At 64.3% G+C, this 113,266-nt stretch carries 107 protein-coding genes and 4 pseudogenes (1 of these 111 cut by a window edge); 40 read left to right on the top strand and 71 right to left on the bottom strand.

The annotated features are described in order from the left end of the window. Positions 1-20: the end of an MFS transporter gene (locus AiwAL_RS03480; RefSeq protein WP_262312125.1), read on the top strand. 1,360 nt of this gene lie to the left of the window's left edge; 20 of the gene's 1,380 nt are visible here — the last part of the coding sequence; its start codon lies off the left edge, out of view; the stop codon is at positions 18-20. A 31-nt stretch (positions 21-51) separates the two neighbouring features. Here the strand turns inward: AiwAL_RS03480 and ade are convergent, their stop codons facing one another. The 8 genes from ade to AiwAL_RS03440 all read right to left on the bottom strand — a co-directional run bounded on the left by ade (position 52) and on the right by AiwAL_RS03440 (position 9,378). Continuing rightward, positions 52-1,752, bottom strand: coding sequence for an adenine deaminase (gene ade / locus AiwAL_RS03475; RefSeq protein ID WP_262312124.1), 1,701 nt, complete (start codon positions 1,750-1,752; stop codon positions 52-54). A 77-nt stretch (positions 1,753-1,829) separates the two neighbouring features. Next, on the bottom strand, positions 1,830-3,293 hold the full coding sequence (locus AiwAL_RS03470; RefSeq protein ID WP_262312123.1) for an AMP nucleosidase: 1,464 nt from the start codon (positions 3,291-3,293) through the stop codon (positions 1,830-1,832). A gap of 146 nt (positions 3,294-3,439) precedes the next feature. Next, a complete protein-coding gene (gene motA / locus AiwAL_RS03465) occupies positions 3,440-4,309 on the bottom strand; it encodes a flagellar motor stator protein MotA (protein ID WP_235703195.1) in 870 nt (289 codons plus the stop codon). A gap of 45 nt (positions 4,310-4,354) precedes the next feature. Next, entirely contained in the window at positions 4,355-5,290 is a 936-nt protein-coding gene (locus AiwAL_RS03460) for a flagellar motor protein MotB (protein ID WP_235703196.1), read from the bottom strand. 98 nt (positions 5,291-5,388) lie between these two features. Then, on the bottom strand, positions 5,389-6,363 hold the full coding sequence (locus AiwAL_RS03455) for a threonine/serine dehydratase (RefSeq protein ID WP_407932520.1): 975 nt from the start codon (positions 6,361-6,363) through the stop codon (positions 5,389-5,391). After that, positions 6,363-7,802 (bottom strand): glycosyltransferase family 39 protein, encoded by a 1,440-nt coding sequence (locus AiwAL_RS03450; protein ID WP_262312122.1) that lies wholly within the window; start codon positions 7,800-7,802, stop codon positions 6,363-6,365. The genes AiwAL_RS03455 and AiwAL_RS03450 overlap by 1 nt, the downstream gene beginning before the upstream one ends. Then, complete coding sequence (locus AiwAL_RS03445; protein WP_262312121.1) at positions 7,799-8,893, bottom strand: glycosyltransferase family 2 protein; 1,095 nt, start codon at positions 8,891-8,893, stop codon at positions 7,799-7,801. The genes AiwAL_RS03450 and AiwAL_RS03445 overlap by 4 nt, the downstream gene beginning before the upstream one ends. Then, on the bottom strand, positions 8,890-9,378 hold the full coding sequence (locus AiwAL_RS03440; RefSeq protein ID WP_262312120.1) for a peroxiredoxin: 489 nt from the start codon (positions 9,376-9,378) through the stop codon (positions 8,890-8,892). Before AiwAL_RS03440 ends, AiwAL_RS03445 begins: the two co-directional genes overlap by 4 nt. A 161-nt stretch (positions 9,379-9,539) precedes the next feature. Between AiwAL_RS03440 and AiwAL_RS03435 the strand changes: the two genes are divergently transcribed. Next, positions 9,540-10,100, top strand: a complete 561-nt coding sequence (locus AiwAL_RS03435; RefSeq protein WP_235703200.1) for a YqgE/AlgH family protein — start codon at positions 9,540-9,542, stop codon at positions 10,098-10,100. Between the two features lie 19 nt (positions 10,101-10,119). On the opposite strand, the gene AiwAL_RS03430 is transcribed toward AiwAL_RS03435, so the two are convergent. Then, positions 10,120-10,629: a GNAT family N-acetyltransferase gene (locus AiwAL_RS03430; protein ID WP_262312119.1), complete on the bottom strand. Its 510-nt coding sequence runs from the start codon at positions 10,627-10,629 to the stop codon at positions 10,120-10,122. Continuing rightward, positions 10,604-11,011: a hypothetical protein gene (locus tag AiwAL_RS03425; protein WP_262312118.1), complete on the bottom strand. Its 408-nt coding sequence runs from the start codon at positions 11,009-11,011 to the stop codon at positions 10,604-10,606. Before AiwAL_RS03425 ends, AiwAL_RS03430 begins: the two co-directional genes overlap by 26 nt. Between AiwAL_RS03425 and AiwAL_RS03420 the strand changes: the two genes are divergently transcribed. From AiwAL_RS03420 to upp, 7 genes are read left to right on the top strand one after another with little or no spacing between them, the layout of a single operon-like run. Then, complete coding sequence (locus AiwAL_RS03420) at positions 10,961-13,183, top strand: peptidase domain-containing ABC transporter (RefSeq protein WP_407932516.1); 2,223 nt, start codon at positions 10,961-10,963, stop codon at positions 13,181-13,183. The genes AiwAL_RS03425 and AiwAL_RS03420 overlap by 51 nt on opposite strands. Then, complete coding sequence (locus tag AiwAL_RS03415) at positions 13,149-14,612, top strand: HlyD family type I secretion periplasmic adaptor subunit (protein WP_262312117.1); 1,464 nt, start codon at positions 13,149-13,151, stop codon at positions 14,610-14,612. Before AiwAL_RS03420 ends, AiwAL_RS03415 begins: the two co-directional genes overlap by 35 nt. A 21-nt stretch (positions 14,613-14,633) precedes the next feature. Further along, entirely contained in the window at positions 14,634-16,412 is a 1,779-nt protein-coding gene (locus AiwAL_RS03410; RefSeq protein ID WP_262312116.1) for a tetratricopeptide repeat protein, read from the top strand. Positions 16,413-16,417: 5 nt separating this feature from the next. Continuing rightward, on the top strand, positions 16,418-19,273 hold the full coding sequence (locus tag AiwAL_RS03405; RefSeq protein ID WP_262312115.1) for a glycosyltransferase: 2,856 nt from the start codon (positions 16,418-16,420) through the stop codon (positions 19,271-19,273). 25 nt (positions 19,274-19,298) lie between these two features. Beyond that, entirely contained in the window at positions 19,299-20,150 is an 852-nt protein-coding gene (locus tag AiwAL_RS03400; RefSeq protein ID WP_262312114.1) for a hypothetical protein, read from the top strand. A gap of 16 nt (positions 20,151-20,166) precedes the next feature. Further along, the gene (locus AiwAL_RS03395) at positions 20,167-21,558 is read left to right on the top strand and encodes a glycosyltransferase (protein WP_235703208.1); all 1,392 of its coding nucleotides are present in this window, start codon (positions 20,167-20,169) and stop codon (positions 21,556-21,558) included. Next, the gene (gene upp, locus AiwAL_RS03390) at positions 21,555-22,205 is read left to right on the top strand and encodes a uracil phosphoribosyltransferase (RefSeq protein ID WP_262312113.1); all 651 of its coding nucleotides are present in this window, start codon (positions 21,555-21,557) and stop codon (positions 22,203-22,205) included. Before AiwAL_RS03395 ends, upp begins: the two co-directional genes overlap by 4 nt. 16 nt (positions 22,206-22,221) lie before the next feature. Here upp and AiwAL_RS03385 read toward each other — a convergent pair whose 3' ends face one another. The 6 genes from AiwAL_RS03385 to AiwAL_RS03360 all read right to left on the bottom strand — a co-directional run bounded on the left by AiwAL_RS03385 (position 22,222) and on the right by AiwAL_RS03360 (position 27,848). Next, a complete protein-coding gene (locus AiwAL_RS03385; RefSeq protein ID WP_262312112.1) occupies positions 22,222-22,728 on the bottom strand; it encodes a MaoC family dehydratase in 507 nt (168 codons plus the stop codon). Beyond that, the gene (locus AiwAL_RS03380; RefSeq protein WP_235703211.1) at positions 22,725-24,299 is read right to left on the bottom strand and encodes a DHA2 family efflux MFS transporter permease subunit; all 1,575 of its coding nucleotides are present in this window, start codon (positions 24,297-24,299) and stop codon (positions 22,725-22,727) included. Before AiwAL_RS03380 ends, AiwAL_RS03385 begins: the two co-directional genes overlap by 4 nt. Positions 24,300-24,314: 15 nt before the next feature. After that, a complete protein-coding gene (locus AiwAL_RS03375; RefSeq protein WP_262312111.1) occupies positions 24,315-25,430 on the bottom strand; it encodes an HlyD family secretion protein in 1,116 nt (371 codons plus the stop codon). Next, a complete protein-coding gene (locus AiwAL_RS03370; protein WP_262312110.1) occupies positions 25,430-25,855 on the bottom strand; it encodes a MarR family winged helix-turn-helix transcriptional regulator in 426 nt (141 codons plus the stop codon). Before AiwAL_RS03370 ends, AiwAL_RS03375 begins: the two co-directional genes overlap by 1 nt. Positions 25,856-26,001: 146 nt before the next feature. Then, positions 26,002-26,682 (bottom strand): MarC family protein, encoded by a 681-nt coding sequence (locus AiwAL_RS03365; protein WP_235703214.1) that lies wholly within the window; start codon positions 26,680-26,682, stop codon positions 26,002-26,004. Beyond that, entirely contained in the window at positions 26,679-27,848 is a 1,170-nt protein-coding gene (locus tag AiwAL_RS03360; RefSeq protein WP_235703215.1) for a M20 aminoacylase family protein, read from the bottom strand. The genes AiwAL_RS03365 and AiwAL_RS03360 overlap by 4 nt, the downstream gene beginning before the upstream one ends. 202 nt (positions 27,849-28,050) lie before the next feature. Between AiwAL_RS03360 and AiwAL_RS03355 the strand changes: the two genes are divergently transcribed. Beyond that, positions 28,051-28,254, top strand: coding sequence for a hypothetical protein (locus tag AiwAL_RS03355; protein WP_235703216.1), 204 nt, complete (start codon positions 28,051-28,053; stop codon positions 28,252-28,254). A gap of 114 nt (positions 28,255-28,368) precedes the next feature. Here the strand turns inward: AiwAL_RS03355 and AiwAL_RS03350 are convergent, their stop codons facing one another. The 4 genes from AiwAL_RS03350 to AiwAL_RS03335 all read right to left on the bottom strand — a co-directional run bounded on the left by AiwAL_RS03350 (position 28,369) and on the right by AiwAL_RS03335 (position 33,436). Next, the gene (locus AiwAL_RS03350) at positions 28,369-28,671 is read right to left on the bottom strand and encodes a hypothetical protein (protein ID WP_262312109.1); all 303 of its coding nucleotides are present in this window, start codon (positions 28,669-28,671) and stop codon (positions 28,369-28,371) included. A 93-nt stretch (positions 28,672-28,764) separates the two neighbouring features. Then, the gene (locus AiwAL_RS03345) at positions 28,765-30,708 is read right to left on the bottom strand and encodes a phospholipase C (protein WP_262312108.1); all 1,944 of its coding nucleotides are present in this window, start codon (positions 30,706-30,708) and stop codon (positions 28,765-28,767) included. A gap of 96 nt (positions 30,709-30,804) precedes the next feature. Then, positions 30,805-32,436 (bottom strand): phosphoenolpyruvate carboxykinase, encoded by a 1,632-nt coding sequence (locus AiwAL_RS03340; protein WP_408851170.1) that lies wholly within the window; start codon positions 32,434-32,436, stop codon positions 30,805-30,807. A 295-nt stretch (positions 32,437-32,731) separates the two neighbouring features. After that, entirely contained in the window at positions 32,732-33,436 is a 705-nt protein-coding gene (locus AiwAL_RS03335) for a HugZ family protein (RefSeq protein WP_262312107.1), read from the bottom strand. Between the two features lie 65 nt (positions 33,437-33,501). Here AiwAL_RS03335 and AiwAL_RS03330 point away from each other — a divergent pair, with 65 nt between their 5' ends. Both AiwAL_RS03330 and AiwAL_RS03325 read left to right on the top strand, forming a co-directional pair. Continuing rightward, on the top strand, positions 33,502-34,203 hold the full coding sequence (locus AiwAL_RS03330) for a response regulator transcription factor (protein WP_235703221.1): 702 nt from the start codon (positions 33,502-33,504) through the stop codon (positions 34,201-34,203). Next, a complete protein-coding gene (locus AiwAL_RS03325; protein ID WP_235703222.1) occupies positions 34,200-35,843 on the top strand; it encodes a stimulus-sensing domain-containing protein in 1,644 nt (547 codons plus the stop codon). The genes AiwAL_RS03330 and AiwAL_RS03325 overlap by 4 nt, the downstream gene beginning before the upstream one ends. A gap of 183 nt (positions 35,844-36,026) precedes the next feature. Here the strand turns inward: AiwAL_RS03325 and AiwAL_RS03320 are convergent, their stop codons facing one another. The 6 genes from AiwAL_RS03320 to ubiA form a co-directional block, all read right to left on the bottom strand. Then, the gene (locus AiwAL_RS03320) at positions 36,027-36,809 is read right to left on the bottom strand and encodes a succinate dehydrogenase iron-sulfur subunit (protein WP_262312106.1); all 783 of its coding nucleotides are present in this window, start codon (positions 36,807-36,809) and stop codon (positions 36,027-36,029) included. Between the two features lie 16 nt (positions 36,810-36,825). Then, on the bottom strand, positions 36,826-38,637 hold the full coding sequence (gene sdhA, locus AiwAL_RS03315) for a succinate dehydrogenase flavoprotein subunit (RefSeq protein WP_262312105.1): 1,812 nt from the start codon (positions 38,635-38,637) through the stop codon (positions 36,826-36,828). Positions 38,638-38,665: 28 nt separating this feature from the next. Next, complete coding sequence (sdhD, locus tag AiwAL_RS03310; protein WP_235703225.1) at positions 38,666-39,034, bottom strand: succinate dehydrogenase, hydrophobic membrane anchor protein; 369 nt, start codon at positions 39,032-39,034, stop codon at positions 38,666-38,668. Between the two features lie 32 nt (positions 39,035-39,066). Continuing rightward, entirely contained in the window at positions 39,067-39,498 is a 432-nt protein-coding gene (gene sdhC, locus AiwAL_RS03305; protein WP_235703293.1) for a succinate dehydrogenase, cytochrome b556 subunit, read from the bottom strand. Positions 39,499-39,576: 78 nt separating this feature from the next. Next, positions 39,577-40,239 carry a methyltransferase gene (locus tag AiwAL_RS03300; protein WP_235703226.1) on the bottom strand — a complete coding sequence of 221 codons (663 nt, stop codon included), beginning with the start codon at positions 40,237-40,239 and terminating at the stop codon, positions 39,577-39,579. Then, entirely contained in the window at positions 40,236-41,165 is a 930-nt protein-coding gene (ubiA, locus tag AiwAL_RS03295; RefSeq protein WP_235703227.1) for a 4-hydroxybenzoate octaprenyltransferase, read from the bottom strand. Before ubiA ends, AiwAL_RS03300 begins: the two co-directional genes overlap by 4 nt. Here ubiA and AiwAL_RS03290 point away from each other — a divergent pair. The 3 genes from AiwAL_RS03290 to AiwAL_RS03280 are packed head-to-tail and all read left to right on the top strand — an operon-like array spanning position 41,152 to position 43,489. Beyond that, the gene (locus tag AiwAL_RS03290; protein WP_235703228.1) at positions 41,152-41,868 is read left to right on the top strand and encodes a 16S rRNA (uracil(1498)-N(3))-methyltransferase; all 717 of its coding nucleotides are present in this window, start codon (positions 41,152-41,154) and stop codon (positions 41,866-41,868) included. The genes ubiA and AiwAL_RS03290 overlap by 14 nt on opposite strands. A 15-nt stretch (positions 41,869-41,883) precedes the next feature. Next, on the top strand, positions 41,884-43,263 hold the full coding sequence (locus tag AiwAL_RS03285) for a glutamate--cysteine ligase (RefSeq protein WP_235703229.1): 1,380 nt from the start codon (positions 41,884-41,886) through the stop codon (positions 43,261-43,263). Then, complete coding sequence (locus tag AiwAL_RS03280; protein ID WP_262312170.1) at positions 43,223-43,489, top strand: hypothetical protein; 267 nt, start codon at positions 43,223-43,225, stop codon at positions 43,487-43,489. Before AiwAL_RS03285 ends, AiwAL_RS03280 begins: the two co-directional genes overlap by 41 nt. A 194-nt stretch (positions 43,490-43,683) precedes the next feature. On the opposite strand, the gene AiwAL_RS03275 is transcribed toward AiwAL_RS03280, so the two are convergent. Both AiwAL_RS03275 and AiwAL_RS03270 read right to left on the bottom strand, forming a co-directional pair. Next, positions 43,684-45,183, bottom strand: coding sequence for an ATP-dependent endonuclease (locus AiwAL_RS03275; RefSeq protein WP_235703231.1), 1,500 nt, complete (start codon positions 45,181-45,183; stop codon positions 43,684-43,686). Positions 45,184-45,386: 203 nt separating this feature from the next. Further along, positions 45,387-45,701 carry a hypothetical protein gene (locus AiwAL_RS03270; RefSeq protein WP_262312104.1) on the bottom strand — a complete coding sequence of 105 codons (315 nt, stop codon included), beginning with the start codon at positions 45,699-45,701 and terminating at the stop codon, positions 45,387-45,389. Between the two features lie 72 nt (positions 45,702-45,773). Here AiwAL_RS03270 and AiwAL_RS03265 point away from each other — a divergent pair, with 72 nt between their 5' ends. Next, a complete protein-coding gene (locus AiwAL_RS03265) occupies positions 45,774-46,469 on the top strand; it encodes a hypothetical protein (RefSeq protein ID WP_262312103.1) in 696 nt (231 codons plus the stop codon). Between the two features lie 35 nt (positions 46,470-46,504). Here the strand turns inward: AiwAL_RS03265 and AiwAL_RS03260 are convergent, their stop codons facing one another. Both AiwAL_RS03260 and bioB read right to left on the bottom strand, forming a co-directional pair. Further along, entirely contained in the window at positions 46,505-47,773 is a 1,269-nt protein-coding gene (locus AiwAL_RS03260; RefSeq protein ID WP_262312102.1) for an adenosylmethionine--8-amino-7-oxononanoate transaminase, read from the bottom strand. Next, complete coding sequence (gene bioB / locus AiwAL_RS03255; RefSeq protein WP_262312101.1) at positions 47,770-48,753, bottom strand: biotin synthase BioB; 984 nt, start codon at positions 48,751-48,753, stop codon at positions 47,770-47,772. The genes AiwAL_RS03260 and bioB overlap by 4 nt, the downstream gene beginning before the upstream one ends. A gap of 83 nt (positions 48,754-48,836) precedes the next feature. Between bioB and AiwAL_RS03250 the strand changes: the two genes are divergently transcribed. Both AiwAL_RS03250 and bioD read left to right on the top strand, forming a co-directional pair. Continuing rightward, positions 48,837-49,982 (top strand): aminotransferase class I/II-fold pyridoxal phosphate-dependent enzyme, encoded by a 1,146-nt coding sequence (locus AiwAL_RS03250; protein ID WP_235703295.1) that lies wholly within the window; start codon positions 48,837-48,839, stop codon positions 49,980-49,982. Next, positions 49,979-50,662 carry a dethiobiotin synthase gene (gene bioD / locus AiwAL_RS03245; protein ID WP_316044762.1) on the top strand — a complete coding sequence of 228 codons (684 nt, stop codon included), beginning with the start codon at positions 49,979-49,981 and terminating at the stop codon, positions 50,660-50,662. The genes AiwAL_RS03250 and bioD overlap by 4 nt, the downstream gene beginning before the upstream one ends. Here the strand turns inward: bioD and AiwAL_RS03240 are convergent. Genes AiwAL_RS03240 through AiwAL_RS03230 form a run of 3 tightly spaced genes read right to left on the bottom strand, consistent with a single transcriptional unit; the run spans position 50,628 to position 53,510 of the window. Beyond that, on the bottom strand, positions 50,628-51,515 hold the full coding sequence (locus AiwAL_RS03240; RefSeq protein WP_262312100.1) for a prephenate/arogenate dehydrogenase family protein: 888 nt from the start codon (positions 51,513-51,515) through the stop codon (positions 50,628-50,630). The genes bioD and AiwAL_RS03240 overlap by 35 nt on opposite strands. Continuing rightward, positions 51,508-52,626 (bottom strand): histidinol-phosphate transaminase, encoded by a 1,119-nt coding sequence (gene hisC / locus AiwAL_RS03235; protein ID WP_262312099.1) that lies wholly within the window; start codon positions 52,624-52,626, stop codon positions 51,508-51,510. The genes AiwAL_RS03240 and hisC overlap by 8 nt, the downstream gene beginning before the upstream one ends. Continuing rightward, a complete protein-coding gene (locus AiwAL_RS03230; RefSeq protein WP_262312098.1) occupies positions 52,623-53,510 on the bottom strand; it encodes a chorismate mutase in 888 nt (295 codons plus the stop codon). The genes hisC and AiwAL_RS03230 overlap by 4 nt, the downstream gene beginning before the upstream one ends. A 105-nt stretch (positions 53,511-53,615) precedes the next feature. On the opposite strand from AiwAL_RS03230, the gene AiwAL_RS03225 reads away from it, so the two are divergent. From AiwAL_RS03225 to AiwAL_RS03205, 5 genes are all read left to right on the top strand, one after another. Then, positions 53,616-54,761: a homoserine O-acetyltransferase gene (locus AiwAL_RS03225; RefSeq protein WP_262312097.1), complete on the top strand. Its 1,146-nt coding sequence runs from the start codon at positions 53,616-53,618 to the stop codon at positions 54,759-54,761. 35 nt (positions 54,762-54,796) lie between these two features. Continuing rightward, a complete protein-coding gene (metW, locus tag AiwAL_RS03220) occupies positions 54,797-55,414 on the top strand; it encodes a methionine biosynthesis protein MetW (protein WP_235703296.1) in 618 nt (205 codons plus the stop codon). A 69-nt stretch (positions 55,415-55,483) separates the two neighbouring features. After that, on the top strand, positions 55,484-56,419 hold the full coding sequence (gene truB / locus AiwAL_RS03215) for a tRNA pseudouridine(55) synthase TruB (protein WP_235703239.1): 936 nt from the start codon (positions 55,484-55,486) through the stop codon (positions 56,417-56,419). Between the two features lie 25 nt (positions 56,420-56,444). Continuing rightward, positions 56,445-56,714: a 30S ribosomal protein S15 gene (gene rpsO / locus AiwAL_RS03210; RefSeq protein ID WP_235703240.1), complete on the top strand. Its 270-nt coding sequence runs from the start codon at positions 56,445-56,447 to the stop codon at positions 56,712-56,714. Between the two features lie 142 nt (positions 56,715-56,856). Continuing rightward, entirely contained in the window at positions 56,857-57,627 is a 771-nt protein-coding gene (locus tag AiwAL_RS03205; protein ID WP_262312096.1) for a Bax inhibitor-1/YccA family protein, read from the top strand. Between the two features lie 55 nt (positions 57,628-57,682). On the opposite strand, the gene ptsP is transcribed toward AiwAL_RS03205, so the two are convergent. The 5 genes from ptsP to AiwAL_RS03180 are packed head-to-tail and all read right to left on the bottom strand — an operon-like array spanning position 57,683 to position 61,596. Then, positions 57,683-59,491 carry a phosphoenolpyruvate--protein phosphotransferase gene (gene ptsP, locus AiwAL_RS03200; RefSeq protein ID WP_262312095.1) on the bottom strand — a complete coding sequence of 603 codons (1,809 nt, stop codon included), beginning with the start codon at positions 59,489-59,491 and terminating at the stop codon, positions 57,683-57,685. 2 nt (positions 59,492-59,493) lie between these two features. After that, positions 59,494-59,793 (bottom strand): HPr family phosphocarrier protein, encoded by a 300-nt coding sequence (locus AiwAL_RS03195; RefSeq protein WP_235703243.1) that lies wholly within the window; start codon positions 59,791-59,793, stop codon positions 59,494-59,496. Further along, the gene (locus AiwAL_RS03190; protein WP_235703244.1) at positions 59,790-60,212 is read right to left on the bottom strand and encodes a PTS sugar transporter subunit IIA; all 423 of its coding nucleotides are present in this window, start codon (positions 60,210-60,212) and stop codon (positions 59,790-59,792) included. Before AiwAL_RS03190 ends, AiwAL_RS03195 begins: the two co-directional genes overlap by 4 nt. Then, a complete protein-coding gene (gene rapZ, locus AiwAL_RS03185; RefSeq protein WP_262312094.1) occupies positions 60,209-61,177 on the bottom strand; it encodes an RNase adapter RapZ in 969 nt (322 codons plus the stop codon). Before rapZ ends, AiwAL_RS03190 begins: the two co-directional genes overlap by 4 nt. Next, positions 61,174-61,596 carry an HPr kinase/phosphorylase gene (locus tag AiwAL_RS03180; RefSeq protein WP_262312093.1) on the bottom strand — a complete coding sequence of 141 codons (423 nt, stop codon included), beginning with the start codon at positions 61,594-61,596 and terminating at the stop codon, positions 61,174-61,176. Before AiwAL_RS03180 ends, rapZ begins: the two co-directional genes overlap by 4 nt. Positions 61,597-61,868: 272 nt before the next feature. On the opposite strand from AiwAL_RS03180, the gene AiwAL_RS03175 reads away from it, so the two are divergent. The 3 genes from AiwAL_RS03175 to AiwAL_RS03165 are packed head-to-tail and all read left to right on the top strand — an operon-like array spanning position 61,869 to position 65,148. Then, positions 61,869-62,912: a S1C family serine protease gene (locus tag AiwAL_RS03175; protein ID WP_262312092.1), complete on the top strand. Its 1,044-nt coding sequence runs from the start codon at positions 61,869-61,871 to the stop codon at positions 62,910-62,912. After that, entirely contained in the window at positions 62,912-63,595 is a 684-nt protein-coding gene (locus tag AiwAL_RS03170; protein WP_235703248.1) for a response regulator transcription factor, read from the top strand. Before AiwAL_RS03175 ends, AiwAL_RS03170 begins: the two co-directional genes overlap by 1 nt. A 59-nt stretch (positions 63,596-63,654) precedes the next feature. After that, positions 63,655-65,148: a HAMP domain-containing sensor histidine kinase gene (locus tag AiwAL_RS03165; protein ID WP_235703249.1), complete on the top strand. Its 1,494-nt coding sequence runs from the start codon at positions 63,655-63,657 to the stop codon at positions 65,146-65,148. 391 nt (positions 65,149-65,539) lie between these two features. On the opposite strand, the gene AiwAL_RS03160 is transcribed toward AiwAL_RS03165, so the two are convergent. From AiwAL_RS03160 to AiwAL_RS03130, 7 genes are all read right to left on the bottom strand, one after another. Next, positions 65,540-66,607, bottom strand: coding sequence for a tartrate dehydrogenase (locus AiwAL_RS03160; protein ID WP_235703250.1), 1,068 nt, complete (start codon positions 66,605-66,607; stop codon positions 65,540-65,542). Beyond that, on the bottom strand, positions 66,607-68,016 hold the full coding sequence (locus tag AiwAL_RS03155) for an APC family permease (protein WP_235703251.1): 1,410 nt from the start codon (positions 68,014-68,016) through the stop codon (positions 66,607-66,609). The genes AiwAL_RS03160 and AiwAL_RS03155 overlap by 1 nt, the downstream gene beginning before the upstream one ends. Positions 68,017-68,232: 216 nt before the next feature. Continuing rightward, on the bottom strand, positions 68,233-69,126 hold the full coding sequence (locus AiwAL_RS03150) for a lysophospholipid acyltransferase family protein (RefSeq protein ID WP_262312091.1): 894 nt from the start codon (positions 69,124-69,126) through the stop codon (positions 68,233-68,235). After that, a complete protein-coding gene (lpxK, locus tag AiwAL_RS03145; RefSeq protein ID WP_262312165.1) occupies positions 69,123-70,073 on the bottom strand; it encodes a tetraacyldisaccharide 4'-kinase in 951 nt (316 codons plus the stop codon). Before lpxK ends, AiwAL_RS03150 begins: the two co-directional genes overlap by 4 nt. Beyond that, a complete protein-coding gene (locus AiwAL_RS03140; RefSeq protein WP_262312090.1) occupies positions 70,073-71,311 on the bottom strand; it encodes a 3-deoxy-D-manno-octulosonic acid transferase in 1,239 nt (412 codons plus the stop codon). Before AiwAL_RS03140 ends, lpxK begins: the two co-directional genes overlap by 1 nt. Further along, complete coding sequence (locus AiwAL_RS03135) at positions 71,302-72,018, bottom strand: lysophospholipid acyltransferase family protein (RefSeq protein WP_262312089.1); 717 nt, start codon at positions 72,016-72,018, stop codon at positions 71,302-71,304. The genes AiwAL_RS03140 and AiwAL_RS03135 overlap by 10 nt, the downstream gene beginning before the upstream one ends. Then, the gene (locus tag AiwAL_RS03130) at positions 72,015-72,959 is read right to left on the bottom strand and encodes a LysR substrate-binding domain-containing protein (protein ID WP_235703255.1); all 945 of its coding nucleotides are present in this window, start codon (positions 72,957-72,959) and stop codon (positions 72,015-72,017) included. The genes AiwAL_RS03135 and AiwAL_RS03130 overlap by 4 nt, the downstream gene beginning before the upstream one ends. Positions 72,960-73,087: 128 nt before the next feature. Here AiwAL_RS03130 and katG point away from each other — a divergent pair, with 128 nt between their 5' ends. From katG to rodA, 7 genes are all read left to right on the top strand, one after another. Further along, positions 73,088-75,298 carry a catalase/peroxidase HPI gene (katG, locus tag AiwAL_RS03125; protein ID WP_262312088.1) on the top strand — a complete coding sequence of 737 codons (2,211 nt, stop codon included), beginning with the start codon at positions 73,088-73,090 and terminating at the stop codon, positions 75,296-75,298. A gap of 130 nt (positions 75,299-75,428) precedes the next feature. Continuing rightward, positions 75,429-75,788, top strand: a complete 360-nt coding sequence (locus AiwAL_RS03120; protein ID WP_262312087.1) for a YqjD family protein — start codon at positions 75,429-75,431, stop codon at positions 75,786-75,788. A 38-nt stretch (positions 75,789-75,826) separates the two neighbouring features. Then, positions 75,827-76,246 (top strand): hypothetical protein, encoded by a 420-nt coding sequence (locus tag AiwAL_RS03115; RefSeq protein ID WP_262312086.1) that lies wholly within the window; start codon positions 75,827-75,829, stop codon positions 76,244-76,246. 106 nt (positions 76,247-76,352) lie between these two features. After that, a complete protein-coding gene (gene mreC / locus AiwAL_RS03110) occupies positions 76,353-77,195 on the top strand; it encodes a rod shape-determining protein MreC (RefSeq protein WP_262312085.1) in 843 nt (280 codons plus the stop codon). Further along, a complete protein-coding gene (gene mreD / locus AiwAL_RS03105; protein WP_235703259.1) occupies positions 77,195-77,722 on the top strand; it encodes a rod shape-determining protein MreD in 528 nt (175 codons plus the stop codon). The genes mreC and mreD overlap by 1 nt, the downstream gene beginning before the upstream one ends. A 4-nt stretch (positions 77,723-77,726) precedes the next feature. After that, positions 77,727-79,607: a penicillin-binding protein 2 gene (gene mrdA, locus AiwAL_RS03100; RefSeq protein ID WP_235703260.1), complete on the top strand. Its 1,881-nt coding sequence runs from the start codon at positions 77,727-77,729 to the stop codon at positions 79,605-79,607. Beyond that, positions 79,604-80,761, top strand: coding sequence for a rod shape-determining protein RodA (gene rodA / locus AiwAL_RS03095; RefSeq protein WP_235703261.1), 1,158 nt, complete (start codon positions 79,604-79,606; stop codon positions 80,759-80,761). Before mrdA ends, rodA begins: the two co-directional genes overlap by 4 nt. A 3-nt stretch (positions 80,762-80,764) precedes the next feature. Here rodA and AiwAL_RS03090 read toward each other — a convergent pair whose 3' ends face one another. The 5 genes from AiwAL_RS03090 to tkt form a co-directional block, all read right to left on the bottom strand. Beyond that, a complete protein-coding gene (locus tag AiwAL_RS03090) occupies positions 80,765-82,009 on the bottom strand; it encodes an AmpG family muropeptide MFS transporter (RefSeq protein WP_262312084.1) in 1,245 nt (414 codons plus the stop codon). A gap of 79 nt (positions 82,010-82,088) precedes the next feature. Next, positions 82,089-82,991: a DMT family transporter gene (locus tag AiwAL_RS03085; RefSeq protein WP_235703263.1), complete on the bottom strand. Its 903-nt coding sequence runs from the start codon at positions 82,989-82,991 to the stop codon at positions 82,089-82,091. Continuing rightward, complete coding sequence (locus tag AiwAL_RS03080) at positions 82,934-84,130, bottom strand: phosphoglycerate kinase (RefSeq protein WP_262312164.1); 1,197 nt, start codon at positions 84,128-84,130, stop codon at positions 82,934-82,936. Before AiwAL_RS03080 ends, AiwAL_RS03085 begins: the two co-directional genes overlap by 58 nt. Positions 84,131-84,136: 6 nt before the next feature. Beyond that, entirely contained in the window at positions 84,137-85,150 is a 1,014-nt protein-coding gene (gene gap, locus AiwAL_RS03075) for a type I glyceraldehyde-3-phosphate dehydrogenase (protein WP_235703264.1), read from the bottom strand. 31 nt (positions 85,151-85,181) lie between these two features. Further along, positions 85,182-87,218, bottom strand: coding sequence for a transketolase (gene tkt, locus AiwAL_RS03070; RefSeq protein WP_235703265.1), 2,037 nt, complete (start codon positions 87,216-87,218; stop codon positions 85,182-85,184). A gap of 264 nt (positions 87,219-87,482) precedes the next feature. On the opposite strand from tkt, the gene AiwAL_RS03065 reads away from it, so the two are divergent. Both AiwAL_RS03065 and AiwAL_RS03060 read left to right on the top strand, forming a co-directional pair. Next, positions 87,483-88,415 (top strand): dihydrodipicolinate synthase family protein, encoded by a 933-nt coding sequence (locus AiwAL_RS03065; RefSeq protein ID WP_262312082.1) that lies wholly within the window; start codon positions 87,483-87,485, stop codon positions 88,413-88,415. 76 nt (positions 88,416-88,491) lie between these two features. After that, positions 88,492-89,265, top strand: a complete 774-nt coding sequence (locus tag AiwAL_RS03060) for a FadR/GntR family transcriptional regulator (protein WP_235703267.1) — start codon at positions 88,492-88,494, stop codon at positions 89,263-89,265. A gap of 402 nt (positions 89,266-89,667) precedes the next feature. Here the strand turns inward: AiwAL_RS03060 and AiwAL_RS03055 are convergent. The 9 genes and pseudogenes from AiwAL_RS03055 to AiwAL_RS03015 all read right to left on the bottom strand — a co-directional run. Then, positions 89,668-89,928: pseudogene (locus AiwAL_RS03055) on the bottom strand (transposase); the annotation flags it as partial. A 166-nt stretch (positions 89,929-90,094) separates the two neighbouring features. Next, positions 90,095-91,000: a glycosyltransferase gene (locus AiwAL_RS03050; RefSeq protein WP_235703268.1), complete on the bottom strand. Its 906-nt coding sequence runs from the start codon at positions 90,998-91,000 to the stop codon at positions 90,095-90,097. After that, positions 90,997-91,902, bottom strand: a complete 906-nt coding sequence (gene rfbD, locus AiwAL_RS03045) for a dTDP-4-dehydrorhamnose reductase (RefSeq protein WP_262312081.1) — start codon at positions 91,900-91,902, stop codon at positions 90,997-90,999. The genes AiwAL_RS03050 and rfbD overlap by 4 nt, the downstream gene beginning before the upstream one ends. A 1-nt stretch (position 91,903) precedes the next feature. After that, positions 91,904-92,458: a dTDP-4-dehydrorhamnose 3,5-epimerase gene (rfbC, locus tag AiwAL_RS03040; RefSeq protein WP_235703270.1), complete on the bottom strand. Its 555-nt coding sequence runs from the start codon at positions 92,456-92,458 to the stop codon at positions 91,904-91,906. A gap of 13 nt (positions 92,459-92,471) precedes the next feature. Further along, positions 92,472-93,353, bottom strand: a complete 882-nt coding sequence (rfbA, locus tag AiwAL_RS03035) for a glucose-1-phosphate thymidylyltransferase RfbA (protein ID WP_235703271.1) — start codon at positions 93,351-93,353, stop codon at positions 92,472-92,474. A 121-nt stretch (positions 93,354-93,474) separates the two neighbouring features. After that, positions 93,475-94,530, bottom strand: coding sequence for a dTDP-glucose 4,6-dehydratase (gene rfbB / locus AiwAL_RS03030; protein ID WP_235703272.1), 1,056 nt, complete (start codon positions 94,528-94,530; stop codon positions 93,475-93,477). A 77-nt stretch (positions 94,531-94,607) separates the two neighbouring features. Continuing rightward, on the bottom strand, positions 94,608-98,372 hold the full coding sequence (locus AiwAL_RS03025; protein ID WP_235703273.1) for a glycoside hydrolase family 99-like domain-containing protein: 3,765 nt from the start codon (positions 98,370-98,372) through the stop codon (positions 94,608-94,610). 60 nt (positions 98,373-98,432) lie between these two features. Next, positions 98,433-100,088, bottom strand: a complete 1,656-nt coding sequence (locus AiwAL_RS03020; protein ID WP_235703274.1) for an amidase — start codon at positions 100,086-100,088, stop codon at positions 98,433-98,435. A 94-nt stretch (positions 100,089-100,182) separates the two neighbouring features. Then, positions 100,183-100,596: a helix-turn-helix domain-containing protein gene (locus AiwAL_RS03015; RefSeq protein ID WP_262312080.1), complete on the bottom strand. Its 414-nt coding sequence runs from the start codon at positions 100,594-100,596 to the stop codon at positions 100,183-100,185. Between the two features lie 127 nt (positions 100,597-100,723). On the opposite strand from AiwAL_RS03015, the gene AiwAL_RS03010 reads away from it, so the two are divergent. Continuing rightward, the gene (locus AiwAL_RS03010) at positions 100,724-100,885 is read left to right on the top strand and encodes a hypothetical protein (protein WP_235703276.1); all 162 of its coding nucleotides are present in this window, start codon (positions 100,724-100,726) and stop codon (positions 100,883-100,885) included. A gap of 9 nt (positions 100,886-100,894) precedes the next feature. On the opposite strand, the gene AiwAL_RS03005 is transcribed toward AiwAL_RS03010, so the two are convergent. The 3 genes from AiwAL_RS03005 to AiwAL_RS02995 all read right to left on the bottom strand — a co-directional run bounded on the left by AiwAL_RS03005 (position 100,895) and on the right by AiwAL_RS02995 (position 104,709). Further along, a complete protein-coding gene (locus tag AiwAL_RS03005) occupies positions 100,895-101,197 on the bottom strand; it encodes a hypothetical protein (protein WP_235703277.1) in 303 nt (100 codons plus the stop codon). Positions 101,198-101,230: 33 nt separating this feature from the next. Further along, a complete protein-coding gene (fusA, locus tag AiwAL_RS03000) occupies positions 101,231-103,312 on the bottom strand; it encodes an elongation factor G (RefSeq protein WP_235703278.1) in 2,082 nt (693 codons plus the stop codon). A 173-nt stretch (positions 103,313-103,485) separates the two neighbouring features. Continuing rightward, a complete protein-coding gene (locus AiwAL_RS02995; protein ID WP_262312078.1) occupies positions 103,486-104,709 on the bottom strand; it encodes a D-alanyl-D-alanine carboxypeptidase family protein in 1,224 nt (407 codons plus the stop codon). Between the two features lie 143 nt (positions 104,710-104,852). Here AiwAL_RS02995 and lepB point away from each other — a divergent pair, with 143 nt between their 5' ends. From lepB to era, 3 genes are read left to right on the top strand one after another with little or no spacing between them, the layout of a single operon-like run. Continuing rightward, positions 104,853-105,611 (top strand): signal peptidase I, encoded by a 759-nt coding sequence (lepB, locus tag AiwAL_RS02990; protein ID WP_235703280.1) that lies wholly within the window; start codon positions 104,853-104,855, stop codon positions 105,609-105,611. Next, positions 105,563-106,279, top strand: a complete 717-nt coding sequence (rnc, locus tag AiwAL_RS02985) for a ribonuclease III (protein WP_235703281.1) — start codon at positions 105,563-105,565, stop codon at positions 106,277-106,279. The genes lepB and rnc overlap by 49 nt, the downstream gene beginning before the upstream one ends. Beyond that, positions 106,276-107,163, top strand: coding sequence for a GTPase Era (era, locus tag AiwAL_RS02980; protein WP_235703282.1), 888 nt, complete (start codon positions 106,276-106,278; stop codon positions 107,161-107,163). Before rnc ends, era begins: the two co-directional genes overlap by 4 nt. Before the next feature lie 36 nt (positions 107,164-107,199). Here the strand turns inward: era and AiwAL_RS02975 are convergent, their stop codons facing one another. The 6 genes and pseudogenes from AiwAL_RS02975 to AiwAL_RS02950 form a co-directional block, all read right to left on the bottom strand. After that, positions 107,200-107,928, bottom strand: a complete 729-nt coding sequence (locus AiwAL_RS02975) for a TVP38/TMEM64 family protein (RefSeq protein ID WP_235703283.1) — start codon at positions 107,926-107,928, stop codon at positions 107,200-107,202. Next, positions 107,925-108,674, bottom strand: coding sequence for a glycosyltransferase family 2 protein (locus tag AiwAL_RS02970; RefSeq protein WP_235703284.1), 750 nt, complete (start codon positions 108,672-108,674; stop codon positions 107,925-107,927). Before AiwAL_RS02970 ends, AiwAL_RS02975 begins: the two co-directional genes overlap by 4 nt. 213 nt (positions 108,675-108,887) lie before the next feature. Beyond that, positions 108,888-109,109, bottom strand: a pseudogene (locus AiwAL_RS02965) (transposase); the annotation flags it as partial. An 813-nt stretch (positions 109,110-109,922) separates the two neighbouring features. Further along, a pseudogene (locus tag AiwAL_RS02960) lies at positions 109,923-110,111 on the bottom strand (IS110 family transposase); the annotation flags it as partial. A 115-nt stretch (positions 110,112-110,226) separates the two neighbouring features. Beyond that, the gene (locus tag AiwAL_RS02955) at positions 110,227-110,535 is read right to left on the bottom strand and encodes a hypothetical protein (RefSeq protein ID WP_235703285.1); all 309 of its coding nucleotides are present in this window, start codon (positions 110,533-110,535) and stop codon (positions 110,227-110,229) included. Continuing rightward, a complete protein-coding gene (locus AiwAL_RS02950; RefSeq protein ID WP_235703286.1) occupies positions 110,475-111,029 on the bottom strand; it encodes a relaxase/mobilization nuclease domain-containing protein in 555 nt (184 codons plus the stop codon). Before AiwAL_RS02950 ends, AiwAL_RS02955 begins: the two co-directional genes overlap by 61 nt. A gap of 239 nt (positions 111,030-111,268) precedes the next feature. Here AiwAL_RS02950 and AiwAL_RS02945 point away from each other — a divergent pair, with 239 nt between their 5' ends. Beyond that, positions 111,269-111,478, top strand: coding sequence for a hypothetical protein (locus tag AiwAL_RS02945; RefSeq protein WP_235703287.1), 210 nt, complete (start codon positions 111,269-111,271; stop codon positions 111,476-111,478). A gap of 264 nt (positions 111,479-111,742) precedes the next feature. Here the strand turns inward: AiwAL_RS02945 and AiwAL_RS02940 are convergent, their stop codons facing one another. The 3 genes and pseudogenes from AiwAL_RS02940 to AiwAL_RS02930 form a co-directional block, all read right to left on the bottom strand. Beyond that, positions 111,743-112,480: a hypothetical protein gene (locus AiwAL_RS02940; protein ID WP_235703288.1), complete on the bottom strand. Its 738-nt coding sequence runs from the start codon at positions 112,478-112,480 to the stop codon at positions 111,743-111,745. A 207-nt stretch (positions 112,481-112,687) separates the two neighbouring features. Beyond that, a complete protein-coding gene (locus tag AiwAL_RS02935) occupies positions 112,688-113,065 on the bottom strand; it encodes a hypothetical protein (protein WP_235703289.1) in 378 nt (125 codons plus the stop codon). Positions 113,066-113,139: 74 nt separating this feature from the next. Beyond that, positions 113,140-113,266, bottom strand: a pseudogene (locus AiwAL_RS02930) (IS5/IS1182 family transposase); the annotation flags it as partial.

The raw sequence follows: 113,266 nt of genomic DNA, 5'->3' as shown, positions 1-113,266 counted from the left end.
TCGTAAGCGGGGAGCGGTGATGGTGCGGATCGAAGCCGCGGCCGCGCAGCACTAACCGGGAATAAGTTCGAACCGATCGACATCGACCAGCCCGCGATCGGTGATTTTCAGGTGCGGAATCACCGGCAAAGGCAGAAAGGCCAGTTGCAGGAACGGTTCGGGCAAGCGCGAGCCCATGTCGCGGACGATCCGCTGCAAGACGAGGAGTTGGGCGCGAACGGTTGAAAACGGTTCGAGACTGATCAGTCCTGCCATCGGCAGCGCGAGCGATCCGAGAATGGCGCCGCTTTGCACCGCGACGAAACCGCCGCCGAGGGCGATCAGATGATTGACGGCAAGTGCCATGTCGGAATCGTTCGAGCCCACGACGCAGATATTGTGGCTGTCGTGCCCGACCGAGGCGGCGAGCGCTCCATCGGCGATGCCGAATCCCTTGACGAAGCCGCGCCCGATATTGCCGTTGACGCCGTGCCGCTCGAGTACCGCGACTTTCAAAACGTCACGCGCCGGGTCGGGGTGGCGCAACCCGTCCTTCCAGGGCAGATCCATCGTTAGAAATTCAGTCACGATTTTGCCTTGGAGGATGCCGATCACCGGCCCGGTCGGCCCGCCGGCTGGGGCACGCAAATCCTCCGGGCGGATCGGGGCGCGGCGCACGCTGTCCAGCCCGATCGGCGACGGCGCGGTGCGATTTTTGAACAGATTGGGCTCGACCGGCATACCGCGCGCGATGACCCGCGCGACGGCGCAGTCGTGAAGATCGTCAAGCAGGATGATGTCCGCGCGCTGACCCGGCGCCAGCAAGCCGCGATCGGTCAGGCCGAATCCGCGCGCCGCCGAGAACGACGCGGCGCGGTAGGCGTGCAGCGGCGCCACGCCCAGGGCGATCGCGCGGCGGATCAGGTGGTCGATATGGCCTTCCTCGGCAATGTCGAGCGGATTGCGGTCATCGGTACAGAAGCTGCACAGAATCGAGGTTTCCGTCGTCAGGGCCGGAGCGAGTGCCGCGAGGTCTTTGCAGACGGTACCTTCGCGGATCAGCAGATGCATGCCCTTTTCGAGTTTTTCACGAGCTTCGTTCAGGCTCGTGGTTTCGTGACAGTTGCGAATCCGGCAGGCGAGATAGGCGTCGAGCGCGCGTCCGCCAAGCATCGGGGCGTGACCGTCGATATGACCATCCTGGAACAGGGCGAGCTTGTCGATGACCACCGGGTCTTTGGCGAGCAGGCCGGGAAAGTTCATCATTTCGGCAAGCCCGACGACCTGCCGTGCCGACCGGTATGGGGCAAGGGATGCGGCATCCATTCGGGCGCCGGCGGTCTCGAGATGGGTCGCCGGCACGCAGGAGGAGAGCTGCACGCGCAGATCCATGACCATCCGCCCGGCACAGGCGAGCATATAGTCGAGGCCGGCGGTGCCGAGGACATTACAGATTTCGTGCGGATCGGAAATCGCGGTTGTGGTGCCGCGCGGCAGCACGCACGCCTCGAATTCCAGCGGCGTGACCAGGGAGGATTCGCAATGGACATGGGTATCGATGAAGCCGGGAACCGCAATGCGCCCCTCGCCATCGACCCTGTTTGCTGCCTGATAATCGCTGCCGATGCCGACGATCCGGTCGCCACAAATGGCGATATCGACCGGCTTCAATGTGCCGGTGACCAGGTTGAACAGGCGCACATTGCCGATCACGAGGTCGGCCGGCATCCGCCCGAGGGCCTGATCGATGCAGTTTTCGAGAAAGCGTCGCATGATCCATGATCGGGTCATGGATGGGCGTTGTCAAACACCCGTTGCGCAGGCGATTCCATAGCTACCGGAAAGCGGGGCTACCGAAAGCCGGGTTCGACGAAGCCGCGCAGCTTGCGCGAGTGCAGGCGCTCGACGCCCTGCTCGCGCAGGATGTTCATTGTCTCGATTCCGATCATGATATGCTGATCGATGCTGGTGCGGTAGAACGTATTCGCCATGCCGCGCAGCTTGAGTTGGCCGTGCAGCGGCCGGTCCGACACGCAGAGCAGGGTGCCGTAGGGCACGCGGAAGCGAAACCCGTTCGCGGCGACCGTGGCCGATTCCATGTCGACCGCGATTGCGCGGCTCTTGTTGAACGCACTGAAATAGTCGCCGAGCTGGATTTCCCAGTTCCGGTTGTCGGTGGTCGCGACCGTGCCGGTTCTGAGCCTGGTTTTCAGTTCGTGATCGCGCAGGCCGGTGATCCGCGTGGTTGCATCCGCGAGGGCGACCTGGACTTCCGCGATCGCGGGGACCGGAACCCAGAGCGGCAATTCATCGTCGAGGACGTGATCGGCGCGGACATACCCATGGGCGAGCACGTAATCGCCCAGAACCTGGCCGCGCCGAAGCCCGGCGCAATGCCCCACCATGAGCCAGCAATGCGGCCGGAGTACCGCGACGTGATCGGTGATCGTTTTCGCGTTGCTTGGGCCGATGCCGATATTCACTAACGAAATGCCGGTGCCATCCGGCCGTTTCAGGTGATAGGCCGGCATTTGCGGCAGGTTCCGGCCGAACAGGGATGCCGCGTCATCATCCATTCCCGGCTCGACCGCGATATCGCCGGGCCCGACCAGTTGGGTAAACCTGTCGCCAGCGGCCAGTTCGCGCAACCCGTAGTCGATGAAAGCGTCGGCATAGCGCTGATAATTGGTGAACAGAACGAAGGACTGAAAATGTTCCGCGGCCGTGCCCGTGTAATGGTGCAGGCGTGCGACCGAGAAATCCACCCGTTCAGCGGTGAACAGCGCGAGCGGATTGGGCGTTCCGGCCAGAGGGCGAACCGCGCTGTTGGCGATCGCGTCGTTGATCGTCCAGAGATCGGGAACGGTCACGCGGTCGAGCAGCGACTCGAAATCGAAATCCGCCGAGGCACCCGATGCATCCTGGACGGCGAAGGCGAACGGGATTGCCGTGGTACTCGGGCCGACACGAACGTCACAGCCATGGTGACGCATCAGATGGCCGATCTGCTCTTCGTAATAGGCGCCGAACAGATCGGGACGGGTGACGGTCGTGCCGTAAACACCCGGTTCGAGAAACACGCCGTGGGAGAGGCGCGCATCCACGTTCAACTGGTCTGGGGTGACCGCGAAGGCGACATAGGGATACGGCGCCTCGACCTTGCCGTTACGGCTGGGTTCATTGATCCGCCGCTCGAACTGCCGCGTGATCGTCGCCAGGCTGCGATCGTAGATCGAGCGAATTTCGGCCACCGCATCCACCGCATTGGAAAACGTCGTCAGTTGGCCGGCGCCTTCCACGATGAGGCCGCTCATGCGCGATGCGTCCTTGACTGCGTGGCGGGTTCGAAAAAATATGGGCCGGGAATAGTCGTTGTCATGTCCTATCCGGTGTGTTGCACCTTATTTTGAGCGTCGACCCCGGTTCGTTCAAGATGTTTATCAAGATCGAAGCGGGGGTATCAGGCGCCAATTTTCAGGCTTTTGACCGAATCTTCCAGTTCCTGAAAACTGGGCATGTGCATGTTCGGCACCATTTTTCGGCCGATTTCGACGCTGACCTGCGGGGCGTTGCCGTGGAGATGGGCGACCAGGACGGCCCGGATGACCTCGAAATATTTGGAATCCTCCTCGACCACGCCACGCAACCGCACGGCACAAGGTCCGACGATGCCATAGGCCAGCAGCACGCCGAGAAAAGTGCCGGTCAGCGCTTCGCCGATCATTTCGCCGAGAATGGCGGGAGGTTGACTGATATGAGCCATGGTTTTGATGACGCCGAGCACGGCGGCAACGATGCCGAGAGCGGGCAGTCCATCGGCCATGACCTGAAGATTATGCGCGCCGTGCAGTTCTTCGGTCAGGGTTTTTCGCAATTCGCGCGCCATCACATCCTCGATCTGGTGCGGATCGTCGGCGTTCATGCCGACCATGCGCAGATAGTCGCAAATGATCGCCGTGGCGTGGCGGTTTTTCAGGATCGCCGGAAAATGCTGAAATACCGGGCTTTCTTCCGGTCGTTCGATATGCGCTTCGAGCGCCATCGCTCCCTTGGTGGTCGCCAGACGCACCAGATAGAACAACAGACAGAGCAGGTTCGTGTAGTCGGCTTTTTGAAATAAGCCGCCTTTGAGGACTTTCTTGAAATCGCCGAGCGTATGCTTGATGTGATGGATGGAATTGCCGGCGACGAGCGTGCCGAAGGCAGCCCCGCCGATGGTGATGAATTCCAGGGGCAATGCCTTCATGAGCGGGCCGATCGCCCCGCCGCTCGCGACGAACACGCCGAACACGCACACCAGAAGGAATGCCAAACCTCCGAGGGTCAGCATAGATGAAGCATCACGCGGAAATATCGGCTGTGGCGGGTCACGGCGTCATCGGGGATTTGGCAGGTTCGGGCCGGTGGCAGGCGCGGGGCGCAACACCAGGATCGCGATGCGGCGATTGGCGGCGGCGCGCGGATGTTCGGGTAGGAGCAAGCGCCGGTCGGCGTAACCGGAAACGGCGACGATCCGATTTTTCGGCAAGCCGGAATGTTCCATCAGCTGACGCGTCGCATTCGCCCGATCGACCGAGAGATCCCAGTTGCTATGGCCTGGAACCCGATAGGGCCGTGCATCGGTGTCGCCGGAGATGCGGATCGGATTGCCAAGTCGGGCAAGGATCGGCGTGATTTTTCTGATCAGGGCGCGCGTCATCGGGTTGGGCTGCGCCGAGCCCAGTGCGAACATCGGCCGCTTGTGCGTATCCATGATCTGAACTTTGAGACCCGCCGGCGTTTCGTGGATGCTGACCTGGCGCGCCAGGCTGCGCAGGGACGGGTCCGCCTCGATCGCTTGCCTGATCGCCCTGGTCGCGGCGGCGAACCGGCGATGACCGATATTTCCGGGCTGAATATCTCCGATGGTTTTGCCCGATCTGGCGGTATGGATTCCCGATCGCGGAACCGGATGGTGATGCGCTCCAGGGGGCGTGCGGGCGACCGTTCGCGGCACCGGGTTGTTGCCGATCGTCACCCGAACGGCGCCCCGATCGGATGACAGGGCGCCATGATCGAACGGGGTATGGCCGCCGAACGGCTTGCCTTCGCCCGATGCGCCGCGATTGAGAATATTGGCCTGGCTGAAATAATCGGCCAGGCCGATCCGTTGCGCCTCCGTCGTCGCGTTAATCAGCCACATCAGCAGGAAGAACGCCATCATCGCCGTCACGAAGTCGGCATAAGCGACTTTCCATGCCCCGCCATGGGGCACGCCTTCGACGATTTCCTCCTTGCGAATGATCAGGTTGACCGGCTGATTGCCGGCCATCCTGCCTCGATTTTTCCGTACCGCCATCGTTCATCCACCGCCTTTGCGGCGGAGTATCGCGAGGCAGGATTAACAGAAGCTGAATCGGTTCGGTGAGTTCAGCAATCGAGCGCGCGGGCCAGGACCGCAGGATCGACATTGCCGCCGGACAGGACGATCCCGACGGTCAGGCCGGCGACCGGAAGCAAGCCGGCATGCAAGGCGGCGAGGGCGACCGCACCGCCCGGCTCGACGACGATCTTCAATGTCCTTACGGCGAAGCCGATCGCCGCCAGGACCGCCTGATCGGACACCGCGACGGCGCCGGCCAGCCTCGGCCGGTTGATCGCAAAGGTCAGCTCGCCGGGCTCCATGGCAAGGAGAGCGTCGCACAGAGGCGATCCGGTGCCGTCATTCGCCACGCGGCGGCCCGCGTGGAGCGAGCGGCCGGTATCGTTCCAGCCTTCGGGCTCGACGGCGATCAGCCTTGTTTCCGGGGATAAAAGCTGCAGGGCAAGCGCGCAGCCGGCGGTCAGGCCGCCGCCGCCGGTGCAGACGAGAACCATATCGAGTTCGCATCCCGCTGCCCTCGCGTCCTCGACCAGTTCAACGGCAAGCGTTCCCTGACCGGCAATCACGTCGGCATGGTCGTAGGGTGGAATCAGCGCGGCCCCGGTGCGTTCGGCAATCACCCGGCCAATCGCGGCGCGATCCTCCTTGCGCCGGTCATAGGTGATGATCTCCGCACCCCAGCGCGCGGTCGAGTCCCGCTTGATCGCCGGGGCGTCGGACGGCATGACCACGGTCGCGCGCATACCGAGAGTTGCGGCAGCGCAGGCGATGGCCTGACCGTGATTTCCCGACGAATATGTCACCACGCCCCGCGCACGGGCTGCTTCCGGCAGGCGCAGCAGCGCGTGGGTGGCTCCGCGCAGCTTGAAGCTTCCGGTTCGTTGCAACGGTTCCGCCTTGATGAACACCGTGGCCCCGGTTTCCTCGTCGAGGATCGGCGATCGCAAGGCCGGCGTGCGGACGATAAAAGGCGCGATCATCCGATGGGCGCGGACGATGTCGTCTTGGGTAGGGGGTTGCATCATCGCGCGTCTCTCACGATTGCATCGGGCACGGCGGAACCTAATTCGACCCGATAGAGGTCGTAAACCTCGATCGTCTTATGGTCGCGACGCCGATCGAGCGCACCGATCAGCGTGGCATCGTGAAACCGGCCATCGGTTTGTGGTTTCAGGTATCGCGGTTCGACCAGAAGGCCGGATTGGCGGGCGTTCGGCGCAAGGCTGGGCAGATCGAAATAGCGCCAGCGCGGGCCGACGCCGATCACCGCTATCGATTTTGGCCGGCGATAAGCCAGTTCGGCGACGGTTGCGTAATCGGTTCCCGCGATGAAGGCCGAGTGCCTGACCTGAGCGAAACGAGCGACGCCTGCGGCAAACTGCGGCCAGCCGGCGAGTTCGAGGGCGGTCGGGTCGTGCCGGACGGGCAGGGGGATCGGTGCGGCGATCGCCTGAGCATAGACGATTGCCGTGATGACGGCGCCCAGCGTGGCCGCGGCGGGCAGCCATTTTCGCGTCATGTCGCTGGCCGCGCCGGAAGCGGCCAAGGCGGCGCCGGGGTATAGGATGGAAGGCCAATTAGCCTGCACGGCGCCGGACAAAGTGTGTTCGACAAAGATCGCGCCCGGAATCACCACCGAAAGCCAGACAAGTTTATTTGCGGTGCTCCGGTCGCGGATCGCCCGCCAGACGCCGGCCGCCATCAGCGCGGCGACAATCGGGGTCGCCAGACCGAGCTGGCCGCCGATCAGGCCCGCAAGGTGTTCGAGCGTATCGGAAAGATCGAGATGCGCGGAACGGCCGCCCTGCTTGGCGAAGCTGACCCAGCCATGCCCGGCATTCCAGAAGATCACCGGCGCGAACAGCAGGAGGCCGAAGCCGAGTCCGATCCAGGGCAGCGGCCGGCGCAACGCAGCCCGGCCAGCGGGTGACATCAGCAGCCAGAGCCCGACGATCGGGAATAGCAGAACCCCGGTATATTTGGACTCGAAAGCAAGCCCCTCCGCTATCCCGGCCGCGATCCACCAGCGATCGTCGCCGGTGGCGTGCCAGCGCGCGACGGCGGCGATCGTCGCCGTCCAGAACAGCAGCAGCGGCGTATCCGGCGTGGTGATGATCGCTCCGGCGTTGAGCATCAGGGTCGCATTGAGCAGGATCGCCGCGACGATGCCGGCATTCCGGCCGGGGAACAGATCGTCCCCCGCCCGCCAGAGCAGGAGGGACCCGATCGCCGCACCGATCGGCGAGAGCAGCCGGATGCCGAGCGGGGACTGGCCGATCAGGCCGGTTCCGGCCTTGATCCACAGGGCGATCAGCGGCGCGTCGTCGTAATAGCCGGGCCGCAAATGCCGCGACCACAGCCAGTAATAGGCCTCGTCCGGGGCAAGCGGCACCAGGGAAGCGACGATCAATCGGACGATGGTGATGCCGGCGATAAAGAGCAGGAAATATCGCCGCGTCATCGCTGGCGCCACACCAGCGTCGCCGAAACCGCGTAGTTCCACACCACCCCGATCGCCGAGCCGGCGGCGCTGGCCGCCAGGCTCGTCGCGCTTTCCCGATAGAGGGCGCGTGCGATGCCGATATTGGCGATCGCCCCCAATCCGCAGACCAGCATGAACAGGATCAGACCACGCCAGTAGCGTGGGCCCCTCAGCCGGGAGCTTCGATAGGTCAGGCGATTATTCATCTCGAAATTGGCGATCATCGCAACGATCGTGCCCAGCGCCTGAGCGGTGCCGAAATCGAGGCCGGCATGCCGGCCCAGTTCCATGACGGCGAGATTGACGATCAGACCAAAGCCGCCAACCAGGGCGAAGGCGATGAATCGCAGGGGAATCGTGCCGCCGAGCGCCTTGTCGATCAGCAGGCCGGCGAACTGGACGAGCACCAGGATGTCGAGCTTGCTCTCGCCGGCGGTGCGCCGGCGGAAACGGTAGGGGATTTCGACGATTTTCAGCGGATGCTGTGCCGCAAGGAGAAGATCGAGCAGGATCTTGAACCCCTGGCCGGTCAGCCGATGCGTGAGGCTTTCGAACAGGTCGCGCCGCAGCATGAAAAATCCGCTCATCGGATCGGTGATCGGCACGCGCGCCAGGGATTGCGCGAGCTTGATCCCGGCGTTCGACAGCCTGGCCCGCATCGGCGAGGCGAGACCGGCGGCGTCGCCATCGCCCACATGGCGGCTGCCGACAACCAGATCGGCACCTGCATGCAACGCCGAGAGCATGGCCGGCAGCTTGGTTTCGTCGTGCTGGAGGTCGCCGTCGATCACCGCGATGATGTCGGCCGAACTGGCGAGACCGCCCTCGATCACCGCGGAGGACAAACCGCGCCGCCCGATGCGTCTCAGGCAGCGAACCCGGTTATCCTCGCGCGCCAGACGGCGGGCTTCCTCGGCGGTGCCGTCCGGGCTGTCGTCATCGACGAAAATGACTTCCCAATCGAGTCCTTCAAGGCTCGCGGCGAGCGCCCTCACCATCGGGGCGACGTTCGGTCTTTCGTTGAAGCACGGGACGACGACGCTAAGCGTCGGCCCGGACGATCCGGTCACGAAGGTGGCAGCGCCTCGAGGATCGCTTCGGCGCGGCTCACATCGAATCCGCCCGCCTGTTCCACGGCGAGATGAGCGACCACGCCATCCTTTGCGATCAGCGCGAAACGCTGGCTGCGAACCCCGAGGCCGCGCGCGGTCAGGTCGAGTTCCAGCCCGAGAGCGCGGGTGAACAGGCCGGAGCCGTCGGCAAGGAAGGTGATTTTGTCTCCGCCGCTCTGGCTCGCGGCCCAGGCACCCATCACGAAGACATCGTTGACCGCGAGGCAGGCCACCTCGTCGACGCCTCTGGCGCGCAAGGCATCGTAGTGCTCGAGGAAGCCGGGCAGATGACGGGCGCTGCAGGTGGGCGTGAAAGCGCCGGGAACCGCGAACAGAACCGCGGTCTTGCCGGCGAACAGGGTGCCGGTATCGACCTCCTGCGGTCCGTCCGGAGTCGGCTTCATCAGCTTCATCGTCGGCAATTTGTCGCCCACCTTGATCATCGTGTCTTCTCCTGGCCTCTGGTTTGCCGGCCCGTGTGGTAGCCGAACCCGGCACGCGCGTGAAGCGGCCGGAAGGCAGCGACCCTTGCGCCGCGGTTGCGCGCAGAGGATAGGGGCGGGATGACGAAGCCGATATCCGCCCTAATATCTATTTGATGCCGATGGACGAGATCGTTTTGACCGGCCGTTTGCTGATCGCCATGCCAGGGCTGGTGGGGCGCGATTTCGCGCGGACGGTCATTTATGTCTGCGCCCATTCGCATGAGGGTGCGATGGGGCTGATCCTCAATCGTCCGCTCGCCCGGCCGCAATTCGGCGAGCTGGTGCAAAATCTGAATCTCGCGGACACCCCGCCTACGCAGGACATCCCGGTATGTTCCGGCGGCCCGGTCGATCAGGGGCGCGGCTTCGTGCTGCATTCCGCGGATTGGCGCACCGGGGAGACGCTGGAGGTCGATGACGGCCATGCCATGACCGCGAGCCTCGACGTTCTGCGTGCGATCGTCGAGGGACACGGCCCGCGCCGCTGCGTCCTTGCCCTGGGCTATACGGGTTGGGGTGCCGGGCAGATCGAGAGCGAAATCAGCGCGAATTTCTGGCTCGCCGGTTCGGCCGACGATGCGATTCTGTTCGATCGGTCGCCAGAGACGAAATGGCGCCGCTCCCTTGCCCGGATCGGGATCGATCCGGCGGCGCTTTCGGGAGAGGCGGGACACGCCTGAACCGCAAAGCCCTCGAAATCTAAGCCTGATAATCGCCGGCGAGGCTTCGCTGCATGATGACGACGTCCAGCCACCGGCCGAACTTGAACCCGATATCGCGAAGAATGCCGACCCGCTGGAAGCCCAGGCTGGCATGAACCCCGATCGATCCGATATTTTGCGAATCTCCGATGACCGCCAGCATCTGGCGAAATCCGGCCTCGCTCGCATCGGCGAGCAGGCGGCGCACGAGCGCTTTGCCGACTCCCTGGCCCCGCACATCCTCGCGGACATAGACACTGTCTTCGGCGGCGAACCGATAGGCCGATCGGGGGCGATATTGATCGAAATAGGCGAAACCGAGCACGCCGGTATCGTCGGTTGTGACCAGCCAGGATCGCCCGGCATCCACGATACCATGGTAGCGCCGGGTCATCGTCTCGAGCGAGGGAGGCGTTTCCTCGAAGGTTCCAGTGCCTTCCAGGACATGGTGGGCGTAGATCGCCTGGCATTCGGCCAGATCGTCAGGGGTTGCCGGGCGGATTTCCATGATGCGGCGGACTCCATTCCTGTTTCGAACAGGGATGCCGCACTGAAGCGGGATGATGCAAGAGCGCGATCAAGGGGCGGATTTGTGCCAATCGAGAGATGGCTTGTGGAAAATTAATCGGATTATCGGAATTCGATGCTATAGAAACGCCGGTGCCCCTTATGCTATTGACGAGCTTGATGGCGATATCTTTAGTTAACCGATTGAATTCAAAAGAAACATCCAAGAAGACGGGCGGCGCGCGAGCCCGCCTGCCGTGCCGAAGCCATCGAACGCCATGGCTCTGTGCCGGACGATTCCCGCCTGGGCAGACGGAAGGACGATACGCCCGATGAATGACGCTTCCGATACGACCGGACACGAGCAGCCAGAAACTCTCCATGTCCGCATCCTGGCCGTAAAGGCAGTCGCCCGCTTTCACGGGGTCGACCTCGACATCGAAACCCTCCGGTCCGATCCGGCGGAAACAGCGCCCATGTCTCCGCACCTCGTGGAGTGGCTGCGGGAATCCGGGCTGTGGGCGCGCGGGATTCGCCTCAATTTCCGGCAATTGCTCAAGGTCGAGACCACCACGCCGGTCGTTCTGCTGTTGCAGGATGGCGGTGCCGCGATCATGGTCGCGCATGACCGGGACCGCGGGATCATTTTCGTGCGCGATCCCCGAGCACCTCTGGGCTCGGCGCCCGTGGCGGTCGACGAACTCCAGTTGCGCCAGGTGTGGGACGGTGCCGTCCTGCTGATCAGGGGCGAGCGGGGCGGGCAGGAGGTTGAGCCGGCATTCAACTTCGCGCTGCTGTGGAAGATGGTCTGGGTCGAAAAGCGCATTCTGCGGGATGTCGCGATCAGTTCGGTCACGCTGACCATCCTGCAGGTTCTGCCGATTCTGATGATCATGGTCGTGCTGAACACCGTGATCATCTATCGCAGCATGAATACCCTGATCCTGGTGACGCTGGTGTTCATCGTCGCCATCATCTGGGAAGCGATCCTGACCTGGGGAAGGCGAATGATGCTGGTCATTCTCTCGACCAGGCTCGATGCGCGATTGAACCTGATGATTTTCGACCGTCTGATGACGCTGCCGATCGATTTCTTCGAAAAGAACCAGGCGGGCGAATTGTCGTATAAGGCCGCGCAGATCTATCGCGTTCGCGACTTCATCACCGGACGCCTGCTCTCGACCTTCATCGACATGTTCATGGTGGCGCTGATTCTGCCCATCCTGTTCTATCTCGATGCATTCCTGGCATGGACGATCCTGATCGCGGCCGCGATCATTGCCGTTATCATCACCTCCTTCCTGCCCGCGATCGCGCGCCTGACCGGCAAGATCATCGCCGCCGAAAGCCTCAAGGGCGCGGTGATGGTGGAAAGCATCTACGGGATTCGCACGGTCAAAGCGCTGGCGCTGGAAAAAGTGCGCGCCGACGAGTGGGATGAGCGCGTCGCCGAAACCAGCCGGCTCAATATCCAGATGGGCAGATTGACCAACTGGCCTGTCGCGCTGTCGCTGCCGTTCGAGCGTTATGCCCAGGGCGGTGTGCTGCTTCTTGGCGGCTACCTCGCGGTGACGTCGCAAAACCCGCTGGCGCTTGGCGGGCTTGTCGGCTTCATGCTGCTCGGCGGCAGGGTTGCCGGACCTCTGGTGTCCTTCGCGCGGCTGATCCAGGATGCGCAGGAGGCGAGGGCGGCGGTCGGCATCGTCGGACAGGTGCTGAACCGCCCGACCGAGCGCCGCGCGCTGACGACCGGTTTGCGCCCGCGCTTCGAGGGATCGGTCGAATTCGAAAACGTCACATTCACCTATGAAGGCACCAAGACGCCTGCCTTGAACAAGGTGAATTTCGCGGTCCCCGAAGGCACCATGCTCGGCATCGTCGGCCGGTCGGGCTCGGGCAAATCGACGATTACCCGCCTGCTGCAAGGGATCAATCGCGAATATACCGGCGCGGTCAAGATCGATAACACCGAGTTGCGCGAGATCAATCTGCGGCACCTGCGCAAGAGCTTCGGGGTCGTGCTGCAGGATAATTTCCTGTTCCGGGGCTCGGTGCGCGATAACATCGTCGCCGGAAGACCTGGGCTGAGCTTCGAGGACGCGATCCGTGCCGCCCGGCTTGCCGGCGCCGAGGAATTCATCGAACGCCTGCCGCAAGGCTATGAAACCTTCGTGCAGGAAGGCTCGCCCAATCTTTCGGGCGGGCAGAAGCAGCGGCTCGCCATCGCGCGCGCTCTGATCGCCGATCCGCGCCTGCTGATCCTCGATGAAGCCACCAGCGCGCTCGATCCCGAGAGCGAGGCGCTGATCAACGCGAATCTTCTGCGAATCGCGCGCGGGCGAACGATGGTCATCATCTCGCACCGGCTTGCCTCGCTGGTCGAATGCGACCAGATCCTGGTGATGGATGCGGGGCAGGTGATCGATCTCGGCAAGCACGGCGAACTCGTCGAGCGATGCGCGATCTACCGCCATCTCTGGCTCCAGCAGAACCGCCACATGAATCCCGAGGGAGGCCGTCATGCGCCGACTCCGACGCTTGCTCAAGGAGATTAACCTCCCGGCCCTTGGGCGGAAGGGCGACAACAATCCCGGCATTCAGGACGCCTCGGGCATGAGTCTCGCGACTCCGGCCCAGCTTGGCGATACGCCGATGGCGCTGCTCGAATTCCAGTCGCCCACCGCCGCGGTGATCGCGACGCCGGTATCGGCCGTCTCGCGTTATACCGCGCTGATCGTCACCGCGATGGTGTTCGCGCTCCTGGCGATCGCGGCGACCGTTCGGGTCAGCAAGGTCGTCACCGCGCAGGGCAAGCTCGTCTCGTCAGCGCCGACGATCATGATGCAGCCGTTCGACACGTCGATCGTGCAGTCGATCAAGGTTCACGAGGGAGAGATCGTCCGCAAGGGTCAATTGCTCGCCCAGCTCAACCCGACCTTCGCTCATGCCAATCTCAAGGCGCTCAAGGCGCAGGTCGTCGCGCTGTCGGCGGAGCAGGCGCGGCTTGAGGCCGAAGCGAACGGTAAGGTTTACGCACCTCGGCACCCGAATACGGCCGAGGCGCTGCAGGCCGCGATTTTTCAGAGCCGGGGGGCCGAGAGAACCTATACGATCGAAAATTATAACCAGAAAATCGCCGAGCTGCAGATGATCGTGGCGAAAAGCGAGCACGAGGCTTCGTTCTACAAGAAGCGCGTCAATGTGGCGCAGGATGTCGAGAACATGCGCAACCAGTTGCAGAAATTGCAGGTGGGAAGCAAGCTGAACTCGCTCATCGCGCTCAACGACAGGCTCACGGTGTCCAGTTCCCTGTCGAGCGCGATCGCGACCGCCGCGGCAGGCGAGCGCGATCTCGCGGCACAGCGCGCCGAACGGGATGCCTATCAAAAGAAATGGGCCGCCGGCGTTTCCGAAGATCTCGCGAAAACCACGAGCAAATTGATTACCGCCGAGCAGGATCTGGCAAAGGCGAGGTTGCAGAGCCAACTCGTCGTTCTGCGCGCGCCGCGCGATGCCATCGTTCTGACGATCGCTCATGTTTCGGTCGGATCGGTGTTGCAGTCCGGCCAGAAATTCATTTCGCTGGTGCCGATCGATGCGCCCTTGTCGATCGAGGCGGATATCAGCGGCACGGAATCGGGCTATGTGCATGTCGGCGATCCGGTCACGGTCAATTTCGACACGTTCGATTTTCTCCGTTACGGATCCGCCAAGGGCACGCTGAAATCGGTCAGCGCCGACAGTTTCAGCCCCGAGATGCAGCCGGGCGAAGGCGGTTCCGCGCTGCCGAACCGTCCGCACACGCTTTATTACAAGGCTCGGATATCGCTGGACGAGTTGATGCTGCATAACACGCCGCCGGGTTTCCGTCTGGTGCCCGGCATGCCCTTGCAGGCGAACATCAAGGTCGGGCGCCGGACCATCCTGTCCTATTTCGTCACCAAGATCATGCCTGTCGCCTATGACAGCATGCGGGAGCCGTGAACCGATACGATACCGGCCATCATGAACCCTCTTGATCGTTTTGCCGCATTATCGCCACGCCGGGCATTGAAGCGCGCCGAGGAGCTTGCCGGCCAGAAACAATGGGACCGGGCGGCCAGGCTGTTCAGCGTCGCGGCCGAGGCGGGGATTGTCGAAGCGCAATTTCGCGTGGGCGAGGCCTATCTTGAGGGAAACGGCCTCGGGCATAACCCGCGCGAAGCCGCGCGATGGTTCATGCGTGCGGCCGAGAGCGGGCATATCGAGAGCCAGTGCCGGATCGCCGGGCTGTTTCTTCATGGGCTCCAGAGCCATCAGGTCGGGCAAACGGCAACCCTGTTCGGCGACACGATCGGGGAATCACAAAACAGGGATGCCGATTATCCGGCGGCCTTGGTCTGGGCGCGGCGTGCCGCCGAAGCCGGCGCGGCGGATGGCCAGGCGCTGCTCGGTTACATCCTGGCAAACGGTCCCGAGGATCTGCGCGACCCGGAGCAGGCCGAATCATGGTATCGCAAATCCGCCGATCAAGGCTGGCCGCAGGGGCATCTTGGAATCGGCATGATCCTGATGCGCCGCGCTGATGACGGCGAGAAAACCGTCGCGGCGATGCGCGAGATCGAAAAAGCCGCCGAGGCCGATCTGCCGACCGCGCATTATCTGCTTGGCGTTATCCATGAGCAGGCGGTCGGCGTGCTGCCCGATCCGGCGCGCGCGCTGAACCATTACCGCAAGGCGGCGATCCACGGCGTGCGGAATGCCCAGGCGAAGCTCGGCGCCATGCTGCTGACCGGGCAGGGCTGCGCGCCGGATCCGATCGAGGGCGAATCCTGGCTCCGTCGCGCGGCATTGGCGGGCGATCCCGAGGCGGCCGCCCTGGTCGGCGACCTCTATGCGCGCGGCGGAGAATTGCCGCCCAATTATGCCGAAGCGGCGATCTGGTTCCGGGTTGCCGCCGAAGCGGGGCACCGGACCGCCGCGCGTGCGCTCGGCATGCTCTATCTGACCGGCGCGGGCGTGGCGCGCGACCCCGACGAAGCGGCGCGCTGGCTCGCCCGCGCCGCCGAGCAGGGCGATTCCGCGGCTCAGGCGGATCTCGGCAATCTGATGCTCAAGGGCGAGGCGCGGCAGTCGTCGCTGGACGGCTTGCCGATCCATGAATGGTTCGAACGGGCCGCCGGATCGGGCGATTTGATCGGTGCGTTCAATTATGGCGTCTGCCTCGCCGAAGGCATCGGCATGAAGCGCGATGAGGGGCGGGCCGTGACCTGGTTGCGCCGGGCGGCGGAGGGCGTCGTCAACGCGCAATATTGGTATGGCCGGATGCTGCTCGACGGCAAGGGGGTTTCGGCAAACCCGACCGAAGCCTATCGCTGGATCCGCCGCGCAGCCGATTCAGGCATGGTCGAGGCAATGGTCACCGTTGCGGAATTGATGGTCAACGGGCGCGGCTGCGCGCAGGATCATGCCGCCGCAAGCGACATGTTCCGCCGTGCGGCCGATGCCGGCCATGCCGGTGCGATGTTCGCCCTGGGTGCGCTTTATGGCGGCGGGCACGACATTCCGACCGAGCGGGTGCAGGCGCAAATCTGGTTCGCCAGGGCCGCCGAACTGAACCATCCGGTCGCGCAGTTGATGCTGGGGCGCTATCTGCGGAAAGGGCTTGCCGGACCGGCCGATCCGGTCCTGGCGGCCCAATGGCTCAAGCGCGCTTTGGCCCAGGGCATCGACGAGGCCAGGCTGGATCTCGCCGAACTGGCATCCCAGGAAGACCCGCTTCCCAGCCGTGCCGCCAGCGATTGAATGGGATGACTGCCGACCCGGTCCGGCAAAGGCGCGATCGCGAGGCCGCCGATGCGTGGTCGCGCGGCAGAATTGCACTCGATGCCGGCGATTTTCCGCGCGCGCGCTTCTGGCTGGAGCGCGCCTGCCGGATCGCACCGGATGACCCCAGGCCGCGTTTCGATCTGGCACTGGTGCTTGCCGCCTTGGGCGATTCCAAGGCTGGCGACGAACTGGAGGCGATCGCCGCTGGCTACGACTGCTCCGCCGCATGGATCGCGCTGGCGCGGGTAAGCCAGCGCGACGGCGATCGCGCGAGGGCGGCGCGGGCTCTCGATGCCATGCTGGGACGCTATGAGATCCCGCCGGATGCGACGTTCGGGCGCCTTGCCGGAGAAATCGCGCGGAGCAATGGGATGCAGGGCTGGTGCGGTATCGCCGCTGGGGAGCGGCTGCGGATCGAAGCGCCTCGTTCAGTGGTACACGAAGAGGCGTCGCGGCTGGATGTCACTTCCGATGGCAGTCGCCTGCTCGGCAGCCCGATTGATCTCGCTTCATTGCGTCGGATCGACGGTATCGTCGAGGCGGATGGAGCAGGCATGTCCGGCTGGGCGATCAATTGGGCCGCGCCGAGCCGGTCGCCCGTTTTGGTTCTGGTCGATTCGGCTGGGCGGTGGCGGAATATCCGGCCTCGCCGGATGCTCGAACCGGCGGTTCAGGCGCCGTTCCTGCCCCGTCACGGGTTTCGGATCGGCGCCAGGACGTTGCGGGGCCTCACTCCGCCGTTCCGGGTCCAAACGGCGCACGGCACCCCGCTATATGGCTCGCCGATCGATCCGCAATTGGTTGCCGGGCTTGAACCGGTCGCGACGCGGCCGGTCCGGCGAAGCTTGCCGCCACGCGCGCGTCTGTGCGTGGTCATGCCGGTCTATCGCGATATCGGGACGACCGAGGCGGCTCTGAACTCGCTCCACGCTTCATTGGATGAGCCGGTCCCGGTCATCGTGGTGGACGATGCCTCGCCGGAGCCCGGTCTCAAGCGGTTCCTCGATGAGGAACGCCGTCTCGGCAGGATCATTCTGGTTCGTCATCGGGTCAATCGCGGGTTTCCTTGTGCCGCGAATGCCGGGATGCGTGCCGCGCGGCGCCGGTTCGGCGCGTGCGATATTCTGCTGCTGAACGCCGACATCCTGCTGCCCGCAGGCGCGCCGGCGCGGCTTCACGCCGCGCTCTATGCGGGGCCGGACATTGCCAGCGCCACGCCGCTGTCGAACGAGGCGACGATCCTGAGCTATCCATCGCGCGGCGGCGGCAATCCCGCACCCGATCCGGCCGAGGTCGCGACGATCGATCGATTGGCGTGGCGCGCGAACCGCGATGCCGCGATCGATATCCCGACAGCGATCGGGTTCTGCATGGCGATTCGCCATGATTCTCTCGCCGCGACCGGCCTGTTCAGGGAAGACATCTTCGCCCAGGGTTATGGCGAGGAAAATGACTGGTGCAGGCGGGCAGCCGGCCTCGGTTTCCGCCATGTCGGCGTACCGGGGGTTTTCGTGGCCCATCGCGGCGGCGCTTCGTTCGGACCGGCCGGTGCCGCGCTATGCGCCCGCAATCTCGCCCTGCTGGAGCGGCTGCATCCGGGCTATCACGCCCTGATCGAAGCTCACCATCAGTCAGACCCGCTCCGGGATTCGCGCCGCCGCCTCGACCATGCCCGGTTTCGGATCGGGCGGGTCCGCAACGGCGCCGTCGCTCTGGTCTCGCACGATCATGGCGGCGGTATCGCCCGTGTCGTCGAGGCCCGGATGGCCGAATTGCGGGCGGAGGGTTTGCGCCCGATCCTGGTGCAGCCCGATTTTTCCACCACGGAGGAGCGCGAATCCGGCATCGGCGCGGCGCGCGTTACCGATGGTCATTCCAATGAATTTCCCAACCTGACATATCGCCTGCCGCGCGAGATCGACAGGTTGGTCGCATTGTTGAAGGCCGAGCGCGTCAAACACGTCGAATTTCACCACACGCTCGGTCATCATCCGCTGATCCGCTCGCTGCCCGAGCGGCTCGCCGTTCCGGCCGAACACGTGATTCACGACTATTCGGTTTTCTGCAAGCGAGTGAATCTGATCGGGCCGCGCCGCCGGTATTGCGGCGAGCCGGATGTCGATGGCTGCGTTGCCTGTATCGAGGAGGCCGGCAGCGAATTGACCGACCCGATCGCCCCGGCCGATCTCGTCGCCCGGTCCGGTGCCGAGTTGCACGCCGCGCGCCGCGTGGTCGCGCCGTCACAGGATGCGGCACGGCGGCTGCGTCGGCATTTCCCCGGAATCGCGGTAGCGGTGACGGGCTGGGAGGACGATCTGGTATCCGTGGCGCTGAAGCCTCCACCCGTGGGGGTAGGCCACCGCCTGATCGCGGTCGTCGGCGGGATCGGTCCGGCCAAGGGCTACGATGTCCTGCTCGACTGCGCACGGGATGCCGCCGCCCGCGACCTGGCTTTGTCCTTTGTGGTGATTGGCGCCAGCGAGGATGACGCACCCTTGATCGAAACGGACCGAATCATCATCACCGGCCCCTATCAGGAGGGCGAGGCGGGGGATCTGATCCGGCGTTCCGGGGCGCATCTCGCCTTTCTGCCGTCGATCTGGCCGGAAACCTGGTGCTTCGCCCTCAGCGAGGCATGGCGCGGCGGCCTGTATGCGGTTACGTTCGATCTTGGCGCTCAGGCCGAGCGGATCAGGGCGACCGGTCGCGGCCTGGTTTTGCCGCTCGGAATGCCCGTGCAGCGGATCAACGATGCGCTCCTTGCGTGGCGGCCGGATTTGGGCGATCTCAATAATCGTTCGCCGATGCCGAACCTACGCGCCATCGCTCAATATTGACCAGTGCCCTAACGGAGACGCCTTGATGTCCAGAGCCGCCGTCCAGAAAACCGAACCGGAACAAGCGCCGAAGCCGGCCCTGCAGGCCGGTTCCATACAGGAATTGAAAGTCACCGGTCATTTGATGACCCTGGATTCCGGCCTTTTCTGCATCGTCAACGAAGCCAGCGCGGCGGCGACCGGCGAACAGGGGCTGCCTGGAGTGCGGATCTCGCCGCCGCCGATCGGCGCGACAGGGATCGAAATCACCGGATTCCGCGCCGATGGCTGGCTTTCCGGCCATGGCGATGCGGCTTTGGTGCGGGTTTCCGAAGGTCCGGCGCAGATCCTCGTCACCGTCTATCAGATTGCCGGGCTGGCCGATGCCGCGCCCCGGCTTCAGGTCATGCGCCTTGCCAACGGCGCGGCTCCGGCGCCGACGGCACCCGCCCAGCCTCCCGAGGTCATGGATGTGCTCGCGCATATCCAGACCAGGGGCGATGTCGGCGCGAAATTCGGCGACTGGCTCGGCGAGCCCGGAACCGGAACGTGGATCGAAGGGATCGCGATCGCGGCACCCGAAGGGATCGCGCCGGTCGATTTCTCGTATCAGGCGGTGCTCGGCCGCGGCTGGCTCTCGCCTTGGGTCGAAGCCGGCCAGTATTGTGGCAGCCGGGGCATGGCCCTGCCGCTGCTTGGTCTGCGGGTTCGCCTGCAGGGCGAGGCGGCGGAACGCTTCGATATCGCCTGCGAGGCTAGCTTTGTCGACGGGTCGAAGGCAGGTCCGGTCGGCAACGACGAAACTTGCGAAGCCGACAGTCTCGCGGCGCTCGAGGCGGTTCGGATCAGCCTGGTGCCGCGCGGCCGGGTCAAGGCTGCCGCGCGCGGCCGCCGCTGATACCTCCCGCAAGCACGTGAAGTTCCTTTTCGTTCATCAGAATTTTCCGGGCCAGTATCTGCATATCGTTCGCGATCTCCTGGCCCAGGGCGGCCATGAGATCGTGTTCATGACCGAGCCGAACCGCAACCAGATCGCCGGGGTCCGAAAAGTCACCTATGCGCGGCCGCCGGCGACTCATGCCGCCGTGCATCCCAGCGCCCGTGAATTCGATGTCGCGATGCGGCGCGCCGAGGCCGGCTATGCCGGCGCCAAGCAGATCAAGGCGCTGGGTTTCGAGCCGGACGTGATCATCGGTCATCATGGCTGGGGCGAGCTGCTCAATCTCGTCGATATTTTTCCGGGCGTGCCGATCCTCGGCTATTTCGAGTTCTACTACCGGCTGGACGGCACCGATGTGAATTTCGACCCGGAATTTCCGATGTCGCCCGAGCGGTTCGGCGCGGTCCGGGCCAAGAACGGCGTCAATCACCTCGCGACCGCCCTGGAGCAGTTCGGCCAGACGCCGACTGCCTGGCAATGGAAAACCTATCCCGAATGGGCGCGCTCGCGCATTTCCATCATTCGCGAAGGTGTCGATCTCGACATCTGCAAGCCGGACCCGGCGATCAGGCGCCGCACGCTGTCGGTCGGGAAGCTGACCGTGACGCCGAAACAGAAGCTGATCACCTATGTGGCGCGCAATCTCGAGCCGTATCGTGGATTCCACGTTTTGATGCGCGCCCTGCCGGCCATCCTGGCCAAGCGAAAGGATGCCGTCGTGTCGATCGTCGGCGGCGACGAGGTCAGCTACGGCGCCGCGCCGGAGAGCGGAACCTGGCGATCGATCATGATGAAGGAGGTCGGCGGCCGGATCGACCTCGCACGGGTGCATTTTCTCGGCCGCATCCCGTACGAGGATCATATCAGACTGCTGCAGCGTTCCGATGCCCATATTTACTATTCGTATCCGTTCGTTGCGTCCTGGAGCCTGCGTGAAGCGCTGGCGATCGGCGCGCCGGTGATCGGCTCCGACACCGAAACGGTCACCGAATTCGTCGACCATGGCAGAACCGGGCTGGTGAGCCCGACGCTCGATCCGGCGGCGCTTGCGCGCACCACGCTTGGCCTGCTCGACGATCGTGCCCTCGCGGCCCGGCTTTCCGCGGGGGCGCGGGACTATGCCGCGCGCGAACTCGACCTCAAGAAGTACCTTCTCGCGTTCCGCGCCGAGATCGAGCGCATCACCGGAAAACGCGTGGCCGCGGATCAGGTTGCGCCGCGCCGCGCCGCTGGCCACGCCGCACGGAACGGCGATGCCGCCGCCGCTCCGGTCAAGCGGCGGACGACGCCGAAGGCGGACAAGGCGAAGACGGTGGCAAAGACCGTGCCGCGTCCGCGCAGCGCCCAGCCCGTGCGTGTGCGATGAGCGGCGGGGCCGATACGACCTCATCCGTCACGGTGATCGATCACCCTTTGATCGAGCACAAGCTGACCCTGCTGCGCATGGCCACCACCCCCACTGGCGAGTTCCGGCGGCTGACGCGGGAAATCAGCCTGCTGATGGGCTACGAGGTGCTGCGCGACCTGCCATTGCAGCCCGTCGATATCCAGACGCCGCTGGAGCCGATGACCGCGCGTCAGGTCTCCGGCAAGAAACTCTGCTTCATCTCGATCCTGCGTGCCGGCAACGGGATTCTCGACGGCATGATCGACCTGGTTCCCTCGGCGCGGATCGGCCATGTCGGCGTCTATCGCGATCCGGCCAGCCACTTGCCGATCGAATATTATTTCAAGGTGCCGGACGACGTCGCCGAGCGCTTGACAATCGTGGTCGACCCGATGCTCGCGACCGGCCATTCGGCGGTCGCGGCGATCACCAGGCTGAAGCGCGCCGGGGCGAGGGGGGTGAAATATGTCTGCCTGATTGCCGCTCCCGAAGGTGTCGCGGTACTGCGCGAAGCCCATCCCGATGTGTCGATCTTCACCGCGGCGATCGATCGCGCGCTTGACGAGAACGCCTATATCCGCCCCGGTCTCGGCGACGCCGGCGACCGGCTGTTCGGCACGAAATAGGGCGGAAGAACCCGCGCTACGAAACGCTCCGCGCCGTGTCCAAATCCGCCTGATCCGTGACCGGCCGGCGCGGTACCATCGCGCTGCTGGTCATGGTCTGTACGATCTCGTCGCGCTGATTGAGCGTGGTGAAACGCGAGGTGATGATGCCCTGGTCGGGGCGGGTCGCGCTGGCCCGGGTGGCGAGCAGTTCGACCTGAAGCCGCAGCCGGTCGCCAGGGCGAACCGGGCGGTGCCAGCGCAGCTCCTCGAAACCAAGCCCGAGCGTGCCGGGAGCCGGGCGGTATCCGCGTCCGGTGATCAGCAGGCGCATGGTGAGCGAGGCGGTGTGCCAGCCGCTGGCGATCAACCCGCCGGTGATCGCCTGAGCCGCTTCGGGATCGGTGTGCATCGGCTGCGGGTCGAATTCCGTCGCGAAACGGATCATGTCGGCCTCGGTCACGGCGACCTCGCCGGTCGTGGCGATCAGGCCCGCCGCGAAATCCTCGAAATACCGGACCGGGAGGGTATCGTCGGCGATCATTCCATCACCGCCATCTCGTGCTTGTCGGCAGCCGGCGTTGCGGCCGGGGGCGGTTTGCGCATCAGCAGCAGGCAGAACACCGCCGGAATGCTGATGATCAGCATGAATTTGAACGCATCGAGAAAGGAAATGATTTGCGATTGGGTATCGATCATCGCGTTCAGCAAAGCGGCCCCCTGTTTCGTCGCCGGGTCGAGCATTTTTCCCACCGAACCGCCGACCTGAAGCATCCGGTCGAACGGAGAGATGCTCTGGGAGATCGAGGCGTGGGAAACCTGCGCCATCTGCACCTGGACGGCTTCGGTGATCGAAATACCGACCGCCATGCCGACATTGCGGGTCAGGCTGAGCAGTGACGTGCCCTGGGTGCGCAGTCCGGGATCGAGCGTATAGAAGGCGACAACCTGCAACGGGGTGAACACGAAGCCGAGTCCGGCGCCCTGAACGATGATCGTTTCCAGCAGATAGGATTGCGGCGAACTCGGCAGCCACTGCATCATCATCCAGAACGAGACCAGAAGCAGCATGAAGCCGAGAAACATCATGTAACGCGGATCGATCTTGTTCGACAGCCGCCCGGCGATCATCATCGCCGCCATGGTGCCGAACCCGCGCGGCGCCATGACCAGACCCGCCGCCTCGACCGGATAGTTGCCGAGTTTTTCCAGAAACGGCGGCATAAGGGTCGAGGATGACAGCAAGACCGAGCCCACCGCGAACATCGTGATCAGCCCGGCATTCAAATTGCGGTCGCGGAACACGCCGCGCGGAATGAACGGGTTTTCGGCCGTGAACATGTGAACGACGAACAGATAAAGCCCGATGACCGCGAGCACCGCGAAAGTGATGATTTCGGTCGAGCCGAACCAGTCTTTTTCCTGGCCGCGATCGAGCATGATCTGCAGCGAGGCGAGGAACAGCGACAGCACGCCGAAGCCGATCCAGTCGAAATGACCGGATGCCGGCCGTTTCGCGCGTTTCGGCATGAAGAAGACGAGCGCCAGGGTCGCGGCGATGCCGAACGGCAGGTTGACGAAGAAAACGTAGCGCCAGTTGTAGAAATAGGTCAGGTAGCCGCCCAGCGTGGGGCCGAGGATCGGCCCGATCATCACGCCGATGCCCCAGATCGCCATCGCCGAGCCGCGCTGTTCAACCGGGTAGATATCCAGCATGGTCGACTGGCTGAGCGGCACCAGGGCCGCGCCGAACACGCCCTGGAGCAGCCGGTCGGCCACCATTTCCCCGAGCGAGGTCGCCACCCCGCACATCATCGACGTGATCGTGAAACCAATCAGGGAAATCAGGAAGATGTTCTTCCGGCCGAACCGCGTGGCGAGCCAGCCGACGGGTGCCGTCATGATCGCGGCCGCGATCACGTATGAGGTCAGGACCCAGGTGATCTCGTCATAGGACGCCGACAGCGAGCCCTGCATATAGGGCAGCGACACGTTGGCGATGGTCGCATCCAACGCCTGCATCAGCGTGCCGATCATGCACCCGACCGTGACGATCACGCGCGGCATGCCGCCGATCCGCATGACCTCTTCTTTTGGGGCGTCCTGGCCGGCCATGATCCCGCGCCGCGATCAGAACAGGTTGGAGAGTTTGTGCTGATGTCCGGTGATGATGGTGACTTCGGCACTCATGCCGTTGCGCAGCGCGAGATCCTTCGGCCCGCTCACCACGTTCACCCGCAGCGGAATCCGCTGCACCACCTTCACCCAGTTCCCCGACGAGTTCTGCGCCGGCAGGATCGAGAAACTCGATCCGCTTGCCGGTGAAATGCTCGCGACCACGCCGTGCCAGAGCTTGCCCGGATAGGCATCGACATGGATGCGCACCTTGTCGCCCGGCTTGACCCAGGTGAGCTGGGTTTCCTTGGGCTGCGAGCGGACCCAGACATCGCTCGACGACACGAGGCCGAACGCGGCGGTTCCGGCGGGAAGAAACATGCCGGGTTGCAGCTTCTCGGTTTCGGTCACCACACCGGCGAAAGGAGCGCGCACCACCGAATGGCGATAATTCAGCTCGGCGGTCGCCATCGCCGCCGCCGCCGCCTTGTACTGGGGGGTGTCGCTGGCATGGATTTTCGCATTGCCCGACAGTTTCGCGAGATCCACGCCGGCTTGCGCCTCTTCGGCATCGAGCGTCGCTTCGGCGCCTTTCAGTTTGTATTTCGCATTGTCGTAATCGGCTTGGGTTACGCCGCCGCCATGCACCAGCGAGGCGTAGCGCCGGAAATTGATCCGGTCGTTTTCGACGATGGATTTCTGGACATCGATCTTGGCGAGCTGCGCCGCATAGCTTTTGCGCGCGCCGTTGATCTGCTGCCGGACCTGGGCGACGCGGGCTTTGGCCTGATCGATCGCGACGAGAAACCGCGACGGGTCGAGCCGGAACAGAACCTGTCCGGGCTTTACCGTTTCATGATCGTGAACCTCGACTGTTCGTACCAAGCCGGGCACATCGGTGGAAAGCTGAACCCGCGCCGCCTTGACGTAAGTATCGGTGACCGACACCGATCCGCCGGTGAACAGCCAATAGAGCAATACCGCGAGCAGGATGACCAGAACGCCGCCCACCATGAGGACAGGGCGCAGAAGCTTGGAACGCCTGCCGGCCCGAGCGTCGGCGCGTGCTCTAGTCTCGCGTTCATCGGCTTCCCGCGCAACCGCGCTGGAGGCGGAACTCGTCTGGGACATCAAACCATCTCCTGTTGGGCTTTGGTCGCCGCCTGAATTTTCACGCTGCATTCGGGGGAGATCAGTGCTGCCTTCATGAGGATCAATCCCCTGATCATCGTGCGGATCGTTTCTGCGGGAAGATCGTGCGTGACCACGGCCGCCACGGCGGCGCGCTGGGCGTCCACCTCGTGCAGGACCGGTTCGGCGGCGGGCTTCAGATGCAAGCGCCAGATGCGCCGGTCGTTCGGATCGGCCCGCCGCTCGACAAGGCCGCGTGCTTCGAGCCTGTCGGTCAGACGTGCCACGGTCATCGGCTCGACCTCGAGCAATTCGGCGAGATCCTTCTGGGACAAGCCCGGATGGCGGGCCAGTTTGAGCAGCATCGCCCATTGCGCGCGGTTCATGCCGTGCAGGCGCGCGCGCCGGTCGAGTTCGAGACGCATCGCGCGCGCGACATCATGCAGCAGAAGCAGCAGATCGGGTTCGTTGGGAGGGGTATCCATCGCGGGAGAGATAATAAGGTGCGATACGAGTAAGCGCTACTGCCTCAGTGCTGCGTTTTCGGCAGGGTGGCCCCGCCGTGGCGGAGCTACCCGTGCAATGCTTGATGAAGCACCGGGATCGCGCCGGACAGCATGATCTGGGCGCCGATGCCGAGCAGCAGAAACGCCGCGAGCCGGGCGACAACGCGGCGGCCGGTGGGGCCGAGTATGGCGCCCAGCCGGTCGGCCGTGGCATAAGCCAGCCAGATGATGAGCGCGAGGGCGATCGCGGCGAGGGACACGCCGGCGAAAAACAGTGCGAGCGGCGCGCCATAGTCCGCCGGGCGTTGGGTTCCGAGAGCGATGGCCACCGCGATCGTTCCCGGTCCGGTCGTGAAGGGTAAAGTGAGCGGAAAGAACGCGATGGCGGAAATGTCTTCGCCGGTTTCCTCGGCGGGCGCGGCCTGCGCCTGTTTGCGCTCCTCCTGCGCTTCGGGCGCCGACAGCATCTGATAGGCGCGCGCGGCGACCACGAGCCCGCCGGCGAGCCGGAGCGCGTTCAGGGAAATCCCGAAAAAATTCAGGATGTAGCTGCCGAACCAGAGGGAAACCAGCATCACCAGCGCGCTGTTCAATCCCACCCGCCGCGCCAGGACGAGCCGGTCGGCGTGGCTGCGCGCGCCGGTGACTTCGTTGAAGATGATCGCGCCACCCAGTGGATTGACGATCGAGAGCAGAGCGGGAAACGCGAGCAGAAACGCGGCCGATGCCGCGCCGAACACGCTCACGCAGGCAGTTCCTGTTCGGCGATCGCCGCGAACAGGGCGCCGCCGATCGGCAGAATCGCATCGTTGAAGTCGTAGCGCGGATGATGCAGCGGGATATTGCCTTTCTCAGGCTCGCTCTGGCCGATCCGAAAAAAACAGGCGGGCCGGGCCAGGGCGTAATAGGCGAAATCCTCGCCGCCCATGGAGGCGGGCAGGGTCGTCCGCACCCTGTCGGCCCCGACCACCGAGGCCGCGGCTATCGCCATTGCCTCCGCCATTGTCTGGTCGTTGACCACCGGCGGATAGCCGCGTGCATAGCTCACCTCAGCTTCGGTGTCCGACGCCGCCGCGAGGCCGCGCACCAGATCGGGGATTTCGCGCGCGAGCTGGTCCTGGATGTCGGGTCGCAGGGTTCGCACCGTTCCGCCCAGAATTGCCGTTTCGGGAATGACGTTATGGGCACTGCCAGCGTTGAAGGTGCAAATCGAGATCACCGCCGAATCGGTCGGCGCGACCCGCCGCGCGACGATGGTTTGCAGCCCGAGCACGATCTGCGCCCCGGCGACGATCGGGTCGATCGCCTGGTGCGGCCGCGCCGCGTGGCCGCCCTTGCCGGTCAGCCGGATCGTCAGCGTGTCGGAGGCCGCGTTCACCGTTCCCGGTGAGGCCGAGACCGTGCCTACCGGCAGGTTCGGGTCGTTATGGGCGCCGAATATCGCGTCGAACGGAAAACGGTCGAGCAGCCTGTCCTCGATCATCCGCGCAGCACCGCCGCCGCCTTCCTCGGCGGGCTGGAAGATGAAATGCACCGTGCCGGAAAACCGGCGCGTCGTGGCGAGATAGCGTGCCGCGGCGAGCAGCATGGTGGTATGGCCGTCATGCCCGCAGCCATGCATCCGGCCTGGCGCTTGCGAGCGATGGTCGAACCCATTGGCTTCGTCCATTGGCAACGCATCCATATCGGCGCGGAGTGCGATCGCGCGATTGCCCGATCCGCAGCGCAGCGTACCGACCACGCCGGTGCCGCCGATCCCGGTGGCGACCTCGAGACCGAATTCGGCAAGATGTTCGGCAACCCGTGCGGCGGTGCGATGCTCTTGGTAGCCGAGTTCGGGATGGGCATGGAAATCGCGCCGCCAGGCGGTCAGTTCCGGGGTCCATTCGTGCAGCAACGGGTCGATGTTCATGAGGCTACCATATTGGATTCCGCGCGGACTGCCATGTATTCAATCTTTAGGTGGAAGGCCGTAATTTGTTGCCGATTTCATGCGTGCCAAACATAAGTCTTAGGCCGCGATCGCGGCTTCTGTCTCCGGTCTGAAGCGTCCATGTCTCGGGGCGAGCAGGAAATCCCCCTGCGATATCGCGTAAATCTAAGGAATCGTTCCGATGACCAAAACCACTCGGGTAATCGTTCTTCTTGCCGGTCTTGGCGTAGCTGCGCCAATGATCGCCAGCGCGGCGCCGTTCTTCACGCCGCACGCCAAGCTGGTTCAGGAAATCAACCAGTCTTACGGCACGCAGTTCAAGGTGCCGGGCCAGAGTGCCCACATGGCCGCGGCGCCGCACAAGGTCACGCCGCACAAGGGTTGAATTCGATTCGACGCAGAGCGTGATGACTTTCAGTCGATCGCGCTCTGGTCTTTGTTTGAGCGAGCAATTTCATGGCTTTACGGGTCGCTTCGCGATTCCGCTTAAAGCCATGCTTTAATATTTGGATGGCCAGAATCCGGCGGCCTTGGCGGCGTCCATGCAGCTATAGGCACCGAACCTGGTATGGCCGAACCAGCGCGATTTCTGGGTATGAAACACCACGCCGTGGGTGTTGACCCAGACCACCGGGCTCGATCCGCAAGATGATTTCGCGGCGGCAAGGGTCTTGAATTCCTTGCCCCGTAATTTTGCCGGATCGGCATGATCGTGTTTTTTTGGCTTGGCGTTCGCCGCCATCCCTTGGGCGGCGGCGAGCGACATCCCGATGGCGACAAGTCCCGCAACGGCCAGTTTCATGTTTTTGCTCCGCAATGCCGATCCGTGCTGGAACGGTAACGAAGAGTGCTACGATCGCCATATGCACGTCAAGGTTGAATTCTCTTTTGGCGATCAACTCCTGGTCGGATCGGTTTTCGGGCGCGGGTTGAAATCGGCCGGGATCGGATTCGGAATGCGCAACTGCACGTTGGTCGGCACGATCCCGATCATCTTGCAATCGGCGCCGGTTTGCGCCGGCAATTCGGTGGTCCAGGCAGCCGGCACCATCGCATAGGAAGCGGGCAGGGGTTTCGCCTTGCCGTCCAGCCTTGCCGGGTCGAAGGCGGAAAACAGATTGGTCACGTCCGGCGTTTCGGCGTCGAACGGGCCCATGTATTTCTGTCCAAACCTTTTCTCGCCGATTTCCCGACCCTTCTGTTCGTCCGGCAGAGTGGCCAGCGGCGGCAGGTGGAATACCGCATCGACGAATTTCACCACCGAGGCCTGGCTGCCGATCGCGTGCGACACGGTATGTACCCGCGCATAGGGCGAGATCACCAGGAACGGCACCCGCGGCCCGTCGCTGAGCACGGTACCGTCCGGCGCCTTGGCGAGTTCCGGCGGCGGCACGTGATCGTAATCGCCCTCGGAATCGTCCCAGGTGATGATGATCGCGGCATGAGCCCAGTATCGGCTCCGTGCGATGGCGTTGATCGCGCGGGCCAGCATCGCCTCGCTGATCTCGGCATCCGAATAGCCCGGATGATCGTCGTCGCCGAGGAACTTGCGCTGCACCGCCGGATCGGGATCGGCCGGCTTCATCCCGAATCCATTGATGTAGCCGCCTTTCACATAGAATACGCCGCCTTCCGCCGGCAGCGTGCCGTCCTTCACCGCCGCGAAGAAATCGCGCAGCCCGCCCATATCCGCCGCCATTTTCGGGTTGTTGGCGATGTAGCCGAAATATTGCGGGCCGTTATGGTGGGTGATGTAGGAGGCGTGAACCCCTTCCGCGTCCTTCGGGCCGAGATCGCCGGGAACCGGCTTCGACGAATAGCCTTCCTCGAACCAGCGCCAGGCGATCTTGTGCCGGTCGAGATGCTGGATGAACGCCACGTCCTTGCCGACATCGGCGAGATCGGTCTTCGGGTTAAGATCGTGGCTGGTTTTTGCCTTGACCGCTCCGCCGGCGGTGGTCAGCGCCAGCGTCGCATAGGTCTGGTTGAGCTGGACCTTGCCCGGCCCGTCATGCGCGTAGTCGCGCGGGTTATAGGGCACGAGCCTGTGGTGGAACGGGTCTTCGCGCGAGCCCCAGAGCGGGTCGATATCGGCATCGACCGGCTCGCCCGGCTGGTTCACGCTCGTCCAGGCTTCGTGCGGGTGCAGCGCCCATTGGGTCAGGCCGGTCTGCGCCGCGAAGATCGACAGATTGCCGGGGGTGGACGGGCCGACCATGTCCTGGAACATGTGATCCATCAGCACGAACCGATCGGCATAGCGCCAGAGGATCGGGATCGTGTCGCAATCCTCGTGCGCCATGGCGAGTTCGCCCATCTGCTTGGCCTTGAGCGAGGGTGTCGCGTCGGATGTCCAGTATTTCTTCTCCTCGATCAGCGCGAAGCGATTCATCTCCGCATGGCCGTTCACGATATGCATTTTCGCGAACATGATCGGGTGGGAATGGTCGATATCGTCGGTATCGGCGGCGAATTGCTTCGGCCCGATCCCGAAAGGCCGGATCGTCTCGACCTTGCCGGACACGCCGATGATTTTCTGGGTAAAGCCCGGCGTATCGGAAGCCGGCTGCGAATAGAGCCCGTCCGCGCCCGGATAGGTGCCGAAATAGGAATCGAAGGATCGATTTTCCTGATACAGGACGAACACGTATTTGATGCGATGCCGGATCAGGCTCGCTATCTGCGCGGTGGAAAGTCGCGGTTCCCGCGACGGCTTGAGCGAATAGGGCAATGCCGCTTTTGGCGCCGGCGCCTCGATGGCGGGGTTCGCCAGTACTGTCGCGGGTGCCAGCAGGGCCGTCGAAAGCAACAAGGGTAGGACAAAGCGGCGAGCCGTCATCGAATTCTCCTGTCGATCTGTATCTTCCATGACCGAACCGATCGTCTCACGGAAGATCGCCGCGATGAAGTTTCGATGACAGGCCGCGCGCCTGAATTATGCCGCCGACCGGATCGCCGCGTTGCGGATGTCGTCGTCCACCAGATCGGCGAAATTGGCGAAATTCGTCTCGAACCGCCCGACCAGCTCGGCCGCCTGCCGGTCATAGGCTGCCTTGTCGGTCCAGGCCGTGCGCGGATCGAGCACGCTCGCCGGCACGCCCTCAACCGCTTCGGGAATCATCAGCCCGAATGCCGAATCGGGCCGGAATTTTGCCCCCTCCAGCGCGCCGGACAGGGCCGCGTTGAGCAGCGCTCTTGTGTGCCTGATCGCCATGCGCTTGCCAGTGCCATAGGCGCCGCCGGTCCAGCCGGTATTGACCAGCCAGCACGACACGTTGTGCTCGGCGATGAGTTTCGCGAGTAATTCGCCATATACCTTGGGGTGGCGCGGCAGGAATGGCGCGCCGAAACAGGTCGAGAACGTGGCTTGCGGTTCCTTGCCGAGCCCTTTTTCGGTGCCCGCGACTTTCGCCGTGTAGCCGGAGAGAAAATGATACATTGCCTGCGAGGCGGTGAGTTTCGCGATCGGCGGCAGCACGCCGAATGCATCGGCGGTCAGCATGACCACGTGTTTCGGCTGGCCGCCGCGCCCGGACAGCTCGACATTCGGGATGTACTCGATCGGGTAGCAGGAACGGGTATTCTCGGTGAGCGTGCGATCGGCAAGATCGACCACGCCGCAAGGATCGGCCACCACGTTTTCCAGCACCGTGCCGAAGCGGTGGCTGGCGGCGAAAATCTCGGGTTCGGCCTCGGCCGAAAGGTCGATCACCTTGGCGTAGCAGCCGCCCTCGAAATTGAACACGCCGTTCGGTCCCCAGCCATGTTCGTCATCGCCGATCAGCCGCCGCTCGGGATCTGAGGAGAGCGTGGTCTTGCCGGTGCCCGACAGGCCGAAAAACAGAGCCACATCCTCGTTCCTGCCGATATTGGCGCTGCAATGCATCGGCAGAACGCCGCGCTCCGGCAGCAGCCAGTTCATCACGGTAAAAATCGATTTCTTGATCTCGCCGGCATACTTGGTGCCGGCGATCACGATCAACCGCTCCGCGAAGGACAGCGCGATGGCGGTGCTGGATCGAACCCCGTCGATCTCGGGATCGGCCTCGAACTCCGGCGCGTGCAGAATGACGTAATCGGGTTCGAATCCGGCCAGTTCCTCGGTTTTCGGGCGGATGAACATGTTGCGGGCGAACAGTGCCTGCCAGGCATTGGTGGTGATCAGACGCACCCGAACCCGGTTTTTCGGATCGGCTCCGGCGAACAGATCCTGGGTGAACACCTCCCGGTTCTGCAGATAGGCCTGCACCCGACCCTTGAGCGTGGCGAAGTGCCCGGCCGAGAGTTTCTGGTTGACCTTGCCCCACCAGATATCGCGGGTCACGCCCGGCTCATCGACCACGAATTTGTCGGCGACCGAGCGCCCGGTATGCACGCCGGTCTGCACCAGGAGCGCGCCATCGGCCGAGAGTCTGGCTTCGCCACGGCGCAAGGCATGGGCAACCAGGCTCGGCGGTGTCAGATTGGCGTGAAGTTCGGCGACCCGGCGTACGCCGGTTCCGGTCAGGATCGTTGTCTGATGCGCCGCATGATCGTGTTTCAGGGAGTCGAGGCCATTCGCGTTCACGTCGAAATCTCTTTCCTTTGGTGTCTCTTGGGCGTCTAGTGTCCCGATTCGGAAGTTCGTTGTCGTTCAAACCAGCACCTTACGAACTTCCGAATCGGGACACTAGCAAACATTTGATTCTAGTGTGGTTTTTGGTTCTGAAGTTCCTAAAATCGCCGCCGCATATGCGTAGGAACTTCAGAACCACCACACTAGCATCTCGGGTGTCGAAGTTTCCCTATATGGACGGGGTTTCGGGTTTTTCCAAACCGGAAAACGAAAACACAATGACGCCACCGGAAACTCAATTACGCTATCAGGCACCGAATCCAGCAATTTCGTGTTGAAAATCGGCATATTGGCGCAATGTCCGGCGAAACGGCACCCGGAACACGATATCGTCCCGCGCGAGATCGAAGCCGTCTGGATCGAGGGCGACAACCCGCCAGCCGGCTCCGCTGCCGCCATGGCGCCGGGCGATCGCATCGAGCGCCTGTGCCCGATCCCGATTCAACGACGCGATCGCGGCCGCATTGGCCTCGCCGTCGCGCAAAGCCTCGGCACCCGGCGCAAGCCTGGCCGGGTCGAGCGCCGCCGCGCGGGCGAAGCCGCCGACATAGCGGGCGGTAAGGATTTCCAGCCGGAATATCCCGAAATCGGTGAAACCGGCATAGAATGCGGCATAGGGGTGGATCGCGAGATAGCGTGCCCGATCCGCGGCCGCGTCGCTGCGCGCGGCTCGGCAGGTCAGGGACAGGCGCGGGCTGGTCTGCGGATTGCGCTCCGTGGCGGCACCCGCGACCATCAGCGCGCAGCGGCCATCGGCATCAAGCGCCCTGGTATGCGCCGAGAGCCGCGAGAGCAGGATCAGCGGTGTGCCGTCGAGCGCGATCGCCGGGGTGACCAGCGCGATCATCGGCGCGCCATCCTCGATCACCGCGAGACTGCCGGCGCGCGCGGCGCGCAGAATCAGCCGCGCCTCGCGGTGGATATCGTCGGGCGGTTCGGCGAGGTCTTGCATTGTCCTCATATTCCGGTCACGTCACGGCGAGAAAGTTGCGATTAAGCCTCTGCGAAGCAAAAACCATGAAACATACCATCGCCCTGGTCGACGACGACCGCAATATCCTGGAAAGCGTGCAGATGACGCTGGAGCAGGAAGGATTCCTGGTCCGCACCTATACCGACGGCGAATCCGCCCTGCAGGGGCTGATGGCGCGGCCGGTCGATCTCGCGGTGCTCGACATCAAGATGCCCCGCATGGACGGCATGGAACTGCTCCAGCGCCTCCGTGCCCGCTCGGCGATGCCGGTGATTTTCCTGACCAGCAAGGACGACGAACTCGACGAACTGATGGGGCTGCGTCTCGGCGCGGACGACTACATCACCAAGCCGTTCAGCCAGCGTCTTCTGCTGGAGCGGATTCGCACCCTGCTGCGCCGCAACGAAACGAGCCGCGCCGAAGGATCGGGCGTCGTACCGACCGGGGTGATCGCGCGCGGCCATCTCACCCTGGATGAGACGAAGCATCAATGCCTCTGGAAAAGTCAGGATATCCAGCTCACCGTCACCGAATTCCTGCTGGTCAAGGCGCTGGCGGCGCGGCCGGGCATGGTCAAATCCCGCGACCAGCTCATCGATGCGGCCTATGGCGAGAACGTCTATGTCGATGACCGTACCATCGACAGCCACATCAAGCGCCTGCGGCGGAAGTTCAGAGCGACGGACGAGGAATTCGACCAGATCGAGACGCTCTACGGCATCGGCTATCGTTACAAGGAGTCATGAGCGAAGCGACTTCCCCGGCACGGCGGCGGCGGGCGCGGCTGTCGCCGCTGCTGCGCCGGATTCTGCTGGTCAATGCCCTCCCGCTGGCCCTGATCGTCGCGGCGCTGCTCTATCTCGACCAGTACCAGCATGGATTGCTCACCGCCGAGGTCACCGCGCTGCGCGAGCAGGCGCGCATTTATGCGGGCGCGCTGGCCGAATCGGCGGTGCAGCCGAATGCGGCCAACCAGCCCGCGCTCAACCCGGACCTTGCGCGGCCGCTGCTCTATCGGCTGATCGAACCGACGCCGAACGCCCAGGCGCTGATCTACGGGTCCGACGGGCAGGTGATCGCGAATTCGCGCATCCGCCAGGGACCGGGCGGCGCGATCATTACCGAGCCCTTGCCGGCGGTTCAGCCGCGCGGGGATTTCGCGCGCGTGGTCAGTTTCGTCTACGACCAGTTTCTCGCCTTCCTGCCCAACCCGGACGGGGTACCCGCCGGTTCGGGCGGTGCCGCCGCCGGGCTTGGCTGGCAGCCCAGCGTGCGCGAGGCGCTGCGCCTGACCAGCATTCCGCACAAGCATCAGGCACCGCCCTATATTCGCCGCGCGCCGGACGGGCGACTGCTGATCACGGTGGCAGAGCCGATTGTCCGTTCGAAGCATTCCGTCGGGGTGGTGTTGCTGACCCGCGAGGCGAGCGGGGTCGATCGCGCGGTATTCGCGATCCGGGTTTCGATCCTCGGCCTGTTCGTTCTGGCGCTGGCGCTGACCGTTCTGCTGTCGGCCTATCTGGCACGGACCATCGCGACCCCGCTGCTCCGGCTCGCGGATTCGGCGGGGCGGCTGCGCGAGGGCAGGACGGCGCTGGCCGAGCCGGTGCCGGCGCCGATCGCCGCGCGCGAGGATGAAATCGGCGCGCTGGCCCGCGCGCTGGAAGCCTCGGCGCGCGCTTTATGGGCGCGGATGGACGCGATCGAACGGTTCGCCGCCGATGTCGCCCACGAAATCAAGAATCCGCTCTCCTCGATCCGCTCGGCGATCGAAACCATCCGGCGGATGGACGATCCGGTCCGCGCGGCGCGGATGTTCGACATCATCGCCCAGGACGTGCAGCGCCTCGACCGGCTGATCTCCGACATCAGCGACGCCTCGCGCCTCGATTCGGAAATGTCGCGCACTGCCCTGGCGCCGGTCGATCTCGCGCCGATCCTGGCGACGCTCGCCGAAATCCACGACGCCACGCGCAAGCCGGACGATCCGGTGATGGTGCTCGATGCGCCGAAAGCCGGCTTGGTGGTGCGCGGCGCGGAGGGGCGGCTGGTTCAGGTGCTGCGCAACCTGATCGGCAACGCCGTCTCGTTCAGCCCGGCCCAGGGCAAAATCTGGCTGCGTGGCCGCGAGACCGGCAGCACCATCGAACTCGCGATCGAGGATGAAGGGCCGGGCATTCCCGACGCCAAGCTCGACCACATCTTCGATCGGTTCTATTCGGAACGCCCGCAATCGGAGAGTTTCGGCAGCCATTCCGGGCTGGGATTGTCAATCTCGCGCCAGATCGTCGAGGCGCATCAGGGCCGGATCATGGCCGAAAACCGCCGCAACGCGACGGGCGCGATCATCGGCGCCCGATTCGTGATCCGCCTGCCTCGCGGATAGGCCAACAACTCCCCCACCCGTCATTGCGAGGTCGCGCAACGACCGAAGCAATCCATCGCCGCCCGATTCGTGATCCGCCTGCCTCGCGGATAGGCCAACAACTCCCCCACCCGTCATTGCGAGGTCGCGCAGCGACCGAAGCAATCCATCGCCGCGCGGGTGAAGTGGCTCAGGGCAACGCAGTTACCCCTGCCTTTCGACCATCAACTCCTTGATCTTCCCGATCGCCTTCGCCGGGTTCAGCCCCTTCGGACAAGTCTGCGTGCAGTTCATGATGGTATGGCACCGATACAGCTTGAACGGGTCTTCCAGAGCATCCAGCCGCTTGCCGGTCGCCTCGTCGCGGCTGTCGGCGATCCAGCGATAGGCGGCGAGCAGCACGGCGGGGCCGAGATAGCGGTCGCCGTTCCACCAGTAGGACGGGCACGAGGTGGTGCAGCAGAAGCACAGGATGCACTCCCACATGCCGTCCAACTCGGCGCGTTCCTCGACGCTCTGCCGCCGCTCGACATCCGGGGGCGGCGCGGTCTCCGCCTGTAGCCACGGCTCGATCGAGCGATACTGCGCGTAGGCCAGGGTAAGGTCCGGCACCAAATCCTTCACCACCGGCATGTGCGGCAGCGGGTTGATCTTCACGTCCGCCTTCACCTCCTCGATCGGTTTGAGGCAGGCGAGGGTGTTGGTGCCGTCGATGTTCATCGAGCACGAACCGCAGATGCCCTCGCGGCAGGAGCGGCGGAAGGTGAGAGTCGGATCGACCTCGTTCTTGATCTTGATCAGCGCGTCCAGAACCATCGGGCCGCACGCATCGAGATCGATCTCGTAGGTATCGGTGTGCGGATTGCCGCCATCGTCCGGGTTCCAGCGATAGACCTGAAACGCCTTGACCCGTTTGGCGCCGGCGGGCGCCTCGTGGGTCTTGCCTTTTCCGACGCGGCTGTTCTTCGGGAGGGTCAGTTCGGCCATGGTTCGGAACCTCTTGTCAGTACACGCGCTTCTTGGGCGGGAAAACGGAAACGTCGTTGGTGAGGGTCTGCATCCGCACCGGGCGGTAATCGAGCGACACCGCCCCTTCCGTCGTGCAATGGGCCAGCGTGTGCTTCATCCATTCATGATCGTCGCGCTCGGGATAGTCGTCATGCGCATGGGCACCCCGGCTTTCGTGGCGCGCCTCGGCCGAGACCATGGTGACTAGCGCATTGCCCATCAGATTCTGCAATTCCAGCGCCTCCATCAGGTCGGAATTCCAGATCAACCCGCGATCGGCGACGCTGACATCCCCTAGCCCGTGCCAAAGCGCGGACATCTTGTCGGCACCTTCCTTCAGCGTCCTGGAATTGCGGAACACCGCCGCATGGTTCTGCATGGTACGCTGCATGGTGTCGCGCAGGGAAGCGACCGTCGTGTCGCCCTTGGCATGGCGCGTGGCATCCAGCCGGTCGAGCGAGGCTTCCCCCGCGCGCGCCGGAAGATCGGCCTGCGATGCGCCGGAGGTGACGATTTTCGCCGCCTGATGCGCCGCCGCCCGGCCGAAGACCACAAGGTCGAGCAGCGAATTGGTGCCCAGCCGGTTGGCGCCGTGCACCGAAACGCAGGCCGCTTCGCCTACCGCCATCAGCCCGGGGACGATCGCGTCCGGGTTCTCCGCTGTCGGCCGCAGCACCTCGGCGCGATAATTCGTCGGAATGCCGCCCATGTTGTAATGCACGGTCGGCAGCACCGGGATCGGTGCCTTGGTCACATCCACCCCGGCGAACACCCGTGCCGTTTCCGAAATGCCGGGCAGACGCTCGTGCAACTGCTCGGGCTTCAGCCCCTCCAGATGCAGCAGGATATGGTCCTTGTTCGGGCCGCAGCCGCGACCCTCCATGATCTCGATGGTCATCGAGCGGGACACCACGTCGCGCGAGGCGAGGTCTTTCGCGGTCGGTGCGTAGCGCTCCATGAAGCGTTCGCCTTCCGAATTGGTCAGATAGCCGCCTTCGCCGCGCGCGCCTTCGGTGATCAGGCAGCCCGCCGGGAAAATGCCGGTCGGGTGGAACTGCACGAACTCCATGTCCTGCATTGGCAGTCCCGCCCGCAGCGCCATGCCGCCGCCATCGCCGGTGCAGGTATGCGCCGAGGTGCAGGAGAGATAGGCGCGGCCGTAACCGCCGGTCGCCAGCACCACCATCTGCGCGCGGAAGCGGTGGATCGTGCCGTCCTCCAGGCACCACGCCATCACGCCGCGGCAGGCGCCTTCGTCGTCCATGATGAGGTCGGTCGCGAAATATTCGACGAAGAACTCCACATCCTGTTTCAGGCTCTGCTGATACAGCGTGTGCAGGATCGCGTGCCCCGTGCGGTCGGCGGCGGCGCAGGCGCGGCGCACCGGCTCCTTGCCATAGTCTTTCATATGGCCGCCGAACGGCCGCTGATAAATCCGGCCATCCTCGGTGCGGCTGAACGGCACGCCGAAATGTTCAAGCTCGTAGATCGCCGGAATCGCTTCCCGGCACATATATTCGATCGCGTCCTGGTCGCCGAGCCAGTCCGACCCTTTCACCGTATCGTACATGTGCCAGCGCCAGTCGTCCGGCTCCATGTTGCCGAGTGCCGCGCCGATGCCGCCCTGGGCGGCGACGGTATGGCTGCGGGTCGGGAAAACCTTGCTGATGCAGGCGGTTTTCAGCCCGGCCTGACCCATGCCGAGGGTCGCGCGCAACCCCGATCCGCCGGCACCGACGACAACGACGTCGTAGGTATGATCGATGATGGTATAGGCGCCAAGGGACGGCTTCGACATTACGTTCATCGCGAATATATCCTGTCGGGAATTGCTGTCAGAACGTCAGTTTCAGGACCGAGAGCGCGGCGAGAATGCCGAAAAAGACCACGGCGGCCCGCATCGCCAGCAGGGCTGCGAGCCGCTTGGCTTCGGTATGGATGTAGTCCTCGATGACCACCTGCAACCCCAGCCGCAGATGATGGAACAGCGCGAAAATCAGGGCGAGGAACAAAACCCCGTTCCAGGGTTCGGCCATGTAGCGCTGCATCGCCGCCTGGTTGGCGCCGTCGAGCAGCAGAACCGACAAAACGAAATAGAGCGAAAGCGGCAGCAGCGCGATCGCGGTCAGGCGCTGCGCCCACCAATGCCCGACCCCGGATTTGGCCGAGCCCAGGCCGCGCGCCCGCCCCAGCGAGGAACGCATGATTTTGATCGATTTTGCATTGCCCATGCCGCTCACCCGACCACCAGACCGATGAACCAGAAAATCACCGTCAGCCCCACGCTGCAGATCAGCACGGCATAGCCGGTGCGGTGCATCGTGGGCAGGTCGTATCCATAGCCCGCATCCCACAGCAGATGCCGAATTCCGTTGCAGAAATGATAGAACAAAGCGAGGGTGAAGCCAAACAGGACGATCATGCCGAGAATCGAATCGGCCAGCGATTGCGCGACGGCGAAGGCGCTGGGCGAGGCCGCCGCCGCCGCCAGCCAGAGCGAGAGCAGCACGGCGCCGCCCGAAAGAGCGATGCCGGCAATGCGGTGAAAAATCGAGAGAGTCGAAGAGATCTGCGGGCGATAGATCTGCAGATGCGGGGATAGCGGCCGTTGGACCATAGCCCCGGTGGAGTTGCGCCCTTGCATGAAGGCTTCACGCACATCCTGCATGATGTTCACCACCTCTTTGTCGCTGTTTGGAAAGACTATCGAAATGCTGCGTCTGCTTACTGCCCGGTTTGGCCAGGGTCAATTGAAGGGCAGGCGGGTCACCCTATAGAGCACGGCATCGCGCGAGGTGCGGCTTTCCAGCTCCGCCGTGGTCGGCACCGCATAGCGTGCGAACTCGATCAAGCCCTCGCGCGGCACGTAGGCGCGACCTGGATCGGCGATCCATACCTCGGCATGCGCGGCGCAGCCTTGGAGCCACGGCCAGATATGCCGGGTCATCGGCGCCTCATAGCAGATATCCCCGCACAGAATGACATCGGCGGTCAGCGCCGTCCCGACCGCATCGCCGATCGCGACCTCGACGGCCATATGGTTTTCAGCGGCGTTCAGCCCGATCGCCGCCCCCGCGAGCGGGTCGATGTCGATCGCCGTGACATGAACGGCGCCCGCCAGCGCGGCGGCGATCGCGGCGAGACCGGAACCCGACGCGAAATCGACCACGCGCTTGCCGCGCACCAGTTCCGGGTGATCGAGCATATGCCGTGCCAGCGCGATCGACCCCGGCCATGCGAAAGCCCAATAAGGCGGGGCGATGCCGGTTTCGGTCAGGAAGGTTTCGGTTGCCTGCCAGATCGGGGTTATTTCGCTGGCGAGATACAGCCCGATTTCAGGCACCAGCGCGGGTGCGGCAAATAGGGTTGCCGCACGAATAAAGGCGTGCGGGTCGTCCGGCGGCTTCATCGGCCGAACAGGATCGCAAGCGCCACCAGTAGTCCGACTTCGCGGTTGAGCTTGAACAGGGCGAGGCATCGCGCCGGATCGTCGATATCGAGGGTCGCGATCTGCCAGGCGAGCAGGGCGCCGGGTAGCGCCAGCGCGATCATCCCCAGAGTGCCGATTCCGGCGAGCGCGAACGCGATCAGAAGGAGCACGATCGTTCCCGCATAGCAGACCATCAGAAACCGCCGTGTCTGCCCGCCGAACAGCAACGCGGTGGATTTGATCCCGACCATCGCGTCATCCTCGCGGTCCTGATGCGCATAGATCGTGTCGTAGCCGAGAATCCACAGAATCGTGGCGGCGTAGAGCGGCAGAACCGGCCAGCCGAGCCCGCCATGCGCCGCCGCGTAGCCCAGCGGCGCGCCCCAGCCGAAGGTCACGCCGAGCATCACCTGTGGCCAGAACGTCACCCGTTTCGCGGCGGGGTACAGCGCGATCAGCAGCAGCGAAACGATGCCCAGGATTTTGGCCGGGCGATCGAGCAGCAGCAGAATACCGAGGCCGATCGCCAGCAAAACCACCAGGAATATCAGTGCGCCCGGCACCGAGATCGCGCCGGAAGCGAGCGGCCGGCCGGCGGTGCGCGCGACCCGCCGGTCGAGTTCGCGGTCCCACAGATCGTTCACCACGCAGCCTGCCGAGCGCATCGTCACCGCGCCCACGCCGAACAGCGCGATCAGGTACAGGCTGAACCAGAATCCCTGCCGCGCGAGCAATATGCTCCATAGCCCCGGCAGGAACAGCAGCCACGCGCCGATCGGCCGGTCCAGCCGCGCCAGCAGCGCGAAGGGCCGGGCGCGCGGCGGCAGGCGGGCGACCCAGCCGCCCGCCCTGATATCGGTGAATCGCCGATCTGCTGATAGACCATCCGCCATGGGCTCGATCATCCGTCTCTACGTTCCGGTGCCGCTCGCGCGGGATTGCGTGATTGCCACAACCGCCGCGCAAGCGCACTACCTCGCCCATGTGATGCGGCGCCGGGCGGGCGATGCGCTGCGCGTCTTCAACGGCGCCGATGGCGAGTTCGACGCCACGATCGAATCGATCGGCCGGCGGAGCGCCCGGCTTGCCATCACGCGCCAGGCCCGTGCGCAAGAGAGAGAGCCGGATTGCTGGCTCTGCTTTGCTCCGGTCAAGCGCGATGCGAGCGATCTGATCATCGAAAAAGCCACCGAACTCGGCGTCTCGGCGATCCACCCGGTTTTCACCGACCGCAGCCAGACGGCGCGGGTGAACCTCGAACGGTTCGCGGCGATCGCGACCGAGGCGGCCGAGCAGTCGGAGCGCCTATCGGTACCGGACATCCGTTCGTCGGTTGATCTGTTCCGCCTGATCGAGACATGGCCGCCCGAACGGCGTTTGTTCGTCGCGGCCGAGCGGGCGCAAGCCCCCTCCTTGGTAATGGTTCCTCCATTTCAACCCGTAGCTCTCCTGGTTGGCCCCGAGGGCGGGTTTGCGCCGGCGGAGCTTGACGTTCTCTCCCGTCGTGCCTTTGTTACGATTGTTTCACTCGGGCCGCGCGTCCTGCGCGCCGAAACCGCCGCCATTGCCGGGCTCGCGCGCATGCTTGCGTCACCCGAAACAGACTGAGTTCAGGAGCAGCACTTGTCCAATCCAGGAGAGGCTGACGCTACGCCGATCACGTCGCCGCGCCAGCTCGCCGCATGGTTCGAGGCCGGCTGCAAGCCGCATGAAGCGTTTCGCGTCGGCACCGAGCACGAAAGCTTCGGCTTCCGTCTGACCGACCATGCGCCGCCGCCCTATGCGGCGTCCCGAGCCAATCCCGGCGGCATCCGCGACCTTCTGGAGATGATCGCGGCCGATGAAGGGCTGACCCCGATTCTCGATCGCGGCCAGCCGATCGGCCTGAACGGCCCAGGCTTCTCGATTTCGCTGGAGCCGGGCGGCCAGTTCGAATTGTCGGGGGCAGCACTCGCCAGCCTGCACGACACCAAGGCCGAGATCGACACGCATCTTGCCCGCGTCCGCCGGGTCGGCCCGCGCCTCGGTCTCGGCTTCGCGCCGCTCGGCTTTCACCCGACCGCCCGGCGCGAGGATTTCGACTGGATGCCCAAGGGCCGCTACGCGATCATGCGCGCGCACATGCCGCGCGTGGGGACGCGCGGGTTCGACATGATGCTGCGTACCTGCACCGTGCAGGCCAATCTCGATTTTTCCTCCGAAGCCGATATGGTGCGCAAGCTGCGCGTCGGCTACGCGCTGCAGCCGCTGGCGACGGCCCTGTTCGCCAACAGCCCGTTCCGCGAGGGCCACCCTGACGGCCTGTTATCGAACCGCGCCTATACCTGGCTCGACACCGACAATGCCCGCGCCGGCATTCCGCGCATGGTGTTCGAGGACGGTTTCGGCTTCGAGCGCTACGCCGATTACCTGCTCGATGTGCCGATGTATTTCGTCTATCGCGACGGCGCCTATATCGATGTGTCGGGCCACTCGTTCCGCGATTTCATGGCCGGCCGGCTCGCCGGTTTCGAAGGCCAGGTACCGACGATCGGCGATTTCGCCGACCATTCCACCACCGCCTTTCCCGAGGTTCGGCTCAAGCGCTTCATCGAGACGCGCGGGGCCGATTCCGGAAATCCGGCGATGCTGATGGCGCAGCCCGCGCTCTGGGCCGGGTTGTTTTATGACGATGCGGCGCTGAACGCCGCTTACGCGCTGATTCGCGACATCGCCTATGACGATCTGATCGCGCTGCGCGAGGCGGTGCCGAAAAGCGGGCTCGACATCAAGTTCGGCGCCGGCACGCTGCGCGATTTCGGCCGCGATGTCGTGGCGATCGCGGCGGAAGGGTTGCGCGCGCGCGCCATGCTGAACGCGGCGGGTGAGGACGAGCGCATCTATCTCGCCCCCTTGCAGGCGATCGCCGACGGCGCACCGACCCAGGCGGAGCATTGGCTTTGCCGCTATCATGGCGCGTGGAATGGAGATGTCGGCCGGATTTTCGCCGAATCCGCGTTCTGAACCCAGCACCGGACAGGAGACCGTCATTGCGAGCCGGCGTCAGCCGGCGAGGCAATCCATCGTCGCGCGCCCCGACCGCCATCGCGAGCGCAGCGAAGCAATCCATACTTCCCGTCATTGCGAGGTCGCGCAGCGATCGAAGCAATCCACCGGGCGCCCCAATCCCCATGCCGCTTGGTATCAAGCACCGCTTTTTGAAAAAAAGCGGCCAAAAAACGTTTGTTGAATTCGCTCTCGCGTCAAGAAATCGATGGCAATGCGATACCACCCGTGACCAGACGGCGTACCGGAGATATGCACCCGAAAAGCTTGCTCCGCGCCTACGGGGTTGAGCTGGAACGAAATTCGTGAATTATGCATAAAGAGTAGCAGGTAAGCGCGATAACCCATCTTTTGCTCGTCTATAGGCACTCCACCGCTTCATATATTGGCGACCGCAATGTCAGCGGGAAGAATGTCCCTCAAGGGCGAAATTAGGCTCTCGACAATTTCAGGGTTTGCCTGAGCCCAAAGGTTCGCGAATGCTGCGCTTACAGTTGTTTCCGGGATCAGGCCAAGCTGCTCCCCCACGTGAGCAAACAGGAGGTGCGGATCCATCGTTTGCTGACGTACACTTATGCAGGTTTTTTTAACATGATCTGAGTTTTCAAACCGTTGTAGAAGAGCGACCGAGAGCTTTCCTCCAATAGTATCCCAGGACTCCACTACCGCGTCGAAAATATACGCCTCCGGCGATTCGCCAGGCAATCTGAAGATCCGTTTTTCGGCGTTGCTCTCTTGTTTGGAGTCACCGTCGATAATGCAGATAGAGGGCGTGTCCATGACCGGATTTTTGTTGTGGTAAGTGTTCATGGCAACAGCAGTGCCATCACCTTCCATTGCATGGATTTGCACATGGTCGACAGGAAAATTGGCCCCCTGCCGAAGAAGGGCCTCAACCCAGATTTTTGTAAACCGATCTTCGACAAAAATGACAGCCTTGGTTTCAATTTGCCCAGTGATCGCTCGAAGCGAGCGAACATCAAGTTTTCCCTGAAAAATGCGGTCCTGGGTCGCTACCCATATTGCCTTCGACGGAAGAGGTTGCAGGGCCTCATTCGAATGGGTAGTGAATAGAACTTGCATTTTCTTTCGTTCGGCAACGTCGATTAGGTATTCAACGAGCCTAATTGTCGCCACAGGGTGCAGGCCGTTTTCGATCTCCTCAATCAGAACCAGAGCTTGATCGTCCGCGACCTCTATGCCTGCCACCATGCGGATGATACTGGATTCTCCTGCCCCGAAATGAAACTCAGAATATCCTGTCCCAGTCTTTGTGACGCCTGTTAGCAGCGTCACCTCGCCATTCGCGTGTAGTTTGAGTTGTCGGAATCCTGTTACATCCTTTCCAAGGATTCGAGATACTGCGTCTCGAAGTACATTGGGGAATTCAGCGATCTGGTTGTCTGGGACAGAAAACGTGCCTGAGGCACATCGGAGCAACTCGCTTCGCTCGTTCGCAGGCACCGTTCGTGAAACACCAAAAATCAGAACTGATCGCTCCGGCGCATCCCGATTCCAACGATGGTTTTTGAAGGTCGCTGTACGGCGGAAAATGTCCTTCTGATTTATGGAGCGGTCTACCAACTCATATTCGATGGACCAATCCTGCATGCTCTCATCATACTTGCCGCTCTTTGCGAAGAATCGTCGGGGAGAGACAATTTTGTAAGCGCACGCAGCCGCGCCGAGAACCGTAGTCTTTCCTCCGCCGTTGGGGCCTATTATCGCTGTCACGGGGAAGTCGAATGAAACAGGTTCATTACTGAAGCCGCGGACCCTCTTCAAGACAATCTTGGAAAGGTAACGACCGTAGTTTCGAGAGCCTGCCTTTTCTAACAAAGCATTAATTGTGCTGTCCCTGACTTCGCTTTTGAACAATTCATTACTCCTTGCCCGCCTACGCGAGCATGTGCTCTATCTCTGGCCACTTTCAACGTACGCATTGGCTCGGAGCTTTTAGGCGGATCCAAATATTAGGCGCAATAGCTCACAACAAGCAGAGGTCATAGCGGGGCGGGCCGGTATTTATGACCGGCCATTGGCCAAAGAAAATATATTGCCTTCCTCCGATCGTATATCGCCTAAATGACTGATTGGAGCCGAATGAGACCGGTGCGAATTTCTTGAAATATGACTGCAGCATCGAGCCGGATATGAACATCTTTCTTCGGCTCCGGCGACCCAAAACTGATCGAATCCTCCCAGCCTTCAGGCAGAGGACCATCATCCTCATCCGCCAGTCGCTCCACGTCCTCCTGCGACAGCGCTTTTACCCGCTGCCAGTCGGTCTTGTCGCCGCCCGCTGCCAACAACTTACCGGCCTCGTCAGCCGTAATGCGCACGATATGCTCTTTTTTCCGCATCTTCTTCGAGAATGTAGCTACATTTGCGAACATACTCCATTCGCCACCTAATCGGCCACACTTCCCGCTTGCCCACCCCCAGCCCGCCGTGTTCTATCTATGTTCATGGAGGCAATCGCCGGATTCGTCTGGATCATCACCGCCCTTCGCGGGGCCGTCGCCGCTTGCGGCCATCACGGCGCGTTCGGCCCGCCGAAAAACGGCTTCGCCCACGCCATCCACGCCCGCCTCGGCCGCCTCGCCGCGCGCTTCGCCGCCCTGGTCGCGAAATTCGAGGCGGGCGCCCTCGAACCACCCCGCAAACCCGGGCCGCGTCCCACCCGCGAGCGCCGTTCCGCCCCGAAAATCGCGCTCCGTGCCATCCTGCCGTGCCGGTTCGGCTTCGCCGCCGCCGGCGGCTACGAAATTCGCGGCCACGCCAGCCGCCTCGCCCATTTTCTCTCCCAGCCGGATATCGCAACCCTGATCGCCGCCGATCCCCGCTTCGGCCGCGTCCTCCGTCCGCTCTGCCACATGCTCGGCATCGCCGCACCGCCCGGCATCCGCCTGCCCGCGCGCCCCCGCAAACCCAGACCCCGCAACCCTTCGTTGCGCTTCCAGCGATCCTTCGGATCGCCGGAACCTTGCGCAACTCCGCCCAGGCCGCGCCCGCCCACACCAGCCAATCCCGCCAACCCTTCGTTGCGCTTCCTTCGCCCGAGCGCCGGCTGGCTCGCGCCGCCCGGCCCGAAAGTCACCCTCACGCGCTGGATGCCGCCCCCGAACCGGCGCAGCCGCGCGCCGCCAGGCCAGCCAGAATAACCCGAGCCGTCCCACCGTGACCGCCGAATGGCGGATCACGCGGCCGCGCGTGCCAGCACCGCGCCGATCGCGCCGATCAGCGCGTCGAGTTCATCGTCGGCGATCGTCAGGGCCGGGGTCAGATAGACGATGTCGCGGAACGGCCTGATCCAGACGCCGCGCTCGACCAATCGCGCGCGCAAGGCGGCGGGATTTTCGATCGCATCGAGCTGGACGACGCCGATCGCCCCCATCACCCGCACATCGACCACGCCCGGCATGGAGCGGCACGGTTCCAGCCCGGCGCGCAGCCGCGCCTCGATTCTGCCAGCCTGCCCCAGCCGATCCTCGGTCTCGAACAGGTCGAGCGACGCATTGGCCGCGGCGCAGCCGAGCGGATTGGCCATGAAGGTCGGGCCGTGCATCAGGGCTTTTGCCGGATCGTCGGACCGGAAGGCGTCGAACAAATCTCGGTGCGCGATGGTCGCGGCGAGCGGCGACGTGCCGCCGGTCAGCGCCTTCGACAGCGTTACGATATCGGGCGCGACGCCGGCGGTTCGATGCGCGAACATCGCGCCGGTGCGGCCGAACCCGGTAAAAATCTCGTCGAAAATCAAGGTCAGGCCGTAACGGTCGGCGGCATCGCGCAGATGGCGCAAAACGGTGGCATCGTGGAACACCATGCCGCCCGCGCCCTGCACAAGGGGCTCGACGATGATGCCGGCAAGGCCGGGTGCATGGCGCTCCAGCACGGCATCGAATTCCGCTCGGGAAGCATCGTCGCGCGGCAGCGGAGCGATTACCTGCTCGGGCAGCAGCCCGGCAAACAACGCGTGCATCCCTTCCTCGGGATCACACACGGCCATGGTGCCCAAAGTGTCGCCGTGATAGCCGCCGCGAAATGCGAGAAATTTCGTCCGGCCCCGTTCGCCCCGGTTCAGCCGCGCCTGCACCGCGATCTTCATCGCGACCTCGACGGCGACCGAGCCGGAATCGGTGAAAAACACCCGCTCCAGCCCATCCGGCATCAGTCCGGCAAGCCGCGTGGCGAGACGATAGGCCGGCTCATGCCCCAGGCCGCCGAACATCACATGCGGCATCGCTTCAAGCTGTTCGGCGACGGCTGCGCGGATATGCGGATGGTTGTAGCCGTGGCAGGCGGTCCACCAGGACGCGATGCCGTCGATCAGCACCCGTCCATCGGCCAGAAATATCCGGCTGCCCTCGGTGCGCACCACCGGCAGGGGCATCGGCGCGGTGTGCATCTGGGCATAGGGCAGCCAGACATGGTTCCAGCCGGTCGCGAGCCAGTCCGGGTCGGTCACGCGCGCCTGGTCATCCCGAGTTTTTCAAACAGAGCGTTATCGCGCGCGACCGCCGGGTTGCTCGTGGTCAGCAGCGTGTCGCCATAGAAAATCGAATTGGCGCCGGCGAGAAAACACAAAGCCTGCGCCTCGTCCGACAGGGCTTCCCGCCCCGCCGAAAGCCGCACGGTGGATTTCGGCATCGCGATCCGCGCCGCCGCGATGGTGCGCACGAACTCGATCGGGTCGATCGGCGCGCTGTCACCCAGTCTGGTGCCGCGCACCGCGACCAACGCGTTGATCGGCACGCTTTCCGGTTGCGGGTCGAGGTCCGCGAGGGTGGCGAGCAGCCCGGCCCGGTCATCAAGGTCTTCGCCCATGCCGATAATCCCGCCGCAACACACCGAAATCCCGGCGTCGCGCACGGCGGCCAGCGTATCCAGCCGGTCCTGATATATGCGGGTGGTGATGACCCGGCCGTAGAATTCGGGCGAGGTGTCGAGATTATGGTTGTAATAATCGAGCCCGGCCGATTTCAGCCGCGCGGCCTGATCGGGCCGCAGCATCCCCAGCGTGACGCAGGTTTCCATCCCCAGCGCCTTCACGCCTTCCACCATCGCGGCCACGCGGTCGAGATCGTGGTCCTTCGGCGAACGCCACGCCGCACCCATGCAGAAGCGCTGGGCGCCGGCATCGCGCGCCCGGCGCGCCGCGTCGAGCACAGGTTCGAGATCCATCAGTTTCGAGGCCGGAACCCCTGCGTCGTAACTGGCACTCTGCGGGCAATAGCCGCAATCCTCCGGGCAGCCGCCGGTCTTGATCGACAGCAGGGTGGAAATCTGCACCTCGGTCGGGTTGAAATGCGCGCGATGCACACTCTGCGCGCGAAAAATCAGTTCGGGCAACGGCAGCGCCATGGTCGCCGCAATCGCGGCTCGCGTCGGAGACTGCCGCGTCGCGGCATGGGGAACGGCGGGCGATGGATCGAGCGTGAGCGACATGGAAACCTCCGATTTGCCCCGTTGACCGATCCCGTTGATAACCCTCCGCGACGTTCACGTGAAGGGACGAAGGGAGCACTAAAATTCACTCGCTCGATCGATTCGCCGAGACAAAACTCGCCGCTCTCGATGGCGCCGCGCTGCGCCGGCGGCTGACGCCCACCGCCCGGCATCCGGGCGCGGTTCTCGATCGCGCGGGGCGGCGGCTGGTTTCCTTCTCCTGCAACGATTATCTCAATCTTTCGACCCATCCCACGATCATCGCGGCTTCCGTCGCGGCGACGCAGCGCTACGGCGCTGGTGCCGGCGCCTCGCGCCTCGTCACCGGCGACCATCCGCTCTACGATGCGCTTGAATCCCGCCTTGCCGCGTTGAAAGACACCGAAGACGCTGTGGTGTTCGGCTCGGGCTATCTCGCCAATACCGGCATCATTCCGGCGCTGACCGGCAAAACGGATGCAATCTTCGTCGATGAACTGGCCCATGCCTGCATCTGGGCCGGCGCGAAGCTCGCGGGTGCGGCGCTGTTCACCTTTCGCCACAACGATCTCGATCACCTGGCGTCCCTGCTCGCCGCCACACGGGGGCAGGCGCGCCACGCGCTGATCGTGACCGACGGGGTGTTCTCGATGGATGGCGATCTCGCCCCGATCGCCGGACTCGCCGCACTCGCCGACGCGCACGGCGCCTGGCTGATGACCGACGATGCCCACGGCATCGGCGTGCTCAATGCCGGGCACGGCTCGGCTTATGGCGAGGCGGTGCCGCTCCAGATGGGCACGCTGTCGAAGGCGGTCGGCGCCTATGGCGGCTATCTCTGCGCGTCGCGCGTGGTGTGCGACCTGATCCGCAATCGCGCGCGCAGCTTCGTCTACACCACCGGCCTGCCGCCCGGCGTGGTCGCGGCTTCGATCGCCTCGCTCGACCTGATCGCCAGCGAGCCCGATTATTGCGCGCAACCGTTGCGCAAGGCGCGGCTGTTTACCGAGGCGCTTGGCCTGCCCGCGGCACAAAGCCCGATCGTGCCGCTGATTCTCGGCGCGGCCGAAGCCGCACTAGCCGCCCAGGCGCAACTGGAAGCGCATGGTTTCCTGGTCGCGGCGATCCGCCCGCCGACCGTGCCCGAGGGCACGGCGCGCCTGCGCTTCACCTTCACCGCCGCCCATGAGGAGGCCGATATTTCGCGCCTCGCCGGCCTGGTCCGGCCGATGGTCGCGGTTCCGGCATGACCGTGTTTTTCGTCACCGCGACCGGCACCGAGATCGGCAAAACCCATATCGCCGCAAGCATGATCCGTGCCTGGCGCGCCTCGGGAATCGCCGCGCGTGCGGTAAAGCCTGTTGCCAGCGGTTACGATCCGGCGAAACCGGACGAGAGCGACGCCGCTGCTCTGCTTGCCGCGATGGGCGAGCCGGTCAGTAACGCGGCGGTCGCGCGCATCTGCCCCTGGCGCTTCGCGGCTCCGCTCTCGCCCGACATGGCGGCCATGCGCGAGGCAAGGGCGATCGATTTCGCCGGGTTGATCGCCTTCTGCCGCCGCGAAATCGCCCAGGCGAAGGCGCCTCTGCTCATCGAGGGGGTAGGCGGCGCGATGGTGCCGCTCGACGACCGGCATACCGTGCGCGACTGGATCGCCGAACTCGATATCCCGGCGATCGTCGTTGCCGGCGCCTATCTCGGCACGATCAGCCACACGCTCTGCACGGTCGAAGCCTTGCGCGCCCGTGCCATTCCGATCGCCGCCATCATCATCAACCCGATCGTACCCAGTTCAGTACCAGTCGAAGAGACGCGGGCCGCGATCGCGCGTCATCTTGCCGATTCGGTCATCCAAGTGGTCGTCTGCGGAGCAAAAAACTGGCTCGGCTGGGCGGTCAAGCCTGATGGAGATCGATCAGCGCCTGCCTGATCTTGCGGCCGCGCAGAACCTTGTCCTCGATATAGGCGGCATCGCCCCAGCGCACCGCGCGCGCCATCGCCTGCGCGTCCTCGGTGAAGCGGGCGAGCATTTCCAGCAGCGCCTCGCGGTTGTTGAGAAACACGTCGCGCCACATCACCGGGTCGGACGCGGCGATGCGGGTGAAATCGCGAAACCCCGAGGCGGCGAATTGCAGCACTTCCTGCCGCGTCTCGTCGGCGAGGTCGTCGGCGGTGCCGCAGATGGTGAAGGCGATCAGATGCGGCAGATGGCTGACGATCGCCACCACCCGGTCGTGATGCGCCGGGTCCATCACGCCGACCATCGCGCCGCAGCGTTCCCAGAGCGATTGTATCCGCGCGACCGCATCCGTGTCGGTACCCGGCGGCGGCGTCAGCAGGCACCAGCGGCCCTGGAACAATTCGACGAAACCGGCGTCGGGGCCGGAGAATTCGGTTCCCGCCATCGGATGGCCGGGGACAAAATGGACGCCTTCCGGCAGATGCGGACCGACATCGCGGATCACCGACTGCTTGGTCGAGCCGACATCGGTGACGATCGCGCCCGGCGCCAGATGTGGCCCGATCGCGGCCGCGAGTGCTGCATAGGCGCCGACCGGCGCGCAGAGCATGACGCAATCCGCACCCTCGACGGCGCGTGCCGGGTCGATCTCGCACAGATCGGCGATGCCGAGTTCGGCCACGCGGGCCAGCGTGGCTTCGGTGCGGGCATTCGCCACCACAAACCGCGCGATATCGCCCTGCGCGCGGGCGATGCGCGCAACCGATGAGCCGATCAGCCCGATGCCGATCAGGGCAAGGCGGTCGAAGATCGGTTCAGCCATGGTCGCGGACGAAACCGGCGAGCGCCTCGGCCACCGCGTCGCATTCCTCGTCGGTCCCGATGGTGATGCGCAGGCATTGCGGCAGGGCATAAGCGGCGACGTTGCGCACAATGATGCCCCGCGTTCGCAGATGCGCATCGGCCGCAGCCGCGCGCGTGGTGCTGCCGAGATCGGCCAGGATGAAATTGGTCTCGCTGGGATGAACCGTGATGCCGCATGCGCGCAGCCGTGCGGTCAGCGCCGCCCGTGCCCGGTTGTTATGGTCGCGACACCGCTCGATCCAGCCCGGTTCCCCGAGCGAGGCGATTCCGGCGGCGGCGGCGAGCGAACTGACATTGAACGGCATGCGCGTGCGGTTGAGCACGTCGATCACCGGCGCGGGCGCATAGGTCCAGCCGAGCCGTGCGCCGCCCAGCCCGAACATTTTCGAGAAGGTGCGGGTCATCACCACGTTGTCGCCGGCATCGACCAGCAACGCACCCGCGTCGTAGTCGGGGCGTTCGACATACTCGGCATAGGCGGCGTCGAGCACCAGCAGAACGTCCTCGGGCAATCCCGCGCGCAGCCGCGCGATTTCGGCGTGTGGAACCAGGGTTCCCGTCGGATTGTTCGGGTTGGCGAGGAATACCAGCCGCGTCGCCGGCGTCACCTGCGCAAGCATCGCGTCGATATCAGTGACAAGGTCGCGCTCGGCGGCCTTGCGCACGGTCATTCCCGCCAGCTTGGCGGCGATTTCGTAGATCAGGAACCCGTGCGCGCTCATCACCAGTTCGGTGCCCGATCCGCCATAAGATTGGATCAGCAACGTGATCAGTTCATCCGATCCGTTGCCACAGACGATCCGCGCCGGATCGAGCCCGAAGCGCACACCGATCGCCTCGCGCAGCGCGGCCGATCCGCCATCAGGATAGCGATGCGCCGAACATGCCGCTGCCCGGATCGCCTCGACGGCACCGGGCGGCGGACCGAACGCGCCTTCGTTGGAGGAGAGCTTGATCACCCGGTTGACGCCCTTGAGTGTCGATTCTCCGCCCACGTAAGGCGGCACCGAGAACACGGCGTCCCGCGCATGCGGGCCCGGATGACCGTGGGGTTTGAACTGTCCGGTCATCGCGTCGGTCCAGTCGCGCCGAAAGGGACGGCGTAGGAGCCAAGGATCACCGGGGTCGCCATAAAGCCTGCAATGGCGCTCAATCGCGGGTCGTCCCGCGCGACCAGCCCCTCGACATCGGCGAGAGCGTAGCCGACCTCCTGTTTCGCCGCCCGGCGCGGCAGGATCGAACCCACGTCGAATCCGGCAGACGTCAACTGGCCGGCAATGCGCGCGGTGCTCATATCGGGCGCGATCTCGATGCCGATCAGGCTGCGATCGGCACCGCTGGGATCAGGTGCCAGCGATGCCACCACATAGGCGCCAGCCTGCGGCACGCCTTCGGTGCGCCGCGCCCAGAACGGCAGCTTCGCCACGATCGCGAGACGCGGCACGCCGCCGTGCATCAGCCCGACCCACCATGCGGCCTGGTCATCGTCTTCGTCGGACGGCAGGGGCAGTACGGCCGCATGGGCGGCGCCGTTGGTCAGATCGGCGAGCGCCTGCGAGGGCGTGCGGTGCCGGCGCAGCGCGGTCAGCGGCCCGAAATGCTCGCGCGCGACCGCCGGCAATTCGGCCTGCCCGCCATCGGCCACGGCGATGGTCAGCCCGCCTTCGATCATCAGCGCGCCGGAGAACAGCTCCCGCCAGATGCGCAGAATGGTCTGCGGCGGCAGGGCGCCACGATGCCGCGCGAGCAGCCGGCGCAGCATGGCGGCTTCCCGCCCTGGGCGGATCGGCACGCCGGTCTTGCCGCCGTCGCGCGCCACGCGCTCGATGATGAGCGCGCGTTCCATCAGAAGATCGTGCAGCCGATCGTCGAGCGCGTCGATTTCGGCGCGCAGGGATGCGAGCGTTTCCGAAGCCGTGTCGTGCGGAGGGGACAGGGACGATGTGTCGGACATAAGAGACCAGTGTGATGAACGGAGCTTCCCTGATACAGGAGGCGCGGCGCACGGCAAGTCCCGGTTCTTGCCGGACGCCCCTGTTGCGCGCATATCGAGACCGCCATGGACCAGTCGCCATTTCCCGAGATCGCGCATCTTCACGAGACCTTCACCGAAGGCCTCGATCTCGATTGCGGCGCGCATCTGGCGCAAATCGATATCGCCTATCGCACCTACGGCACGCTGAATGCCGATCGCAGCAACGCGGTTCTGGTCTGTCATGCGCTGACCGGCGACCAGTATGTCGCCGAAACCCACCCTTTGACCGGCAAGCCGGCGTGGTGGGGCGCGATGGTCGGGGCGGGAAAGCCGGTCGATACCGATCGGTATTTCGTGATCTGCTCCAATGTGCTGGGCGGCTGCATGGGCTCGACCGGCCCGCGCAGCCGGTTCGATCAGAACGTGGGCGAGCCGTGGGGCACCTTATTTCCGCCGGTCACCATCCAGGACATGGTCCGCGCGCAGAAGAAGCTGATCGACCGGCTCGGCATTTCCCGGCTGTTCGCGGTGATCGGCGGCTCGATGGGCGGCATGCAGGCGCTGGCCTGGGCCTCGCTGTTTCCCGAAAGCGTGTTCGCCGCCGTGCCGGTCGCGACCGCCGCCCATCATTCGGCGCAGAACATCGCCTTTCACGAGGTCGGGCGGCAGGCGATCTTCGCCGACCCGGACTTTCATGGCGGGCGCTACTGGGCGCATGGTGTGATCCCAGCGCGCGGCCTCGCGGTCGCCCGGATGACCGCGCATATCACCTATCTCTCGGAGGCGGCGCTTACCCGCAAATTCGGCAGGCGCCTGCAAGGCGGCGATGTGCTCAGCCCGATCCTGTTCGGCGAACGCTTCGCGGTGGAAAGCTATCTCGAGCACCAGGGGTCGAGTTTCGTGCGCAGGTTCGACGCCAATTCCTATCTGTGCATAACCAGGGCGATGGATTTCTTCGATCTCGCGGCGGATCACGGCGGCTCGCTGGGTGCCGCGTTTCGCGGGTCGAAAACCCGGTTCCTGCTGGTATCGTTCAGCTCGGACTGGCTGTTCCCCACCGCCGAAAGCCGGACGATCGCGCGGGCGCTCAATCAGGCCGCCGCCAATGTCAGCTTCGTCGAGATCGTGAGCGACAAGGGGCACGACGCGTTCCTGCTCGACGAGCCGGATTTCCACCGCACCATCGCCGGGTTTCTCGGCGGTGCGGCCGAAGCGGCGGGGCTGGCATGAACGACGCGGCGCCCGTCCGTTTCGTCGCGAAGAACATGCGGGTCGATCTCGAGCTGATCGCAGGGATGATCGCACCCGGTTCCCGTGTACTCGATATCGGCTGCGGCGACGGCGCGCTGATCGACCATCTGTTCCGCACCCGCGAATGCGACGCGCGCGGTATCGAGATCGACATGGCCGAAGTGACCCGCGCCGTCGCACACGGCCTGCCGGTGATGCAGGGCGATGCCGACACCGATCTGACGCACTACCCGGACGATGCCTTTGATTATGTGGTATTATCCCGCACACTCCAGGCGGTCGGACGGCCCCGCGAGGTGCTGCGCCAAATGCTGCGGATCGGCACCAGGGCGATCGTCAGCTTCCCCAATTTCGGCCATTGGAGCCTGCGCTGGCAATTGCTCACCACCGGGCGGATGCCGATGACCAAAACCTGGGGCCGGATGTGGTACGAAACCCCGAACATCCATCCCTGCACCATCCGCGACTTCTTCAGCCTGTGCGACGAGGAGGGCTATCGGGTCGAAACCTGGCTCGCCGCCGACGATGCCGGCCGCCATGCGCCCTGGCGGCGTGCGCCGATGCTTGCCAACCTGTTCGGCGAGCAGGGGCTGTTTCTGCTCCGCCGCGATCACCGCGCGTTTCGGGCGTAACGCGCTTCCCGTTTCGCGCAAGCTTCGCTATCACCCGCGGCTCATCTTTCCCAATCGTCAGGACATCGAATGACACGGCCTCAGACAAGGCAGAAGCGCGGCCGAAAGATCGACGGTTGGATCGTTCTCGACAAGCCGCCGGGCATTACCAGCGCCCACGCGGTCGCCAAGATCAAGCGCCTGCTCGATGCGGCGAAGGTCGGCCATGGCGGCACGCTCGACCCTCTGGCGACTGGGGTTCTGCCGATCGCGCTGGGGGCGGCGACCAAAATGGTTCCCTACATCATGGACGGCACCAAGCTCTACCGCTTCACCCTGCGCTTCGGCGAGGCGCGCGATACCGATGACGCCGACGGAGCGGTGATCGCCACCAGCGACGCGCGGCCCGACGATGCGGCGATCCTGGCGGCGCTCACAGCGTTCCGGGGCGCCATCATGCAGGTGCCGCCGGCTTTCTCGGCGATCAAGGTGGAAGGCGAGCGGGCCTACGATCTTGCCCGTGCCGGTGCGCCACCCGATCTGCCGCCGCGCCCGGCACAGATCGATCGGTTCGACCTGATCGGCCGTCCCGATCCCGATCATGCAATTTTCGAGGTCGCGTCCGGCAAAGGTGTCTATATGCGCTCGCTGGCCCGCGATCTCGCGCGCGCAATCGGCACGGTTGGCCATATCGCGGCACTGCGCAGGCTTGCCGTGGGGCCGTTCACCGAGCAGGCGGCCACCACCCTGGACAAGCTCGCCGATTCCGGCCATAGCGCCGCGACGAACCCGGACCTCGTGCGTCCGGTCGAGACCGCGCTGGCCGACATCCCGGCGCTGGCCCTGACCGAAGCCGAGGCCGCCGCCCTTCGCAACGGCATGGCGCTGAGCCTTGTCGACCTGATGGGCCGGATTCCGGCTGCCGCCAATCCCGATGGAGGGTTGGTGCGCGGGCTGGCGGGTCGCCGCTTCGCTGTTCTGGGCCGTTTCGTTGACGGAATGCTCAGGCCGGAGCGCGTGCTTTAACCTTCATCACGCAGGAGTAAATGCGATGTCGATTACCGCGGAACGCCGCACGACACTGATCGGCGAGTATGCCAACACCCCCACCGATACCGGCAGCCCTGAGGTTCAGGTTGCCCTGCTTTCAGAGCGAATCAACAACCTCACCGAGCATCTCAAGACCCATGCGAAGGATTTTCATTCGCGCCGGGGTCTGCTCATGCTGGTCGGCCGTCGCCGCCGCCTGCTCGACTATGTCAAGAAGCAGGATGTGAAGCGCTACGAGGCTCTGATCGGCCGGCTCAATCTGCGTCGCTGATCGGCTCTGCTTGGCAGTTCTCCCGATCGTTACGCCGATCTAACCCTTGTGGCGCCGATTCTGCTTGATCGGCGCCACGGAATGGCCAAAATAGCGGGACGAAAGCGGCAGTCCCGCCGCTTTGAAGGAGTGACGATCAATCATGGCTATTGGTCCTGACATGCGATCCTACCGTGGCGCGAGCGTCGCGGCCGGCGCTGGAGTTCTGGACGAAGGCCTGCGCGCTTACATGCTGCGGGTCTATAACTGGATGGCATCGGGCCTGCTCCTGACCGCCATCATTTCCTATGCGATCTCCCACACCGGGGCGATCGATCTGTTCTACCCGCTGGTGACCACCGCCAGCGGCGCCGTGGTCCGCCAGCCCGGCATCCTCGCCTATATCACCATCTTCGCGCCGCTCGGCTTCATGCTGGTGATGAGTTTCGGGGTGAACAAGCTTTCGACCACCCAGGCGCAAGCTTTGTTCTGGGCGTTCTGCGCCACGATGGGCGCGAGCCTGACCAATATTTTCCTGGTCTATACCGGGCGCTCGATCCTCACCACGTTTTTCGTGACCGCCGCCACGTTCGGCGCGATGAGCCTGTACGGCTACACGACGAAAGCCAACCTCGCGAAGCTTGGCAGCTTTCTAATCATGGGCGTAATCGGCTTGCTGATTGCGATGGTGGTTAACATCTTCCTGCAATCCTCGGCCTTCCAGTTCGCCATCAGCGCGATCGGCGTGCTGATCTTCACCGGCCTTGCCGCCTACCAGACCCAGCAGATCAAGGCGGATTATCTCCAGTACGGCTACCGCTTCGGTGCCGATATCGCATCCAAACGCAGCGTCTATGACGCGCTGCAACTCTATCTGACCTTCATCAACCTGTTCATGTTCCTGCTTCAGTTCATGGGCAACCGCCGCAGTTGAACCGGCGCTGCTGACTGATGACCGGCCCTGATCGCGCGATCGGGGCCGGTTTGCGTTATGAGCCGATCGCCGTCTGAGCGATCAAGGCGTGCACCGCCTTCGCACCCGACGCCGTGAGCGCCGCTTCGGCGAGACCGATGCAGGAGGTCGCTTCGGTCGCGCGCACCGCACGCTTGACCCGCAGCACCGCCCCGCCATGCATGGAAAACTGCCGCAATCCGAGGCCGATGAGCAGCGGAACGGCTTCCGGGCGGCTCGCCAGCTCGCCGCAGATCGAGACTGATACGCCGGCATTCTCGCCGGCCGCGACGGTCATCGCGATAAGGCGAAGCACTGCCGGATTGAGCGGGTCGTAAAGGCCGGTCCGATCCGACAATGCTCGGTCGGCGGCCATGGCATACATAGTCAGATCGTTGGTGCCGATCGCGAAGAATGCGACGTGCCGTGCGAAGGCGGCTGCATTCAGCGCCGCGGCCGGGGTTTCGACCATGATGCCGATCGGCGGTGCCAAGGCGGGCAGGCGGGTTTGTCGCGTGCGCAACCGGCGCCAGACCCTGTCCACTTCGTGCCGGACCGTTTCGATTTCGGAAATCCGGCTGACCATGGGGACCAGGATGCGGACCGGGCCGAAAGCGGCGGCGCGCAAAACCGCCGCGATCTGGGTCTCCAGCAGTTTCGGATTCTGCAGGAGCAGGCGAATGCCGCGCAGACCAAGTGCGGGGTTCGCCTCCCGCGCCACGGAAATGGCATCGCTGGCGACCAGAGCCTCGGCTTCCTTGTCGGACCCCCAGTCGAGCAGGCGAATCGTCACCGGGTCGCCATCCATTGCCTCGATCGCTTCGCGATAGATGGTGTACTGGGTGTCCTCGTCGGGTACGGTTTCTCGATTCATGAACAGGAATTCGGTCCGCATCAACCCGATTCCCGTGGCTCCCGATTGCGCGACCATCGGCAGTTCGAAGGGAAGTTCCAGATTTGCCTGCAACTCAATCGGCACATGATCGAGCGTTTCCGAAGCCAGCCGGCGGAGCCGGACGAGCCCCCGCTGCGCCCGCGCGAAAGAGGTGCGCAGGCGTGCAGCCTCCGCCAGCCCGCGCTGCCCAGGATTGAGGATGATCGCGCCCGATTCGCCATCGAGAATCGCGGTCGAGCCCGGCCGTGCCGCCGCGAGTAGACCGGGAATGCCGAGGGCGGCGGGCACACCGATCGCCCGCAGCATGACCGCGGTATGGCTATCGGCCGAGCCTTCCTCGGTCGCGATGCCGGCAAAATGGGCCGGATCGATCAAGGCTGCATCGGACGGGCGCAACTGCTCGGCGACCAGAATACCGCCTTGCGGCAGGCCTGAAAAGCTGCGGAATGGAAGATGGGTCAGATTGCGCAGCAGCCTCCGGCCGATGTCGCGTACCTCCTCGGCCTGGCGCGCGGCGGCGGCCCCGTCATCGGCGCCCCGTCGCAGCGCCAGGAGCGTGCGGGCCTGATCTTCGGCGACCTCGATCACGGCAGTTGCTGCGGAGACCAGCCGGTCCTCGATCGCCGACTGGATCGCCCGCATCAGCCTCGACGAGCCGAGCATGTGCAGATGCGCTTCGATCAGCGGCGCGATTTCGGTCTGAGCCTCTTCGGGCAGGGTGGTGAGACGCGCCTTCAGCTTGCCGAGTTGCTTGCGTGCCTGCTTGGCGGCATCGTCGAACTGGCGCAACTCCGCCTGGATGTCGCTTGCCGCGATTTTCTGCCGCGGGTTCGGCAGCGCCGGCTCCTCGGCGAAGGTGATCGGTCCGATACCGATCCCCGGCATGATCGGCGTGCCGCCCAGCCTTGTCTGCCGGCGGGATTTCCGGGGTGGCGCGTCACCGCTTCTCATGGTCAGCCGGTTTCATGAAAACCCGCTTCGATCAGTTCCAGCACGGCGGCGAGCGCTTCCTTCGCATCCCAGCCGTCGGCCGAAATCTCGATCTCCGAGCCTGGACCTGCGCCGAGCATCATCAGCCCCATGATCGATTGCGCGGAGACCGACTGGCCGTCCCGCGACACTTCCACTGAAGCGCTGAATTTTTCCGCCAGCGTGACCAGTTTCGCCGCCGCCCGCGCATGCAGGCCACGCTTGTTGCGAATAATCGCCTGCTGGACCAGCCGGGTCGATGAGGTGCGGTTCTCGTCGCTCATCCGCACGCGCGACGCGGCGGCACGCTTTGCAGGACCTCGGACCCGCAGGCGATGTATTTCCGGCCGGCGGCTTCCGCGCATTGCACGGCCTCGGCCAGACCCTGGCTGCCCCTGATCTTGGCGAGTTTTATCAGCATCGGCAGGTTCACCCCGGCGATCACCTCGACATCCGGGCGGTTGAGCATCGACATGGCAAGATTGCACGGCGTGCCTCCGAACATGTCAGTCAGCACCACCACGCCGTCCCCGGTATCCACGTCGGCGACGCGCGCGGCGATCTCGCGCCTCTGGGTTTCGATATCGGCATCGGCCTCGACCGATACCGTGGCGACGTTGCGCTGCGGACCGACCACGTGTTCCATCGCATCGCGCAGCGCGACGCTGAGATTGCCGTGGCTAACCAGGACGAGCCCGATCATTTCAACGCTCCGGTCATCATGTAACTCCGTATTCCCCCGGATGGTCCGGGTATCGCCGATCGCGGGCCGGAACGATCCGCCCGCTGCCGGTCCGCCTGCTGCGGCGCTTCAACCTGTTTGACGCCGATGGCACGATGCTCGACCTGAACCGCCCCATGCCGGGGTCTCAACCGCGCGGCGAGCGCCTCGGCGATCGTCACCGAGCGGTGCCGTCCACCGGTGCAGCCGATCGCGATCGTCACGTATTTCTTGCCTTCCCGAACGAAGCGCGGCAGCAAGAACGCTATCAGGCCGCTCAACCGGCTGAGAAACTCCGAGTAGTCGGGATCGCTTTCGATATAAGCACGAACCGTCGCGTCGAGCCCTGTTTGCGGACGCAGATCCGGTATGTAATGCGGGTTACGCAGAAAGCGCGCGTCGAACACCAGATCCGCCTCGCGCGGAACGCCCGCGGGGAAAGCGAACGAGACCAAGGTGACCGAAAGGCCTGGCCCATGATCGCCGAATCGCTGTCCGATCAATTGGCGCAGCGATGCCAGCGGCAGTTCGGACGTATCGACGACCCAATCGGCGGCATCGCGCAATGGCCGGGTCAGCGCCTGCTCCGTCTCGATTCCCTCGCCGATCGTGCCCTGCAGCGCCAGCGGATGCCGCCGCCTGGTTTCGGTGAACCGGCGCTGCAGCACCTCCGGTGACGCGATGGCGAATACCAGTTCAGGTTGGGCGCGCCCGGATCGGCGCAGGCGATGCAGGGTTTCGATCACCTCGTCGGCCGAAAAATCGCGAGTTCTCGCGTCGATTCCGATAGCCAGAGGCTTATCCGAATCGATCAGCGTATCGACCAGCCTGAGCGGGGGATTGTCCACGGCCTCGTAGCCAAGATCTTCGAGCGCGCGCAGCACCGAGTTCTTGCCGGCTCCCGAAAGGCCGCTGACGATCACCAATCTCGGCCGTTGCGCTGTCATGCCGCGAATGCGCCGCAATGCTGCATGCGCCGGCCGCAGGCGGCGTCGAGCGCCCAATGGATGCGGACCGCCGCCGAGGCGGCACACGGATCGAGTGCGATGAGCGGCACGCCGAATTCCGCGTCGTTGCCGGGTGCGGGCAAGCGATCCTTGGCCGCGCCGAGCCTGACGACCAGCCTCAGTCGCGCCGAATCGCGGTGATCGGCGCGGAACAGGCCGATCCCGCGCAGTTCGATCATGCCGATGAGGGGGGGGACGCCCTTGATCCGGCCCGCTTCGAGTTCCAGTTGATCGTCGCCGACGAGGACGAAGCCCCGGTCGATGAGCCGCAGCAATAAATCCGACTTGCCGATCCCGGACGGACCGAGCAGCAACACCGCATCATCACCGAGAGTCGCGCAGGAACCGTGCAGGCGCATCGTATCCCGATTGTGGCAAGTTTCAGGCGGAAACAAAAGGGGGGGGATGACAGGAATGCATCCAATTCTTAAAAGTTTTGTAAATTAATAGGAAGTTACATCAATTTTTTTATCCAAATTCTTCGTTTCGTTCCACAACTGTAGGTAACTCTCTGAAACATGCCAAGTTCGTAACGTCGCCGCAACGCTCAGGCAAAGCCGTGTAGCGGAATCTTGCGCAGGCGTCGGCCGGGTGCCATGTCATCGACGAATCGAAACATCAGGAATCCAGAATGCCGGCTCGGCGCCGCGCGATCATCACTGCTCTTGTCGTCGCTCCCGCGATCCTGCGGCCGCAGCGCGGCTTCGCCATGCCGTCCAGCTTCGCCCCGCTGGTGCGCAGCGTCGCTCCGGCGATCGTCGGCATTTCGGTGACTCAGGTCGCCGGGGCACGAAAACCGTCCCCGCCGCATCTACCGCGGCGGAATGCCCAGCCGCAGGAATTTACCGGCGGTGGTGCGGTCAACAAGGCAGCCGGCTCCGGCTTCATCGTCACCGCATCCGGCATCATCGTGACCAATAATCACGTGGTGGGCGATGCGGCGCGCATCATCGTCACCCTGGATGACGGGCAGCGCCTGCCGGCGCGGATCATCGGCGCCGACCAACTGACCGATCTTGCCGTCGTCAAGATCGATGCCGGCCGGAACCTGCCCTTCGTGCGCTGGGGCAATTCCGCGCATATGGCGGTGGGCGACTGGATTCTCGCGGCCGGTAATCCGTTCGATCTCGGCACCTCGTTCACCGCCGGTATCATCTCCGCGCGCGGCCGCGAGATCGGCGATGGCCCGTTCGATCATTTCCTGCAACTCGACGCGCCGATCAATCCGGGCAATTCCGGCGGTCCGTCATTCGACATGAACGGCCACGTGATCGGGGTGAATACCGCCATCGTTTCCCCCTCGGGCGGATCGGTCGGAATTGGCTTCGCGGTTCCCTCCAATATGGCGCGGCGAATCATCGCGGCCCTGATCGCCCATGGCAGCATTCCACGCGGCTGGCTCGGCGTGTCGGTCGCGGATCTGCCTTCCGGCGCGGCCGGGGTGGAACTGACCGGAATCGAATCCGATGGACCTGCCGCGCGGGCCGGTCTTGAGCCGGGCGATGTCATCCTCGCGATCAACCGCCTGCCGGTGAACGATGCCAGTGCACTGATCCGTGCGGTTGCTTCGGTGCCGCCGGGCAGCATCGAGCATTTACGCATAAATAGGAATGGCCGGATCTTCGGCCTTTCCGTAGTTGTCGGCCGCAGGCCGGCGGAGTTAGGGAGCGACTGATGCGAATACTGGTTGTGGAAGACGACAAGGATGTCGCCGGTTTCGTGGTGAAGGGACTGCGCGAGGCCGGTCACACGGTGGAACATGCCGATAACGGCCGTGACGGGCTGTTCATGGCGGCATCCGAGAATTTCGACGCGATTATCCTCGATCGCATGCTGCCGGGCGGGATCGACGGGCTGCGCCTGCTGGAAACCCTGCGCGCCCAGGATAATGCGACGCCCGTGCTGTTTCTCTCGGCACTCGGCCAGGTGGATGATCGGGTCAAAGGGCTGAAAGCGGGCGGCGATGACTACCTGACCAAGCCATTCGCCTTCGCCGAACTGCTCGCCAGGGTGGAAGCCATGGCGCGGCGCGGCAAAGGCGAGGGGCCGACGACGCGGCTCGCGGTCGGCGATCTGGAGATGGATTTGCTGTCGCGCGGCGTGAAACGGGGCGGTCAGAAGGTAGATTTGCAGCCGCGTGAATTCCGCCTTCTTGAATATCTGATGCGCCATGCCGGCCAGGTGGTGACGCGCACCATGCTGCTCGAAGGCGTGTGGGACTACCATTTCGATCCGCAAACCAACGTGATCGACGTTCATGTCTCGCGATTGCGTCAGAAGATCGACAAGCCGTTCGATGCGCCGCTGCTGCATACGGTCCGCAATGCCGGATACATGCTCAGGGTCGAGGAGCCGTAACGTGCAATGAGATTTCGTCGATCACGCCGCTATCGGGATCTTACCCGGAAGGCGGCGCGGTGAGCGAGGCCGTACCCGAAGCCGATCCGAAGCCGCCGGTGCGGATACGCAAGCGCAGGCGATTCCTACGCTCGGCCGGCGTTCGCTTTGCCGTGCTCTACGCGTTGGTGTTCGGCATTTCGACCATCGTGCTCGCGGCCTCCTTGCGGTATTCGACCGTCGGTTTGCTCGACCGGCAGACCCATGAGGCGATCCGGGTCGATGCGCGGGGCCTCGCCACGCATTTTACCGAAGGAGGCTTGCCCGCGCTTGTGCTGACCCTGCGCAACCGGATCGACGAAAACCTGAACGACAACGCGATCTATCTGCTGGTTGATCCGCTGGGCAATAGAATCGCCGGCAATCTGACCCGTTGGCCCCAGGGTATCGATGCGCCCCATGCCTGGTACACGATGCCGGTGGAGCGGGCGGGCCTGCGTTCGCACGCGTTGCTGCGCTACTACGAACTGCCCGGCGGATTTCAGTTGCTGGTCGGAAGGGATGTCAGCACGCGGTCCCAACTGCGTCACATTTTGCGCGACGGGCTCCTCTGGGCACTCGCCGCGATGCTGCTGCTCGGCGTTCTCGGCGCACTGGTCATTCGCGGGCTGTTCAAACGCTCGCTTGCCGATATTTCCGCGACCACGCGGGCGATCGCGCGTGGCGATCTGACCCAGCGCGTGCGGCGGTCCGGCAGCGGCGACGAGTTCGACGAACTCGCCGAGACGATCAACGATATGCTCGATCGCATCTCCCGGCTGATGGACGGGGTCCGCCAGGTTTCCAACGCGATCGCGCACGATCTGCGCACCCCGATCACGCGGGCGCGGGCGCGCCTGGAAGATGCCGCAGCGCATGCCCGCACGACCGAGGAATTGCGCGGCGCTGTCGACCGCGCAACCGACGATCTCGACGGGGTCGTCAAGGTGTTCCAGGCCTTGCTGCGGATCGCCGAGATCGAGGCGGGTTCCCGGCGCTCGGCTTTCGCGGATATCGATCTCGCACCTGTGCTCGACGATCTCGCCGAGTTTTTCGAAGCCGCGGCCGAGGAGCGCGGTATCGGGCTGGACATCGCCTGGCCGCGCGAGCTGCCGATGGTGGGCGACCGGGACATGATCCAGCAGGCGATCGCCAACCTGCTCGAAAATGCGCTGAAATTCTCACCGGCCGGATGCCGGGTATCGATCTCGGCCCGGATGGATGCCACCCATATCGAAATTCACATCGCCGACCAGGGCGCGGGTATTCCCGAGACCGATCGTCCGCGCGCGACCGAGCGGTTCTATCGGGCGGAAAGCGCGCGCTCGACGCCCGGCTCGGGTCTCGGCCTTGCCCTGGTATCGGCGATCGCCAATCTTCATGGCGGTATCTTGCGGCTCGACGATAACCGGCCGGGTCTGCGCGCGGTTCTGGTGCTGCCGCGCCGCGCGCCCAATCCCGACTCGACACTGAGGATCAAGCTCTGGACCCAAAACCTGAAAAAAGACGCCCTGACACCGACCGATAACAGCTAGCCCGCATTTCTCACGCGGACTTTTTCGTTCCGGCTTTGATGAATTTGGGTTCCAGGATTTTTGGGATCATCGTGGCGGGCGTCGTTATGCCGAATTCTGGACAAGCGGACCTCCCGCCGCGTGATGCGGCGTTGGCGGAAGGGGATGGCGGCTTGCGGTGTCTGGTTCGTATCAGGCGGCGCCAATGAGCAAGGCGTGGGCGAAGGCGGTAAGGTTCCAACGGGGTAACCGCTGGAATAACGCCGGAGGGGATCCCGAATTCGTATTGCCAGGGGCAGGCCGAGGCCATGGCTTCGGGGCATCCGGGATGGAGATGACGCGAGTCGGAGAACGTCACCGGGATTAAACACCTAACCACAATCAGGGAAGACTCTAAATTCATCATCACACTCTACCTAAGAGCGCTGACAATCGCCGCTGTCAGATCCGCCATTTTTCCCGTCCCGCCAAGATCGGGCGTGCGCGGCGCCGAAGGATCGGCAAGTGCCGCCTCTACCGCACGCAGCACCAGAGCGGCACCGTCGGCTTCGCCCAGATGCTCCAGCATCATCGAGGCGGCCCAGATCGCTCCGATCGGGTTGGCGATTCCCTGCCCCGCGATGTCAGGGGCCGAGCCATGCACCGGCTCGAACATTGAGGGATATTTTCGCTCCGGGTTGAGATTGGCCGAGGGGGCGACGGCAATCGTCCCAGTCACGCCCGGCCCGAGATCGGACAGGATGTCGCCGAACAGGTTGGAGCCCACAACCACGTCGAACCGCTCGGGCGACATCACGAACCGCGCGGCGAGAATGTCGATGTGATACTGATCGATCCTGACATCGGGATAATCCGCCGCAACGGCGGCGAACCGCTCGTCCCAATAGGGCATCGTATGGAAAATGCCGTTGGATTTGGTCGCCGAGGTCACATGATTCCGGTCGAGCCTTCGCGCCAGTTCGAACGCATAGCGAAGAATCCGGTCGGTCCCGGTGCGGGTGAAAATGCTGGTCTGCTCGACGAACTCCCGATCGGTGCCGGCGAACATCCGTCCGCCGATCTGCGAATACTCGCCCTCGACGTTTTCACGCACCACCCAGAAATCGATATCGCCGGGTTTCTTGCCCGCGAGCGGGCAGCGCACACCGGGCAGCAAGCGGACCGGGCGGAGATTGACATACTGGTCGAACTCGCGCCGGATCGGGATCAGCAATCCCCAGAGCGAAACATGATCGGGCACGCCAGGATAACCCACGGCGCCGAGAAAAATCGCATCAAAATCGGCTAATTGCACGATGCCGTCTTCCGGCATCATGCGGCCTGTCGCCTTGAAGGTTTCGCAGCTCCAGTCGAACTGCACATAGTCCAGCGAGAAACCGCAAAGTGTGGCGGCGCGGTCGAGCACCGACAGCGCCGCCGGGATCACCTCGCGGCCGATCCCGTCGCCGGGGATGACCGCGATGTGGTATTTTTTGCCCATCAAAACTCCTCATCCGCGACATACGACCCGATCTTTTGAACGAGGTCGGGGTCGCGCCGTTCCAGCACGATGCCGTAGATGATCGATAGCACGAGTACGCCAAGCGCAATCCACGGGAACAAATTGTAAGGCGCAGGCTGGCCGGGTTGCACCAGGCCCCAGAGCGGGAACAGCATCAGGATGGTGCCGACCACCGGAATGACGGCGTGTTTGAACGCATTGAACTCCACGCGATGATATTTGAGCATATAGACTGGCAATGCGAGGTTGGTGATCAGATAGGTCACGATAACGGGAATCGTCCCCAGCGACCCGGTTTCGCCGAACAGATCGACCGGCTTGATGTTCCAGCCGAACACGATGACGATCGCGAAGGCGATCAGCACGAAGCTCCACATCGCGACGAAGGGTGTGCGGTGCTGCGGATGGATCTTGCCGAAGAAGCGCGGCAGCAGCCCTTCGCGCCCCGAATTGAACAGAATTCGCGCCTGGCTGTTGGTCAAGCCGAGCAGCGAGGAGAAAATGCTGGTCAGTCCAGCGAGATAGGCGATGATCAGCAAGCCGGCGGCGGATGCCTTGAACGCATCGACGAAGGGGATATCGGATTTGCCGATGGCGGTCGCGTTGTTGTGAAAGGCGATTTCCGTCGCATAGGCGAGAAACATATACAGAATGCCGATCGACAGCGTGCCGATGATCAGCGCGCGCGGGATGTTGCGCCGCGCGTCGCGGGTTTCCTCGGCCAGGGTCGCCGAGTTCTCCCAGCCGATGAACAGATAGATCGCGATGGGAAAGCCGAGCCCGATGCCTTTCAGCCCGCCCGACAGATTATGCCATTCGAAGGGTGCCAGTGTGATGCTGCCGCGATTGACTACCAGCATGATGATCGCGCCGACGATCAGGAGGACAAGTTCGAAATAGAAGAACACCGCCGCCCAGGTGGTGGATAGTGCGACACCGCGCGAGACCAGAAACCCGACGATGCCGGTCGCGATCAGGCTGAGTAATTGCCAGGGGATGTCGATGCCGAGGAACAGTTTCAGCGTGTCGTGCGCCCAGCCGCCCGAAATCACCACGACCGAGGAGGCCGCGACCAGATAGCCGAACACCACGAACACCGAGGCGGCGGCACCGGCGACCGGGCCGAACGCCATGCCGATGAACGTCACGAACGAGCCGGTGGATGGCCGGTATTTCGAGAACTCGGCGAGGGTATTGGTGAGAAACAGGATCACCACCATCGCGACCAATATGGTCAGTGGCGCGGCAACCCCGGCACCGGTCACGATCAGGCCAAAGCCGAAGAAGAAGCTCATCGCCGGCGCGATATTCGCGAGCGTCGATGCGACGATCTGCGGCAGGCCGAGCGCATCGCGCTTGAGCCTTCCGTGCGGAACGATTGCAGTCATGAATGCCCCCTCGTTGTTTTGTTTCGCAAGCCTAATCCATGGCAATGGGTAATACCAGCGTAACGTAGCCTTGGCTCGTTCCGCTGCACGCCGCGAATGCGGCGCGCGCCTAGTGGCGCGAAAGCCAAGCGCGCGGATGCGCGCCCCTCCGTTGTGTTTCCATCGATCCTTCGGATCGCCGGAACCTTGCGCAACTCCGCCCGGCGTCCGAGGGCATCATTTAATAACCAACTCTTTCGGCCAGCGCCGGTGCAGCCATAGCCATTCGCCCGGCCGGGCGCGGACCCAGCGCTCGATCGTCCGGTTCATCCAGATGGTCGTCGCTTTGACGTCTTCGGTCTTGTCCTCGGTCTTTTGTGCAAATTCCAGGGGCTCGCAGACGATGCGCAACCGTGCCGGGCCCAGCCGTTCGACGTGGACCGGCAGGATGGGACAGCGAAATTTCCGCGCGAACACCGCAAGCGCCGGCGTTGTCATCGCGGGGGTGCCGAAGAACGGCGCCTCGATTCCGTCGTTCAGCTTCTGATCGACCAACATGCACAACACCCCGCCATGGGTCAGGTGTGCATAAGACGCGCGCGCACCCGAAGCACCCTTGGGAAACATGGCGACTTTCTGGCCCATCGCTGCCTTGCGCAGACCAAGAATCGTCTCGTCCACCGCCTTGTTCGCGGCGGCGCGATAGAAGAAGGCGAGGGTAACGCCGAGCCGGTAGAATGCCAGCGGGATGATCTCCCAGTTGCCGAAATGTCCGGTCAGGATGATGCCCGGTCCGCCGCGTGCCGCAAAGGCCCGGACGTGCTCCGCCCCGACCACTTCGTAGCCGGGCCCGCTCGCGGTTTCGCGCAAATTGGCGAGATGCGGAAACTCGGCGGCGTTGCGTGCGAGATTCTCCCATACGTCGCGGATGATTTTCCGGCGTGCGGCGGCGTCGAGTTCCGGCATGACCCGGCGCAGGTTGGCATTGGCAACGCGCGTGGTCGGAATCAGCGGGCCGATCGACCGCCCGATCGCGCCGCCCAGATCGCTGGCGCGCCGTGGATCGAGCCTCCGAAACACCGCGAGAAAGCCGCGGACCATGGCGTATTCGATCCGGTGCAAAAACGTCATGGCAGAAGGCGCTCCAGGGTTGCTGGATCGTCGAAAACGAGATCCACGGTGACGACGGCACACCGCTCCAGGATTTTGGCCGGCAGTTTCACCGCGTCCTTTTCGGTGGTGGCGAGAACGGCACGATGCCGTTCGGCGAGGGCTGCGAGTCGTGCGCAATCACCGGGCCGATAGAGATGATGATCCGGGAATCCGACGGTTTCGACAAGTTCCGCGCCGAGTTCGCGCAGGGTGCTGAAGAATTTGGCAGGTCGTCCGATGCCGGCGAAGCCGATCACCCGGACGTCCTTCAGGGGCATCGAACACGAGCCTTGCAGAGCGGCGGTCAGTACCGGCAGCGTTGCCGGCAGAGCGGCACGCGCACCCGTCTGATCCGGCCCGATCAGTACGGCGCACGCGCAGCGCGCGGCAGCGAATGCGACCGGTTCGCGCAGCGGCCCGGCCGGCAAACACCGTCCATTGCCGAATCCGGTGCCGCCGTCGATCGTTAGGAGAGAAATGGTTTTAGCAAGGTCAGGGTTTTGCAATCCATCGTCCATCACGATCGCCAAGGCGCCGGAAGCTACGGCGAGAAGCGCACCGGCGGCGCGGTTCCGCGCGACCACGGTAGGTGCCGATGCGGCGAGCAGCAGCGCTTCGTCGCCGACCGCGTGCGCATTATGCAGGGCCGGATCGACCAGAACCGGGCCGCGCAATGTTCCGCCGTGGCCCCGGGTCAGCGCGAACGGCGCAGCACCGCGCGCGTCATAACGGGCCAGAATATGCCGTGTCAGGACGGTTTTCCCTGCGCCGCCGACGCCGGCATTACCGACGCAAATGACCGGCACGCCACAATCATATTGCGGTCGTGCCAGCCGCCGGGCGGTCATTGCTTCGGTCACGGCACCGAGCGGCGCGAGCAGGCACGCGGCGAATCCGTCATGCTGCCAGAACGCGGGGGCGCGGATCATGCGATTGCGTCCAGAATTTGTGCCGTAAGCCGTGCGGGCAGATCGGCGAAGCCCTGACAGGCACGGCGCCCGGCTTCGCCGATCATGGCGGCGCGAGCGGGATCGGCGAGCAACGAGTCGAATGCCTGGGTCAGTTCCGTGCCATCCGTTATATCGATCAGCCCGCCAGCCGCGCGGAGGATCGCAGCGGCTTCGGCGAAATTGGCGAGGTGCGGCCCGGCGATCGCGGCGCAGCCGAGCTGTGCGGCCTCGATCATGTTATGGCCGCCGACCGGCACCAGCGAGCCGCCGATGAAGGCGATCGGGCAAAATCCGTAGAACAGCCCCAGCTCGCCCAACGTGTCGGCGAGGTAGATGCCGCCGGGCACCGGCATCTCGCCTCGGCTGCGCCGCGCGGTCGGCAGGCCGGCGGTGAGCGCGGCGATCGCTTCGGCCCGTTCGGGGTGGCGCGGCACGATGATTGTGGTGAGGTTCGCATGACCGGCGAGTAAGGCGCGATGGGCTGCGACCATCGGCGCATCCTCGCCCGCGTGGGTGCTTGCCGCCAGAATTCGCGGTCCCGGACAAGCGGCTTCCAAAGCCGTGCGCGCAGCCGAATCGTCCGGCAGGAGCGGGGCCGCAAATTTCAGGTTCCCTGGCGCTTCGACGCGATCAATGCCAAGCCCGCGCAGTGCCGCCGCGTCCGCCTCGGATTGCGCGGCGATGAACCCGAAACCATCGAACAGCGCGCGCGCGGTGGCGGGAAACCGCGCCCAGCGCTTAGCGCTTCGGGCGGAGAGCCGAGCGTTGACCAGAAACCGCGGCACGTGCCGCGCATCCAGGCCGCGCAATAGATTTGGCCAGATCTCGGATTCGACGAACACCGCCGTGTCCGGCCGCCAATGATCGAGAAACCGCTCTGCATAGCGCGGTGCATCGAGCGGCACGAATTGATGGATGGCGCGGGCGCGCCGGGCAGCCAGCCCGGCCGAGGTGATCGTGCCGGTGGTGAGCAGCACGGCCGCGTGATTCGCCAGTATGTCGATCAGTGTGAGCGCGGACATGGTCTCGCCCATACTCGCTGCATGGATCCAGATCAGCCGTCCCCCCGGTCGCGTGATGCTTGCGATACCGTAGCGTTCCGGCAGGCGGGTGGCGATTTCCTTGCCGCGTTTTGCCCGGCGGCTAAGCCAGAACGGCAGCAGCGGCGCGGTAAGTGCCGTTACTCCGCGATAAATCGAAAGACTCAGCGGCACAGGACCGACGCCCTCGCGAGATTGGCGGTCATCCCGGCCTCGATCATTGCGAGCGACGCCTCCCAGTCCCGCCGCGGCACCAGAATCGGGCCGCTTGCGATGAGTGCGCCGCGCCCGAAGGGCAGGGGAATCCGCATCGCATCCCAGCTCTCGAGGGTGAGTGCACGCGACGTCGCGGCGGCGGCGCAGAATACCGGAGCACCGGTCAGGGCGGCGAGTTGTGCGACGCCCGGAGCGGCGCGGCGGCGCGGCCCGCGCGGTCCGTCCGGCGTCAGCCCCACGGGATGGCCCGCTTCGAACAGGCGCGCGAGTTCGCGCAGGCCGGAGGCCCCGCCGCGCGAGGTCGAGCCGGAAATGGTCTCGATGCCGAAATGGCGCATCGCGCGGGCGATCAACCGCCCGTCGCGATGCCGGCTGGCCAGCACATACCCTTTCGGTCCGGCGCCGATCCGTTCCGCCTCGCGCCACAGAATCGGCATTGAGGGCAGGCATTCGTGCCAGAACACGATGATGCACGGCGTACCGGCCTTCAGGGCGCCGAGCAGGGCGTCCGCATCGATGGTCCAGCGCGTCGTGGCCATGGCGCCGTGCAGATAGAGCCCGGCCAGATCGCCCAGGGGTTGCTGGACCCAGACCGATTTGAGGGGCGCCTTGAGCGTATCGCGGATCATCGGTGCGGCGGTAGCATCTGCCGAAGCGCGCGTCATCCGCCGACCGCCGCAAGGGTCGGCGCGGGCCGCATCCCCGCGAGCAGCGCCGCGAGCGCGCGAAACAGCGGATCGCGCGGGTCGGATGCGCGCCAGACCAGCGCGATGGTGCGCCCGGCCGAGGCATCTCCGAGATCCTGACAGACCACGAGATCGCTGAGTTCCGGCCGGGCCGCCACGGCAAGCGCGGGCAGCAGCGAATAACCCTCCCCGGCAGCGATCATCTGCCACAGCGTCTCCAGGCTGGTCGCATGACGGGTCACCGGCTTGGCGTTGCACAGGCTCAGCGCCTGATCGCGCAGGCAATGCCCGTCTTCCAGCAACAGCAAATCATCCGCCGGCAGATCGTCGAGGGTGAGACGCCGCAACCCGGCCAGCGCGTGGCCGGGCGGAGTCGCCAGCAGGAACGGCTCGAAAAACAGCGGCGCGGCGGTCAGTCCGGCGCGCGACACCGGCATGGCGAGGAGCAAAAGATCGAGCGCGCCTTCGATCAGCCGCTCGATCAGCCGCGCGGTGCGTGCCTCGGTGAGGCGGAGCGACAACTCGGGCCGCTCGGCGCGCAGCAGGCGCAGCAGTCCCGGCAGATAATACGGCCCGAGCGTCTCGATCGCGCCCAGGGAGACCTGTCCGGTCATCCCGGTGGGCTGGCCGTGCGACAAGGCGAGCAGATGCCGTGCCTCGGCGAGAACGCGCTCGGCCTGGACGAGAAGTGCTGCGCCTGCTGCGGTGGGTGCGACCCGGCGTTTGGTGCGCTCGAACAGCGTGACGCCGAGAATCGCTTCGAGCTTGCGGATCTGTTCCGAAAGCGCCGGCTGCGACACGCCGCAGCGCTCCGCCGCGCGGCCGAAATGACGGAGTTCGGCCACCGCCTGGGCATATTCCAGATCGCGGAGCGACAGGCCGGCGAGCAGGCGCGGCGACGCGGGGTAAAAACTGTCCATTGCGCTTTATAATCGATATTACCAATCAGAGAAATATAGAAAATCGACTTCCCCTATGACTTCAGAGGACTATAACCACTGCGACTCCACGAACAGAGCAATCAACCCAGCCCCGATCGGAGAGACAGATGGACGGAGATAATGTCGCCAACGCCGGTACGTGCCCGGTAGTGCATGGGATTTCCACCCTTAGCGGTTTTCGGGGACGGTCGAACCGGGACTGGTGGCCGAACCAGCTGAACCTCGCCATGCTTCACCAGCATTCCTCCCTGTCCAATCCCATGGACAAGGAGTTCGACTACGCCAGGGAGTTCGGCAAACTCGACCTTGAGGCGCTGAAGCAGGACCTTTTCGCGCTGATGACGGATTCGCAGGACTGGTGGCCGGCCGATTTCGGGCATTACGGTCCGCTCCTGATCCGAATGGCATGGCATAGCGCGGGCACCTATCGCATCGGCGACGGCCGTGGCGGCGCCGGTTCCGGAATGCAGCGCTTCGCGTCGATCAACAGTTGGCCCGACAACGTCAATCTCGACAAGGCGCGCCGGCTGCTCTGGCCGGTCAAGCAGAAATACGGCGACCGAATTTCCTGGGCCGACCTCATGATCCTGGCCGGCAACTGCGCCCTGGAATCGATGGGCTTCAAGACCTTCGGTTTCGCGGGTGGCCGCGCGGATGTCTGGGAGCCGGGAGACGAGACCTACTGGGGCGCGGAAGACACCTGGCTTGGCGACAAGCGCTACAGCGGTGACCGGAACCTCGAAGAACCGCTCGCCGCCGTGCAGATGGGCCTGATCTACGTGAATCCCGAAGGCCCGAATGGCACGCCGGACCCGCTCGCGGCGGCGCGCGACATCCGCGAGACGTTCGCGCGCATGGCGATGAACGACGAAGAGACCGTGGCGCTGATCGCTGGCGGCCATACCTTCGGCAAGACCCATGGCGCGGGTGACGCGACACTGGTCGGACCGGCTCCCGAGGCCGCCGGCCTCGAAGAGCAGGGCCTGGGATGGAAGAGCGGATTCGGCTCCGGCAAAGGGAGCGACGCCATCGGCAGCGGCCTGGAAGTCATCTGGACCAGGACGCCGACGACATGGGACAACAATTTTTTCGAGACCCTGTTCGGCTATGAATGGGAGCTGACCAGGAGCCCGGCCGGCGCCCATCAATGGCAGGCGAAGGACGGCGCGGGTGCCGGCACGGTGCCCGATCCGTACGACCCGTCGAAGCGCCGCGCGCCGACCATGCTGACCACCGATCTCTCCTTGCGCGTCGATCCGGTCTACGAAAAGATTTCACGGCGCTTCTACGAGAACCCGGACCAGTTCGCCGATGCTTTCGCCCGGGCGTGGTTCAAGCTGACGCATCGCGACATGGGCCCGCGCTCGCGCTATCTCGGCCCGCTGGTCCCGGCGGAAGATCTGATCTGGCAGGATCCCGTCCCCAAGGTCGATCATCCTCTGATCGACGCGCAGGATATCCGCAGCCTCAAGACCAAACTTCTCGCATCGGGCCTGTCGGTCTCCGAACTGGTGGCGACCGCCTGGGCCTCGGCGGCCAGCTTCCGCGGCTCCGACAAGCGTGGCGGGGCGAACGGCGCACGCATACGGCTTGCGCCGCAGAAGGACTGGGACGTCAACCAGCCCACCCGGCTGGCGAAGGTGCTCGGCATCCTTGACGGTATCCGCACGGCGTTCGACGCCGCTCAGCCGGGCGGCAAGAAAGTGTCGCTCGCCGACCTGATCGTCCTCGGCGGTTGCGCCGCGGTCGAACAGGCCGCGAAGGACGCCGGGCAGGAAATCGAGGTTCCATTCACGCCGGGCCGCACCGACGCGACGCAGGAGCAGACCGATGTCGACTCCTTCGCCGTGCTCGAACCGGCCGCGGACGGGTTCCGCAACTACCTGAAGCCCGGATTGGCGGTGTCGGCGGAGGAGCTTCTGGTCGACCGGGCGCAACTCCTGACGCTGACCGCGCCCGAGATGACGGTTCTGGTCGGCGGAATGCGCGTGCTGGATGCGAATGCCGGCGATTCCCGGCACGGCGTCTTCACCAGGCGGCCGGGGGTTCTCACCACCGACTTCTTCGTGAACCTGCTCGACATGAGAACGGTCTGGAAGCCGGCCTCGGAAGCCGGGGATGTGTTCGAGGGCCGCGATCGTGCGACCGGGGAATTGAAATGGATCGGCAGCCGGGTCGACCTCGTCTTCGGGTCGAACTCCCAGCTCCGCGCGCTTGCCGAAGTCCATGGGTGCGATGCCTCGCAACAGAAGTTCGTGCGCGACTTCGTTGCGGCGTGGAGCAAGGTGATGAACCTCGATCGGTTCGACCTCGCCTGAGTCCGGCGAGTGGAGATGCGGGCGTTGCCGGGGGTCCGGGAACGCCCGCTTTCGTTGTGGCAGCGTGGCTTGAAGCCGGGCGGCAAAAGCCCCATTCCTGAATAAGAGCAAGGCGATGGGGGTGCGGATCATGAGACGCTGGAGCAGCAGGCGCAAGGACGCGGTCAGTACCTTGACCAGCGAGTTCGATCGGTTCCAGGACGATTTCGACCAATTGCGCACCAAGCTCGTGCGGCTAGCTGGTGATACGGTCAAGGAATTCAGCGATTCTCCGCAGAAATTCGCCGACTTGAAGGACGTGATCGAAGGCCGACTCGCGGTGATCGAGGATGAGATCGGCGATCTCGGCAGGCAGTTGCGCATCAAGGGCGGCGAGGCAGCAGGCCGGGTCGAAAAGCGGGTGCAGGAGCGGCCATTCGCCAGCCTCGCCATCGCCTTCGGTGTCGGCCTTTTCGCGGCGCAGCTATTGCGTCGCCGCCGCTCGTCGTGAACGGCGCCCTATCTTCCACTCACTGGGCGGCTTGAAGCATGATGCGCGTGCTTTTCAACCTGCTCGACGGGATCACCCTGCGTTACCTGAAACGGCGCGCCGCCCTCACCCTGATCGGCTTGGTGATGGGATCGATCGGGCTGGGTTTCCTGATCGCCACCATCTATCAGGCGGCCGCGCTCGGTGTGGGCGATCTCTATGCTGCGCTGATCTGCGGGGGCATCTTCGTTATTTTCGCGCTAGGGTTGTTTGCCATCGCGAACCGGCAATGGCGGCGCCGGCCGCGCCCGCTGCTTGCCCGTGCGCGCTATGGCGCGGCAACCGAATTGCTGACCATGGCGCAGACGCTGATTCGCGAGGACCCCACCAAAGCAGTGATCGCGGCCTTGATCCTCGGCGCGATGACCGAACATCTGCAGAAACGATCCGCCGCCAAGCGCGCCCAGACGCGCGAATAAGAACAAATTGATCGTCATAGTTGCATGCACGGCATTGGCGTTTGGGATCGAGTGGCGTAAGACACGGCTCTCCTGACTGTCTCGATTTTTCAACGGAGAATGCCGCATGCTGCGGCCTTCGGCGCCGGTTCGACAAGCGCTCGCGCGGCTGACCCTGCCGGTCATGCTGCTGATTTCCCTTGCCCTGGTCCTGGCCGGGCGAGCCGATCGACATTTGGGTGCGGTTCTGCGCACCGGGCTCGACGACGCGCTTGCTCCACTCTATCGCGCCGCGGCAGCGCCGGCTTCGGCGGTCGCGCAGGATCGCGGGGCGATCGGCGCTTGGTTTCGCCTGCACGCCGATAATCTGCGCCTGACCCGGCAAAACCGTGAATTGCGGCGCTGGCGGGCGGTGGCGCTGGCGCTTGCCGCGCAGAACGAAGCGCTGAAATCGCAGCTTCATTTTGTCCCCACGCCGACGCCGAATTTTTTCTCGGCACGGGTCATCGCCGATCTCGGCGGACTTTACGCACGATCCGTCCTGGTCACGATCCCGCGGAATGCGTGGCGGATCGTCAACGCCATCGCCATGGACGGGCGCGGCGTGGTTGGCCGCGTGGTGCAGGCAGGATCGCGCAGCGCGCGGGTGCTGCTGATCACCGACCTGAACAGCCGGGTGCCGGTGGCGATCGGCAAGCACGGCGAACGCGCGATCATGGCGGGACAGAATACCGCGACGCCGCGCCTGATCTACTGGGCGCCGGGCGATCCGCCGCGCGAGGGTGCCATCGTGCTGACCAGCGCGGATGGCGGCGTGTTCCCCTATGGCCTGCCGGTCGGCATCGTTCACTATCGCGGACGCAACGATCCGGTGGTTCTGCCCTTCGCCGGCATGGCGCGGCTTCGCATCCTGCGGCTCTTCGAATACGGCCATGATCCGGATTCGGCCGTTGCGTCCGCGCGGCATTGATGATGGACGCGCCGGAATTCTGGCGTGGACTCGATCGGACCGCGCGGCACGCCCTGCCGGCGGCGAGCATTGTAGCGGTGACCATTCTGCTGGCGATGCCGGGCCTGATCCCGGCGCAACCCGCCTGCCGCACGGCGTTCGTGATCGCTTCGGTCTATTTCTGGAGCCTGTATCGCCCGGCATCGTTACCGGCGCCGGTGGTTGCCTTGCTCGGTGTCCTGCTCGACCTGCTCGGCGCCTCGCCGCTCGGGCTCTGGGCGGTGCTGCTGTTGCTGGAACAGGCGGCGGTCGCGCCGATGCGCCGGGTTCTGGTGCGCCAGAGTTTTCTCATGGTCTGGCTTGCCTTTACAGGCTTTGCCGTTGCCATTTCGGCACTGGAATGGCTTGCCCGCGCGGTTCTCGATCTTGCGCTGCTGCCGCCGGGGCCGATTCTGGCGCAGGGTTTGATCGCGATTTTGCTTTATCCGCCGCTCGCGGTCGCGCTGATCCGCGCCCATCGCAGTGCGGCGGCACCCGAGCAGGCCTGACCGCATGAAACGCGAGCGTGCCTTGCGGCCGATCTTCACTCGCCGCGCCTTGCTGCTTGGGGCGGCGGAATTCGCGGCATTCGGGGCGCTCGCCGCGCGGCTCTACCGGATGCAGGTGCTTCAGCACGGCAAATACGCGACATTGGCCAAGCAGAATTCGGTGAACGAACGGCTGCTCGCTCCCCTGCGCGGGCTGATCACCGATCGGCACGGCGCCATCCTGGCCGGCAACAAGCAGCACTGGCGGGCGCTGTTCATGATGATCCAGACGCCCGATCCGGCGTCGGTGATCGATCGGTTTGCCGCTCTCATTTCGCTGTCGGATGCCGAGCGGAGGCGGATCGGCCGGGATATCTCGGGTAAGCCGCGCTATATTCCAGTTTTGCTCAAGGACTATCTCGACTGGTCGGAAATGGCACGGATCGAGGTTCATGCGATCGAATTGCCGGGCGTGTTCGTCGATGTCGGTGCCTCGCGCGTCTATCCGCTGGGGGATGCGACCTCGCACACGATCGGCTATGTCGCGCGCCCCACACAGGTTCAGGCGCAGGCAAACCCGGTGCTGGCCCTGCCCGGAATGCGGGTGGGCCGCGCCGGGGTCGAGCAGGCGCGCGACACGGTGCTGCGCGGTTCGCCCGGCGTGGTGCAGACCGAGGTGAATGCCCACGGCACCGTGGTTCGTGTGCTCGATCGCGACAACGGCACCCAGGGCCAGACGGTTCAACTTACCATGGATGCCGGGCTGCAAAGCCTGGCGGCGCAAAAGCTCGCCGGCCAGGCGGGTGCAGCGGTCATGCTGGATGCGACCAACGGCGAGGTTCTGGCGCTGGCGAGCCAGCCTGGCTTCGATCCCACCTTGTTCGATTCCGGCGTGCCGGAATCGGTCTGGAAATCCTGGATCACTGATCCCAAGCGGCCATTGAACGATCGTGCGACGGCAGGCCTCTACGCGCCCGGTTCGACCTTCAAGCCGAATGTCGCGCTTGCCGCTCTGGAATGCGGCGCGATCACGCCGGAGACCACCTTCTTCTGCCCCGGCTATCTCAAGCTGGGCAACCATACCTTCTATTGCTGGGACCATTACGGCCACGGCAACGTCAATGTGGTCAGCGCCCTGCAACAAAGCTGCGACGTTTTTTTCTACCATACCGCGCTGGTTACCGGGATCGACCGGATCGCCGCGATGGGCCGCCGGCTCGGCCTGATCGGCCGTGTCGGGCTCGATCTGCCCGGAGTTTCCGAAGGCTTCCTGCCGACCCGCGCCTGGGCACGAGGCCGGCATCTGGTGTGGACCAGAGGCAACACGGTGATCCAGGGCATCGGCCAGGGCTACACCCAGGTCACGCCGCTTGGCCTTGCCACCATGACCGCCCGCATCGCCAGCGGCCGCGCGATCGGACCGCATATCGCGCGCGCTGTCGGCACGGTGGCGCAACCGGGGAGCACGGCGGCGCATTGGCCGGTTCTCGGGCTGGATGATCGCCATCTCGCGGCGGTGCGCCAGGGCATGTTCGAGGTGGTGAACACGCCGCTCGGCACCGGCTGGGCCTCGCGCCTCACTTTGCCGGGCGTGCATATGGCGGGCAAGACCGGCACGGCACAGGTCCATGACGAGACGGCAGCGCAGGAAAAATCGAATTTCAACGACGCCTCGTTGCCCTGGAAGTTCCGGCCCAATGCGTTTTTCATCGCCTTCGCGCCGGTCCACGCGCCACGCTTCGCCGTCGCCGTGGTGGTCGAGCACGGCAACGAGGGTGCCTCGGTCTCGGCCCCCATCGCCCATGATCTGATCACCGCCGCCCTCACGCGCGATCTCACCGCCGCCCCGCCGGGCATCATCCAAAGCGCGCCGCAAGCCGCTCTGCCCGAGGCCGCCCCCGCATGAACGCTCCGTTGACCACCAAATTATACCGCCCCTATTACCAGCGATCGTTCGGCATCGCGAACAAGCTGCTGCGGGTGAACTGGCTGTTCGTTCTGGCCTGCAGCGCGCTCGCGGGCATCGGCTATGCAGCGCTCTATTCGGCAGCGGGCGGCCACGGCCATCCCTATGCGACACCGCAGATCGAGCGTTTCTTCGCGGCCCTCATCATGATGATCGCGATCGCCATGATCGATATCCGCATCATCGCGAAACTCGCATGGCCGCTCTATGCCATCGGGATCGTGCTGCTGCTCGCGGTGTGGAAGTTCGGCCATGTCGGGCTTGGCGCGAAACGCTGGCTCGATGTCGGCGGGATGCATGTGCAGCCCTCCGAACTGATGAAGCTGTTTCTCGCCCTGGCGCTGGCCTCCTGGTTCCAGCGCGCGAGCCACGAGCGGGTGGGCAATCCGCTGTTCCTGATCCCGCCGGCGCTCGCAATCCTGGTGCCGGCGGCACTCATCCTGAAGGAGCCTAATCTCGGTACCGCGCTGATCACCATGAGCATCGGTGCCGTGGTGCTGCTCGGTGCGGGCGTGCGCTGGTGGAAATTCGCCATCGTCATCGCGATCGTCGCGGTGGTGGCGCCGTTTGCTTATGCCCATCTGCACGGCTACCAGAAGGAACGGATTCTCACGTTTCTGCATCCCGGCCGCGATCCACTGGGGGCCGGCTACAACATCATCCAGTCGAAAATCGCGCTGGGTTCCGGCGGCATGTGGGGGCAGGGATTCCTGCACGGCAGCCAGAACCAGCTCAATTTCCTGCCCGAGAAACAGACCGATTTTGTGTTCACCATCATCGCCGAGGAGTTCGGCTTCGCCGGGAGCATCGTGCTGATCGGCCTGCTGTTCGCGATGGTCACCATGGCGGTCTATACCGCCTTGCGCTGCCGTCATCAGTTCGGCCGGCTCGCCGCCCTGGGCATCGCGACCAATCTGTTCCTCTACTGTTTCGTCAATCTCGCGATGGTGATGGGCCTGATCCCGGTGGGCGGCGTGCCGCTGCCGCTGGTGTCCTATGGTGGCTCCGCGCTCACCGCCGTGATGCTCGGCTTCGGCGTGCTGATGTCGATCCATGTCCACCGCGACGTGGAATTCGCTCCCGCCGACGATTAAGCCTCACGCTGCTCTGGGTTCTGGTGGGTAACGACGAAGAATAAAGATCATCACGGCCATCGAAGGCAGCGCCGAGAGCACGGTGAATTCGTAGAACGGAATCCAGCCCATCGCATTCGCCAGCACGCCGGATATCCCGCCGACCGTGCGCAGCGCCAGCGCCGCCACCGAGGAGAGCAGCGCGTATTGTGTCGCGGTGTAGTCTTTCGTGCAGAGCCCCGACAGATAGGTGATGAACGCGGCATCCGAGATGCCCTGGGCGAAGGATTCCACCACGCTGGTAGCGAACAATATATGCGGCGCATGGGGATAGAGCCCCAGCAGCGGATACAGGATGAGTGCGGCGGTCTGGAACACGCCGGCGCACAGCAGCGCGCGCCCGACACCCAGCTTCGCCACGGCAACCCCGCCGAGGGCTGTGCCGGCCAGCACGGCGACCAGCGCGGCCGGCCCGGTGGCGATGGCGATCATCGCCCGGTTGAAGCCGAGATAGGTGTAATAGGGCGCCAGCATCACCCCGGCGAGGGCCTCGCCGAGGTAGAACAGGACCACGAACGAAAGAATGATCGCCGCCCCGCGGCGCGAGAAGAACTCCGCCAGCGGGGCGATCACCGCCTGACGGAACCGCACCGCGACGGATATCCTGCCGTGGTCCGGCGGCGGTTCCGGCTCGGCGCAGAGCAGGGTGGCGACCGCACCCAGCAGTTGCAGCGGCACCATTAGCAGAATCGCCTCGTGCCAGCCGATGACGGTCGAAAGCGCGATCACCCCGGAGCCCGAAATCAGCATCGCCGCGCGATAGCCCCACACATAACCCGCCGTCGCCGCGCCTTGCAGTCGCTGGGGGAAGAACTCGATGCGCCAGGTGTCGATCATGATGTCCTGGCTCGCTGAAAGGAACGCCACCAGCGCGCCGAGAACCAGCGTCGCCGCCAGCGCGTGCGCCGGTCGAGTCAGCGCCAGTCCGCCGATCGCGGCGGCCAGCACGAGCTGGATCAGCAGCAGCCAGCCGCGCCGCCGCCCGAGGCGCCGGAACGGCGGCGGCGCCAGAATCTGGTCGAGCGCCGGCGCCCAGAGGAATTTCAGCGAATAGGCGATGCCGAGATTGGCGGTGAAGCCGATCGCGGCCAGCGGCAGATGCGCGCGGGCGAGCCAGAGGCGGAGCGTGAACCCCGAAAGCGCCAGCGGCAGGCCCGACGAGAATCCAAGCGCGGTAATCAGAGCAATGGGGCGAATCCGGTTCACCACCCTATTTGCCAGGGACGGACCGGGCGCCGTCAAGGGCTTGAACCGAGCCTCGCTTTGAGGCGCCTGCCGGTCTGCGGCGTTATCGTTTTTGTGCCACGAAGACCGATACGAGAACGATGACGCCTCCGGCGATTTCGCCCGGCGTGATGGTCTCGCCGAGCAGAAGCGCGCCGCCCGCCACGCTGACCAGCGGGATCATGTAGAGAAATCCGCTGGCGCGCTGCGCACCGAGACGCGCACTGCCGATGTTCCAGAACAGCATCGAAATGGTCGATGACCCCAGCGTCAGCGCGGCCAGCACGATCAGATCGGTGCGGGTCATCGCCGGCAGTGCGGTGGCCATGTCCGGCGCCCCAGCCAGAACCATGGGGGCGGCGCCGAAGGCCATGGTCGCCGCGGTGACCGGCAGCGAGCCGCGACGCACGATCAGGTCGGGGGCCATGACGCAATAGAGCGCCCAGGCGGCGGCGCTGGCCAGGATTAGCATGATGCCGCCAGCACTGCCTTCGGCGGGGCCGATGCTGACCGACATCAGTGCCACTCCGCATGCACCCGCGATGGCAGTGCCGATCAGGATCGGGCGGGGCATCCGCCTGGCGGCGATCGCCCCGAACAGAAGGATCAGCAGGGGTTCGGCGGCATCGAGCAGCCCGGTCAGCCCGGCGCCCACGGTGCGCTGGCCAAAACTTGCCAGCACATTATAGCCGGTGATGCCGCACAGGCCTGCCAGGGCGGCGCGCCGCCAGTCCGCGCCCGACCAGGGCACCCGCCGGCGGAGCAAAAAAGGCAGGAACAGAATCGCCGCCGAGCCGTAGCGGAGGGCGAGAACCGGCAGCACCGGCAATCCCTGTTCGGTCGCGCCGACCAGAAGGCGCATCCCGACCGGCGAGGTGCCCCAGAACAGGCAGGCGAGCAGGAGAAGACCTACGCCGAGTCCGTCGCCAGAACCGCGACTCCCGGCAGCACCTTGCCTTCCATCCATTCGAGGAACGCGCCTCCCGCGGTCGAAACATAGCTGAGCCGGTCGGTGATGCCGGCCTGGCGAAGTGCCGCGACGGTATCGCCGCCGCCGGCGACCGAAATCAACCCGGATTTGGTTGCCGCCGCAATCGCATTGGCGACGCGCAGTGTCGCCGTGTCGAAGGGCGGGGTTTCGAACGCGCCGAGCGGGCCATTCCAGATCAGGGTTTTCAGACCCTTGACAGCCGTGATGATCGCATCGGTCGTGGCGGGACCGACATCGAGCGCCATGGTATTCGCCGGCACCGCGTCGGCGGGAACGATCCGCGTCGACGGGTTGGGAGCGAAGGTTTCGCTGACCACGAAATCGGCCGGGAGCAGGATGTCGCAGCCATGACCGGCGGCGGCATTCATGATGGCGCGGGCGGTGTCGTGCAGCGCGGCCTCCTGGAGCGATTTGCCGAGTTCGGCGCCCTGTGCGGCGAGAAACGTGTTCGCCATGGCGCCGCCGATCACCAGGAGATCGACCCTGGCGATCAGATTGGTCAGCAGGTCGAGCTTGGTGGACACTTTTGCGCCCCCGACGATCGCGCCGACCGGGCGTGCCGGATTGCCGAGGGCGGCGGTGAGAGCCACCAGTTCCGCCTGCATCAGGCGTCCGGCATAGGCAGGCAGAATGCGCGCGATGCCCTCGGTGCTGGCATGGGCGCGATGGGCGGCGGAAAACGCGTCGTTGACGTAGATTTCGCCATGAGCGGCGAGCCGGGCGGCGTGCGCCGCGTCGTTGGCTTCCTCGCCGGGGTAAAAGCGGGTGTTTTCCAGCACCAGAACCTCGCCGTCGTTCAGCGCCGCGATCGCGCGGGCGACCTCGGGGCCGATGCAGTCATCGACGAAAGCCACCTTGCGGTACAGCACCGCGCCGAGCGCCTCGGCGACCGGGCGGAGCGACATGGTTGCGACCAGTTGGCCCTTCGGCCGGTCGAAATGAGACAGCACGATCACCCGCGCCCCGTTGCCGGCCAGTTCGCCGATGGTGGGCGACAGGCGTTCGAGCCGGGTGAGGTCGGTGATCCGGCCGTCGCGCAGCGGCACGTTGAGATCGGCGCGTAGCAGCACGCGCCGGCCACGCACGTCCAGCCCGTCGAGCGTACGGTAGGGGATGGGCACCTACAGCGATCCGAACAGTGCGGCGGTGTCGCTCATCCGGTTCGAGAAGCCCCATTCGTTGTCGTACCAGCCCATCACGCGGGCCAGCGCGCCATCGACCACGGTGGTCTGCGGCGCGTCGAAGCTGCAGGAATAGGGCACGTGGTTGAAGTCGGAGCTGACCAGAGCGTCGGTCGAGTAGTGCAGGATGCCGTCGAGCGCGCCTTCGCTCGCGGTTTTCATTGCGGCGTTGATCTCGTCCCTGGTGGGCTGCTGTTTCAGGTTCACGTCGAGCGAGACCAGCGAGACGTTGGGGGTGGGAACCCGGATCGCGGTGCCGTCGAGCTTGCCCTTGAGTTCGGGCAAAACGAGGCCGACGGCGCGCGCTGCGCCCGTGCTGGTCGGGATCATCGACAGGGCGGCGGCGCGGGCGCGATGGCGGTCCTTGTGTAGGGTATCGACGGTTTTCTGATCGCCCGTGTAGGAATGGATGGTGACCATGTACCCGCGCTCGATGCCGAACGCCTGGTGCAGCACCATCGCCATCGGCGCGAGGCAGTTGGTGGTGCAGGACGCGTTCGAGATGATTGTCATGTCGCGGGTCAATGTGTGGTGGTTCACGCCGTAGACGATGGTGGCGTCGACCCCGTCGGCCGGAGCGGAAACCAGCACCTTGCGCGCGCCGGCTTCGATCAGCCGGGCCGCCGCCGCGCGGTTGGTGAACAGGCCGGTGCATTCCATCGCGACATCGACACCGGTGAGCGGCACTTTCGACGGCTCGCGCTCGGCGGAGACGCGGATCGGCGCGTAGGCGCGACCGTTATAGTGGATGACGATGCTGTCGCCCTTGATATCGACGGTTCCGGGAAACCGGCCATGCACCGAATCGTAGCGCAGCAGATGAGCGTTGTCCTCGACGCTGCCGAGGTCGTTGATCAGCACCGGCTCGATATCGGTGCGCCCGCTTTCGATCATGGCGCGCAGCAGCAGTCTCCCGATGCGGCCGAAACCGTTGATCGCGACGTTCACAACCATTGAGAACTCCCTGTCGGAAAGAAGATTATGGTCAGAGCTTCGACTTGACCGCGGCGACGACGGCCGCGGGCGTGATGCCGAAATGGTCGTAGAGTTTCTGATAGGGGGCGCTGGCGCCGAAGCTGTGCATCCCGATGAAGGTGCCGGTTTCGCCGAGCAGCCGTTCCCAGCCGAACCCGACGGCGGCTTCGATGCCGATGCGCGGCGCGAGGCCGAGCACGTCGGTGCGGTAGACTTCATCCTGGCGGCCGAACAGCTCGAAGCTCGGGACCGAGACCACCGCGACGCCGATGCCCTCCTTGGCCAGCGCATCGCGCGCCGCGACCGCGATCGCGACTTCCGATCCGGTGGCGATCAGCGTCGCCTTGCGCGGCCCCTCGGTGTCGGCGACGACATAGCCGCCGCGCGCCGACAAGTTCTCCGAGCCGTGCTGGCGCGGCAGGGCCGGCATCGCCTGCCGGCTCAGGATCATCAGGGTCGGGCCGTCCTTGTGGTGGAGCGCGATATCCCAGCATTCGGCGGTCTCCAGCGTGTCGCCGGGGCGCAGCACGAGGACGTTCGGCATGGCGCGGAACGAGGCGAGATGCTCGACCGGCTGATGGGTCGGGCCGTCCTCGCCGAGACCGATGCTGTCATGGGTCAGCACCAGGATCGGCCGCGCCCGCATGATCGCGGCGAGGCGGATCGCCGGGCGGCAATAATCGCTGAAAATGAAGAACGTGCCGCCGTAAGGGATCAGGCCGCCATGCAGAGCGAGGCCGTTAAGGCAGGCGGCCATGCCGTGTTCGCGTACGCCGAAATGGATATAGCGGCCGGAATAGTCGCCCGGCACGCAGGTGCCCATCGATTTGACGAAGGTGTTGTTCGAGGGCGTGAGATCGGCCGAACCGCCGACCATTTCCGGCACCACCGGCACCAGCGCGTCGAGCGCGAGCTGGCTGGCCTGACGGGTCGCGAGGTTGGGTTTCTCGGCGACGATCTTTTCGCGCAGGGCGGTCATCGCCTCGGCATAGCCGGTCGGCAGGTCGCCGTTGAGAACCCGGTCGAACTCGGCTTTCTGCTTGTTCGAGGCGTGGCGTTTCAGCCAGGCGCGGCGCGCACCTTCGCCGCGGGCACCGGCTTCACGCCAGGGTTTCAGGATTTCGGGCGGCACGCTGAACGGCGGCGCGGTCCAGCCAAGCATCGCCTTGGCGGCGGCTGCTTCTTCCGGGCCGAGCGGCGAGCCGTGGGTGCTGGACGTGCCGGCCTTGTGCGGAGCGCCGAAGCCGATGATGGTTCGGCAGGCGATGATGGTCGGCTTGCGGCTGCGCATGGCGAACTGAATTGCGGCCTCGATCTGTGCAGGATCGTGCCCGTCGATCCGTTTGGTGGCCCAGCCATAGCCGGCGTAGCGTTTCAGCACATCGTCGGTCATCGCGAGCGCGGTGCTGCCGTCGATCGAGATGGAGTTGTCGTCGTACAGGACGGTGAGCTTGTTCAGCGCCAGATGGCCGGCGATGGCGCAGGATTCGTGGCTGACGCCTTCCATCATGTCGCCGTCCGAGGCGATCACCCAGGTGCGGTGATCGACCAGGGATTTGCCGAAGCGCGCGGCCATCATTCGTTCGGCGAGCGCGAAGCCGGTGGCGGCGGATATGCCCTGGCCGAGTGGGCCGGTGGTCATTTCGATCGCCGGATGCTCGCCGCGTTCGGGATGGCCGGCGGTATGCGAGCCAAGCTGGCGGAACTGCTTGAGGTCCTCGATGGTCATGTGCTCGTAGCCAGTGAGGTGCAGCAGCGAGTAGAGCAGCATCGAGCCATGGCCGGCCGACAGGATGAAGCGGTCGCGGTCCGGCCAGTGCGGATCGGCCGCGTCGTATTTCATGAATTTGGTCCAGAGCGCGGTCGCAACATCCGCCATGCCCATCGGCATTCCGGGATGGCCGGATTTCGCCTTTTCCACGCCGTCGATGGCCAGCGCGCGGATTGCGTTCGCCATCAGCCCGGCTTCGGTCGGCTTGCGCGACAGGATTGCCTTCTGGCGCTCCAGCGCAATTTCGTTGCTGGCGTGGTCGCTGCTGCTGGCCATGTGCGATTCTCCTCGTTGAACAGGTCTTAAGGTGCGGCGCCGGACGCGGCAACCCTCGCGGGCGCGCCATGACTCGGTTGCGAGCCGGATGCCGCTTGAAGCTTGGCCCGTTTACGGTTGGCATGCGGTCCCAGGACTTCAAGCCAAACCTCCGTGTCTGTGCGGCGTCTGGTTCGCCGGTCGTCGGGTAGGCGGACAGAGGAATAGACAGATTATGCCAAATATGTATTAAATAATGACAAATTCTAACGGGGCGGCACCACCATGAAAACCACGCCTGTAACCAAAGACGACCTCACCCGCTCGGTGTTGGCGGTGCCGCCTTTGGCACGGAGCGCCGATTTCTCGCCAGACACGGTGCAAAATCGCGCGATCGTGCGGCATCTCGAAGCCGGCGGAGTGACCACGCTGCTCTATGGCGGAAATGCCAATTTTTATAATATAGGATCGGGCGATTACGCGTCCCTGCTCGACATGCTGGAAGGGGTGGCGGCACCGGACACCTGGTTGATCCCTTCGATCGGGCCGTCCTTCGGCCTCGCGATGGATCAAGCGCGATGGTTGCGCGGCCGGGATTTTCCGACCGCCATGGTACTGCCGATGAACGGGCAAGCGACACCTGCCGGTGTCGAAACGGGGCTTGCGCGGATCGCCGAGGCGTTCGGGCGGCCGGTTATCCTCTATCTCCGGGCGGAGAATTATCTGGAGCCGGCAGCACTCGCTCGGTTGGTTCAGGCCGGTATGGTGACTGCGGTGAAATATGCGGTGGAACGGCCCGATCCGTTGCCCGACGCGTATCTCGCCGCGCTATGCGAGGCGGCGGGATCGGACACCATGGTCAGCGGCATGGGCGAACTGCCCGCGCTTGCCCATCTGCGCGATGCCGGGCTTACGGCATTCACCTCCGGCTCGGTATGCGTGGCGCCAAACCTGTCCATGGCCACGCTTGCTGCCTGCCGGGGCGGCGATTTTACCGAAGCCGCGCGGCTGCGTGCCTTGTTCCTCCCGCTGGAAGAATTGCGCAACGCGCTCAACCCGATCCGCGTTTTGCACGAGGCGGTGCGCCTTGCCGGAATTGCCGAAACCGGACCGCTGCTGCCGATGCTGTCCAACATCGAGACGGCACATCACCAGGCGATCGGGGCGGCGGCGCGGGAGTTACTTGCGGCCGATCGCGCGCTGGCGCTGGCCGCCTGAGTCTCGCGATGCGCGGCACCATCCGGCACGCAAAGATCGGCTTGCCGCAAGGCGGCTTCACGTTATGTCTCGATACATGGTGAAAACGACCGGCCAATCGGGGCGCGACGACACTGGCGATGACGTTGTCGCGCGCAGGTCGGCGCCGCTGGTGCTTGCCCGGCGGCTGCGCCTCAGCGATCAGCTCTACGGCCAGATTCTTGAACAGATCGTCAGCGGCAGACTTTCCGAGGGCGCGCGGCTACCGTCGGAGACCGAAATCTGCAAATCCTTCGGCGTCTCCCGCCCGGTGGTGCGACAGGCGCTTCAGCGGCTGCGTGCCGACGGGCTGGTGCAGGCGCGCCAGGGTTCCGGCACTTATGTGCAGGCGCGCCCGGCGGAGCGGCTTGCCGATTTTGTCGATCCGGGCGCGGTTTCGGCGTTGCTGCGCTGTCTCGAAGTTCGGGTCGGCCTGGAAGGCGCCGCGGCGCGGTTTGCCGCCGAGCGGCGCGGCACGCGCGAACTGGATCGGATCGTCGCGGCGCATGAGGCGTTGCGGGTGCAGGCTGATGCGGGAGCGATGACCGCGGAGGTTGATTTCGCCTTCCACGTTGCGATCGCCGAGGCCAGCGGCAACGGGTTTTTCCCGCGCCTGCTCGCCGAACTCCAGGCCGAACTGCGCGGCTTCATGGCGCTGTCGCTCAATCTGACTCGGACCGGCCCCAGCCTGCGTGCGGCTCATGTGCTGCACGAGCACCGGCTGATCCTGGATGCGATTCGCGGCCAGGAGGCCGAAGCTGCCGAAATCGCCATGCGCTTTCATATCGTTCAGGCACGCCGACGGATGGTCGACCGCAACCGGGAAGGGTAGATGTAGTTATCATCTTCTATAGAGGCCATTGCGCCAGTTGTTCGTGGAACAACAGTTTTTGTGAACGTTTCAAGAACATGACTGCAATGAATTTGGCGGTGCGAAGGGTTGCCGCATATCGGGCGGAATGAGGTTGAGCTCGCGGTAGAGTGTCGAGCGTCCGAGGCCAACCCGTTTGGCGGCTTGGGTGGGCGATAGCCCGCCGGCGGATCGGGGTGATCCGGGCGTCGCCACGGGCGGCGCGTGCTCCGGTCGCGTCAGCAAGCCTCAAGACGTTTGCGGATGACCCTGAGCCGTTCGCCCAGTTCCCGTTCCGACAACAATCTGCGGCTGAGCAGGATATGCGCCAGGGACAGGAGCTGTTGCTCGGGCCCGGGAATTTCCCGGTAGATCGTCTCGCCATTTTTTTGAGGCGATGTCTTTCAACACCGCGTTGTCCAACATCGCATCGGCCAGCAGCTTCTTCAGCCGCGTGTTCTCGTCCTCCAACTGCCGCAGCCGACGCGCCTCGGAGACGTCCAGGCCGCCGAACTTGGCCTTCCACTTGCAGAACGTCGCCTCGCTCACGCCGTGCTTGCGGCACACGTCTGCCGTCTTCGCCCCCGCCTCCTGCTCGCGCAGGATCCCAATGATCTGCTCCTCGGTAAAACGCGATCCCTTCATCTCCGCCTCCTGCTCAGGCGGACTCTACCTAAAATCGGAGGAGTTTCAGGGGCTCAGGTCATGGCCTCTATACTCGTCCGCTGCCGCCGCGAATGCGGTGCGCGCCTTGTGACGCGGAAGCCTAAGAGCGCGGATGCGCTCGTCCGGCGCTTGAAGGCATTTGAAATTAACCAATCATGAACCAGAACCGAAACAGCACGTTTTCCAGCTCGGTCTGCCGCTTCAAGCCGGGGCAACGCAATGCGTGGGTGCGCCGCGCGATGCCGCCGCGCAATCCCGCACCGATCCGGGCAACATCGTTTCGTGCCTGATCTGTCAGATACTCGGTATGCGCGGCAAGCTGGAACACGTGGCGGCGCATCATGGTCATGAAGCTGCCGGGGCCACGCCGGATCGCGGCGATCGCCCGCGCCAGAGTGGACGGCGGCGAGCCGATCAGATTGCCCTTGTGCTGGCGATAGAGCACGACCGGCTTGGGATCGATCACCACTTCGCCGCCGCAGGCGGTGATCACGATATAGCTCCACCAGTCATGCACCGTGCCGAGCGGGCCGGGGATGCGCGACACCAGATTGGCCGCCGCACGATTCATGACCATGGTGTTGCCATGGACGATGTTCTGGGTGAGGCTGGCCGGAAAGCCTGGTTGGTTTCCAGATAAAATCGACAGACGGCGCCCCTGCAGATGCTCGTCGACCAGATATTGTCGGGCGCAGTAAAGGACTGCCCGGTTGCCCGCCGAGGCCAGCCCGTGCCGGGCGCGGGCGAGCTTGTCGGGCAGCCAGACATCGTCCTGATCGGCAAAGGCAACCGCTTCGGCATCCGCCGCTTCGGGCAGCAAGGCAAGAAAACTCTGTGCGGCACCGAGATGTACTCCCGATCCCGCTGCTTCGCGGCAGCGCATCTCGCCGATGCGGGCGGTAAAATCGTACATAATGGTCCTGGTGTCGTCAGTGGAACCGTCGTCGCGCCAGACGAGGCACCAATCGCGGTCGGTCTGCTGTTCGAAACTGTCCAATTGTTCGGCGAGAAAGCGCGCGCCGTTATAGGTCGAGAGCAGGATCGCGATCACGTTGGCCGATCCTGTGAAAGAATCGCGGTGACGACCCGATGCGTCGCGTCTCGCCAGTCAGGCAACGTCATCTGAAAGATCGTTGCGAGCTTCGTGCAGTCGAGCCGGGAATCGGCGGGGCGTTTAGTGGGCGTCGGCCAGTCGGCGGTCGCAATCGGGGTGACGGTCGGGCGAACCTCGCCATGCAGGGCCGCGACATCGAAAATCGCTTCGGCGAAGCCATGCCATGTGGTCTCGCCCGTATTGGTAGCATGAAACACGCCCTGATATTCTGTGCGCCAGCCGTTGCGCCGGAGTTTTACCACGATATCGAGAATCGCACCGGCGAGATCTTCGGCTGCGGTCGGCGCGCCGCGCTGATCGGCGACGACCTTGAGCGCGCCGGTTCTGCGCGCCGCGTTGATCATGGTGCGGGCGAAGTTTTTGCCTCGTGCGGAAAACACCCAGGCGGTGCGCAGCACGATCGCATCAGCGCCGCTGCCGAGCACCGCGCGCTCGCCGGCCTCCTTGCTCGCACCGTAGACGCCGAGCGGGGCGACCGGATCGGCTTCGACATAGGGCGCACCCTTTTCGCCGTCGAACACATAATCGGTCGAGACATGGATCAGCGGAATTTCGTGTATCCGGCAAAGCGCCGCCAATTCTTCCGGTCCGTCCCGGTTGGCGCGATAGGCGGCGTCCGCGTTGGTTTCTGCGGCATCCACCGCCGTCCATGCGGCGGCATTGACGATCAGCGAGGGGGCTGTCGCCGCGACGCACCGGCCGACGGTATCAAGCGCGTCGAAATCGAAATCTGGCCGTCCGACCGCGACATGCGCGAGTTCGCGGGCCGACGCCTGCAAGGCAAGGGCCATGCCGAGTTGACCCGTCGCACCCGTGATAAGGATCGGGCCCGGTTTCATGTCACACCGAAAACCAGCTCTCGCAGGCGGCGAAACGGGGCAAGATTGCGTCCTTTTCCGACAAAACCGCCTCATCCGGCGCAATCGGCCACGGCAAAGCGAGATCGGGGTCGTTCCAGATCACCCCGCGCTCCGAGGCTTTGTCGTAGCCGCCGGTCACTTTGTAAATCACCTCGGACTCTGGTTCCCGGGTGCAGAATCCATGGAGAAACCCGCCAGGAATCCAGAGCTGCGTGCCGTTGGCGGCACTGAGTTCTGCCGCCACGTGCCGACCGTAGGTGGGCGATCCGCGCCGGATATCGATCGCGACATCCCAGATCGCGCCGCGCACGCAGCGCACCAGCTTACCCTGCACGAATGGCGCGATCTGGCAGTGCAACCCCCTGATCGTGCCGCGATTCGCCGAATAGGAGTGATTGTCCTGCACGAAATCCTGCACGAAACCGGCGCTCGCCAGCTTCGCCTTGTTCCAGCTTTCCGAAAACCAGCCGCGCGAATCGCCGAACCGCGGCGGGGTGATCAGCAAAACATCTTTGATTTCGAGCGTTTCGATCATCCGACCTCAATCCCTATCCATGCAGCCCGTCGGCCAATTCGGCCAGAACCCGTCCAAGTTCGGTCTTGCCGAGCCGTGCGGCCCGGCCGCGCAGAGTCTCGGCGTCGATATAGCCCATGCGGAAAGCCACCTCTTCGGGGCAACCGACCAGGTTGCCCTGGCGAGACTGGATCGTTTGCACGAAGGTTGCCGCTTGCAGCAATGAATCGGGTGTTCCGGCATCGAGCCAGGCGGTGCCGCGTCCGAGCTTTTCCACCTGCAGCGAACCATCGTTCAGGTAGAGATGGTTGAGGTCGGTGATCTCCAGCTCGCCGCGTGACGAAGGCTTGATCGAGCGGGCGAAATTGGTCACCCGCTCGTCATAGAAATACAGTCCGGTGACCGCCCAGTTGGAGGTCGGTACCGCGGGTTTCTCGACGATGTCCACCACCCTTCCGTCAGCATCGAAGCTCACCACGCCATACCGCTCCGGGTCGCGCACTTGATAGGCGAAGACCGTCGCCCCCTTGGGCCGCGAGGCGGCTGCACGCAACGATACCGACAAATGATCCGCGTGGATCAGATTGTCGCCCAACGCCAGCGCGCAACTTTGCCCGCCCAGCCAATCCGCGCCGATCAGAAATGCCTGTGCCAGCCCATCCGGGCTCGGCTGCTCGGCATAGGTGATCGTGATGCCGAACTGGCTGCCATCGTCCAGCAAACGCTGGAATTGCGGCAGATCCACCGGCGTCGAAATCAGCAGAATATCCCGTATTCCGGCCAGAAGCAGTGTCGATAGCGGATAATACACCATCGGCTTGTCATAGACCGGCAGCAATTGCTTCGACGACGCCTGGGTGATCGGATGCAGCCGCGTTCCCGAACCGCCGGCCAGAACGATGCCCTTGGTAATCACAGCAGGGCTCCACGCTGAGATGCCAGGCTGGGTGTGGGGAGAAAGGTGCCAAGGCTCCGTCTGCGAACGCCGATGGAATGCACCTGGAGGAGAATCTTCCCGATCACCGTTCCGGCGCTGGTCATGCCGCGGTTCCCAGGCGTTGACCGGCGTAGCGGGCGGTGCGGATCGATTGCCACCACGATGTGTTGTCGAGATACCAGTCGATCGTGCGGGCGAGGCCGGTTTCAAAATCGTGGCGGGCGGTCCAGTTGAGAGCGGATTCCGAGCGGGAAGGGTCGATTTCGTAGCGGAAATCGTGACCGGGGCGGTCGGTGACGAAGCGGATCAGTCGCGCGCGAGGGCCGGCGGGATCGGGACGTTTGGCATCGAGGATGCGGCAGATCGCGGTGACGACATCGAGATTGCTGCGCGGCTGACGGGCGCCGATGGCGTAGGTCGCGCCCGGTTCGCCGGTGGTGGCGACGCGGGCGAGGGCTTCGGCGTGGTCGTCGACGAACAGCCAGTCCCGCAGGTTGGAGCCGTCGCCATAGACCGGCAGGGGCCTGCCGTCGAGCGCGTTGAGCAGGACGAGGGGGATGAGTTTCTCGGGGAATTGCCACGGCCCGTAATTGTTGGTGGTGTTGGAAACGATGGTTGGCAGGCCGTAGGTATGGTGCCAGGCGCGGACCAGATGATCGGAGGCGGCCTTGCTCGCCGAATAGGGGCTGCGCGGATCGTAGGGGGTGGTTTCGGTGAACGGCGGATCGGTCGGGTCGAGCGCGCCGAACACTTCATCGGTCGAAATATGGTGAAAGCGGAACGCGGCTTTGCGGGTCGCCGGCAGGCCGGTCCAATATGCGCGGGCGGCTTCGAGGAGCACGAAGGTGCCGGTGATGTTGGTTTCGATGAAATCGCGCGGTCCGTCGATCGAGCGATCGACATGGGATTCCGCGGCAAGGTGCATCACCATGTCGGGCTGATGGGTCGCGAAGGCGGCGCGCATCGCCGCGGCATCGGCGATGTCGGCGCGGATCAGGGTGTGGCGCGGATCGGTCCGGGCGGTGCCCAGCGCGGTCTCGGAGGCGGCGTAGGTCATTTTGTCGATATTGACGATCCGATGATCGGATGATGCGATCAGATGGCGAATCACGGCCGAACCGATGAAGCCGCAGCCGCCGGTGATCATGATGTTCATACCGAAACCCCAGTTAGTCTGGTTTGAATTATCCGTCGTTCCGAAATGATAGCCGAAGGGAGTCTTGTTATCCCGGTTTAAGCAGGCTCGGTTGAATTGTGCAATGCAGTGTCGATTTTTGCGACACCGAACCGAAGGGCGATCTCGGCGCGGTCCGCGCTTTGACGCTGTCTTGCGGCATCATCCAATCCGAGCCGTTCGGCGGCGATGTCCTGCATCCGGGCGATTTCGGCCAGGTGGCGTTCGGCGTCCAGCGCCTGGGTTATGCCGCGATCATGCCGGCGGTGAACGTTCAGCGGCTCGGCCAGCCAGACCACCGAGCCGCCTCCTGCGGCCAGAAGCTCGAGATAGGCACGCCAGTCGCCGGCCAGCCGCCAGGTTTCGATTTCATCGCCCAGGCGCTCCAGCGCGGCGAGCAGAGCGGTGCGGCGGAAGATCACGGCGCTCACGTTCAGGATCAGATTGCGCCGGGCGAGGAACCGGGCGGCGAAATCCTGTGCTTCGAAGACGGTGGTATGGGCAAGGTCGGTGATCTCCGACTCGATATAATAGCGCTGGTAATCCTCCATCACCGTTCGGCCTTTAGAATCGATCGCGCGAGAATCGGCTACCGCCATCACCGCGTCGGGCGTACGGCTCAGCGCATCGGCCAGACGGGCGAGGAAACGCGGCTCGGCCGCGTCGTCGGCTTCGGCGAGCCAGAGAAAATCGCCGGCAGCGAGGGTTGCGGCGCGGCGCCACTGGGCAAGGACCGATCCGCTATTGGTTTGATTGTGATGGATCACGAGGCTGCGCCGCCAATCCGCGGCGATGCGCTGCGCTTCGGCGACCGAGTCGTCAGTCGATGCGTCGTCGAGCAGCAGAACTTCGGCGGCCGGGTAGGTCTGGCCGAAGACCGAGCCGAGGCGTTCGGCCAGATAGTCGCGGTAATTGTAGCTCAGCACGGCACACGAGATGCGGACGAGGCCGGGGTGGGCGATGCCGAGCAGAGCGTTTGTATACGCGGCGAAATCGAAACGTTTCGCCGCGATCCTGGCGATGCGCGGCCGATCGGCTTCCAGTGCGGCATGATCCAGGCGCGCGGCCAGGGCGACCGCGAAGGCGGCGACATTGCCCGGAGGCACGGCGCTGCCGGTCGCGGTCTCACGTTGCAGATCGGGAATGCCGCCGGCAGCTTCAAAGGCGATGCTGGGCACGCCGGCAGCCATCGCCTCGATCACCGTGGTGGGCAGCGGGTCTTCGCGCGAGGTGAGAGCGTAGATATCCGCCGCTGCATAGGCAGGCGCGATAGCCTCATCGAATGGCAGCAAATGGAATTGCCCGGTCGCCGCGGCAGCGGCGATTTCGGTGCCAAGGTAATCGCGAATCCACAGATGCGCCTCGCCCATCCAGATGAAATGGACATCGGCGCGAGCAGCGGCAAAGAGGCGGAATATCTGAAGAAACAGGTCGAACCCTTTGCGTAGATCGGCGAACCCGACACCGAGCACGACGTAATCCTCGGGTTTGATGCCGTGGGCGACGCGAAATTCGGCACGGGCGGCATTGGTGAAGCCGATTTCCTGATAATTGCCCTGGGCGAGAACATGAACCGTCGGAGGAGCCGCATCGAGAGCCGCACAAAGCGCGTCGCGCACGAAATTGGACGAGAATACCACGGCGCGGGCGGCATTCATGCCCTGGCGAGCCACGCCGCGCAGGGATTTCTCCTGGATCAGCCGGGGCATTTCATGGATCAGGAGGGTGGATGGGATGCCAATATCGGCAAGCAGGCGGCAAATCCGCGCCGAGGCCGTGCTGTTGACAATGGCGCAGGCAATGCCGCGCTCTCGATAGAGCGCGATGTGACGGGTCAGCGCGCCTTCGTCGGGTGCGAGATCGACCACGCCTTCGGCCTCATAGGCGGCGATCATCGGGCCGCCGCCGAGCAGCAGGATGCGCGGAGTGATGCCGTGATTGCGGCGCAGATGACGGGCGAGATGCAATAGAAGCATCTGGGCGCCGTGGGCCAAGGCGTCGTGGCCGACCAGCAGTACGTTGCGCGTTGTATCGGCCGGATGCACTCCCGTTGCGGCGCGGCCGGTTGCATTCAGGAAAGCGCCGCCGAAATGCAAATCGGGCTCGAGATAGGCACCCTCCGCCCATTCGTTCCAGGCGTTGATGCAGACGATCGGCTCGCCGAACACCGGATTGCACCGGGCGCGTTCGATCAGCGCGGCGAGCCAGGCCTGGTAGGCGGCGGGCGATACATCGTGCAGCACGACACCCGCACCCTCGCGCCTCGGGTCGTTGTCCCAGCCGGGAACGGCAGTGCGGATCAGCGGATAGGACGGATCGGGTTCGGCGAGCGAAGCGGCTGCGATATCGTCGTAGCGATAAACATCGGCCGAGAATTCGGGATCGAACAGATCGAGACCCGCATTGATCTTGGGGGCATCGACCACCAGCTTGTGGGGCGGAAACTCGACCGCGCCATCCAGGCCGTGCCGAGCGGGATCGTAGTCGTGGAAGCTCTGTGCCATGAAGATCAGCGGGTTTTCGCCGTGCCGCTCGGCGAATAAGGCACGCCAGCGTGAAATGGTTGCCGCGCCGTCGGGAATCAGTGCCGCACGATAGATCATCAGCAACGGCCTGCCGTCGAGCCGGATATAGCGTTTATCGGCGAAGTGGCGGGCGAAATCGTCGATCAGCGCGATATCGTCCTCGGCGCGATAATCCTGCGCGAGCATGATTTCGCGCTCCAGCCCGTCCCAGCGCCGGGTCCAGTTCTCGTTCGCCCACATCAGGCAGAAGCGCGTATCCAGCGCGGGGTCGGCAAGCAGGCGTTCGAGCGGCTTTTCGAGGAGCCGCCTGCCGTTGAACCAGTAATAGTAGAACACGAACCCGCCGATGCCGGCGGCGCGGGCAAGATCGATCTGGCGCGGCAGGGTCGCGGGATCGTCCAGCGAATAATAGCCGAGATCGCGCGGCACGCGGGGCTGATAGTGGCCGGCGAAGCGCGGAGTCGCGCGGGCAAGGTTGGTCCAGTCGGTGAAGCCTTGTCCCCACCATGCATCGTTTTCCGGGATCGGATGGAACTGCGGCAGATAATAGGCGAGCAGGGTAGCCTGGCGCGGCGCGCTTAGGGGCAGGCGCTGAAGCGATTCGAAATCGGGCGACGGGCGGGTAGCGGCCCGTACCGCGCCGGCGATCAGCCGTTCGTGGGCGGGGCGGCACGGCAGGAACCGTCCTCCGCGATGAGCGAGATAGTGCAGGAGCGGATTCTGGTCGCCGATATCGGCGGCGTAACGGGTTCGATAGAATCCGATATCGAAGCCCGGCGCGGGATCGCGCGATTCGGCGACTCCGAACGCGCAAAAATGCTCGAACGGGTCAGACATGGTCGCCGCGACGTCGGGATTATGCTCGAGATACCATGCCGCGTCGAAGACTGGCACCGGGCTGACCTGTCCGGTGCGCCGGCGGGCAAGATAGTCGGCGAGCGCGTTTTCGGCATCCGGGATGCCGTAGGTCTCGCGATACCAGAGCACGTGAAACATCTGTGAGGGGTCGCGTCCCTCGCGATCGCCGAACTCGATGTAATGAACCAGTGGGTTCAGTCCGAGAACCGCGATGTCGGGGTTCCTTGCATAATAGAATTTGGGGTCGAAATACGGATTCGGTTTGCGCCCGTCGCGCCAGCCGGTCGTGCTGAAATGCGTGACGGCGTCGGATTCCGGCGGCAACTCGGGCGCTTGGGCGGCATAAAACCCGGCATCGAGCAGGCCGCTGGCGCGAACGACCATCATATCGCGCGCCAGATCGGCGGATGGACCGCTCGCATCGATGATATTTCCGTCCATGGCGGGCGAATCTCCCTAAAAAGATACTATGGTCAATATCTCTCGTTTTTTATCCTTTTGTCACATATTCTCCTGATTCGTCATGGGTGGCCGGAGGTCGAGCGCTAGACGGTTTGCCAGTGCCCGGCCGAGGATGAGCATCGGCGCTTCGTCGAAAAGAGACGCCCAGAGGCAGATCGAGTGGGGCACACGATAGCGAGGCGCTGCCGGATCGCTCTGCGTGCCGGCGAGCGTATCCGCGAGGCGGCTTGGGCTGTCGATCAGGCCGGAGGGCAGGCAGAGACATGGATGGCCGGTGAAGTTGGTGATTCCGAGCATCGGGCCTGCGAAACTCGGGCCGATCAAAACGTCGATGCCGGTAAAGACTTCGTCAAGCGCGATCATCACACGCCGGCGCAGCCGGTCGAGTTGGATGTGATCGACCGCCGAGAGAAAACGCGCCATGCGAAACTGGTTGGGCCAGGCATGGACATCCTGCCAGGCAAGCAGGTCGTCCCGGTCCGACAGGGTGAGCGGCTCGAAATAGGCCGCAGCTTCGGTCATCAGGATCGAGACAAGGCTGTCATAGGGCAGATCGGGGCGTTCGCATTCGACCAGCGTGACCCCGAGCGCACGGCAATGCTCCAGCATGCCGCGGTCCTCGTCGAGAGTATCATTGTTTTCGAAATCCACGGGGAAATAGCCGACCCGCAGGGTGGCGGGGTCGAGGCCGAGATCGCCGCCGAATGGTGTGGCGATGCTCGCGACATCGGCTGAGTCGGCGCCGTTGATTGCCGAAAGAATCAGGGTGGCATCATCAACCGTGCGGCAGATTGGACCGATCTTGTCGAGGCTCGGGCAGAGAGGCATGACGCCGGTGCGGGCAACCCGGCCAAAGGTCGGGCGCAGACCCACCGTGCCGCAGCGGGTCGAGGGCGAGATGATCGAGCCATAGGTCTCGGTGCCGAGTGAGAAGCCGCAGAGCCCGGCCGCGACGGCCGAGGCTGAGCCGGCGGAGGACCCGGACGATCCTTCCTCGGTGTTCCATGGATTGCGGGTTCGTCCGCCATGCCAGAGATCGCCATAGGCGAGGGCACCGACGCTCGATTTGCCGAGCAGAACGGCGCCGGCCGCGCGCAGCCGTTCAACCACCACGGCGTCGCGCTCCGGGATGCGGCCGAGATAGGGTTCCGCGCCCCAATCGGTGACGATGCCTGCCGTGTCGATGATGTCCTTGCAGGCATAGGGAATGCCATGCAGCGGTCCGGCCCAGTCGCCGCGCGCGGCACGGGCGTCGAGCATCGCGGCCTCGTCGCGCGCGGCCGGATTGAGACGGGCGTAGCACAGCAGGCGCGGGTTCAGCCGTTCGATCCGGTCGAGATAGAGACCGGTCAGGCGGGTCGCGGTCAGTCTGCCCTGGCGGATCCAGGCAATCTGGGTGGCGATCGGGGCAAACGCGATGGCATCGTCATCTTCAGGAAGTTCCGACGTTGTTTCGGGGATAAGAAGCGGTCCCCGATCGCGCATGGAAAAGCCGGGAAGGCGTGGATCGAACACCGTGGCCGGGGCGATTTGGTCATCGAGAACATAGGCGCGGCGGGTTTGAGCAAGAAAGATCTGCTCGGCGAACGCGCCGTCCATCAGCGCGCGCTCCGCCGGGGTGTAGCGGATGCCAACGACCCGCTCGGCTCCCTCGATGTCGTGCGCCGTGACATTAGGTTTCGCTTGCTGGTCCAAGTCGCCGCTCCTTCGGTTTGGGCAACCATAGCACGCGGGTATCAAGTCTAAAATCTTACTGATTTTAGGAACTTAATTGCCGACGCAGCCAATTCTATCGTTTCACGACGACATCCGCCGCGCCAAGGAGACGGCCATCTTCCGCGCGAAGTTCCAGCGGCCGGACCGGTAGGCCGTCCCGGCGGTCAATCAGGGGTGGGCAAGATTCACCGGATTCGAAAAAATACGTCTCGCCCCATTGCCACAGCGCTATGAGCACCGGGAACAGATCGTGCCCTTTCTGGGTAAGAACATAGTTCTGATAGGCGCTGCCATCCGAAGCTGGCACTGCCTCTAAAATGCCATGAGCCAACAGGTTGCGCAGCCGTGCCGCGAGGATGTTCTTCGCCAACCCGAGGCTTTTTTGGAATTCCCCGAAGCGGCGCTTGCCCGCGAAGGCATCGCGCACGATCAGCAGGGACCACCAGTCGCCGATCGCATCCAGCGGCCGCGCGATCGGGCAGAGCATATCTTCGTGGCTCTTACGTTTCACCATGGCTGTCTCGCGTCGTTAATGGTTGCAATATAAAACTTCAAATGTCACATTGGAGGCAGGTTTCAAATTGCTACCACGCGATGGCATGGGAGTTACCCCGATGAATGCATTGCCCAGAATCCTGGCCGTCGCATCGCTCGGCCTGCTGGCCGCCTGCGCAGATGGTAATTCAAATCTGGTTTCGAAGTTCAACGCAGCCTACGGCACGTCGTTTCCGGCCGGCGCGCAAAGCCATATCGGACTCGCGGCCAACCAATCCTGAACGATCGGCCTAGAGAGCCGCTTCCGCCCGCCGTACGGCGGCGAGGGGAGCGGCGGCGCGGCCGACGACCCGGCCGCCGATCACCGCGAGCCAGTCGCCATCGGCGGGCGGTAACGGCAGAAGGCGGATCAGCTTCGCTTCCTGGTCCAGTGCGATCGCGCGGAACACGCCGTGCTCGGTCTGGACCGGGCCCTCCAAATGAATGACGCGGGCAATCGGGTTGCCCGCGTCATCCAATCCCAGCCATTCGCTTGCGCGCGGCCCCGTTGTGGTTTCGATCGTTCCGCGGCCGCGCGCCCAGCGAAGCCGCATCGCGTTACTCCCGCCGATCCTGCGGCACGGTGATCATGCGCTTTTCGCCATGATCTCGTCCGCAATGTTGCGCGGCACCGGATCGTAGTGGTGGAACTGCATGGTGAACGATGCGCGGCCCTTGGTCATGCTGCGAAGATTCGAAATATAGCCGAACATTTCCTTCAGCGGCACCTGAGCACGCACGATGATCGTGGAACCGGAGCTTTCCTGGTTCTGGATCATGCCGCGCCGACGATTGAGGTCGCCTACCACATCGCCCACATGGTCCTGCGGCGTGGTGATTTCCACATCCATGATCGGCTCGAGGATGATCGGGTTCGCCTTTTTCATGCCCTCACGGAAACACGCCTTGGCAGCGATTTCGAAGGCTAGCGCACTCGAATCGACGTCGTGATACTTGCCATCGACCAGCGTGTATTTGAAATCGACCGTCGGGAAACCAGCAAGGACGCCGGTATCGGCCTGCACCTTGATGCCCTTTTCCACCGCAGGGATATATTCCTTCGGCACCGCGCCGCCGACCACCTTATTCTCGAACACCACGCCTTCATTGCGGTCCAACGGCTCGAAAATGATCTTTACCTCGGCATACTGGCCCGAGCCGCCCGACTGCTTCTTATGGGTGTAGGTTTCGGTGTGGGTGCGCGAGATGGTTTCGCGATACGCCACCTGCGGTGCGCCGATGTTGGCCTCGACGCCGTATTCACGCTTCAGGCGATCGATGATGATTTCGAGATGCAACTCGCCCATGCCGGACAGGATGGTCTGGCCGGTCTCCTGATCCGTGCGCAGGCGTAGAGATGGGTCTTCGCCGGCCAGCTTCTGCAGCGCCAGGGTCATTTTCTCGACGGCTTCCTTGGTCCGCGGCTCGACCGAAATGTCGATCACCGGCACCGGGAAGGCCATGCGCTCCAGAATGACCGGGTCTTCGGCGGCCGCAAGGGTATCGCCGGTTCCGGTATCCTTCAGCCCCACAAACGCCGCGATATCGCCGGCGATCACTTCCTTGATTTCGGCGCGCTTATCGGCGTGCATCTGGAACATCCGCCCGATGCGCTCCTTGTGCCCCTTGGTCGTGTTCAGCACCGAATCGCCCGATTTCAGCGTGCCGGCATAGACCCGTACGAAGGTGAGCGTGCCGTATTTGTCGTTGATGATCTTGAAGGCGAGGCCGGCGAATGGTGCCTTCGGGTCGGCCTTGATCCGGCGCTGATGATCACCTTCTTCCTCGCCTTCCTCGGCCGCGACCTTGATGCCCGGCACATCGACCGGGCTCGGCAGATAGTCGAGAACCGCATCGAGCAGCGGCTGCACCCCTTTGTTCTTGAACGCGGTACCGCACAACACCGGGCGGAACGCGCCGCTGATCGTGCCGGTCTTGATCGCGCGCTTCAGCGTTTCGACCGAAACGTCGCCCTTGTCGAAATATTCCTCCATGCCGGCGTCATCGACCGCGAGAGCGGTATCGAGCAGGATCTGGCGGTGTTCCTTGGCCTTTTCCAGCAGATCCGCCGGAATCGCTTCGTCGTGGAATTTGGCACCAAGCTCGCCGCCTTCCCAGACGATCGCCTTCATCTCAACCAGATCGATCACGCCGACGAACTGATCTTCGATGCCGATCGGCAATTGCAGAGGCAGGGCAACGATGTCGAGCTTTTCCTTCAAAGTCGCGAAGGCGCGATAGAAATCCGCTCCGGTACGATCCAGTTTGTTGATAAAGATGACGCGCGGCACGTTGTAGCGATCGGCGAGACGCCAGTTGGTCTCGGATTGCGGCTGCACGCCGGCCACGCCCTCGATGATGAACACCGCGCCGTCCAGCACCCGCAGGCTGCGGTTCACCTCGATGTTGAAATCGATATGGCCGGGCGTGTCGATGATGTTGATGCGATGGTTCTTCCACTCGCAGGTCACTGCGGCCGAGGTGATGGTGATGCCGCGCTCGCGTTCCTGGTCCATATAATCGGTGGTGGTGTTGCCGTCATGCACCTCGCCGATCTTGTGCGACACGCCGGTGTAATACAGGATGCGCTCGGTCGTCGTCGTTTTACCAGCGTCGATATGCGCGGTGATGCCGATATTCCGGATCTTGTCGAGGGGCGTGCCGGACATGCAGTCTCTCCAGGGTAAGCTGTGCGGGAATCGAATTTACAGCAATTTCAATGACAAATCGGGCGCGACCGCCGAGTTGCGTCCGGCGATCCGCCCGATCACGATCGGCGGACCGCCAATCTTGGGTGGGATAATGCCCTGAAGGGGCGGGATTTGCAACCCGTTGGGCGCCTTCACAGCGCCTTGTGCAGCCGACGCAGCATCCTGGCGAGGAATCCCGCTGGTTTGTCGGCGATTTCGGCAACCGCCGGGACTGTGGCAATCGTTTTACCACCGGATGCGACCGTGATGGTGCCGACCCGAGCGCCCTTGACGATTCCGGCCTGCGCCGGCGGATCGTAGCTGACCGTGGTGATCAGGGCCTTTGCGGTGACGACCGGAATCGTCATCACCACATCATGTGCGGCGGCGACCGGAATCGCGGTATTCTGGAGTTCGGGGGTCGCCATGGTGCCGACCGTTTTACCGGCGGTCGCCACGGTCGCATTGGTATAGAATTGATAGCCGTAATCGAGCAGCGCCTCGATGGAATTGGTACTCGCGACCCAGTTTGGCCCGCCCAGAACCACGGCGATCAGCCGCCTGCCCTTGCGCACTGCCGTAGCGTCGATGCAATGCCCGGCTTCCTTGGTCCGGCCGGTTTTCAGGCCATCCACTGTCGGATCGTGGAATAGCACCGGGTTCCAGCTTCGTTGGCGGATTTTATCGAAGGTGTAGTGCTTCTTGGCCGAAATCTTCAGATAGTCCGGATATTTCGTCACGATCGCGCGCGACAGCAGCGCCACGTCCATCGCTGTGGTCCGCAAGGTCGGCTCCGGCAGCCCATCGACATTGGTATAATGCGTGCCGGCCAGATGCAGCTTGGCCGCTTCGCCATTCATCAACTGCACGAAAGCGCTGCGGCTGCCTGCCACCGCCTGCGCCAGCGCAACGGCGGCGTCGTTCCCCGAATCGATGATCAGCCCGTGCAGCAACTGGTTCACCGTCACGGTCATGCTCGGCGAAATGAACATGCGCGATCCGCCGGTGTGCCATGCGACATCGCTCACCGGCACGGTCTGATCCATTTTCAGCGTGCCATGGGCGATCGCCTGATAGGCCAGATAGGCAGTCATCAGTTTGGTCAGGCTCGCTGGCGGCCAGGCCAGATTCGGTGATTTTTCGGCGATGACCGCGCCGGTCTGCGCATCCATCAGAACGTAGCTCGCCTGATCGGGCAGAACCGGCGGTTGCGGCACACCGGGAACGGCGAGCGGTGCCGTCGGCGGCGGACCGGCGGGGATGGCGGCTTTCTGCGCAACCGCTGCCTTGTGGGGCTTCGCCCCATGATGAGGCAGCGCCGCCAAGGCCGGTACGGCGATCAGCGACAAGGCGATGGGAGCAAGAATACGCTTCATGGTCATGTCCGGGAGGTTGCGATGGCCGAGCCATACAATCGCTCGCCGCGCCGGTGCAAATCACGCCCCTGTGCCGTCTAGCTTTCTTGACTTCCCGCACAGCGCAAGGTTGAAGCGGCGCCTGTATGGGAACTGAAGACCACATGACGCAGCAACGGCAGAGTACCGGCTCGATCGTCAAGGAATGGATCGTCACGCTGATCTATGTCATCGTGATCGCGGTCGGCATCCGTTCCTTTTTGTTCGAGCCGTTCTTCATCCCCTCCGGCAGTCTGACGCCGACCTTGCTTCCCGGCGATTTCGTGCTAGTCACCAAATGGAATTATGGCTATTCGCGCTGGTCTTTTCCGTTCGGCGAACCGGATTTCAAGGGCCGCATCTTCGGCGCGGTGCCGAAAATGGGGCAGGTGGTGGTGTTCGCCCTGCCGCGTGATCCCAGCGTCGATTACATCAAGCGGGTGATCGGCCTGCCGGGTGGCACGGTTCAGGTCACCGATGGTCAGCTTTACATCAACGGAACCGAGGTTCCCCGCACGCCGGACGGCACCTATCTGGAAACCCCGCTCGATTCCGGCGAAGGCGTGCCGGTCAGCGTCAAGCTCTACCAGGAACATTTGCCGGACGGCGTTACCCACCTGATCGCCAAGGCGACCAGCCAAGGTTTTGCCAACAACACGCAAGTCTATCACGTTCCGCCCGGCCATCTGTTCATGATGGGCGATAACCGGGATTTCAGCGAAGACTCGCGCTTCCTCAACGCCGTGGGCTATGTTCCGCTCGCGAATGTGGTCGGCCGCGCGCGGCTGATCTGGTTCTCGATCCGGCTCGACCATCCGTGGTGGGAATTCTGGGAATGGCCCGTCGAAATCCGGTGGGATCGCCTGTTCACGGTCATCAAGTGAAGCACGAGCAGGCCGAGGCCCTGCTCGGCCATAGCTTCGCGCGCCCCGGTTTGCTGGCCGAGGCACTCACCCATCGCTCCGCCGTCGGGCAGGGCGGTATGGGGTCGAACGAGAGGTTGGAATTCATCGGCGATCGCGTTCTCGGCCTCCTGATCGCGGAATGGCTGATCGAGCGATTTCCCGGCGAGCGGGAAGGCGGGCTTGGCCCGCGCCTTGCGCACTTGGTGTCGCGGCCATCGCTGGCCGCGATTGCCGAGGCGATCGGCCTGCCCGATCTTCTTTCAGTCTCTCCCGGCGAATCCAAGCGCGGCGTACGCAACCGCTCGACGGTTCTGGCCGACGCGCTCGAAGCCCTCATCGGGGCGCTTTATGCCGATGCCGGACTCGACGCCGCGCGCCGCTTCGTCCGGCGAAGCTTTGCCGTCCGCATCGACGCACAGGAGGCAACCCCGCCGAAGGATTCCAAAACCGCCTTGCAGGAATGGGCACTCGCCCGCGGACCGGTTTTGCCTGTCTATCAACTGATTGCGCAAATCGGCCCGTCTCATGCGCCTCGCTTTCACATCCGCGTGATGATCGGCGATGCCTCGGCCGAGGGCGCGGCGGGGACCAAACGCGAAGCCGAACAACTTGCCGCGCGCGCGTTGCTCGATCGGCTGACGTCATGAGGACACGCTGCGGTTACGTCGCTCTGCTCGGCCGGCCCAACGCCGGAAAATCCACCCTGTTGAATCAGGCAGTCGGTACCAAAGTTTCGATTGTCACCCCCAAGGCGCAGACGACGCGATTCCGCGTCACTGGCATCGTCATGCGCGGGCAATCCCAGATTATTCTGGTCGATACGCCCGGCCTGTTCGCGCCAAGGCGCCGACTGGACCGCGCGATGGTCGCGAGTGCCTGGGAGTCGGTCGCCGGCGCCGATCTTGCCTGTATGTTGGTAGACGCTTTCCGTGCGAACCCGGACGATCTCGCCGAACCGCTCGAAGCTCTGGCCAATACCGGGCGCAGACACTGGCTCATCCTCAACAAGATCGATCTTTTACTCCGCGAAAAACTTTTACCTCTCGCTGACATGCTGGGCAGGATGGGCGGCTTCTCCGAGGTCTTCATGGTCAGCGCCTTGAAACGCGACGGCATCGACAGCCTGCTCGATGCAATGGGGGCGGCGATGCCTGAAGGTCCGCATCTCTACCCGCCGGACGATCTCACCGACCAGACCGACCGGATGCTCGCCGCCGAACTGGTCCGCGAGCAGATTTTCCTACAAACCCGCGAGGAAATCCCCTATGGCGCCTCGGTCGAGACCGAGACCTTCAAGGATCTCAAGGACGGCTCGGCCCGGATCGAAGTCACCATCTATGTCGCTCGCGCGGCACATAAAATGATCATTCTGGGGGAAGGCGGTTCGCGTGTGAAATCCATCGGTTCGCGCGCGCGCAATGAACTGGAGCGATTGTTAGAACGTCGCGTTCACCTGTTCATCCATGTCAAGGATCGTCCCGGCTGGGACGAAGAATCGGCGAGGCTGCGGGCGCTAGGATTGGACGGATAGCTGAGGCGCGGCCCGGAGCTTTGAGAATCGCAACCGTCAGGATTGCGATAGCGGCCGCAAGGCGCGTGCGAGCAACTGGCCGATTCTGAGCGTGAGCAGCAAGGTGGCGGCGATGCCGAGGCCAAGAAGTATCAGGTGAAGCGGGCTGGCGCCGCGATGTGCCGAAGCGATCCCGTTCGCGCCGAGCGTGCCCAGACCGACATAGAGCAGCAGCGCGGGTAGCGACGCGAGCGTGCCGAGCGCATAGGAGCGAAAGTCGATACCCGACAGGCCGAGCGCGAAGGAGGTCAGGGAAAACGGCATCACCGGCGAGACGCGCATCAGCAACACAAGCCGCCATCCATCGCGTGTCAGCGCCGTATCGAGCCGTTCGAGGGCGGCGCGGCCTTCGAGCAGGCGGAGAATCACTGGCCGGAACGCCGAGCGCGCGAGGGCAAATGCGACCGCCGCTCCCAGAAGCACGCCAACTGCCGCCAGCCCGAAGCCGAGCCCGATGCCATAGACCGCACCGGCGGCAAGGCCGAGCAGGGAGGCTGGCAGAAAACCGATCAGGGCGACCAGCGCCTGCAATCCGACGAAGGCGATCCAGCCGAGCGGCCCGAGATCGCGCAGGCGGTCGAGCGCACCGAGCACTGCGCCGGCCCAGTCGGCGGCGCCGGCGAGGCTGGCGATAAACGCGGCGCCGAGCAGCCCGAAGGCGGCCAGTGCCACGATCAGCCGGCGGTTGATCGGCCGTGCGAGGTCGGGCGGCAGTGTTTCGGTCATGGGTTTGCTTCATCGAGGAGAGCCCATGGGCGCAACCCGGCACGGGCAAGCCGGAACCGCAATGCGGTTTCCAGAACCCCGAAACCATAAATCACCGAGCGGCGGAAATTGATCGACGAGGCTTCCTTGAAATAGCGGGTCGGACAGGAGATTTCGCCGAAGCGGAAACCGGCATGGATTGCCAGGGCAATCATCTGGTTGTCGAACACGAAATCGTCCGAGCAGCGACCGAGCGGCAGGCGTTCCAGAACGCGGCGCGACCAGGCGCGATAACCCGTGTGATATTCGGAGAGTTTCTGGCCGAGCAGGATGTTTTCAGTCCAGGTCAGCCCCCGGTTGGCGAGGTATTTCCAGACCGGCATGCCGCCGGCCAGCGCGCCGCCGCCGAGGATGCGCGAGGCAAGCACGGCATCGTAATGGCCGGAGACGATCATCGAGGCCATCGCGGGGATCAGGCGCGGCGAATATTGATAGTCGGGGTGCAGCATCACCACGATGTCGGCACCCCGCGCGAGCGCCGCAGCATAGCAGGTTTTCTGGTTGGCGCCGTAGCCGCGATTTTCGGAATGCACGATGGTGTGCAGCCCAAGCGACTGCGAGAGCGCCGCGGTCTCGTCGCCGCTCGCATCGTCGGTCAGGATCAGGTCGTCGACGATGTCGCGATCGATCTCGGCAACCGTCCGGGCCAGGGTGCGCGCCGCGTTATAGGCGGGCAGCACCACCGCAATCCGCTGGCCGACCAGCATCGGCTACGCCTTCGCGCCGGTGAAGCCGGGCGGGCAGCGAAGATTGCTTCTGCCGGTGCGCCAATACGTCATCTTCCCATCTGGCTTTCACTATTGCCCCGTGCCCTGAGCGAGACAAAATCCATACATCGCATGGCGGCCGAGAGGAAGCAGGCTTCATCCGTCGTCCCGCCGAGGGTGGGCAAGAAGCCAGGGCGATCGCTTGAAGCGTGCTCACGGTGACTGCCGGAGCAAGGCTTCGAGGTATGCGGTGTCCCATGCGGCGGATTTGCGCCTGACTTTGAGGCTGTGCTTGTCTTTTGGCTCGCGCAGCAAGTTCATGGCGATGTGGCGGACGGTGGCCATGTTCTGTGGGCCGGCGCAGGACCGCAGGCGGCTGAGGTCCTCGTGGAACACGACATCGAGCACCCAGTGCAGGCGATTTTCGATACACCATACAAGGCACCGCTTGTAATTTGATGGGGCTCGACGAATCGCCGAGAATCAGCTTTCAAGCGTTGCGCGCTCTGGCGCACTGGCTTGGAGGCCGCGGTGAGCGACAGCAGTCGGCTGAGCTCGGTTCTGTGGGGCGAGTTGCTTGCGGAGCAGCGGCAGAGCCTTTTGCGGACGCTGGGGGAGATGGCCCTTCGTCGGGTGCGGCACGCGCCGGTCATCGAGGAGACGTCCGATGATGAGCGAAGAGCGCACGCTGAAGAGGCGCGTCATGGGTAGTGTCCGCGCTGGTGGTGGACTTTTGGAATCCGTAACGGTGTAGATTGGGGTGGCCATCGGATCAGTGTAAGCGCCCGGCCTCGGCCGTGTAGCGGTCTGATCCCAAGCGGATTAGCTGGACTCCTTCTGGAGGCTCATAAGGAGACAGCTGGTGGAGGGGGAGATTGTCGCGCGGGTTGAGCGGCGCCGGATGTGGTCGGCGGCTGAGAAGGCTGCATTGTTGGCAGAGGTCGAGATCCTATGGGGATGAGCGGCCATACCGGGCTACGCGGGGGGTCTGGAACGCCCCCGTCGCGCAAGGTGAAAGTGGAACGAGGCGATGATCGCGTGCTGTCATGTCTACGGCCTGTTCGTGGTGCGATGGGACCGCACTGGCCATGATGAAGTCCGCGAGCTGGTTTCCGATCAAAATTGCGCGCTCTGGAGGCGCTCCGACCTCTTGGATTTCAGCAGCTCCCGGATGCGACCGGTTCGTCATCATTCCTCAGCACCTCAACGCGATAGCAATCGCGGCCGGTCTGGCGTGATCGATATCGATCACAGTGCCGGCGCGACGTAATTCTCGTCCCTGCTCATCAAAACCCATGCGATCCGGGCATTCTTGTTGGCCAGCGCCACGGCGACGACCTTCGGCCGTTTGCGCTCCAGCAGCCGCGTCGCCCAGGTTCGGCTGGGATTGGTTTGCCGGGCATAGCGCAGCACTGCCGTCGCCCCGAGCACCATCAGAATTGGACGCAAAAAGGGGGGCACGGTTGGACGCGATTTGACATAATATCCTCCAGTTCCACCATCAGAGGCACGATCCGGGTCTCGAATCGGATATCGGCGAGCGGCGGCAATGTCAGGGTCTCAAGCCGAGCGTCGCCGCCTTTGCCGCCTTGCCGATTAGGCGTGCCAGCGGATGGGCGTTGCCGGTGGTATCGACCACGACCGGCACCTTGTCGCCCAGGGCGAGAGAAAGGCCCTGCGCCTCGATTGCGCGTTCGAAGGCGACGCCATCGCCTGTCTCCTGCCACGCCGCCAGCACGACATCCTCGATGCGGGCCTGCCGCACGCTGGTGCGTTTCTGTTGCTGGCGTTGATCCGGCGTCAGGGCGGCAACCGGTCGCTCGACATCGAGCAGCCCCGACGCCTCCAGGCTGGCGACCACATCGTGACGCCCCTCTCACCGCAAGGCAGCGGCGACGGCGCGGTTATGCTTACCAGCGATGTGCCGCTCGCCGAATTCGAATTCCAGGATGCGCGATATTTTTCTCGGCGGGCGTAATCATGTGCCATCCGGATTGTGCTGCCGTCGCGGCGCACGATGGTCCACACATAATGCCGATGGCCCCTTTCATGCTTGCGGTGGAAGACGGCGAGGCGAGGCTGGCCGGAGAGACAGAATTCCGCCTCATACAATTCGAGATGCCGGACATATTGCGCCTCGGTCCATTCCGTCTCCGGGTCGACATGGAGGTGATGGATCGGCCGTTCCGTCCGCCCGTGCGCCGTCCGGGCGACCATCTCCCGAAGTTGCGGACGAAAGCTGAGCGCTGCCACACCCCGTGCCGGCAGAACCTCTACCTCCTCGTTCTCGTCGGTGCGGAGCAAGTGCAGCGCCAGCGCTTCACCACCGCGTCCCAGGGTCCCGCCTTGAATCATGACGACCCCGCCGCTTCGATCGCCGTGACCAAAGCGTCGCTCGCGAAGCGCGCGGCGGTGATGATCGGATGGCAGCAATGCCCGGCACAGAGCGGAGCGTCATCCGAAAGCCCGGCGCGCCCGACACATCCGAGATCACAGACTTCCGCGAGCCGGTCCGCAGCCGCGACGAGCAGCCGAATCTGCTCAGACCGCGCTACGCTCCCCGATCGCCGTGAGGAGCCTCGCCGAGCAGCCCCGTGGCTAAACCCAACCGCATCAGCGACGCGACGACGAAACCATTCGGCAACCGAAAGACCTGCCGCGTCAGCCGCAGACCGGACACGGGCCGCCAGTTCATCGTCCATCCGCACCATGACCCCGGACGCCATCCGCCGCTGCTCGCTGCCGCGCCGCGTGCCCATCAGATCACCCTTTCCCTGATCGGGGCGACAACATCGAAGCGGTAATCAAGTGACACAGGCAATCGACGGAGGGGTCCACGGGGAGGCGAAGCCTCCCCTGGTGGGGGTGCATGGGGGCGAAGCCCCCTGCCCAGCTGCGCGCGGATACGCGCGCATGGCTGGCTAACCCGCGATAGAGCCAAAACGAAGCCAGACAATCAGGCCCCAGACCGGGTCGCCCTGCGCCCGAAGCCAGCGAACTGGCCACCCCTGACATGACAGATGAGGCGGCGACCGCGATGCAAGTGCCATCGATATCGGTGACGATCATCATGCTACCGACTTCCAGAGATGGCGCAAATCGATCGGCGGCCGGACACGCTCCACGAACAGGCGCGCCTCGTCCACGCTCAGATCGCGCCCATATCCGGCGCCGACCTTCGCGGTCGAATGGCCGAAGATCTTGTCGGCCAGTTCATCACCGATATTCGCCGCGCGCAGCATCTGGCGGAACGAATGCCTGAGGGAATAGAGCACCAGCTTTGGATCGTCCGCTACGTGCTGGTTCAGATAGCGGTTGAACCGCTTCGACCAGGCCGAGGCGGTGCAAGGCTCTTCGCCGGGCTGGACCAGCGTGAATCCGCGAGCAACCTGCGCCTCGCCCCATTCCCGCAACCCCATCCCGAGCAGGTCCGGCAGCACCGGAATCAACCGTGGGGCGGCGCTGGTCTTGCGGCCAACCTCCCGCAGATCGATGCAGTCGATGTCGCCGACGCGGACCAGCCGGGCCGGCGCGGTGGCGATCTCCTCGGTGCGCGCGCCGGTCAACGCGGCAATCGTCAGAAACCACCGCGCAGCCATATCCCGGTGATGACGCGGCAACGCGAACAGCGGCGAGCGGAACAGACGATCGAGTTCGTCATTGGTGAACGCCCGGCGCGGCGGCCCCGACAGGCGCTCCTCGCCGGTCAGGCTTCGAACCGCAACGGCATCGAACCGGTCATCGGCCGCCAGCCCGGCGGCCACCGCCCAGCTTATGAAGTTCTTGATATGGCCGAGGCTGCGCACGATTGTCTTATGATGCAGTTGCCCGCCACGCTTGTTGGGCCTGTCGCGCAGGTGATCAGCGAATAGTTTCAGGTCCGGACGGCGTATCTGGCTGATCGGCCGGGCACCGATCAGACCACGCCAAGCATCGAATGCCTGATCATAGCTCCATCTCGTCTTCGCGGTCAGGCCGGGTTTGTCGCAAAAGAAGGAATCCAAATGGGCATGCTATGGCAACGAGGCTCCTGACGATATTCCGCCGCCAAATGCTTCGCCGGCTATTCCTGCGCCGGGACGCTCTGTCACCCCGTCCACGTGGCGGGCGTCGAACGGCAAATCCGCGAACCGCATGATCGCCGATACCGGCGCCGTGACCATCATCGGCGCGGCATATTTCAGACTATGATCTGCCCGTATCGACTCGCCACGAACACCAGCCTGCCATTCACCCTGCGCATCGGCGATCAGATCCCGAAGCTCCGCCGCGTAGCGTTGCTGCAGGACTTCGGCATCAGCCTGATAATGCCGGCCGAGGTTGAACGCCGCCCGGACCAGCGTTGCCGCCGGGTCTTCGCCCTGTCCATCGATGTGCCGGTTGTTCGCCATCCTGAGACGAAGTGTCTTCAGGAAATGTGAAAGGACCAAAAATAATTTTGCGGCTCGAATTTTAGGGTGTGGTGTCAATTAAGCCAGATAGCGGTGGCGGTGAGGTGGACGCCTGCGAGGAAGTTTCTGGCGGTTTTGTCGTAGCGCGTTGCAATGGCGCGGAATTGCTTGAGTTTGGCAAGGAAGTTCTCGATCAGGTGG

The organism is Acidiphilium sp. AL (assembly GCF_025499445.1).
GTDB lineage: Bacteria > Pseudomonadota > Alphaproteobacteria > Acetobacterales > Acetobacteraceae > Acidiphilium > Acidiphilium iwatense.
This window is presented reverse-complemented; position numbering and strand designations above follow the sequence as displayed.

Bases quoted from the DNA above. Each gene is read 5' to 3' on its own strand.
- sdhD (WP_235703225.1), bottom strand. From the start codon at position 39,034: ATGCGTTCCTCGCTGGGGCGGGCGCGCGGCCTGGGCTCGGCCAAATCC.
- AiwAL_RS03355 (WP_235703216.1), top strand. From the start codon at position 28,051: ATGACCAAAACCACTCGGGTAATCGTTCTTCTTGCCGGTCTTGGCGTA.
- AiwAL_RS03400 (WP_262312114.1), top strand. From the start codon at position 19,299: ATGTCCAGAGCCGCCGTCCAGAAAACCGAACCGGAACAAGCGCCGAAG.
- AiwAL_RS03240 (WP_262312100.1), bottom strand. From the start codon at position 51,515: ATGGCTGAACCGATCTTCGACCGCCTTGCCCTGATCGGCATCGGGCTG.
- AiwAL_RS03335 (WP_262312107.1), bottom strand. From the start codon at position 33,436: ATGCAAGACCTCGCCGAACCGCCCGACGATATCCACCGCGAGGCGCGG.
- AiwAL_RS03015 (WP_262312080.1), bottom strand. From the start codon at position 100,596: ATGCTCTGCCCGATCGCGCGGCCGCTGGATGCGATCGGCGACTGGTGG.
- AiwAL_RS03455 (WP_407932520.1), bottom strand. From the start codon at position 6,363: ATGCAACCCCCTACCCAAGACGACATCGTCCGCGCCCATCGGATGATC.
- AiwAL_RS03450 (WP_262312122.1), bottom strand. From the start codon at position 7,802: ATGACGCGGCGATATTTCCTGCTCTTTATCGCCGGCATCACCATCGTC.
- AiwAL_RS03025 (WP_235703273.1), bottom strand. From the start codon at position 98,372: ATGGACGGAAATATCATCGATGCGAGCGGTCCATCCGCCGATCTGGCG.
- motA (WP_235703195.1), bottom strand. From the start codon at position 4,309: ATGCTGACCCTCGGAGGTTTGGCATTCCTTCTGGTGTGCGTGTTCGGC.
- sdhA (WP_262312105.1), bottom strand. From the start codon at position 38,637: ATGAACGTAATGTCGAAGCCGTCCCTTGGCGCCTATACCATCATCGAT.
- ptsP (WP_262312095.1), bottom strand. From the start codon at position 59,491: ATGAGAAGCGGTGACGCGCCACCCCGGAAATCCCGCCGGCAGACAAGG.
- AiwAL_RS03460 (WP_235703196.1), bottom strand. From the start codon at position 5,290: ATGGCCGGCAATCAGCCGGTCAACCTGATCATTCGCAAGGAGGAAATC.
- AiwAL_RS03060 (WP_235703267.1), top strand. From the start codon at position 88,492: ATGGTGAAAACGACCGGCCAATCGGGGCGCGACGACACTGGCGATGAC.
- AiwAL_RS03420 (WP_407932516.1), top strand. From the start codon at position 10,961: ATGAATGACGCTTCCGATACGACCGGACACGAGCAGCCAGAAACTCTC.
- tkt (WP_235703265.1), bottom strand. From the start codon at position 87,218: ATGGCCAGCAGCAGCGACCACGCCAGCAACGAAATTGCGCTGGAGCGC.
- fusA (WP_235703278.1), bottom strand. From the start codon at position 103,312: ATGTCCGGCACGCCCCTCGACAAGATCCGGAATATCGGCATCACCGCG.
- katG (WP_262312088.1), top strand. From the start codon at position 73,088: ATGGACGGAGATAATGTCGCCAACGCCGGTACGTGCCCGGTAGTGCAT.
- gap (WP_235703264.1), bottom strand. From the start codon at position 85,150: ATGGTTGTGAACGTCGCGATCAACGGTTTCGGCCGCATCGGGAGACTG.
- AiwAL_RS03290 (WP_235703228.1), top strand. From the start codon at position 41,152: ATGGGCTCGATCATCCGTCTCTACGTTCCGGTGCCGCTCGCGCGGGAT.
- rodA (WP_235703261.1), top strand. From the start codon at position 79,604: ATGAACGCTCCGTTGACCACCAAATTATACCGCCCCTATTACCAGCGA.
- AiwAL_RS03415 (WP_262312117.1), top strand. From the start codon at position 13,149: ATGCGCCGACTCCGACGCTTGCTCAAGGAGATTAACCTCCCGGCCCTT.
- AiwAL_RS03380 (WP_235703211.1), bottom strand. From the start codon at position 24,299: ATGGCCGGCCAGGACGCCCCAAAAGAAGAGGTCATGCGGATCGGCGGC.
- rapZ (WP_262312094.1), bottom strand. From the start codon at position 61,177: ATGACAGCGCAACGGCCGAGATTGGTGATCGTCAGCGGCCTTTCGGGA.
- AiwAL_RS03325 (WP_235703222.1), top strand. From the start codon at position 34,200: ATGAGCGAAGCGACTTCCCCGGCACGGCGGCGGCGGGCGCGGCTGTCG.
- AiwAL_RS02935 (WP_235703289.1), bottom strand. From the start codon at position 113,065: ATGGCGAACAACCGGCACATCGATGGACAGGGCGAAGACCCGGCGGCA.
- AiwAL_RS03150 (WP_262312091.1), bottom strand. From the start codon at position 69,126: ATGACGTTTTTGCACCGGATCGAATACGCCATGGTCCGCGGCTTTCTC.
- AiwAL_RS03345 (WP_262312108.1), bottom strand. From the start codon at position 30,708: ATGACGGCTCGCCGCTTTGTCCTACCCTTGTTGCTTTCGACGGCCCTG.
- AiwAL_RS03170 (WP_235703248.1), top strand. From the start codon at position 62,912: ATGCGAATACTGGTTGTGGAAGACGACAAGGATGTCGCCGGTTTCGTG.
- bioB (WP_262312101.1), bottom strand. From the start codon at position 48,753: ATGTCGCTCACGCTCGATCCATCGCCCGCCGTTCCCCATGCCGCGACG.
- rnc (WP_235703281.1), top strand. From the start codon at position 105,563: ATGGCCCGTCGAAATCCGGTGGGATCGCCTGTTCACGGTCATCAAGTG.
- truB (WP_235703239.1), top strand. From the start codon at position 55,484: ATGACACGGCCTCAGACAAGGCAGAAGCGCGGCCGAAAGATCGACGGT.
- lepB (WP_235703280.1), top strand. From the start codon at position 104,853: ATGACGCAGCAACGGCAGAGTACCGGCTCGATCGTCAAGGAATGGATC.
- AiwAL_RS03330 (WP_235703221.1), top strand. From the start codon at position 33,502: ATGAAACATACCATCGCCCTGGTCGACGACGACCGCAATATCCTGGAA.
- mrdA (WP_235703260.1), top strand. From the start codon at position 77,727: ATGAAACGCGAGCGTGCCTTGCGGCCGATCTTCACTCGCCGCGCCTTG.
- AiwAL_RS03360 (WP_235703215.1), bottom strand. From the start codon at position 27,848: ATGAACATCGACCCGTTGCTGCACGAATGGACCCCGGAACTGACCGCC.
- AiwAL_RS03430 (WP_262312119.1), bottom strand. From the start codon at position 10,629: ATGGAAATCCGCCCGGCAACCCCTGACGATCTGGCCGAATGCCAGGCG.
- AiwAL_RS03190 (WP_235703244.1), bottom strand. From the start codon at position 60,212: ATGATCGGGCTCGTCCTGGTTAGCCACGGCAATCTCAGCGTCGCGCTG.
- AiwAL_RS03230 (WP_262312098.1), bottom strand. From the start codon at position 53,510: ATGTCCGACACATCGTCCCTGTCCCCTCCGCACGACACGGCTTCGGAA.
- AiwAL_RS03085 (WP_235703263.1), bottom strand. From the start codon at position 82,991: ATGGATGGAAGGCAAGGTGCTGCCGGGAGTCGCGGTTCTGGCGACGGA.
- era (WP_235703282.1), top strand. From the start codon at position 106,276: ATGAGGACACGCTGCGGTTACGTCGCTCTGCTCGGCCGGCCCAACGCC.
- AiwAL_RS03130 (WP_235703255.1), bottom strand. From the start codon at position 72,959: ATGGACAGTTTTTACCCCGCGTCGCCGCGCCTGCTCGCCGGCCTGTCG.
- AiwAL_RS03115 (WP_262312086.1), top strand. From the start codon at position 75,827: ATGATGCGCGTGCTTTTCAACCTGCTCGACGGGATCACCCTGCGTTAC.
- sdhC (WP_235703293.1), bottom strand. From the start codon at position 39,498: ATGCAGGATGTGCGTGAAGCCTTCATGCAAGGGCGCAACTCCACCGGG.
- AiwAL_RS03010 (WP_235703276.1), top strand. From the start codon at position 100,724: ATGAATGCATTGCCCAGAATCCTGGCCGTCGCATCGCTCGGCCTGCTG.
- rfbB (WP_235703272.1), bottom strand. From the start codon at position 94,530: ATGAACATCATGATCACCGGCGGCTGCGGCTTCATCGGTTCGGCCGTG.
- AiwAL_RS03120 (WP_262312087.1), top strand. From the start codon at position 75,429: ATGAGACGCTGGAGCAGCAGGCGCAAGGACGCGGTCAGTACCTTGACC.
- AiwAL_RS03155 (WP_235703251.1), bottom strand. From the start codon at position 68,016: ATGACTGCAATCGTTCCGCACGGAAGGCTCAAGCGCGATGCGCTCGGC.
- hisC (WP_262312099.1), bottom strand. From the start codon at position 52,626: ATGACCGGACAGTTCAAACCCCACGGTCATCCGGGCCCGCATGCGCGG.
- AiwAL_RS03205 (WP_262312096.1), top strand. From the start codon at position 56,857: ATGGCTATTGGTCCTGACATGCGATCCTACCGTGGCGCGAGCGTCGCG.
- AiwAL_RS03425 (WP_262312118.1), bottom strand. From the start codon at position 11,011: ATGGAGAGTTTCTGGCTGCTCGTGTCCGGTCGTATCGGAAGCGTCATT.
- AiwAL_RS03440 (WP_262312120.1), bottom strand. From the start codon at position 9,378: ATGATCAAGGTGGGCGACAAATTGCCGACGATGAAGCTGATGAAGCCG.
- AiwAL_RS03175 (WP_262312092.1), top strand. From the start codon at position 61,869: ATGCCGGCTCGGCGCCGCGCGATCATCACTGCTCTTGTCGTCGCTCCC.
- upp (WP_262312113.1), top strand. From the start codon at position 21,555: ATGAGCGGCGGGGCCGATACGACCTCATCCGTCACGGTGATCGATCAC.
- AiwAL_RS03385 (WP_262312112.1), bottom strand. From the start codon at position 22,728: ATGATCGCCGACGATACCCTCCCGGTCCGGTATTTCGAGGATTTCGCG.
- AiwAL_RS03195 (WP_235703243.1), bottom strand. From the start codon at position 59,793: ATGAGCGACGAGAACCGCACCTCATCGACCCGGCTGGTCCAGCAGGCG.
- AiwAL_RS03405 (WP_262312115.1), top strand. From the start codon at position 16,418: ATGACTGCCGACCCGGTCCGGCAAAGGCGCGATCGCGAGGCCGCCGAT.
- AiwAL_RS03300 (WP_235703226.1), bottom strand. From the start codon at position 40,239: ATGAAGCCGCCGGACGACCCGCACGCCTTTATTCGTGCGGCAACCCTA.
- AiwAL_RS03135 (WP_262312089.1), bottom strand. From the start codon at position 72,018: ATGACGCGCGCTTCGGCAGATGCTACCGCCGCACCGATGATCCGCGAT.
- ade (WP_262312124.1), bottom strand. From the start codon at position 1,752: ATGCGACGCTTTCTCGAAAACTGCATCGATCAGGCCCTCGGGCGGATG.
- rpsO (WP_235703240.1), top strand. From the start codon at position 56,445: ATGTCGATTACCGCGGAACGCCGCACGACACTGATCGGCGAGTATGCC.
- AiwAL_RS03410 (WP_262312116.1), top strand. From the start codon at position 14,634: ATGAACCCTCTTGATCGTTTTGCCGCATTATCGCCACGCCGGGCATTG.
- metW (WP_235703296.1), top strand. From the start codon at position 54,797: ATGCGGGTCGATCTCGAGCTGATCGCAGGGATGATCGCACCCGGTTCC.
- AiwAL_RS02975 (WP_235703283.1), bottom strand. From the start codon at position 107,928: ATGACCGAAACACTGCCGCCCGACCTCGCACGGCCGATCAACCGCCGG.
- AiwAL_RS03280 (WP_262312170.1), top strand. From the start codon at position 43,223: ATGGAGATGTCGGCCGGATTTTCGCCGAATCCGCGTTCTGAACCCAGC.
- AiwAL_RS02995 (WP_262312078.1), bottom strand. From the start codon at position 104,709: ATGAAGCGTATTCTTGCTCCCATCGCCTTGTCGCTGATCGCCGTACCG.
- AiwAL_RS03160 (WP_235703250.1), bottom strand. From the start codon at position 66,607: ATGGGCAAAAAATACCACATCGCGGTCATCCCCGGCGACGGGATCGGC.
- AiwAL_RS03180 (WP_262312093.1), bottom strand. From the start codon at position 61,596: ATGCGCCTGCACGGTTCCTGCGCGACTCTCGGTGATGATGCGGTGTTG.
- AiwAL_RS03265 (WP_262312103.1), top strand. From the start codon at position 45,774: ATGGAGGCAATCGCCGGATTCGTCTGGATCATCACCGCCCTTCGCGGG.
- mreD (WP_235703259.1), top strand. From the start codon at position 77,195: ATGATGGACGCGCCGGAATTCTGGCGTGGACTCGATCGGACCGCGCGG.
- bioD (WP_316044762.1), top strand. From the start codon at position 49,979: ATGACCGTGTTTTTCGTCACCGCGACCGGCACCGAGATCGGCAAAACC.
- AiwAL_RS03350 (WP_262312109.1), bottom strand. From the start codon at position 28,671: ATGAAACTGGCCGTTGCGGGACTTGTCGCCATCGGGATGTCGCTCGCC.
- AiwAL_RS03435 (WP_235703200.1), top strand. From the start codon at position 9,540: ATGGACGAGATCGTTTTGACCGGCCGTTTGCTGATCGCCATGCCAGGG.
- AiwAL_RS03065 (WP_262312082.1), top strand. From the start codon at position 87,483: ATGAAAACCACGCCTGTAACCAAAGACGACCTCACCCGCTCGGTGTTG.
- AiwAL_RS03005 (WP_235703277.1), bottom strand. From the start codon at position 101,197: ATGCGGCTTCGCTGGGCGCGCGGCCGCGGAACGATCGAAACCACAACG.
- rfbC (WP_235703270.1), bottom strand. From the start codon at position 92,458: ATGATCGAAACGCTCGAAATCAAAGATGTTTTGCTGATCACCCCGCCG.
- AiwAL_RS03375 (WP_262312111.1), bottom strand. From the start codon at position 25,430: ATGTCCCAGACGAGTTCCGCCTCCAGCGCGGTTGCGCGGGAAGCCGAT.
- mreC (WP_262312085.1), top strand. From the start codon at position 76,353: ATGCTGCGGCCTTCGGCGCCGGTTCGACAAGCGCTCGCGCGGCTGACC.
- AiwAL_RS03370 (WP_262312110.1), bottom strand. From the start codon at position 25,855: ATGCGTCTCGAACTCGACCGGCGCGCGCGCCTGCACGGCATGAACCGC.
- AiwAL_RS02970 (WP_235703284.1), bottom strand. From the start codon at position 108,674: ATGCTGGTCGGCCAGCGGATTGCGGTGGTGCTGCCCGCCTATAACGCG.
- AiwAL_RS03470 (WP_262312123.1), bottom strand. From the start codon at position 3,293: ATGAGCGGCCTCATCGTGGAAGGCGCCGGCCAACTGACGACGTTTTCC.
- AiwAL_RS02950 (WP_235703286.1), bottom strand. From the start codon at position 111,029: ATGATTCAAGGCGGGACCCTGGGACGCGGTGGTGAAGCGCTGGCGCTG.
- AiwAL_RS03320 (WP_262312106.1), bottom strand. From the start codon at position 36,809: ATGGCCGAACTGACCCTCCCGAAGAACAGCCGCGTCGGAAAAGGCAAG.
- rfbD (WP_262312081.1), bottom strand. From the start codon at position 91,902: ATGAAACCGGGCCCGATCCTTATCACGGGTGCGACGGGTCAACTCGGC.
- AiwAL_RS03225 (WP_262312097.1), top strand. From the start codon at position 53,616: ATGGACCAGTCGCCATTTCCCGAGATCGCGCATCTTCACGAGACCTTC.
- AiwAL_RS03270 (WP_262312104.1), bottom strand. From the start codon at position 45,701: ATGTTCGCAAATGTAGCTACATTCTCGAAGAAGATGCGGAAAAAAGAG.
- ubiA (WP_235703227.1), bottom strand. From the start codon at position 41,165: ATGATCGAGCCCATGGCGGATGGTCTATCAGCAGATCGGCGATTCACC.